Here is a 115343-nt window from a genome sequence, read left to right on the forward strand (position 1 = left end):
GTGATCGGCGCCAACGACGTGGTCAATCCGTCGGCTCGCACCGACAAGTCCAGCCCGATCTTCGGCATGCCGATCCTTAACGCGGATCTCGCCCAGAACGTCATCGTCGTCAAGCGCGGCAAGGGCACCGGTTACTCGGGCATCGAGAACGCGCTGTTCTACAAGGACAACACCCGCCTGCTGTACGGCTCGGCCCAGCAGGCCATCGGTGAGGTCATCCAGCACGTCAAGGCGCTGTCGGTGTAGGCGCCACACCCATAACACAGGAGAGGACAGACAGTGGACGCGAAAACGGAAACGACCGGGCAGCCCGACATCGCCGGCTTTGCCGCCGCCTTCTTGCAGCAGGAAACCGGTGCGGCGGCGGTGGAGGTGCTCGGCTGCAAGCGCCTCGGCGGTGGGGCGATCCAGGAGAACCTGCTGATCGATGTGGCGATCCGCGGCGGCGACTGGGACGGCCAGCACGAACTGGTGCTGCGTACCGACTCCCCATCGGGCCTGGCGGTGAGCCTCGGCCGGGCCGAGGAGTTCGCGGTGCTCAAGGTAGCCTTCGCCGCCGGCGTGACGGTGCCCGAGCCCCTGTGGCTGTACCGGGATAGCGGCGCGCCCGGCGGGCTGGGCAAGGACTTCTACCTGATGCGCAAGGCCGAGGGCTCCGCCGCCGCCCGCCCGCTGGTGCGCGGCGAGCTGTCCGCCGAGGCGCGGGATGCGCTGCTGGCCGAGCTGGGCGCCGAATTGGCACGCCTGCATGCGGTGCGTCCGCCGGTCGCCGGGCTGGATTTCCTGCCGCTGCCGGACGGCGCGCCGGCGCTGTCGCGGGTGAAGGAATACCGGCGCCGCATCGACGCCATCGGCCGGCCTCAGCCGACCCTCGAATGGGCGCTGCGCTGGCTGGAGCTGAATGCCCCGGCGCGCACCGAGGTCACGCTGACCCACGGCGACTTCCGCACCGGCAACTATATGGTCGCCGACGGCCGCCTGTCGGCGGTGCTCGACTGGGAATTCGCCGGCTGGAGCGATCCGCTGGAGGACATCGGCTGGCTGTGCGCGCGCTGCTGGCGCTTCGGTGCGTGGGAGCACGAAGTCGGCGGCATCGGCGGCACTGCCGCGCTGGCCCGCGGCTACGCGGCGGTGGCAGGCCAGCCCTTCGACCTCGAGCTGCTGCCCTACTGGAAGGTGATGGGCACGATGCGCTGGGCGGTGATCGCGCTGATGCAGGCCGAACGCCACCTGTCCGGCGAGCAGCCGTCGCTGGAGCTGGCGCTGACCGGCCGCATGCTGCCGGAGATCGAGCTCGACCTGATCCAGGAAATCCAGACCATTGAAGAGGAGCGTGCCCGCCATGCGTAACCTGCCCGACGCCGCCGACCTGTTGAAGACCGCCCGCGACGGCCTGCTCAATGGCTTGTTGCCCCACCTCCCCAAGGAACACCACTACACCGCGCTGATGGCCGCCAACGCGCTGGCCATCGCGCTGCGCGAGATCCAGTCCGACGCCGGCCATGCGCAGGCTGAAGCCACGCTGCTGCACGAGTTGTATGGCAGCGCTGCTGCCAGCGAAGGCGTCGACGCGTTCGCTACCCGCCTGGCCAGCGACCTGCGCACGGGCCGCTTCGATGCGCGTCTGCCGGAAGTCGGCAGCCTGCTGCTGGCCGAGGTGAGCGCCCGGCTGCGCGTCTCGAATCCCAAATACCTCAAGCAGGCCGGCCTCGCCTGAACCGGAGATACCTCATGAACTTCGACATCCCGGCCGATCTCAAGGCCCTGCAGGACAAGACCCGGCGCTTCATCGCCGAGGAGATCATCCCCTACGAGAAGGACCCCCGCGTCACCGCCCACGGCCCCAGCGAGGACCTGCGCAAGGAACTGGTCGCCAGGGCCCGGGCCGCCGGCCTGCTGACGCCCCATGCGTCCATCGAGCTGGGCGGGCTGGGGCTGGACCACTTCGCCAAGGCCGTCGTCTTCGAGGAGGCCGGCTATTCGACCCTCGGTCCGACCGCGCTGAACATCGCCGCGCCGGACGAGGGCAACATCCACCTGATGGAGGTCGTCGCCACGCCGGCCCAGAAGGACCGCTGGCTGAAGCCCCAGGTGGAAGGGAAGATCCGTTCCTGCTTCTGCATGACCGAACCCGATCCGGGCGCCGGCGCCGATCCGTCGATGCTGCAGACCACCGCGGTGCAGGACGGCGACCACTACGTGATCAACGGCCGCAAGTGGTTCATCACCGGCGCGACCGGCGCCAGCTACGCGATCATCATGGCCAGGATGGAGGACGGCAGCGCGACGATGTTCCTGTCCGACATGAACCGGCCGGGCATCACCGTCGAACGCAGCATGGACGCGCTGGATGCCTGCTTCACCGGCGGCCACGGGGTGGTGTGCTTCGACAACCTGCGCGTGCCGGCCGCCGATGTGCTCGGCGAGATCGGCCAGGGCTTCCGCTACGCCCAGGTGCGCCTGGCGCCGGCGCGCCTGACCCACTGCATGCGCTGGCTCGGCCAGGCCCGCCGCGCCCACGATGTGGCCACCGCCTACGCACGCAAGCGCCAGGCCTTCGGCAAGGCCCTCGGCGAGCACGAGGGCGTCGGCTTCATGCTCGCCGACAACGAGATGGACCTGCACACCGCGCGCCTGGCCATCTGGCACTGCGCGTGGGTGCTCGACCAGGGCGGGAAGGGCAAGAACGAGTCGAGCATGGCCAAGGTGATCTGCTCCGAAGCCGAATGGCGGGTCGTCGACCGCTGCGTGCAGATCCTCGGCGGCCAGGGCGTCACCGCCGAGACCATCGTCGCGCGGATCTGGTCCGACATGCGCGCCTTCCGCATCTACGACGGCCCGTCGGAAGTACACCGCTGGAGCCTGGCGCGGCACATCTTGAAGGCGCCGAAGGCGGCCCGCTAAGCCGCTCTCCCGCGGCCCGGCCGTTGCCGCCCGACGAGCGTGCGCCGGGCCATGCGTGCTTGACCGCCGGCCCGGCGCGCCGCAGCATGGCACGGTTTCCCACCGCCGTCCGTGCCGATGCCGCCCTCCGTCCATCCTGCCGAACCCACCCTCGCCCTGCGTGCCAGCCCGCTGCTGGCGGGCCTGCTGGCCACCCGCCCGGCCTTCCTCGGGGTGACCCTGTTCGCCTGCCTGATCGGGCTGGCGGTGGCCCACGGCAGCGGCGTTACCATCGACAAGCTGAAGGCCGGGTTGACGATCTTCTTCGCCCTCGTCGCGCATGCCGGCATCAACGTCCTCAACGACTACTACGACGCACAGAGCGGTGCCGATGCGGCCAACGAGGAGCGCCTGTTCCCCTTTACCGGTGGCAGCCGCTTCATCCAGAACGGGGTGCTGTCGGAGGCCGAGGCTGGGCGCCTGGGCTTCGGCCTGCTCGCCGCGGTGGTGCCGGCCGGGCTGTGGCTGGCCTGGGCGTCGGCGCCGGGGCTGATCCTGATCGGCCTCGCAGGCCTCTTCCTCGGCTGGGCCTACACCGCGCCGCCGCTGGCGCTGGTATGCCGTGGGCTGGGCGAGCTGGCCGTCGCGGCGGGCTGGCTGATCGTGGTGGTCGGCAGCGACTTCGTGCAGCGCGGCACCTTTTCGCAGTTGCCGGCCATCGCCGGCCTGTCCTACGCGCTGCTGGTGGCGGCGATCCTGTTCATCAACGAATTCCCCGACCGGCGCGGCGACGAGGCGGCCGGCAAGCGCACCCTGGTGGTCCGCCTCGGGCCGCAGGTCGCCAAGTGGGTTTACCTCGGCCTGGTGCTGCTGGCCTACGCCTGGCTGGTGTTGATGGTCGGGCAGAACGTGCTGCCGCAGGGCGCCGCCGCCGCCGCGCTGACGCTGATCTTCTCCTTCCGCGCCGCCCGCTATCTGCTGGCCCATGCCGGCGAGCCGGCCGAGCTGGCGCCAGCCCTCAAGCTGACCATCGTCGCTGCCAACCTGCACGGCCTGGCGCTTGCCGCCACGCTGACCCTCGGGCGCTGGCCGGGAGCCCTGTCATGAGTCTCGAACTGCCCTTCGCCGCCGCGGACATCCACGGCATCATCTTCGACATGGACGGCCTGCTGCTCGACAGCGAGCGCGTGGCCCTCGCCACCGTCGCCGCGGCGGCGGCCGAGCTGGGGCTGGAATGGCGCGCCGAAGTGGGGCTGGCGATGGTCGGCCTCAACGCGCAGGACGGCCCGAAGGTGATCCGTCGCCACCTGGGCGAGGACTACCCGGTGGCCGATCTCTACGACGCCTTCGGGCGCATCTACGAGGCGGCCATCGCCGCCGGCAGGATTCCGCTGAAGGGCGGCGTGGTCGAGCTCTTCGACGTGCTCGACGGCCTGTCCCTTGGCCGCGTGGTGGCCACCTCGACGCGCCGTTCCCGTGCCGAACCCAAGCTGGCGGCGGTGGGCCTGCTGCCGCGGGTGCACGGCATGGTGTGCGGCGACGAGGTGAGCCGCGGCAAGCCGGCGCCGGACATCTTCGTGGCGGCGGCCGCGCGCCTCGGCGTGCCGGTGGCGAACTGCCTGGTGCTGGAGGACTCCAATGCGGGCGTGCGCGGTGCGCTGGCGGCCGGCACGCGGGTGGTGATGGTGCCCGACCTGCTGCAGCCCGCCGACGACGTGCGGGCGGCCGGCGTGCCGGTGGCCGTCAGCCTTCACGACATCGCCGGCTTTCTGGTAGCAAGGAGCGGCTGATGCGTCGATTCCTGTTGGTGGCGGCCTGCCTGCTGGCATCACCGGTCCCGGCGGATGAGGCGGCTTCGGCGGGCTTCTGCCTGTTTCCGCTGCCTTCCGACAGCGGCGTGCAGCGCTGGATCAACCTGGGCATCGTGCAGTATGTGGACGTCCGGCCCGACGAGGTCCGGATCTATTTCGGCGGCGGCAACCTGGGCAGCGGCCACGAGGCGCGCATCCCGGCGAAGGGCCGCGAGGAGGCCGACGCGCTCCTGGCCCGGCTGCGCCGCGCGGCGGCAGCCTGTGCCAAATCCAATCCGGCCAACCCGGCCAATTCAGGAGGAACTCCGTGAAACTCATCGGCATGCTGGATTCACCCTTCGTACGGCGCAGCTTCATCACCGCCCGGATGCTCGGCATCCCCTTCGAGCACCAGTCCCTGTCGGTCTTCCGCAATTTCGACGAATTCCACGCCATCAACCCGCTGGTCAAGGCCCCGACGCTGGTCTTCGACGACGGCGAGGTGATGGTGGACAGCACCCACATCATCGCCTGGCTGGAGCGCATCGCGCCACCCGGCAAGAGCCTGTTCCCGTCCGACGCGGCAGCCCTGCGGCGCTGTCTGCAGCTCACCAGCCTGGGCCTGGCGGCGGCCGAAAAGAGCGTGCAGCGGGTCTATGAGATGCAGGTGCGCCCGAAAGAGTGTCGCGATCCGGACTGGCTGCGCCGCGTCGAGGGGCAGATCCGCGACACCTATGCGGTGCTCGAACGGCACGTCGGCGACGCCGACTGGCTGTGCGGCGCGCGGCCGACCCAGGCCGATATCAGCGTGGCGGTAGCCTGGCGTTTCACGCATTATTCGGCCCCCGGCCTGGTGGCGAGCAGTGACTACCCGGCCCTCGCCGCGCTGGCCGCCAATGCCGAGGCCCTCCCGGCCTTCATGGCGGCCGACTACAGCTAACTTCTTTCCCCGCGAGATTCGATGATCGGACGCATCACCGGCCGCCTGGCCGAAAAGAACCCGCCGCAGATCCTGGTCGACGTGAATGGCGTCGGCTACGAACTGGAAGTGCCGATGAGCACCTTCTACGGCCTGCCTGCCACCGGCCAGAGCGTCAGCCTGTCCACCCACATGGCGGTGCGCGAGGACGGACACTTTCTGTACGGCTTCGCCACCGAGGACGAGCGGGCGGCCTTCCGCCAGTTGCTGAAAGTGGCCGGCATCGGCGCGCGCACCGCGCTGGCGGTGCTGTCCGGCCTGTCGGTAGCCGACCTGGCCCAGGCGGTGGCGCTGCAGGAGAGCGGGCGGCTGGTGAAGATCCCCGGTATCGGCAAGAAGACCGCCGAGCGCCTGCTGCTGGAGCTGCGCGACAAGCTCGCCAAGGCTTTGCCGGCGGTGGCCGGCGGCGTTGCCGCCAGCCTGCCCGGCGACGACCGGGGCGACATCGTCAACGCCCTGCTGGCCCTTGGCTACAACGAGAAGGAAGCTCTCGGCGCGGTCAAGAACCTGCCGGAGGGCATCGGCGTCTCGGACGGTATCCGCCAGGCGCTGAAGGGCTTGTCGAAGGCCTGAAACCCCGGTTGCCCGCGGGACGGCGCCGGCCCGTGCCGGCGGCGGGGCCGTCGCGGTACGGCGGAGGTGGCACTGTCTAAAAGATCAGGGATAATTCCGCTCATTCCATTCGAGAGGCGCCCATGACTCCCAGACGCACTGCCCAGCTGGCCATCACCGCCGTGTTGCTCCTTGGCTGCGCCCTCGTGCTCAGCCCCTTCTTCGCGGCCATCCTGTTCGCCGGCACGGTGTGCGTGACCACCTGGCCGATGTACCAGGCCCTGCACCGGCGCCTCGGCCGCCGCGACGGGCTGGCGGCGCTGACGATGACGTTGTTGCTGACGGCCGTGCTGCTGGTGCCGATGGTCGGCCTGGCCGCCTCGCTGACCGATTCGGCGATCACGCTGGTCGATTACGTGCGTGGCCTTATCGAGCAGTCCGATGGCAAACCGCCCCACTGGCTGCGTGACATCCCGCTGGTCGGCGCCGACATCGACGCCTACGTGCGCAAGCTGGCCCACAGCCAGACCGAGGTGCGCAAGCTGGCGCTGGAGGCCATCGAGCCGGCGCGCAAGTTCGCGCTGGGCCTCGGCGGCGTGGTCGGCCAGGGCTTGCTGCAGATCTCGCTGGTGCTGTTCATCGGCTTCTTCCTGTACCGGGACGGGGCGCGTCTCGAGGCCCAGCTGGAAGTCGGCGCCGCGCGCCTGGGCGGGCCGGTGTGGGGCGACCTGCTGCACCTGGCCGGCAGCACCGTCAAGGCAGTGATGATCGGCATCGTCGGTACCGCCGCGGCCCAGGCCCTAGTGGCGCTGGTGGGCTTCCTGGTGGCCGGCGTGCCGGGGGCGCTGCTGCTCGCCGCCGGGGTGTTCTTCCTGTCGCTGGTGCCGATCGGGCCACCGCTGATCTGGGGTGGCGCCGCCTTCTGGCTGTACCAGCAGGGGGAGAGCGGCTGGGGGATTTTCATGACCTTGTGGGGCTTGCTGGCGATCAGCTCGGTGGACAACTTCCTCAAGCCGATCCTGATCAGCCGCACCTCCAGCCTGCCGATCCTGCTGATCGCCCTCGGTGCCTTTGGCGGCGTGCTGGCCTTCGGCTTCATCGGCATCTTCCTCGGCCCCACCTTCCTGGCCCTTGGCCAGGCCTTGTTCACCAGCTGGACCGTCAGCCGTCCGGCCGAGGCGCCGGCCGATGAACTCGCAGAGGCCCCGGAGGGCCGTTCATGATCCATACCGACGACATCAAGGGCGGCCAGCCCGATCCTTCCGCCCGCCTGATCACCGCCCAGCGCACCGGCAACCAGGAGGAGGTGCTGGAGCGCGCGCTGCGGCCGAAGCGGCTCGACGACTACGTCGGCCAGCAGAAGATCCGCGACCAGCTGGACATCTTCATCGAGGCCGCCAAGCGGCGCGGTGAGGCCCTCGACCATGTGCTGCTGTTCGGCCCGCCGGGGCTCGGCAAGACCACGCTGGCCCACATCGTGGCGGCCGAGATGGGCGTCAACCTGCGCCAGACCTCCGGCCCGGTGCTGGAGCGCGCCGGCGACCTGGCCGCGTTGCTGACCAACCTCGAACCCCACGACGTGCTGTTCATCGACGAGATCCACCGCCTGAGTCCGGTGGTGGAGGAAATCCTCTACCCGGCGCTGGAGGATTTCCAGATCGACATCATGATCGGCGAAGGCCCGGCAGCCCGCTCGGTGAAGCTCGATCTGCCGCCGTTCACGCTGGTCGGCGCGACGACCCGCGCCGGCATGCTGACCAATCCGCTGCGCGACCGCTTCGGCATCGTCGCCCGTCTGGAGTTCTACACGCCGCAGGAGCTGTCCTACATCGTCAGCCGTTCGGCCGGCCTGCTGGACGTGGAGATCGACGACACCGGCGCCTTCGAGATTGCCCGCCGGGCGCGCGGTACGCCGCGCATCGCCAACCGCCTGCTGCGCCGCGTGCGCGACTACGCCGAGGTGCGTGCCGACGGCCGCATCACCGCGGGCGTGGCAGATGCGGCGCTGACCATGCTGGACGTGGACCACCTGGGCCTCGACCTGATGGACCGCAAGCTGCTCGGGGCAATGCTGGAGAAGTTCGGCGGCGGCCCGGTGGGCCTGGACAACCTGGCGGCGGCGATCGGGGAGTCGTCGGACACCATCGAGGACGTGCTTGAGCCCTACCTGATCCAGCAGGGCTACCTGCAGCGTACGCCGCGGGGCCGCATGGCCACCGCGTCGATCTGGCAGCACTTCGGCCTGCTGCCGCCGGGGGCGGCGGGCAGCGGCAGCCTGTGGGAGGGCGGCAGCGCCTAGGCGTCGGAGCTGCTCAGCGCGGTGTGCACCCGCTCGGCGGTGCTCAGGAAATCGTCGAGGTTTTCCTGGTCGAGGGGCTGGATGTACAGCCGGGCGGCCTTGGCGGTGATCGTCAGACCGCCTTTCTGATCGCGTGCGATCCAGCCCTGCTGGATCAGGTTGCTGACCTTGCGGCGGACGGTTTCCCGCGGGATGCCGGTGGACGAGCTGATCGAGAAGGCATTGCAGGGGCGCAGCGGCAGGTGGCGGAAGTCGTCTTCGGCGGTGCTCCTGATGATGGAGGTCAGGGTCTGGTCGTCCAGACCGAGGCCGCCGATGTTGTAGAGGCCGACTTCGCCGAGGACGATCGGCAGCAGCAGATCGCCGTCGAAGGCGGCATACAGGCGCACCAGGTAGCGCAGGTTGTAACGGGACAGGAGGAGGGCGGCGGCGCGTCGGTCGGGGCCTGCCAAGGCCCCGTTATCGCCCGCCATGGAGGGGGCGAGGAAGACCGACTCGCGGGAGCCAGGGGGCAGGGGGGTGTCCATCGGTAGCTCCATCGGAATAATCAATCGGAATTCTGAAACAGAATTTAACCATTCGGTGGCCTGAGCATACACACCTCTTGCCAATCGCATGCCGAAGAACTACCCGTTTTGGGTTTTCCTAGATCTGGCAGGCCAATCCCTTCAGGTATTCGCCTTCCGGAACGGCCAGCCCGATGGGGTGGTCGGGGGCGGCGGACAGGCGGTGCAGGACGCGCGCTTCGACACCGACGTCCGCAGCTGCTCCGGCAACGATTTTCTGGAACAGTTCCAGGCCGATGCCGCCGGAACAGGAATAGGTCATCAGGATGCCGCCCGGGTTGAGCAGACGGAAGCCCAGCAGATTGATGTCCTTGTAAGCGCGGGCGGCCCGCTCGGCGTGGGCGGCGGACGGTGCGAACTTGGGTGGGTCGAGGACGATCAGGTCGAACTTGCGGCCTTCGGCCTTGAAGCCACGCAAAGCCTGGAAGACGTCGTCCTCGCGCCATTCGGCGCGGCTGGCGTCGAGCTGCGGGTTGTGGGCCAGGTTGCGGGCGGCGGTGACCAGCGCCGGGCCCGACGAGTCTATCGAGATCACGCTCTTCGCGCCGCCGGCCAGGGCCTGCAGCGAGAAGCCGCCGGTGTAGCAGAAGCAGTTGAGCACGTCGCGGCCGGCGGACAGCTGGCCGGTAAGCAGGCGGTTTTCGCGTTGGTCCAGGTAGAAGCCGGTCTTGTGGCCGCTGACCACATCCACTTCCATGCGCACGCCGTTCTCGACGATGCTCAGCGTCTCCGGCAATTCGCCGTGGGCCACGCCGGTGACCGGACCGAGGCCTTCCAGCTTGCGCACGTCGGAGTCGGAGCGCTCATAGACGGTGCTGCAGCCGGTGGCCTGGACCAGGCCGGCGACGATCGCATCGCGCCACTTGTCGGCCCCGGCGCTGGTCAGCTGGACCACCACCACTGGACCGAAGCGGTCGGCGATGACGCCCGGCAGTCCGTCCGATTCGCCGTGGATCAGACGCACGCCGTCCTGTCCGGCCAGCCACGGATGGGTGGCCCGCCGCGCCACCGATGCGGCGACGGCACGTTTGATGAAGGCGTGGTCCACCGACTGGTCGCAGTCGAAGGTCCATACCCGCGCGCGGATCTGCGATTCCGGCGACCACGCCGCCCGCGCCAGCGCCCGCCCGTCGGCGTCCTTCACCAGCACCGTGTCTCCCGGCCGCGCCCGTCCCTCCAGCCGGTCCACGGAACCGGCAAAGATCCAGGGGTGACGACGGAGCACGGAACGTTCCTTGCCGGGCTTGAGAATGAGATCGGTCATGACAGTGGCGCTATGAAAATGAGGAGCAACAGAGAGGGACAAACAGAGAAAAAACAGATCAACAACACCCGGCTAGGGGGCAGAAGGCGTAGCGAGCCGCCCGAGGTTGCAGCGAGGCGCACTGCCGTACTCAAGTACGGCGAGCACCGCAGCCGCGAGATCGGGCTGCGTAGTAGCCTTATGCCCCCCTAGCCAAGTTGGCGGATGAGGGCGGCGCTGACCATCTCACCGATGCGGGTGACGTACAGCGTGCCCATCTCAGGATAGAACCGTTCCGGATCTTCGCTGCCCATGGCGAGCATGCCGAAGGTCTGGTCGTCGCGGCGCAGGGGCACCAGGGCCACCGAGCGGATCAGTCGACTCACCGGGCCGAACCAGCTGGTGGCTTCGCGCAGGGCCGGGGTGCCGCAATAAGGCTGCATCAGGTCGCCGCTGAAGAAGCGGACTTCCTCGCCGACCGGCAGGAATTCCGGCCCGCTGCGGGTCAGCACGCTATTCCATACGCGGAAGGCCACGTGGGGTACGGCGAAGTCTTCCTGCAGGTGCAGGTAGATGACCTGGCGGATGGCCTCGAAATCTTCTGCTTCCAGCAGTGAGACGGTCAGGCGATGGACCTTGGCGCTGATGCCGTCGTTCTCCTCGCCGAAGGACAGCAGCTCGGCGAACTTGTCCTCAAGTTGGGCGATGCGGTCGCGCAGCGCGATCAGCTGGCGCTCGGTGAGGGATATCGCGTGGCCCGTGTGCGGGTGGCCCACCGTCAGGTCGGTCAGCAGGGTCGAGTGTTCGTCGAAGAAGTCGGGATGCTCCTGCAGGAACTGGACGACGTCGGAAGGGTTCATGGCATTGAGGCCGGGTGCGGCGCAGGTGAGGGGTCAGGAGAGCGTCAGCTCACCCGAAAAGACGGTGACGGCCGGGCCGGTCATCATGACCGGGGTGCCGACACCGCTCCACGCGATGGTGAGTTCGCCGCCACGGGTTTCGACGGTGACCGGGGACACCACCAGCTCGCGCAGGATGCCCGCCACCACCGCCGCGCAGGCGCCCGTGCCACAGGCCAGGGTTTCGCCCGCGCCGCGCTCGTAGACCCGCAGGCGTACCCGATGTTCATCGACGACCTGCAAGAAGCCCGCATTGACCCGTGCCGGGAAGCGCGGATGGTGTTCGATCAGCGGTCCCTGGACGGCTACCGGGGCCGTGTCCACGTCGGCCACCACTTGCACCGCGTGGGGGTTGCCCATGCTGACGGCGGTGATGGCGATGGCCGTGCCGGCCACGTCGAGGGGCTGCACATGGGCATCGGAGTCGCTGACGAAGGGGACGTCGGCCGGCTTGAGGACCGGCACGCCCATGTCCACGGTGACGTTGCCGTCCGCCTCGAGGCGCGGGGCGATGATGCCTTTCTTGGTTTCGACGCGGATTTCCTTCTTGTCGGTGAGGCCCTGGTCGAAGACGAAACGGGCGAAGCAGCGGGCGCCGTTGCCGCATTGCTCCACCTCGCCGCCGTCGGCGTTGAAAATGCGGTAGCGGAAGTCCACGCCCGGGGTCTGGGCCGGTTCGACGACCAGCAGCTGGTCGCAGCCGACGCCGAAGTGGCGGTCGGCCAGGTGGCGGACCTGCTCCTCGGTGAGCTGGATGTCCTGGCGGACGGCGTCGATCATCACGAAGTCGTTGCCGAGGCCCTGCATTTTGGTAAAGGCGAGTTTCTTGCTCATGGGATAAAATCCAGGTAGTCGCGCCAGATACAGCGGTCCATTACAACGGTGATGCCGGCTGCGCGGGCCCGTTCGGCGGCTTTTTCGTTGATCACGCCGTCTTGCAGCCACAGGCGCTTGATGCCGAGGGCGATGCATTCGTCGACGATCGGATCGATCTGGTCAGCGGCGCGGAACACGTCCACCAGATCGACCGGGTGCGGAATGCCGGACAGGTTCGGGTAGGCCTTTTCGCCAAGAACTTCGGCAACGGCCAGCCGAACCGGTACGATGCGATACCCGAAACCCTGCAGGCCGCGTGCCACCCGATGGCTGGGCCGGTCGGGGCGCGGCGACAGTCCGACCACGGCGACGGTCTTGACCGTCAGCAGCAGGTCGCGGATCTGGTCGGGGGAAGGATTGCTGAACATGGCGGGATTCTACCGGATTGGTGGGTTGCAGAAAGCTTGCGGAGGTCCGCAGGACGACAGGCCGTCAGGCTCATTTTGGAGAGAGTAATGGAGCGCAAAGCACGGCCTGGTGTCGTGAGAAGGGGATTTTCGTCCCTGTGGCGGGCGGTGGATCACCTGCGGCAGGCGAGTCTCAACGTGTTGTTCATCGCCGTGGTGGTGTTTCTGGTCGGCGGCTGGTGGGCGGCCCGGCCGGCGCCCCTGCCTGCCGAGGCGGCGCTGCTGGTGGCTCCGGTCGGCCAGTTGGTGGAGCAGCGTAGCGCGCGCAGTCCGATGAGCGTGCTGCAGGGCGTCGAGGGCATCCACCAGGTGCTGCTGCGCGACGTGGTGGACGGCATCCGTGCCGCCGCGAGGGATTCGCGCATTACGGCGCTGGTCATCGAGACCGATGGCCTGTCGGGCGCGAGCCTGTCCAAGCTGCAGGAGGTCGCCGCAGCGGTGGGTGAGTTCCGCCAGGCCGGCAAGAAGGTCTATGCCTATGGCAAGCACTTCGACCAGGGCCAGTACCATCTGGCGTCCCGTGCCGATGAGGTATACGTGAATCCCGACGGCTATGTGCTGCTGTCCGGCTTCGGGCGTTTTCCGACCTACTTCAAGGGCCTGTTCGACCAGGTCGGCGTGAAGATGCAGGTCTTCCGCGTTGGCACCTACAAGTCCTTCGTCGAGCCCTATACGCGCAGTGACATGTCGCCGGAAGACCGGGAGGCCACCAAGGCCTATCTGGATGCGGCCTGGCAGGCCTATCAGGCGGACGTCGCTGCGGCCCGTCCGAAGGCGGGTGCCAACCTGACGGCTTACGTGGGCGATGCCCCGGCACGACTGGCGGAAGCCGGCGGCGATGCGGCAAAGATGGCGCACAGTGCCGGCTTGGTGGACGGCCTCAAGACCACCGACCAATGGCGCGATTACCTGAAGCAGAAGATCGGCGCGACGGACGACGGCAAGGCCTATCGTCACGTGGATCTGGCTACTTACATCGCCCGCGTCCGCGACGACATGTCCCATCCGGCCGACAAGATCGGTGTGGTGGTGGCCCAGGGGGCCATCGTGGACGGTGAGCAGCCGCCCGGCATGGTCGGCGGCGACACGGTGGCCGGGCTGATCCGCCAGGCTCGCGAGGACAAGGCGGTCAAGGCCGTGGTGTTGCGGGTGGACAGCCCGGGCGGCAGCGCGACGGCGTCGGAGGTGATCCGCCGCGAGCTGGAGCTGACCCGCGAAGCCGGCAAGCCGGTGATCGTCTCGATGGGCTCGGTGGCCGCTTCCGGCGGCTACTGGATCAGCATGGCCGCCGACGAGGTGTGGGCCAGCCCGACCACCATCACCGGCTCGATCGGCATCTTCGCGATGATGCCGGACATCTCCGGCCCGATGGCCAAACTCGGCCTGGCGGTGGATGGCGTCGGTACGACGGCGCTGGCCAGTGGCCTCGACCCGCGCCGGCCTCTCGATCCGCAGGTGGCCAACCTGCTGCAGCAGAACATCGAGTTCGGCTACCGGCGCTTCGTCGAACTGGTCGGCAAGAACCGCAAGATGACGGTAGAGGCGGTGGACCGGGTCGCCCAGGGACGCGTATGGATGGGCAGCCAGGCCCGCGAAAAGGGGCTGGTGGACAAGCTCGGCAACTTCGACGCGGCCGTCAAGGCTGCTGCGGCGCGAGCCGGCCTGAAGGACTACGACGTGAGCTACGTCGAGAAGCCCCTGTCTCCCCGCGACCAGTTGCTGCTGCGCCTGCTCGACAGCGGCGAGGAAGAGACCCGCACGGCCAGGGCGTCGTCGGCGGTGGACCAGGCGCTGGCGAAGATCCGTAGCGAGCTGGCCGGGCTGGCGCTGTGGAACGACCCTGGCCACGTCTATCTGCATTGCCTGTGCGACGCGCCGTAAGGGCGGCAGGAGTCAAATGCGGAACGGGGCAGCCTGCTGGCTGCCCCGTTTTTTCTGGTGCTTTGCTATTTGGGCGCCTTACCAGCGCTTGATCACCCAGTGGGGCACGCGCAGGCCGCTGTCCTGGGCGCTGCGGCGGGTGAAGTCGCCGTTGCCGACGTCGTCGTAGAGGTAGTAGGACGGACCGTTGGGCGGTGTGACCTTGACCATGTAGAGCTGGCCATTGACGCGGTATTCCTCGACAGTGTCCTCGCCCTTCTTGGTGATCGTGACCTGGGGTTCCTGGGCTTGATCGAGTTCCATGCCGGGTGGCGGTGGGGGCGGCTCGGGCAGGGGTTCGAGTTTCGGGGGCTGCTGGGCCCACGCCGAGGCGGTGATGGCGATCAGCAGGGTGGCGAAATGGCTAACGCGGGGCATGAAGGTCTCCTGACTATGCCGGGATTGTAATCTGCGGGGCCGCCGGTCAGAGGTTGAGCATCAGTTCGTGCTCTTCCGGTTGTGGCAGGAAGCCGCGGCTCTGGTAATGGTTGAAGATCGCGTCCACCACCTTTTCGGGTTCGTCGATGACCTGGACCAGGTTGAGGTCGTCCGGATTGATCATGCCTTCCTCGACCAGTCGCTCCTTGAACCAATCGATCAGGCCACGCCAGAAGGGTTCGTGGACCAGGATCACCGGGATCTTGCGGCTCTTGCCGGTCTGGATCAGGGTCATCGCCTCCAGCAACTCGTCCAGCGTGCCGAAGCCGCCGGGCATGACCACGTAAGCGATGGCGAACTTCACGAACATGAACTTGCGCGCGAAGAAGTGCTGGAAGGTCTGGGAGATGTCCTGGTAGGGGTTGGCCTGCTGCTCCATCGGCAGCTGGATGTTCAGCCCGACGCTCGGCGACTTGCCGAAGTAGGCGCCCTTGTTGGCGGCCTCCATGATGCCGGGGCCGCCGCCGGAGATCACCGAGAAGCCGGCGTCCGACAGCAGGCGCGCGATGCGCTCGGTCTTTTCGTAGTACGGATGGTCGGGCTTGGTGCGGGCGCTGCCGAAGATCGATACGGCCGGGCGGATCGGCTTCAGGCGTTCGGTCGCCTCGACGAACTCTGCCATAATTCCGAAAATCCGCCACGACTCCCTGGCCGTGAAGTTCTGCGCCGCCGTGTTCGGCACCATCCGGGGGAGTTTGTCTTTTGCAGTCATTTTTCTTGTAAGGAGTGAGGGGTGAGGGGTGAGGTTTCGCCTGCTCTGCCTCGCGAACCCATGCCGACCCTGTTGCTCGTAGACGGTTCCAGTTACCTGTACCGTGCCTTCCATGCCTTGCCCGACCTGCGCAATTCAGCGGGAGAGCCCACCGGCGCGGTGCGCGGGGTCCTTTCCATGCTACGTCGGCTCGAATCCGACTACAAGGCGGAATACCGCGCCTGCGTATTCGATGCCAAGGGCAAGACCTTCCGCGACGACTGGTTCCCCGACTACAAGGCCCAGCGCCCGCCGATGCCCGACGACCTGCGCGCCCAGATCGAGCCGCTGCACGAGGCCGTCAGGGCCGAAGGCTGGCCGCTGCTGATGGAAGAGGGCGTCGAGGCCGACGATGTGATCGGCACGCTGACCCGCCGCGCCGTCGAGGCCGGCTGGGATGTCGTCATCTCCACCGGCGACAAGGACCTGACCCAGCTCGTCCAGCCCGGCGTGCGCTGGGTGAACACGATGAGCGAGGAAGTCCTCGACGAGGCCGGCGTGACCGCCAAGTTCGGCGTGCCGCCCAATCTGATCGTCGACTACCTGACCCTGATCGGCGACACCGTGGACAACGTGCCCGGCGTCGAGAAGTGCGGCCCCAAGACCGCGGTGAAGTGGCTCACCGAGTACGGCAACCTGGACAATCTGGTCGCCAACGCCGACAAGGTCGGCGGCAAGGTCGGCGAGAACCTGCGCAAGCACCTGGACTTCCTGCCCCTCGGGCGCAGGCTGGTCACCGTCGTCACCGACCTGCCGCTGCCGGTCGGCCCCGCCGACCTGCCGGCGCGGGAGGACGACAAGGAGGCACTGGCGGCGATCTACCGGCGCATGGAATTCAAGGGCTGGCTGAAGGAGCTGGAGCAGGGCGTGCATCGCGCCGCGCCGGCCGCCGCCGAGGCACCCGAGGCTGTCGCGCCGCAGGGCGAGCCGGGCGCCCACCGTAGCGGCTACGAGACGCTGCTCGACTGGGCCGCCTTCGATGCCTGGCTGACCAAGATTTCCGCTGCCGAACTCACCGCCTTCGACACCGAGACCACCGGCCTCGACCCGCTGGTCGCCACGCTGGTCGGCATGTCCTTCGCCACTGTCGAGGGCGAGGCGGCCTACCTGCCGCTGGCCCACACTTATGCCGACGCGCCGGCCCAGCTGCCGCTGGCCGAAGTGCTGGCCAGGCTGAAGCCTTGGCTGGAGTCCGACGCCCACCGCAAGCTCGGCCAGAACCTCAAGTACGACGCCCATATCCTGGCCAACCACGGCATCCAGCTTGCCGGTATCGCGGAGGACACGTTGCTGGAGTCCTACGTGCTGGAGAGCGACAAGTCCCACGATATGGATTCCCTGGCCAGCCGCCATCTGGGCCTCAAGACGCTGACCTACGCCGAAGTGTGCGGCAAGGGCGCCAAGCAGATCGGCTTCGGCGAGGTCGAGTTGGCCCGTGCCACCGAATACGCCGCCGAGGACGCCGACATCACGCTGCGCCTGCATAACGCGCTGGCCGCCAAGCTGGCCGCCGAGCCGGCCCTTGCCGCGCTGTACCGGGACGTGGAGCTGCCCACCGCGCGGGTGCTCTTCGAGATGGAGCGCAACGGTGTGTTGATCGACGATTTCCTGCTCGCCCAGCATTCCGAGGAGCTCGGCCGCCGCTTGCACGAGTTGGAGCTGCAGGCCCATGAGCTGGCCGGCCAGCCCTTCAACCTGGGCTCGCCCAAGCAGCTCGGCGAGATCCTGTTCACCAAGCTGGGCCTGCCGGTGGTCAAGAAGACCGCCACCGGCCAGCCTTCCACCGACGAAGACGTGCTGTCCCAGCTTGCCGACGATTACCCGCTGCCCAAGCTGCTGCTGGAGCACCGCAGCCTGGCCAAGCTGAAGAACACCTACACCGACAAGCTGCCGTTGATGGTCAACCCGAAGACCGGCCGCGTGCACACCAGCTTCAGCCAGGCGGTGGCGGTCACCGGCCGCCTCGCCAGCTCCGAACCCAACCTGCAGAACATCCCGATCCGTACGCCGGAAGGGCGCCGCATCCGCGCTGCCTTCATCGCGCCGGCTGGCCACAGGATCGTGTCGGCCGACTACTCGCAGATCGAGCTGCGCATCATGGCCCACCTGTCCGGCGACAAAGGCCTGCTGGACGCCTTCGCCCACGGCGAGGACGTGCACCGAGCCACCGCCGCCGAGATCTTCGGCGTGACGCCGCTGGAGGTCACCAGCGAGCAGCGTCGCTACGCCAAGGTGATCAACTTCGGCCTGATCTACGGCATGAGCGCCCACGGCCTGGCCAAGAACCTGGGCATCGAGCGGGTTGCCGCGGCCAACTACATCGACCGCTACTTCGCGCGCTACCCCGGCGTTGCCTCCTACATGGAGCGCACCCGCCTGGAGGCCAAGACCAACGGCTACGTCGAGACGGTGTTCGGCCGCCGCCTGCACCTGCCGGACATCCGCGCCCAGCAGGTGGGGCGCCGCCAGGCCGCCGAGCGGGCGGCGATCAACGCGCCGATGCAGGGCACCGCCGCCGACCTGATCAAGAAGGCGATGATCGCAACGTCGGCCTGGCTGAAGGAGGCTGGCGTCAAGTCACGCCTGATCCTGCAGGTGCACGACGAACTGGTGCTCGAAGTGCCGGACGACGAGGTGGAATTGATCCGCGCCCAGCTGCCGAAGCTGATGGCGGGCGTGGCGCAACTTTCGGTGCCGCTGGTGGCCGAAGTGGGTGTCGGCGCCAACTGGGACGAGGCCCATTGAGCGGATCCTCGTCTGTCGTACGTGGCAAGGAAACCCGCCTGTGGCGGAGAGGCCATTCGGAATGAAAGCACGTTCTCCCGTTGGGGCGAATTCATTCGCCCGTCGCGCCCCGGTCCGCATGTTCCGGTACCTGTCCGCGCCCCTGCTGGCGGTTGCCTTGACGGCCTCCGCCCATGCCCAGGCCGCCCCCGACCCGGCTGGCTTCGCCCCCTGCGTGGCCGGCCTGAAAGCCGCCGCGGTGGCCCGCGGCGTGTCGCCGGAAGGCTACGAGCGCCTTACCGCCAGCCTCGCGCCGGACATGAAGGTGCTGGATCTGCTCGACTACCAGCCGGAGTTCCGCACTCCGATCTGGGACTACCTGGCCGGCTTGGTGGACGACGAGCGTGTCGCCGACGGCCAGGCCATGCTGGCCCAGTGGGGCGACACGCTGGTGGCGGTGGCAGCCCGCTTTCACGTGGATCCGGCCACGGTGGTCGCGGTGTGGGGCGTGGAGAGCAACTTCGGGCGCAACTTCGGCTCCCGTCCGCTGCTCACGTCGCTATCCACGTTGTCCTGTTATGGGCGGCGGCAGGCCTATTTCCGTGGCGAGTTCTACGACGCGCTGAAGATCGTCGATAGCGGCGACGTCAGCGTTGATCAGCTCACCGGCTCGTGGGCCGGCGCCTTCGGCCACACCCAGTTCATGCCATCCACCTTCCTGCGCCTGGCCGTCGACTTCGACGGTGATGGCCGCCGCGACCTGGTCGGCAGCATTCCCGACGCGCTGGCGTCCACCGCCAACTTCCTGAAGAAGGCGGGCTGGCGCGAGGATGAGGTGTGGGGCTACGAGGTGCGCCTGCCGGCGGGTTTCGATGCCAATGGCGCCGGGCGGCGCAACAAGCAGCCGCTGGCCGCGTGGAGCGCCCGTGGCCTGACGCGCATCGACGGCACGCCGCTTGACGGCACCGGCAACGCCGGCCTGCTGCTGCCGGCCGGACCGAAGGGGCCGGCCTTCCTGGTGTTCCGCAATTTCGACGCGATCTACGGCTACAACGCCGCCGAGAGCTACGCGCTGGCCATTGCTCACCTGTCCGACCGCCTGCGTGGCGGCGGGTCCTTCATCACCCCGTGGCCGACCGACGACGCCGGCCTGTCCCGCGCCGAGCGGCGCGAGCTGCAGACCCTGCTGGCCGCCCGCGGCCACGCCATCGGTGCCGTGGATGGCATGCTCGGCGATGCCAGTCGGGCGGCGATCCGCAGCGAGCAGCAGCGCCTCGGACAACCGGTAGACGGGCGTGGCGGGCAAAAGCTGCTGTCAGCCCTGCGGCGGGAAGGTGGTGCGGGGCTGCCGCTGCAGCAGGACGGCCTCGATGCGCCGGCGCAGGGCCGCTAGCTGGAAGGGCTTGAGGACGTAGCCCTGGATGTCGAGGGCCAGCATCGCGCCGACCTGGTCGCGGGCCCCTTCGGCTGTGAGGACGATGATGTGGGTCTGTGGATCCTCGGCGCGGATGTGCTTGATCAGCTCGTCGCCGCGCATGCCCGGCATGTTCCAGTCGGTGATGACCAGGTCGGGCTGCTCCTGCCGGCACAGTTCCAGCGCCCGCGCGCCGTTGGGAGCTTCGAGGATCGTGTAGTGCAGCGGGGCGATGGCGGCCCGCACGAAGCCGCGGATCGTCGCGACGTCGTCGACGATGAGGACCTTGTAAGTCATGCTGTGTTGCAGGAAGGCAGAGTCGCAACAATAACGGTGCCGCAGTGCCAGAGCTTGAAAACATTGTGTCCTGCCCGCCCGGCGGGCCCTCGCCGGCGCGAGCCAGTACAATGGGAGGATGTCTATGAAACACCCCGCCCATCCCGACGCGTCGCCCCTCGGCAAGCCGGTGGCTTACGCCGAGCACTACGCGCCGGAGCTGCTGTTCCCCATCGCCCGCCAGGGCAAGCGTGACGAGATCGGCATTGCCGCCGACGCGCTGCCCTTCGTCGGCGAGGACCTGTGGAACGCCTATGAACTGTCCTGGCTCGACCCCCGTGGCAAGCCGGTGGTGGCCCTGGCCAGCTTCCGCGTGCCGGCCGATTCGCCGAACATCGTCGAGTCCAAGTCCTTCAAGCTGTACCTGAACTCCTTCAACCAGACCCGCGTGGGCAGCGTCGCCGACCTCGGCAAGACCCTCGCTCGCGATCTGTCGGACGCGGTCGGTGCGCAGGTGACGGTGCAGATCGAGCCCCTCGGCACCCGTCCGGAACGGACCATCGGTTACCCCGACGGAGTGCTGCTCGACACCCTCGACATCGACATCGACCGCTACACGCCCGATCCGTCCCTGCTGAAGGCCGACCATGGGGCACCGGAGGTCGGCGAGACCCTGTATTCGCATCTGCTCAAGTCCAACTGCCTGGTTACCGGCCAGCCCGACTGGGCGATGGTGGTGGTGCGCTATTACGGCGCGCCGATCGACCGGGAGGCGCTGCTGCGCTACATCGTGTCCTTCCGCCAGCACAACGAGTTCCATGAACAGTGCGTCGAGCGGATCTTCGTGGACATTTTGCGCGAGTGCCGGCCGTCCAAGCTGTCCGTATGGGCGCGCTACACCCGCCGCGGCGGGCTGGACATCAATCCCTACCGCCGCACGCCGGGCCTGCCGGCGCCGGAGCCCGTCGCCGAGGTCCGCCAATGAGCCACGTTGCTAACTCCGTCGACCTGTTGCGCCAGGATGTGGCCCTCGACAACTTGAATACCCTGCGCCTGCCGGCCCGCGCGGCCTGGTTTGCCGCGGTGGACCATGTGGATGCGCTGCGCGCGGTGCTCGACGATCCGCGCATCGCCGGCCTGCCGAAGCTCGTCATCGGCGGTGGCTCCAACCTGGTGTTGACCGGCGATTTTCCTGGCCTGGTGCTGCACGTGGCTTTCCACGGACGCAGCCGCGTGCAGGAAGACGCCGAGGCTTTCTACATCCGTGCCGGCGGTGGTGAGAACTGGCACGACTTCGTGCGGTGGACGCTGGAGATGGGCTGGCCGGGCCTCGAGAACCTGTCGCTGATCCCCGGCACCGTAGGCGCCGCGCCGGTGCAGAACATCGGTGCCTACGGCCTCGAGATGGCCGAGCACTTCTACAGCCTGCGCGCCTACGATCTGGAAACCGGCAAGACGGTGGGCTTCGACAAGCGCGACTGCGCCTTCGGTTACCGGGACAGCTTCTTCAAGCAGGCTGGCAAGGGACGCTACCTGATCGCCGCCGTCACCTTCCGCCTGCCCAAGGCCTGGAAGGCGATTACCGGCTACGCCGACGTGGCCAAGGAACTGGATGCGCAGGGCATCGTGAAGCCGACGCCGCTGCAGGTGTCGGACGCGGTTGTCGCGATCCGCCGCCGCAAGCTGCCCGACCCGGCCGAGATCGGTAACGCCGGCAGCTTCTTCAAGAACCCGGTGGTCGATGCGGAAGCCTACGCACGCCTGGCCGAACAACATCCCGGCCTGCCCCATTACCCGCAGGCCGACGGTCGCGTGAAGCTCGCCGCCGGCTGGCTCATCGAGCAGGCCGGCTGGAAGGGGCGTCGCCTCGGCCCGGTGGGCTGCTACGACAAGCAGGCCCTGGTGTTGGTGAACCACGGTGGAGCCACCGGCGCCGATGTGATCGCCGCCAGCAATGCGGTGCGTGCCGACGTGTCGGCCCGTTTCGGGGTGGAACTGGAACCGGAACCGGTTTTTGCGGGTGTCGAGCCGTAGAATTCGGTGGGAATTCATTCGCCCCCACGGGTTCCTGCCCTAAAGCTTTTCGGCGCCATGCCGAATAATCGCCATCAACCAACCGGTCTCCGGAGAATGTCATGACTGCACCAGAAGAACGCCGCGGCACCAGTGCCCACTCCCCCGACCTGGACTGGAGCCAGGTGAGAGAGACGGTGCTGCTGCTCGAACTGGCCGTCGGGCAGATCGAGGCCGCGATGAAGGAAGGCAACAGCTCGGTGGAAGTGCTGACCGACTCCTTCACGTCGATGGCCGGCTACATGCGCATGATGGGCTCGGCCCTCGAACAGCTGCCCGACACGCCGGCCACCGCCCAGCTGAAGGAATCCCTGATCGGCCATGCCGGCGAAGTCGCCGGCCGGGTCCAGAAATCCATCATGGCCTTCCAGTTCTACGACAAGCTCAGCCAGCGCCTGGCCCACGTGTCTCACAGCCTGGAGGCCCTGTCCAGCCTGGTCGTGGATCAGCGCAAGCTCTACAACCCCTTCGAGTGGGTCGCTCTGCAGGAAAAGATCCGCGCCAAGTATTCCACTCCGGAAGAGCTGGAAATGTTCACCGCCGTGATGCAGGGCGTGCCGGTGAAGGAAGCCCTGAGCCACTACAAGGCCGAGATGAAGGACAAGGGGGACGACGTCGAGCTGTTCTGAACGCTGAACATCCCGTGGGGGCGAATTCATTCGCCCTCGGACTCCTTTTAACCGGCAGCGGGCGAATGAATTCGCCCCCACGTGAGAATTCCCCTGTGTCGTCCGTGATCCATTTTGCCGACCCGGCTCCTGCCGCCGTCGAAGACCGTCCCGCCGTCGGGCGGGCGATTGGCGTGCCACCGCGCCGCCTCACTGCCGAGCGCTACGCCGCCGAAGACGGCGCGCTGTCGATCGGCGACTGGAGCTGCGAGCCGGGTGCCTGGCGGATCGCCTTCCATCCGGGGCGCCACGAGTTCTTCCAGGTGATCAGCGGCCGCCTGCGCATCATCGATACCAAGGGCGTGGCGCGGGAGTTCGGCCCCGGCGATGCCGGCATCATTCCGGCCGGCTTCACGGGCACCTTCGAGGTGCTGGAGCGGGTCAGCAAGCGCTACGTGATGCTCGACCGCGCCTGAGGGCGGGCCGGCGCACGCTAAAATGTGTCGATGACACATGAAGCTGACGATTTGCCCGAGGTGGTCAGGGAAGACCGCCTGTGGTGCGACAACGGATGGACCGCCAAGGTCATCAAAAACGAGGACGACGACGGTTGGGCCGTGGCGATGATCAAGCACGGCGAGGCCGAACCGGCGCTGGTCGGACCGTGGACCATGGGCCGCGACAAGAAGAATCCCAAGCCCCTCGACGCCGCCGCCTTCAACACCCTGGTCAAGACCGCCTCCGAGGTGCTGCGCCGCCACGAGCAGCACCTGCACGCGCTGCTGCACAAGCGCGTGACGGTGAGCACCGACGATGGCCCGGTGGAGGTGACCCTCGATATCGTGCCCGACGACTACGAGCCCTATGCCACGCTGTCCGCCCACGACGCCTTCAGCGAAGTGATCGCGGAAGTGCGGGTCGAGGCGGGTTTCAAGCTCAACCGGGCCAGTGCCGCGGCCTGGGTCGAAGGCGGTTTCCGCCGCCCGTAGCGGCGAACGTCCGAAACCGTGGGGGCGAACTCATTCGCCCCTACAGGATCAGCCCCCGCAGAGGCTGCATCGACGCCAGGTGAACCGCTGTATCCCTGTCGATGTCGGCGGATTCAGGCCGGCACCAGCGGAATCGTGTCCAGCCAGTCGCCGAGTGCCGCGGCGGCTTGCGGCCACTGGGGGTCGAGCATCAGCATGTGACCGGCGCCGTCGATGATCACCTGGCGGGCTTTCCACTGCAGCGCGGTGAAGAACAGCATCGACGCCGGGAACACCACATCCTCCCGCCCACCCATCACCAACGCCGGGATGTCCGGCCGGCGCCCGGCCGGGGTGAATGGCAGGGCGACCATCTCGGCAATCGCCTGTTCCGATTCCGGCTGGATCATCGGCATGTACTGCAGCACGTCCTGGCGCGGCATGTCGGGTGAGAAATACACCTCGGCCATGATGCGCAGGGTGTGTTCCGTCGGCCGTCCGGCCACCACGTTCGGCAGTTCGCGGAAGAAGTCTGGCTGCAGCAAGGCCAGCCGGCCCGCCGAGCCGCCGGTGCCGGTGGGGGGTACCGGTGCCAGCAGTGCCACGCCGGCCGCCGGGCCGCGGGCCAGGTAGCGCTGCACCACCAGGGTTCCCATCGAATGGCCGATCAGCACCGGTGTGGCGGGCAGTGTGTCCACCGCCTGGGCCAGATCGTCGGCGAAGTCGGCCAGGCTGAAGTCGTCCAGCCGCTCGCGTCCTTCGCTGCCGCCGTGGCCGGAGAGGTCCAGCGCGTAGGCGTCGTAACCCCTTTGATTGAAATACGGGATGAAGTTGTGCTCCCAGCACAGGGCGTTGGTGTAGCCGCCGTGTACGAACAGCAGTGGCGGCCGGGAGCTGGCTTGAATTGCGGGATGGTGGTGGATCTTCAGGCGACGTGGAGACATGGGGACGGATCGGTGAAGTGAAGTCGAAAAGCCGGTAGCCGGCGGGTAAATCGTGTGGGCCGTGGATTCCTGCATGGGGGGCGACTGCCCGAATCGGTAAGCTGGCGCGCCGTGACGGATGCCGCAGCTGCACTGCAGCAAGTGCCGTAACGGCAATCAAGTCGCCGACGGTCTTGCCGATAGGCTCTGAAACCTCGCGGTTCGGACGAAGCGGTCGTGTGAACCCCATTGTACGGAGACGGAGTGTGGCGAGATGACAGCGCAATGCGATGGGCCCCGAGTGAGTGTCTGGCGTGTGTGGGTGCTGTTCGTCCTGCTGGTGCTGGCCGGGCCGGCGCTGGCGGCCGAGGCGGCGGCACTGCGCTTTGGAATCCTGCCCTTCAACAGCACCCTGGCCCTCATGAAGACCCACCAGCCCCTGCGTCAGTTCCTGCAGGCGCGCCTCGGGCGGCCGGTGGAGATCTTCACCGCGCCCGACTACCAGAGCTTCCTGCGCGAGCAACTGGACGGCAATTACGACCTGATGATCACCCCGCCGCATTTCGGCCTGATGGCGATCGACAAGGGCTATGTGCCGCTGTACCACTACAAGGCCCGCATGGAGCCGATCATGGTCGTGCGCAAGGACGACGCGGCCGCCGACGCCAAGGGGCTGCGCGGGCGGCGCATCGCGATTGCCAACCGCATCGCCTTCGCTTCCATCGCCGGCCTGAAGTGGCTGGGCGAGAAGGGCATGCGTCCCGAGCGGGACTTCGTGCTGCAGGAGCGTCCGACCCACGGAGCGGCTATTGCCGCGGTGGCGGTCGGCGATGCGGACGGGGCGATCACCACCACCACGCTGCTCGGCCAGGTGCCGGAGGACGTGCGCCAGCGTCTGCGCTACTTCTCGTCGGAGATCCGCCTGCCCCACGTGCTGTTCATGGCCCACAAGCGGCTGGGCACGGCCGAGCTGCAGCGCATCAAGGACGCCTTGCGCGCCTTCGAGAGCGCACCGGAAGGGCAGGCCTTCTTCCGGGAGACCTCCTACCTCGGCTTCGATGAGCTGGATGCCGGGGAGCTGGCAGCCTACAAGCCCTATCTGGCCACCCTGCGGCAACTGCTGGAGCAGAGCCGCCCGCAATGATCCGCGTGCCCTTCTTCCGTTCCCTGCGCAGCAAGCTGCTGCTGGCCAGCCTGCTGATCGAGGCGACCATGCTGGCGCTGCTGGTCGGCAACGGCATGCGCCTGATCGAGACCCAGCTGGAACACCAGCTCGAAGTCCGTATCCAGGCCATCGAACTGGCCTACAAGACGGCGGTCGCCGTGCCGTTGGCGGCGCGGGACTATGCCACGCTGCGGGATATCCTGGACGGTTGGCAGGTCTCTGCCGATGTCAGCTACCTGGCCGTCACCGATCCGCGCGGCCAGGTTCTGGCCGCCTCCGGCTGGGACGGCACCGGTGGTTTGCCTGAGGCCTCGCGCGGCTTCAACGGTGCCGGCGTCTATCACGTGGTATTTGACGTGGCGCTGCAAGGGCAGGTCTATGGCGCGGTCCATTACGGCCTGTCCACGTCGTATATCGAGGCGGCCAAGGCGGCGCTGTTCCGCCAGGGCAGCCTCATCGCGCTGGTCGAGCTGAGCCTGAGCTTGCTGCTGTTGCTCGCCACCGGTTACTGGCTGACGCGCCATCTGGTGACCCTGGCCGAGGCCAGCGCGCGGGTGGCGGACGGAGACTTCAGTGTTCGGCTCGATTACCGCACCCGCGACGAAGTGGGTTTGCTGGCCCACAGCTTCAATGCGATGACCGACGCGGTGCGCCAGCGCATCGCCGAGTTGAGCGACAGCGAGCAACGCTTCCGCGCGATTGCCGACCACACCTATGCATGGGAGAACTGGTTCGGGCCGGACGGCGGCCTGTGCTGGGTGAACCCGGCGGTGGAGCGCCTGACCGGCTACACGCCGCGGGAATGCCTGGCCCTGGAGGATTTTCCGCTGCCGCTGGTGCTGGCGGACGACCGCGAGCTGGTGCACAACCAGCACCAGTGGGCGCTGGCCGGCCACACCGGGCAGGACCTGGAGTTCCGAGTGCAGCGCAAGGACGGCCAGGTGATCTGGGTGGCCATGTCGTGGCAGCCGATCCATGCCGACGAGGGCAGCAGCCTCGGTTACCGCTCCAGCCTGCGCGACATCACGATGCAGCACTTCGTCACCGAGGAGCTGGCCTTCCACGCGTCCCACGATCCGCTGACCGGGCTCTACAACCGGCGCGCCTTCGAGAACCAGCTGACCCGCTCGCTGGATGACGCGGCACGCAGCCGGGAGAAGGTGATCCTGGTGTACATCGATCTGGACCAGTTCAAGGCGGTCAACGACGCCTGCGGCCATTCGGCGGGAGACAGTCTGCTGCAGAACCTCGCCCAGGCGATGCATACCCGCTTCTCCTTCGGCTACCTGGCCCGCCTCGGGGGTGACGAGTTCGGCCTGATCATGCGCGGGGTCAGCCTCGACGAAGCGCTGCGGCGCGCCCAGTTGATCATCGACGACATCCGCGCGATGCCCTTCACGTGGGAAGGCAAGGTCTTCCGCATCGGCGCCAGCATCGGCATCGTCGAATCCTCCGCCAGCCTCGGCACCGTCACCGACTTGCTGATCGCCGCCGATACCGCCTGCTATGCCGCCAAGGAGCGCGGCCGCAACCGGGTGCAGGTTTTCATGCCGACCGACGACTACTTCCGCGCCCGCCAGGCGGAGTTCATGTCCCTGCCGCAGATCTCGGCGGCGCTGGAGCAGGGCCGCTTCGCGCTGTATCACCAGCGTTACCGGTCCCTGCGGTCGGGGCACCGGGATCACCTGGAAATCCTGGTCCGCATGGTCGGCGAAGACGGCAAGATCATCGCGCCGGCTTATTTCATCCCGGCCGCCGAGCGCTACAACCTGATGCCCTTCATCGATCGCTGGGTCATCGAGCACACCTGCCGCGCCATTGCCGGCTGGGTGGCGGCCGGAGCCACTGCCCTGCCGCGGGTGGCCATCAACCTGTCCGGCGCGACGCTGGCCGACGAGGAATTGCCGGGCTTCATCCGCAGCGCCTTTTCCCGCCACGCCATCGACCCCGCCTGCATCAGCTTCGAGATCACCGAAAGCTGTGCCATCGCGCGCATCGAACGGGCCTTCGAGTTCATCGACTTCGCCCGCAGCATTGGCTGCGCGCTGGCCCTCGACGACTTTGGCAGCGGCCTGTCGTCCTTCGGTTACCTCAAGCAGTTCAAGGTCGATTACCTGAAGATCGACGGCATGTTCGTCAAGCACGCCGACAGTGACGCCGCCGACCGGGCGGTGGTCGACTCGATGGTACGGGTCGCCCAGGTACATGGGCTCGCCACCATTGCCGAATTCGTCGGCAGCGAGGCGGTGCTCGGAGTGGTGAAGGAACTGGGCGTGGACTACGCCCAGGGCTTTGCCGTACATGTTCCATCGCCGCTGCCGGAGACGGTGCCGGTCTTCGACGCCGTGGAGAGTCAGGTGGAAGGCGTCTCCGCCTCGGCCGCGTCGGCATAGACCGCCCGTACCTGCGGGGCGGTCAGCAGATAGGCCGTCGCCAGCAGGCTGACGGCCAGTGGCGGCAGCATGCCCAGCACGAAATCCGGCGCCGGAGCGGCCGCCAGGGCGGCCACCTGGCCGGCGATGAACAGATACAGCGCATTCACCAGCGGCCCCGATACCCACAGCGCGATCAACGCGCGCCACACGCTGGAGCGTCGCCGCCCGGTCAGCACACCGACGCCGCCATATACGCTGAGCACCAGTGCCGCAGCAGTCAGGAAGATCGCGAAGGTGTAGTAGAGATCCCAGTAGGGGTCGATCGCGACGGCCGGATGCTGGTTGACCACCAATTGCAGATAGCCCACCCCCGCCATCCGGTACAGGGGATTGACGGCCAGCAGCACCAGCGCAATCAGCGCCAGCCCGCCACGCCGGCCGTAAGCGGCGCCGATCCGGCGATAGGCGAAGAAGGACAGCCCGGCAAGGCCGAGGGCAAGCACGACACTGACGACCGGATTCAAGGCGGCTCCTGGGAAAGAAAATCAGGGAGAGCGGCGTGTATAGCGCACAAAGCTTGCATTCAGGCTCGTTGCCCTGTGTGCCGCCGGTCAGCGACGGCCGACGACGTAGCGGACGCCTTCCGGCCCATAGGTTTCCGCGTGGGCCTGTCCGGCCGCCAGATGGAAGACCTCCCCGGCCCTGAGGTGCCGCTCAGTCCCGTTGTAGCTCAGGCTGATCTCACCGCTCAGAATCAGCGCCCGCGCCTCGAAGGGGTGGGTGTGCACATCGAGATGGCCGTTGGGCGGGCGTTCCACGATGACGATCTCCCCGAACCCGTCGCGCCGCAACGCCGCCTCAAACTCGTTCTGGTCCATGCTGCTCTGCCTCATGTGGATGAAAGCGCAGCGTGCTCGACAGCACTCCGCTCGACAACATCATCTTAGCGTGAGGGGCACGCTGGCTACCGTGCGATGAATATTCGGGCAGGCCCGCTGGTACTGCATCGATCATGGTGGCAGTTTATGTGCGTTATTGCTAACGGACGAATCGATCTTCGGCTTTGGTGTGAAAGGCCAGCATGAGTTTCAATCCACGTCCGTTATTGCTAACGGACGAATCCCTGGTCGGTGCCTCCGCTCATGCAGCGCTGCCGAGATGTTTCAATCCACGTCCGTTATTGCTAACGGACGAATCTTGATAGAGGTGGCGGTGTCGTCCGCGGCACTCAGTTTCAATCCACGTCCGTTATTGCTAACGGACGAATCCTTCTGGCGGGTCTGGAGCTCGCTACCAAGGCTGAAGTTTCAATCCACGTCCGTTATTGCTAACGGACGAATCTATTGATTGGAGGTAGTCCATGCCAAAGTATTAGGTTTCAATCCACGTCCGTTATTGCTAACGGACGAATCACTGTCATTCCCGCTGGCACACTTGCTCAGGACACGTTTCAATCCACGTCCGTTATTGCTAACGGACGAATCCTATGGAGGGGCTGGCAAAGTCCTCCAAAACCGATGTTTCAATCCACGTCCGTTATTGCTAACGGACGAATCCAGTCGCTTCTCGGAACCCACTCTCCCCACTGCTTGTTTCAATCCACGTCCGTTATTGCTAACGGACGAATCTACCGGTCAGGTAACGCATTTCATCGCTCACCTCGTTTCAATCCACGTCCGTTATTGCTAACGGACGAATCGGCTGGGGTGGTGACGGTGATTGGCCTGGCGGAGTTTCAATCCACGTCCGTTATTGCTAACGGACGAATCCCCGTCGCCGGGCGGCAAGGTGCAGGTGGTGCGGGTGTTTCAATCCACGTCCGTTATTGCTAACGGACGAATCCCGACAAGATGAAGTCATCCGGCACAGCCTCATGGTTTCAATCCACGTCCGTTATTGCTAACGGACGAATCTGAAAAATGGGGATTAAACATGGTGATCACTGACGTTTCAATCCACGTCCGTTATTGCTAACGGACGAATCCCTGCTGGCCGAGTTCTGCGGCCTGGGTGAGATGGTTTCAATCCACGTCCGTTATTGCTAACGGACGAATCGTCCGTCCGCAGCCGCTTCCACTGCAACCACTTGTAGTTTCAATCCACGTCCGTTATTGCTAACGGACGAATCTCATCATGGCTTGGGGCTCCATCCGAATGCTTGAGTTTCAATCCACGTCCGTTATTGCTAACGGACGAATCTCCATGACAAACGACACACGGATTTTTTCCGAGGTGTTTCAATCCACGTCCGTTATTGCTAACGGACGAATCCGAGGCCGAGCTCAACGGCCGTTCGCTGAACGCGGTTTCAATCCACGTCCGTTATTGCTAACGGACGAATCTCGCGGGGCTACAAGTGGGCGCGGAAGGGCAGCAAGTTTCAATCCACGTCCGTTATTGCTAACGGACGAATCCTCATCTCGGGATCAGGAGCGGGGGTAAAGATCATGTTTCAATCCACGTCCGTTATTGCTAACGGACGAATCTCCGCGAGGCCGAGATTTTCCTGGATGTCCCACAGTTTCAATCCACGTCCGTTATTGCTAACGGACGAATCGTGTCCACTACAGATGATTCAGTAAACGCGTCATCGTTTCAATCCACGTCCGTTATTGCTAACGGACGAATCTCCTTCATTCGTCAGCTTCGGGCCGCCGCCAACGTGTTTCAATCCACGTCCGTTATTGCTAACGGACGAATCCGTCTCGCGCTGCAGGTCTTTGAGCAATGCCAGCCGTTTCAATCCACGTCCGTTATTGCTAACGGACGAATCCAGAAGGGTATTATTCATTCTCTGCGGATGAACTTGTTTCAATCCACGTCCGTTATTGCTAACGGACGAATCGTGCTCATGTCGCGAGACTCGGCGGCCCCCTATCGCGGTTTCAATCCACGTCCGTTATTGCTAACGGACGAATCGCCTGGCGAATCCGGATACAACCCGCTACTGCCTGTTTCAATCCACGTCCGTTATTGCTAACGGACGAATCGGCCAATACGCAATGTTTCCGCCCCGACAAAGCGGTTTCAATCCACGTCCGTTATTGCTAACGGACGAATCGCAATGCGCGACGCTCTCGATGCGACGATTTCTGTTTCAATCCACGTCCGTTATTGCTAACGGACGAATCAGCCCTGGCTATCCCGCGCTGCTCGGCAGCAGGTTGTTTCAATCCACGTCCGTTATTGCTAACGGACGAATCCGTGTGATCGATATCGCTCACAGCTCCGATCACAGTTTCAATCCACGTCCGTTATTGCTAACGGACGAATCTGATGTGCAGAAGCAGATGTTCGCGCAGCACGCTGCGGGTTTCAATCCACGTCCGTTATTGCTAACGGACGAATCAGAGGGTGGCCGGGAATGCGTAGGCCTGACCGCGGTTTCAATCCACGTCCGTTATTGCTAACGGACGAATCTCACAGACGGACACGCCACCGGGATCACGAACGCAAGGTTTCAATCCACGTCCGTTATTGCTAACGGACGAATCGTCGAGGCCGAGGTGCGCGTGAGTGTGCCACTGACGTTTCAATCCACGTCCGTTATTGCTAACGGACGAATCCCCGCGTAGCGATCGAATATGTGTGGGCTCCAGCTCGTTTCAATCCACGTCCGTTATTGCTAACGGACGAATCAAACGCGGCACCCACACGACCCTTATTCCAGTCGTCGTTTCAATCCACGTCCGTTATTGCTAACGGACGAATCCGCCATGAAGAAAGCAGTGCCCATGCCCATCGACGGTTTCAATCCACGTCCGTTATTGCTAACGGACGAATCACGCGGTAGGCGACGATGTCGGTGCCGCGCTGTTTGTGTTTCAATCCACGTCCGTTATTGCTAACGGACGAATCGTTGTCGGCTCCAGTACGCCCGGGTTTTCAAAGCGGTTTCAATCCACGTCCGTTATTGCTAACGGACGAATCTCGTTCCCTCGGTGTAATAAAATCAAATTCTATGGTTTCAATCCACGTCCGTTATTGCTAACGGACGAATCGCTTCGGATGGTTTCCTGAGCAGCAAGGAATGTGATGTTTCAATCCACGTCCGTTATTGCTAACGGACGAATCCCCGACAGCCCGCACGCTGGGTGCGCCGAGATCGGTTTCAATCCACGTCCGTTATTGCTAACGGACGAATCGCGAAGAGGCTGCGCGGCAGTTCGAGTTTCAGGAGTTTCAATCCACGTCCGTTATTGCTAACGGACGAATCGTAATCAGGCCATTGATCGAGGTCCGAACCTCTTGTTTCAATCCACGTCCGTTATTGCTAACGGACGAATCTGCTGAGGCTTCCTGCGCCGTTGATCCGCTGAGCCGTTTCAATCCACGTCCGTTATTGCTAACGGACGAATCGCATGGCGACTACCGGCAATTCAACCGGAGTGTCCGTTTCAATCCACGTCCGTTATTGCTAACGGACGAATCCAGGGACTGTTTGCAACGTTCCGCCTATTTGCGCAGTTTCAATCCACGTCCGTTATTGCTAACGGACGAATCCCGGCAAGGCCATGAAACAACTGGTCGTCGATGTGTTTCAATCCACGTCCGTTATTGCTAACGGACGAATCCCAGCCGGCCGCGCCCAGCGCAATTGATGCAAAAAGTTTCAATCCACGTCCGTTATTGCTAACGGACGAATCTTGCAGACCTGGCGGACCCCGATGAGCTGTGGCAGGTTTCAATCCACGTCCGTTATTGCTAACGGACGAATCATCGGTGAGTTGGGTAACATCGATGTCTCCGGCCTGGTTTCAATCCACGTCCGTTATTGCTAACGGACGAATCTCTTCGATCTCGTTGTCTGGATGCGGGGTCCTAGTTTCAATCCACGTCCGTTATTGCTAACGGACGAATCATCAGCACGCTCTTCTTCTCATCGAGAGCCCGCTGTTTCAATCCACGTCCGTTATTGCTAACGGACGAATCGCAATGGCCGTGCACCAGCTCCAGCGTATTGCCGGGTTTCAATCCACGTCCGTTATTGCTAACGGACGAATCCACGGCACGCCCGTCGTCCAGATGGCATTGGCAACGTTTCAATCCACGTCCGTTATTGCTAACGGACGAATCGACTGCGTGATGGCTCTTTGCGACGCCTCCATCGGTTTCAATCCACGTCCGTTATTGCTAACGGACGAATCCTGGCCACCACGACATGCTGGAGCTCGAAAGCCTGGTTTCAATCCACGTCCGTTATTGCTAACGGACGAATCGCCGATGATGGTGATGCTTCAGCAAGGGGGGCAGCTGTTTCAATCCACGTCCGTTATTGCTAACGGACGAATCTTGAGCCGGGGGCGGATGAGACGCGGCAATACCAGTTTCAATCCACGTCCGTTATTGCTAACGGACGAATCACACCGCACTCGGATCAGCTGACGGCCCTGGTGCTGTTTCAATCCACGTCCGTTATTGCTAACGGACGAATCTTCGAGAGGTCAAGCATGACGGGCGAGGCAATCATGTTTCAATCCACGTCCGTTATTGCTAACGGACGAATCAGCCGACGATGTGGATCTTCTCGACGCTGTGCAGGTTTCAATCCACGTCCGTTATTGCTAACGGACGAATCCTGCTTCTTGCGAGGCGGAGAACGGAGAAAATGATGTTTCAATCCACGTCCGTTATTGCTAACGGACGAATCGCTGGTTGACGCGGCTGTGCGTGCCACCGACGAAGAGTTTCAATCCACGTCCGTTATTGCTAACGGACGAATCATCCGGGCCTGCTGCGGGACCATCCTCCTTTGTAGTTTCAATCCACGTCCGTTATTGCTAACGGACGAATCTTGCCGCTGCAGGGTTTTCTGCTCCCCGTTACAAGTTTCAATCCACGTCCGTTATTGCTAACGGACGAATCGTGGAGCTGGTCGAGCAGGTCGTTGTGCTTGGGCACGTTTCAATCCACGTCCGTTATTGCTAACGGACGAATCGCAAGTTATTCGCGGGGTGTGGGCGCAGGCATTTGCTGTTTCAATCCACGTCCGTTATTGCTAACGGACGAATCGACAAGTCGGCCCCGATCCAGCATGAAATGACCGTGTTTCAATCCACGTCCGTTATTGCTAACGGACGAATCTGAGCAGGCTGGAGACAAGCGCCTGCCCCGTCAGGTTTCAATCCACGTCCGTTATTGCTAACGGACGAATCGCCTAGCGATTTGCGCATGCGCGGGGCGGATTGCAGTTTCAATCCACGTCCGTTATTGCTAACGGACGAATCGAGGGCTAGGCATTAAAATTTACAGCTTACATGGTTTCAATCCACGTCCGTTATTGCTAACGGACGAATCGCACAAATTCCTGCCGTTTCTGTTGTAGGCGATTTTGTTTCAATCCACGTCCGTTATTGCTAACGGACGAATCACTATCGGAGTTCGCGTATTTGAAAATAACACCATGTTTCAATCCACGTCCGTTATTGCTAACGGACGAATCTATGCAATCATGCCTATTCCTCTCGCAGCTTATCAGTTTCAATCCACGTCCGTTATTGCTAACGGACGAATCAACCGGGGGACGAGGAAAGCTATTGCGCATTTTTGTTTCAATCCACGTCCGTTATTGCTAACGGACGAATCTTGTAAAAATCAGGGTTAAAGATGAGGGATTTGGAGTTTCAATCCACGTCCGTTATTGCTAACGGACGAATCTCAGTTTCTTATTTCATGTGACGAACCGAAAAGGGTTTCAATCCACGTCCGTTATTGCTAACGGACGAATCCAAAAGGGGCCAAGCTGGAATTGGATGATATAAAGTTTCAATCCACGTCCGTTATTGCTAACGGACGAATCGCAATACTGCGCAGGCCATTGCTGGCATTAACTCGTTTCAATCCACGTCCGTTATTGCTAACGGACGAATCGTTTTCTTGAATGACAAAAATGTCGTTTTTCAAAAGTTTCAATCCACGTCCGTTATTGCTAACGGACGAATCTGTCGATAAAATTTTCGATCAGCGGCGCTATCTGTTTGTTTCAATCCACGTCCGTTATTGCTAACGGACGAATCTCGTCGCCAAAGCCGAAGAAACCGGCTCTCTTGTAGTTTCAATCCACGTCCGTTATTGCTAACGGACGAATCTAAGGGCGAAAAGTTTTCTGCGATGATTAAAAATGTTTCAATCCACGTCCGTTATTGCTAACGGACGAATCGCCCGGCCACCAGCGAGATGCGGGTGATGTCCGAGGTGTTTCAATCCACGTCCGTTATTGCTAACGGACGAATCCTTCCGCCGCTCTATTGGCCATGGCCTAGACCGTCGTGGTTTCAATCCACGTCCGTTATTGCTAACGGACGAATCCCGCGAGGATCTGGCCAAGCTGCTGAGCGAGCTGGAAGTTTCAATCCACGTCCGTTATTGCTAACGGACGAATCTAAAGAAACTATGCCGTGGCGAAAGTGTATTATGGTTTCAATCCACGTCCGTTATTGCTAACGGACGAATCCGTGCATAAGCTTCGCCCTAGACGCCGAAGTGATGTTTCAATCCACGTCCGTTATTGCTAACGGACGAATCATCCTGTCGGAGATGGATATATTGAGCTAGTTGGCGTTTCAATCCACGTCCGTTATTGCTAACGGACGAATCCGGCCGCTCCTGCACGTTCTGGATCCGCCAGCAATGTTTCAATCCACGTCCGTTATTGCTAACGGACGAATCCAACGGTCAGCAAACCCGATGTCGTGTCAATTGTCGGTTTCAATCCACGTCCGTTATTGCTAACGGACGAATCGGTGTCAAGGAGCGTGACCGGCAGCATCTGAACCTGTTTCAATCCACGTCCGTTATTGCTAACGGACGAATCTTACTTACCTCGCTGCTCAACAAAAAACTGGAGAGTTTCAATCCACGTCCGTTATTGCTAACGGACGAATCCCTCGCCATCGACGAGCGGCGCCACGTCCTGTGCAATGTTTCAATCCACGTCCGTTATTGCTAACGGACGAATCATGTTCGGGAGCGCGTAGACAACGGCATTGCGGGAGTTTCAATCCACGTCCGTTATTGCTAACGGACGAATCGTAGAAGTCGTACCCCAGCGGCGCAGTCCCAGTAGGTTTCAATCCACGTCCGTTATTGCTAACGGACGAATCATCCGGGATTTCCATCGACAGCCAGGTCTTAACGTAGTTTCAATCCACGTCCGTTATTGCTAACGGACGAATCGCTGTCGCCCATGCTCATCGGGCCACACATCACTGTTTCAATCCACGTCCGTTATTGCTAACGGACGAATCATCAGCTGCGGGTCGGCAGCAGGATCACTTCGACGTTTCAATCCACGTCCGTTATTGCTAACGGACGAATCCCGAGGCCGCGTGATGATCGTCGATGAGCCGATCCCGTTTCAATCCACGTCCGTTATTGCTAACGGACGAATCATTTACATTGCTCTGCACTAGCACTAAGAATATTTGTAGTTTCAATCCACGTCCGTTATTGCTAACGGACGAATCTATGCTAAGAGATACAGTGTAGTAACAGAGTACAGTTTCAATCCACGTCCGTTATTGCTAACGGACGAATCTCGCGCATGCCCGGGGCTGGGGCGACATCAAGGTGTTTCAATCCACGTCCGTTATTGCTAACGGACGAATCGCCAGACCGAAGCCAAGGCAACCGCGCAGCACGAGTTTCAATCCACGTCCGTTATTGCTAACGGACGAATCGTAGTCCAAGTGCTGTTTCAGGTGCTTCTTGTCACGTTTCAATCCACGTCCGTTATTGCTAACGGACGAATCTCTCGAGCTCCTCGGTGGCCAGCAACCGCAACCTGTTTCAATCCACGTCCGTTATTGCTAACGGACGAATCGTCGCGCACGCGATTCTTCTTCGCTTTGACGGGCGTTTCAATCCACGTCCGTTATTGCTAACGGACGAATCGCGACTTCGTTGCCGACATGCCTCGCCAGTTGCAGGACGTTTCAATCCACGTCCGTTATTGCTAACGGACGAATCGTGTTTCTTGACAGCGTCTTCCGCTTTTAGCGTGCGGTTTCAATCCACGTCCGTTATTGCTAACGGACGAATCCCTCAACGGACTGCCGAGTTTTCGTAAGCCCTACGGCGTTTCAATCCACGTCCGTTATTGCTAACGGACGAATCTTGCAATGCCTCCAATGTTCTATTGATCCAGCCGAGCAGGTTTCAATCCACGTCCGTTATTGCTAACGGACGAATCTCCAGCTCGTGGCCGCGCTTCATGGCCCAGGTCTCGTTTCAATCCACGTCCGTTATTGCTAACGGACGAATCGCCACGATCTGGTTGCCCTGCACATCGGACACCGAGTTTCAATCCACGTCCGTTATTGCTAACGGACGAATCCCGCGCTTCGCAGCAGGCTTCGAGCTGGCTGTTGATGGTTTCAATCCACGTCCGTTATTGCTAACGGACGAATCAGTCGGCCCGTAGCGGGTCGGAGATATCGATGGTGTTTCAATCCACGTCCGTTATTGCTAACGGACGAATCCTGCCTGCGCCGCGTATCCAGCGATATGGCGGACGTTTCAATCCACGTCCGTTATTGCTAACGGACGAATCTTCCGACATTTGGCAAAATTTTGGAGCAAATTAAATGTTTCAATCCACGTCCGTTATTGCTAACGGACGAATCTGGACACGGGCGCTGATCCTTCCGCCGCCCTTCTTGTTTCAATCCACGTCCGTTATTGCTAACGGACGAATCACTGGAAAATTTGAGCCTCAAGTTCAAATTGTGCGGTTTCAATCCACGTCCGTTATTGCTAACGGACGAATCTCGCCGCCTCGGGAGTGTCGATTAATATTCAAGTTATGTTTCAATCCACGTCCGTTATTGCTAACGGACGAATCCAATATTGACCCATGCTTCACCGACAGCAGTTTGCGTTTCAATCCACGTCCGTTATTGCTAACGGACGAATCTTGGACGGCGGGTTTTTCTATGGAGCACAGAATTGTTTCAATCCACGTCCGTTATTGCTAACGGACGAATCAATGTGCGCCAGGACAAGATCAGCGCCGATATCCGGTTTCAATCCACGTCCGTTATTGCTAACGGACGAATCGCGCTGGGATCGACAAGGCTATCGCCTCCCTCACGTTTCAATCCACGTCCGTTATTGCTAACGGACGAATCGCTGGACACAATTTTCACGGACGGGGTTGGGATGGTTTCAATCCACGTCCGTTATTGCTAACGGACGAATCAGACCATCGAAACCGTCATTCATAACCACACGTATGTTTCAATCCACGTCCGTTATTGCTAACGGACGAATCGCCAGACGTGGGCACGCCTCGTCCAGGCAGAGGTGGTTTCAATCCACGTCCGTTATTGCTAACGGACGAATCCCGAGACGGCCACGAGATAGGGATCACCTCCTTTCCAGTTTCAATCCACGTCCGTTATTGCTAACGGACGAATCGTCAGACCCGCCGCCGCCACCTTGCGGCAGCACCACGTTTCAATCCACGTCCGTTATTGCTAACGGACGAATCCGCTGCGTCGCTCGGGTTGGCCGCATCACAAACAAGTTTCAATCCACGTCCGTTATTGCTAACGGACGAATCGACGGCGACCGGGCTTTGACACCCGTGCCAGCTGCAGTTTCAATCCACGTCCGTTATTGCTAACGGACGAATCGGCGTCACCCCCAACGCCTCAAACCTGGCGGTGGTATCGTTTCAATCCACGTCCGTTATTGCTAACGGACGAATCCCCACAGCAGGTTCGCTACCTAAGCGACCCAATGTTTCAATCCACGTCCGTTATTGCTAACGGACGAATCATGGGTGCGGCGTCGAGCACGGCATCGGCGATGCGTTTCAATCCACGTCCGTTATTGCTAACGGACGAATCGATTCTCCTTCCCTCCTATATACAGCGATCTACAAGTTTCAATCCACGTCCGTTATTGCTAACGGACGAATCCGAAGGCACTCCTGGCACAGACCGTTGTCGCGGGTGTTTCAATCCACGTCCGTTATTGCTAACGGACGAATCCTCACAAGCGCCTTTGCAATGTGGCATCTCGTCGAGTTTCAATCCACGTCCGTTATTGCTAACGGACGAATCATGTCCTTCGCGTAGTAATTGCCCTCGGTGGACACCTGTTTCAATCCACGTCCGTTATTGCTAACGGACGAATCAGCTGCAGCTGCTGGAACCGTTGCCCGGCCTGGTTGTTTCAATCCACGTCCGTTATTGCTAACGGACGAATCCTTTGACGGGCGAATCCAAGGCAATACCGACCAGCGGTTTCAATCCACGTCCGTTATTGCTAACGGACGAATCGTGCGCAGGCCTGTCGCCAAGTACGATACGAGAGGGTTTCAATCCACGTCCGTTATTGCTAACGGACGAATCCGGTGACGTAGACATCGGGTTCGTTGACCCAGCGGGTTTCAATCCACGTCCGTTATTGCTAACGGACGAATCGCAGCCTCTCTTGCAAGCTGCAGTTGCTGCCACTTGTTTCAATCCACGTCCGTTATTGCTAACGGACGAATCGCGATGGCGAACCGGGAGTTGGGCGAGCAGGTTGCGTTTCAATCCACGTCCGTTATTGCTAACGGACGAATCCGGAGTCGGCCACGGGGCAGCCCCTGCTACTCGGTTGTTTCAATCCACGTCCGTTATTGCTAACGGACGAATCAATGTACCCGCTGTGGCAGCAGGCCCAGCAGGCGTCCGTTTCAATCCACGTCCGTTATTGCTAACGGACGAATCTCCTTGTACTCGGCCATCTTGTCGGCCACAGCTTTGTTTCAATCCACGTCCGTTATTGCTAACGGACGAATCGCTGCGTGTGCAGCGCATCGGTGCTACTGTACTCGAGTTTCAATCCACGTCCGTTATTGCTAACGGACGAATCCCGGCGCCCAGCTCGATCACCATCGTCTGCGTGGTGTTGTTTCAATCCACGTCCGTTATTGCTAACGGACGAATCGCTTGGGCGCGTTGGGGTCGGCGTTGGCTTCGGTGAGTTTCAATCCACGTCCGTTATTGCTAACGGACGAATCCACGCGCTCAATCGAATACTGGCCGCCATTGATGCGGTTTCAATCCACGTCCGTTATTGCTAACGGACGAATCCAATCAGTCTTTCGCGAGCCAGTCGCGAACAAGCTGTTTCAATCCACGTCCGTTATTGCTAACGGACGAATCTCTGGTTGTGGCGCTTGTTGCCCTTATTACGGTCCTGTTTCAATCCACGTCCGTTATTGCTAACGGACGAATCAACGCTCCGACCACCGACTGCTCGGCCTCCACCGAGTTTCAATCCACGTCCGTTATTGCTAACGGACGAATCACCGCAGCGCTGTAGTCGTCGCTGGCGTCAGGCGGTTTCAATCCACGTCCGTTATTGCTAACGGACGAATCGGACTGGCGAAGTGCCTCGTTTTCCAGCTCGGGCGGTTTCAATCCACGTCCGTTATTGCTAACGGACGAATCGCCATGACCGTCAACGCCAGCATGGCTACCACCTGTTTCAATCCACGTCCGTTATTGCTAACGGACGAATCTGACCAGCTTCCCGGATTCGGCCAGATCCTTCATGTTTCAATCCACGTCCGTTATTGCTAACGGACGAATCCATCAGGGCCGTCCGGCGGCGCCTGGGAGTCCACAGTTTCAATCCACGTCCGTTATTGCTAACGGACGAATCTCATCGGTGCTGCGGTGACATTGTGGACTAGCGAAAGTTTCAATCCACGTCCGTTATTGCTAACGGACGAATCTTCCCGACTGTTTGATCGGCCGCGCAGGCATAGCGGTTTCAATCCACGTCCGTTATTGCTAACGGACGAATCCCTCCCCGAAGCCTGCCTAACCGTCATGTCGCAGGTTGTTTCAATCCACGTCCGTTATTGCTAACGGACGAATCTCGAGGACATCGAGCTGTTGGACACGGCGTGGCAGGTTTCAATCCACGTCCGTTATTGCTAACGGACGAATCCTGTGCTGGGGCTGGACTGCCATGCAGGCCGCGAGGTTTCAATCCACGTCCGTTATTGCTAACGGACGAATCCGAAGAGCGCGAGCGCAATCGCCGGATGGCTGAGGTTTCAATCCACGTCCGTTATTGCTAACGGACGAATCCCTGGGCCGGGTCGAACCCGTTACAGAGCTCGGTCTTGTTTCAATCCACGTCCGTTATTGCTAACGGACGAATCCTCATGCACTTCTTCGGATCACGGCCTGAGAACACGTTTCAATCCACGTCCGTTATTGCTAACGGACGAATCCAGCCGGATAAGGGCAATTCGCGACAGCTCGGAAAGTTTCAATCCACGTCCGTTATTGCTAACGGACGAATCCATGGGCACCACGCCGGAGAGGGCCGCCACGATGACGTTTCAATCCACGTCCGTTATTGCTAACGGACGAATCAGCGACCACACCGGGAGCTCCTGCCCCTTTTAATTGTTTCAATCCACGTCCGTTATTGCTAACGGACGAATCCGGCTTCGAGGCGGCGCAAGGCAGCAGCACGGTCGTTTCAATCCACGTCCGTTATTGCTAACGGACGAATCCTGGATATCCGCTACTACATCCGAATAGTCGAACGTTTCAATCCACGTCCGTTATTGCTAACGGACGAATCGTGGACGCGCCAAGGCGCTGCACGCGGGACCAAGGGTTTCAATCCACGTCCGTTATTGCTAACGGACGAATCCCTTCGCGCGCAAAAGTCTGATCCGTCACGGGAAAAAGTCCGCTTTGCGCGAACCTGCGCGTGAAGTGTGGTGACGGATGTTCCATGGAAAGGTTCTGTTTTGTCTTACTGCTTTGAATCAACAACTTGGTGTTCGCGCGAACCTGCCGGGAAAATCCTGGGCACTAGGGGGTCGCGCCAGAGATGTTACAGCACCAGCGGCCCGTTGAAGTCGGTGGCGCGGAAGGTACCGTGTTCGCGTACTTCAGAGCCGCGGCTTTCGGGGAGGCGGTAGAGGCGGAGATTATCTTCGGACAACTCGATTTCGGCGAGGAGTTCCCGTTCGAGGGTTTCGAACTGCATCAAGTTGACCTGGCATTCGAAGACGGATTTCTGGACGCGCTGGCCGATGCCTTCGCAGACCTTGGCGACGCGGCGCAGGCGTCGGCGGCCGGCTTTGGTTTCGGTATTCACGTCGTAGCAGACGATGACGAGCATGGCGGTGCTTTCAGCGGATGACGAACGGTAGGTATTCGGGCATTTCGCCGCGCAGGCTGCGTGCCAGCAGGCGGGCCTGGACCAATGGGACGACGCCGAGTGGGATGGCTTGTTCGAGGAGCGGGTGGGTCAGTTCTTCCTGTTTGCGCTCCTGCCAGGCTACCACCACGGCTTTGCGGGCCTCGCCTTCGAGTAGAACCGCGCCGCCTTCCCGTTCGGTGAAGTCGTCGGCGCCGATCTGGCCACGGTTGATGAGGGTCAGCGCGACGCGGTCGGCGATGGCGCGGAATTCTTCCATCAGGTCGAGGGCCAGGGCGGCGCGCCCGGGGCGCAAGGCATGCAGGAAGCCCACCTGCGGGTCGAGACCGGCGGCCTCGACGGCCGAGCGGCAGTCGTTCATCAGCATGGAATACAGGAAGGACAGCAGCGCATTCATGCGGTCACGGGGTGGGCGCCGGCTGCGGCCATCCATCTGGAAGGCGGTGCGGGCCTCGGGGCGGACCACCAGGTTGAGCCCCGCAAAATACTGGCGGGCCGCTTCGCCCTCGATGCCGCGCAGGGTGTCCAGGTCGGTGGCATTGGGGAGGGCGCGCAGGGCGGCGGCGAGATCGTCGGCTGCCCGGGTCAGGCTGGCGGCATCGCCTGGCTCTTTGGCTTCCCGGGCGCCGCGCTGCAGCACCTGGCGGGCATTCTTGATCTTGCCGGCCACGCAGCAGCGGGCGATGGCGAGCGAGAAGCCCGCATCGCGGCAGCGTTCGTGCTGGGCCTGGCGCAGCAGCACGTTGCCGGAGACGGGGCCTTCCAGGCGTGCCTTGAAACGGCCGTTGCCGTCGAGCAGCACCAGCCCGATGCCGCTGTCGGCCAGCCGGTGCATCAAGGGTGTGGACAGTTTCACGTTGCCAAAGCACACCACGCTGCCCACGTGGTGCAGCGGCACGCGCAGGCGGGTGTCATGTTCCACCTCGATGCGCAGGGTGTCGTTCTCCAGATGCAGATAACTCTCTGGCAGGGTCACGTAGAGGGTGTTGAGCAGTTGCATGGGTCAGGCATCCGGGTCGAAGAGGGCTTGGTGGAGCCGGTCCAGGTCGGCGCCATGGGACAGCGCCGCCGGTTGGCACAGGTCGCGCAGGGAGCAGGCGTGACAGCGTTCGTCGTTGACGGGTGGCGGGGTTTGCCTGCTGGCCAGCATGGCGCGGATTTCTGCGGCAGCGGTCTCGACGGCGGTGCGTAGCGCCGGCGTGATCGGCACCACCCGGCGGCGCTTGGAGGTGGCGTAGAACAGCGCGCCTTCGGGCACCGCCCGGCCACTCATCTCCTCCAGACACAGGGCCTGGCCGGCCAGTTGCAGGTCGTCGCAGGCGGCGATGGCCGCCTTCTTGTTGCGCGAGCCGTGCTTGTATTCCACCGGGTAAGGCGTGCCGTCCGCCTGAAACTCCACCACGTCGGCCTTGCCGATCAGGCCGAGGCGGTCGCTGAACACCGGTAGCGCCCGCTCGGCCCGCAAGCCAGCGCGAACCTCCACGCCGGGCTGGTCGGCACGGGCATGGACGGCCTGCCCGCGCAGCGTGAACACGTTGTCCTCGAAGGCTTGCTCCAGGTGGATGAGCGCGCATTGGCGCGGGCAATAGGCCCAGTGCTGGAGGGCCGAAAGTGGAATCGGGTCGAGTGGTTCTGGCATGAGGTGGCTGCTAAGATTCAAGTCGTTATCGATGTCTAGGCGTCATCATCAGCATGCCTTTGCAGGCCCTGGTTGCCGAAGCCCTGCAACTCCCGCCGGACGATCTGGATGCGCTTATCGTCAGCCTGCTTGCCCATCGTGATGCAGACCTCGGTGATACGCCTGAACAGTATTGAGCTGATCCGCGCACATCCTGGTATTGGTACTCCGTTCGTTCGGCAGTCCCGGCGACTTCCCCTCGAAACCTTTCCCGATTGGGTGGTGTATTGCGTCGAAGGAGACATCCTGCGAGTCCTAGCGATTGCCCATCAGCGCCGCCGCCCGGGGTATTGGGGGAGGCGGCGTTGAGGACTTGCCTTACCCGACCCGACGAATCAGCGTGACGCCAGTCGGCAGGTCGGTGTCGTTCACCGTGACCTTGTAGTTTTCGAAGTCGCGCGGAATTTCCGTTGTCGGCTTGGCTGAAACGCGCTTGAACAACTCATGGGCGGGGGCGTTGCCGAGTTCCGAGTCGTGCTTGAAAACGTACAGCCCGCGTGTCGCCATTTCTCCGCGGGCGGCGGAGCGGTCGTGCTCGAACATGTTCTCAAGCGCCTGCCACAGCAATTCCAGGTCTTCCTCGCCGAAGCCGGTCTGCTTGGCCAGGAAGGAGGATACGAAGCCATGGGCCATATAAACGCCGTAGGGCACGGTGTGCTTGCGGCCCATGGTGCGGTTGTCGCCTTGCTGCTTCTCCGCCTCGGCTTCGGTTGCTACGGCCATGCGGGTGATGGAGTGCTCCAGGGCCACGATGGGTTCTACCGAGCGGGCGAAGGTGAGCTGGACCGGGCCGCGGACCTGGCCGCAGTTGATGCCCGTAGACATCACCGCCCCGAAAGTACGTACGTCGAAGAAGTTCTGGCACATCCATTTGCGGGCCTGATCAACGTCGTCGGCGCTGCCCTTGCGCTTTTCCTTGGCGGGTTTTTTCTTCTTGCCAGCTGGTTCGTCGGCTTCCAGCGTGAATTCCTCGTTCGCTTCCTCCGGTGCATCGAGTTTGAGCGCCGAGTACGCACGCTGGTGCTGGTTGTTGAGGATGGCTTTTTCACGGACGTAGATTTCGAAGCGTTTTTCGCCTGGCTGCGGATCGCGGCTGTCTTGCTCCTTCACGAGCCCTACGAAGTTGCGGACCTTGCGCTTGAGGGACACGTCGGTGACCAGTCCGTGGCCGGATTCGGCGTCGAGGCGCGGCAGGTTGCCGGCGTCTGGATCACCATTGGGGTTGCCGTCCTTCACATCGAAGAGCAGCACGAAGTCGTAGCGGTTGGCGAGAGTCATTGTTGTTTCTCCTCGGTGGATTCGGTCTTGTCGGATTTGGTGAAGAAGGCTTGGCGCTGGTGGTAGTAGCCGAGGGCGAAGCGGCCCTGGTCGGTGAGCGTCAGGTGGGCAGGAAAATCGGTGACCGCGGACAACACCTCGCCGAGCAGCTTTTCAAACGACACCGAACGGCCCTGGGAAAGCTTTTTGAGGTGGGCGTTTTTGAGGCGCAGCAGCGTGGTGAAGACGGCGACGGGCGTAGACGATGCGGCGCCGTAGTAGCGGTCGCGGATCGTCGCGTTGAGGCCCGGCGAGGCTTCTTCCTGGATCTTCTCCAGTACGGCGAACAGCCGGCCCAGGCGATAGGCCGCGCTGGTGTTGTCGAGGTCGAGCATGGGTTGGAACTCCTTTTCCTGCGGATTGCGGCGGATGGATCGGTTCAGGCAGGCCTTGATGGCAGCAGCGCGGTGGTAGTTCACCTCCCGCTCCGCACGACAGCGATTGACGGCGGCGTTGAGCCACAGGCTGGGGTAGGGGGTGTTGGGATCTGCAAGGATGGCGTCGACGATGGCTCCGCCCAGGTTGGGTGGAATGTTGTCGGCTTTACCCTGGGCCGCGCAGGCTGTGAGCAGGCGGAACAGGGACGGGTAGTCCGAGTCGTTCGGGCCGTGTGTGAGTTGCAGATCCTTGAAGTGTTGCAGAATGCGTGGCGCCAATTCGGCCAGTGTCATCGTGTGGAAGAAGCGCACGCTGATGCGCGCCGCGTTGGGGGCGAGGCCCAGCACGAAGTAGCGGGCAGCGCCTTCGGCACCGTCGAAACGTCCGCTCTGCACCGAATCGAAAAGTGTCGTCACCGCTTTCACCCCGGCATCCGGGTTGTCGTGCTGGCCGAAGATGTCGGCGAACAAGGTGTCGTACTCGGAGACGGCTTCGCCTTGTTGCTCGACCCAGCAGACAGTGGAAGCATCGCCAACCTGGAAGCGGTTGCGCGAGCCTTTGCCGAGCAGGTGGTTCAGCGCGGTGGTGTAAGCGAAGGCGGCCGGTTTGCCGACGGGGGCGTTTTCGCCCTGGAGTTTTCGCTTGCCGTAGGACTCGAAGGCATCCAGGTTGAAGGACACGATGTTGGCGCCGGCTGTCTGCGCCCCCCACACTCCCTTGATCGCCGCGTGCAGGCGTTCGGTTTCGGCGGGGTGACCTGTGACGAGGCATAGGGCTCTGGGTGTGTCGTCCGCCGGATCGCCGGCAGCCATCGCGGCGCTGGCCACGGCCGGGCGCTGGCAGACGAGTTGCGGCTCGCCGTGGAGCTGGAAGCTCATCAGGGCGTTGTTTTCCTTCGCGTCGGCAAAGCTTGGTTCCTGCGCCAGACGCTCCGGGTCGATCTTGTTGAGATAGGCCTGCACGGCCCGCAGTCCTGCATCGGCCTGGGCCGATTCCGGGAGTGCATTGATACGGGCACAAAAAGCCGCATGCTGTTCGACGACCCGTTCCGGTTTGCCGCGGGTGTCAATGCCTGTGACGTACTCGACGTTGTCCCACAGCAGGTTGGCTGCAATGCCGCTTGCCCGTTTGATGCCCTGCGGAACGAGGTAGCGCCGGCCGACTCTCTTCTTGCCGTCCTGGCTGCGGGTGTCGCGCAGTTGCACCAGTTCGCCGTCGGCAGTGATTTCGAGAATGAAGGGGATCTCCTTCTCTTCCAGCCCATAAGCCGGCAGCCGTTCGGCTGGGTCGGCGGAGGCGCATTTGCGCTGGTAGTAGTCGTACAGGGCCTGAAGGATCATGACTTCACCTCTCCGGTTTCGAAGTCCGGCACGAGGATCACGCCGTTCTTCATCTCCGCACGGAAGAAGCGTGGCTGGGGGGCACACGGGTAGGTGAAGTCCAGGTCGTGGAGCATCCAGCCGAGATCCCGGGTCTCGTCGATGGCTGGGCGCTCGGCGGCTGAGGCGGCGACTAACCGGAAATCGGCGGCGAACTCGCGACAGCCGAGGTAAGGCTGATTCACGCACTGGCCCTTGGTGGCACGGCGGGAGAACATCTCGGCGTATTTGACGAGTGGATCGTTGGCCTTGGGCGAAAGGGCTAGCTCTGCGTGCAGGCGGTAGGCCGCGTCACGCAGGAAGAGGCCGGCGCGCTGCTGGCGTTCGTCTTCGATGTCGAGCCCGAGATAGCCGCTGCCGGCATTCATGGCCTGCTGCACGTTGCGGGTCGAGACGACGGCCCCGACCTCGTTGCGCCGCAGGTTGATCCAGCGGATCGGGTTCAACACTTCAATACGCGTGATCCGCCAGCGGATCTGCGGCTTCCACAGGATGGCTTCGAACACCGAACGCGCGGCCGATGGGGTGATGACGTCGTAGGAGACGCGCTCGACCTTCATTTCCGGTCGTGTGAAGCAGGCGAATGGACCACTGACTTCGAGACAGAATGTGTTCATCGTTGGCTCGCTTTTGGGCTCCAGGTGAAATGTCGGGTGGGCAGCGGTTCAGCAGACGAGTCCGCTGGCGGAGAGGGGCTGGTCGTCGGCGCGTAGGCCGAGCTGGGGGTCGTAGAGCAGATCGTTTGCCTGTACGTACAGTCCCGGCATGACGAGGCTCAGGTCGCCCTGGGCCAGCAGGCTTTCGGCCTGCTGTTGCGGCAGGCTGACGGTGTAGCGTTGAAGGGCACGCATCAGCCAGCGTTCGGGACCGTCCTTTTTGAGGGCGCCGAGGAGTATGTCCACCTTTTCGTCCTTGCCGTCCGGGCCACGGTAGAGGACGACGACCGGTGCCTGGTTGTCGGGGATCAGCTCGAACTTGTCGGCGGCGCTGCGGAAGGCGACGGCGAGTGGGTCTTCGCGGGTCGGGGCGAGTTTGAGCAGGTCGACGATGCCGTGCTGGTCGAGATTGACCGTGGCGTAGAACTGGCGGAAGTAGGCTTCGAACAGTTTGCGGTCGAGGGGGTTTTCGACCTTTCCGTGGAGTACGCCGCGGCAGGCTTGAGCGCCTTGACTGAGCGAGCCTGCGGGTATTTTTCCGGGTGGCACGAAGACAAAAACTTTGCCCTGCTCGGGCAGGGCACCTTCCCGGTTGCAGCGCCCGGCGGCCTGGGCGATGGAGTCGAGCCCGGCCAGGGCGCGATATACCACCGGGAAGTCGAGATCGACGCCAGCTTCGACGAGCTGGGTGCTGACGACCCGCAGCGGTGCCGTGTCGTCGCCCTGCCGGCGGGCGCTGAGGCGGGCCTTGATGTGGTCGATGACGTCCTTGCGGTGGGCGCCGCACATCAGCGCCGAGAGATGCAGCGTGCCCTTGGGCATGCGTCGGTGGAGTTCGCGGGCGCCGCCGCGGGTGTTGACGATGGCGAGCACGCTGTCGTGGTCGGTGAGTTCGTCGGCCAGGGCCGGCCATTCGGTGGGGGCGTTGAAGTCGGTCGGCAGGCGAACGTCGACGCGCTTGAGGGCTGCGTAGAGGGCGTCGGGGTCGTCCATCAGTTCGGTGGCATCGTCGAGGCCGCGCAGGTTCATCGATGGGTCGAAGTAGTCGGTGGTGCTCAGGGCGGGCTGGGTGGCGGTGCATAGCACTACGGTGACGCCGTAGTGGCGGATCAGCAGGCGTAGCACGTCGAGGATGGGTTGCAGGAATTCGGGTGGCAGTTGCTGGGCTTCGTCGAGAATCAGCACGCTGCCGACGAGCCGGTGCAGCTTGCGGCAGCGGGACGTGCGGGCGGCGAAGAGAGATTCGAAGAGCTGGACGTTGGTGGTGACGACGAGCGGCGCATCCCAGTTTTCGCAGGCAAGGCGCGAGGCGCCGGTTTCGTCGGCGGGGTCGCTTTCGGCCTGGCTGTGATGTTCGACGACGCATTCGCGGCCCAAGGGGGCGAAGACGTCGCGGAAGACGTCGGCGGTTTGCTCGATGATGCTGGTGTAGGGAATGGCGTAGATGATGCGCCGCTTGTCATGGACGAGCGCGTGATCCAGCGCAAAGCCCAGGCTGGCGAGGGTTTTGCCGCCGCCGGTGGGTACGGTGAGGGTGTACAGGCCCGGTGCGGTCTTGGCCTTGCTGCGACACTGGCGCAGGATGTCGGCGCGAATCCGGCGTACCGGCGTGTCGGCGGCGAAGCTGGCCATGTGGGTGTTGTAGGCGTTGTGCATCTCGGCGAGAGGCGGGAAGTCGCCGCGGGCATCGGCCTTGCCGGTATCCATGAAAGATTCTGTGTCGAGGAAGTCGGCATCGACGAGGGTCGAGAACAGCATGCGCAGCCATAGGGCGAAGGCGCCGGGTGTCAGGAGGCCGCCAGGTACAGCGTCTTTCAGCTCGAGGGCGGTGGTGTTTTCGAGAATGGCTGTCGGGGCGGCTGCGAGGGCGTCGGCGTATTCGCGGCGGGCATCGTCGGATGCGAGACGTCCTTTCAGTCCTCCGTGCCAGTCGGCCAGCCCGGCATGGTGGCCGGCGATCAGGTACGCCAGCACGGTGGCAGCCATTTCGCCACGGGGGCCGAGGCGGGATTTGAGGTGTTCAATGGCATGCAGGGCGCCGGCGGCCGAGTGGGTCTTGTCCTTCGACGGAACGCGGCCTTCGATGTGGGCATCGGCGCAGTCGCGGATATAGCGCTGAAAGCCGGGGCGATATTTGCCGAGGTCGTGCCACAGGCCGGCGAGGCTGGCCCAGTCGGCGGCGCCGAAGGGCATGGCGCTGGCCGCAGCCTTTTCGCTGACGCACCGCATGTGTTCCGCAAGCGCATGCGCTCGGGGGCTGCCGTCGCTGCTTTCCGCTGTGTGGGCGAGGAAAATGTCGTCCGGGAATTTCATGTGTCTTGGCTCCTGCGGTTCATGCCGGCCATTCTCTTATTCCCCATGCTCAAAACCTGATCATCACGAATTGTTCCTCCCCGCTATTTCATGCTCCCGTCGGACGGCCTCGCGCAAAGCCGCAGGTTCGAGCACTTCCACGTGGCGGCCGTGGCGCAGGATGTCCATCAGCAGTTCAGGTTCCTGGCTGTAAGGGACGCGCAGTTCGTAGCCGTCGTCGTCGAGGAGGCGCCCTTGCTGGTCGGGGTGCCATTTCTCGGTGGCGACCCAGCGGCTGCGTTCGGCGCTGAAGCGCAGCACCGCCCATTCCACGTCGGCGCCGGCGAAGATGCCGTAGCCGCTGCCGAGTACCCGGTCGAGGGTGGCGTCGTCGATGTCGCGCGCCGGCTGGTCGAGAATTTCAGCCCGCTGGATGGCGTCCACCGCGAAGCTGCGCAGTTCGCCGCGGAGGTGGCACCAGGCATCCAGGTACCAGTTGTCCCGGTAGTGGATGAGGCGCTGGGGCGAGGTTTCCCGGCGGGTGAGCTGGTCTGTGCCACGGGCGTGGTATTCGATGACCAGGCGCCGGCGGCGCAGGGTGGCGGAGGCCACGGCCTGGAAGTGTTCGAGGCGGAAGCTGCGGGCGCCGACGGTCTGGATGCGGATGCGCCGGGTCACTTCGGCGGCGGAATCGTCGGCGCTGCCGAGGATGTGGCCGAGGCGGGTTTGCAACGGGCGGATATGCGGGCCGAGCAGGCCGCCGGTGTCCAGGTTGGCCAGCAGGTATTGCATGGTGAGGAGGGCGTGGATTTCCTCGGCGGTGAACCACAGGCCGGGGAGTTCGAACTGGGGGCCGAGCTGGTGGCGGTCGTGGGTCAGGCGGTAACCGCCTTGTTCGCGGTCGAATTCGACCGGTGCGCCGAGCACGTCGCGCAGGTCTCGTATGTAGCGGGTCAGCGTGGCGCGGGATATGCCCAGCTCGTATTGCAGGTCATTGGCCGGGATGGCCCGACGATGGCTGAGCAGACGTAGCAGTTGGTGTAGCCGGTCGGTTGGAATCACTTGAGTGCTCGCATTGGGCATATGTTGAACGCCTGTTCGATCATAGCCATGCACATGCTGGCGGCGTGTGATGCGGGACGCTCGGTTGCAGTGCAGTGGTTGGCAAACCGGGCGGTGGCGTGCTTCTTGATTCCGCATCCCCGCACCGCTGCGCTAGCATCCTTGCTTGACGGGGGGATTCACCCCGCATGCGACCCACAACACAAAAGAGGAGAGCGGTAATGCTTGCAGGCAAGACGGCGTTGGTGACGGGTTCTACTTCGGGTATCGGGCTGGCGGTGGCACGGGCGCTGGCGAAGGCCGGGGCGAAGGTGATGCTCAATGGTTCGCGGCCGGCGGCCGATGCGGAGGCGCTGCGTGCCGAGCTGGCGGCCGAGGCGGGGGGCGAGGTGGGCTACACGGCGGCTAACCTGGCCGATCCGGCGTCGGCGCGGGGGCTGGTCGAGGCCACCATCGCGGCCTTCGGCAGTGTGGACATCCTGATCAACAACGCCGGCATCCAGCACGTAGCGGCGGTGGATGCCTTCCCGGACGAGACCTGGGACCAGTTGCTGGCGATCAATGTGTCGGCGGTGTTTCACACCACCAAGGCGGCGCTGCCATCGATGAAGGAGCGGGGCTGGGGGCGCATCGTCAATATCGCTTCCGCCCACGGCATCGTTGCGTCGCCGTTCAAGGCGCCCTACACGGCCAGCAAGCATGCGGTGGTCGGCTTCTCGAAGGCGGTGGCGCTGGAAGTCGCGGAGCAGGGCATCACCTGCAACGCGCTGTGCCCGGGCTACGTGCGCACACCGCTGATCGAGAAGCAGGTGGTGGACCAGGCGGTCGTGCACAACCTGCCGGAAGAGCGGGTGATCCGCGAGGTGATCCTCGCCGCCCAGCCGACCAAGCAGTTCGTCGAGGCGGACGAGGTGGCGGCCTTCGCGGTGTTCCTGTGCTCGGACGCGGCCAGGTCGATCACCGGTTCGGTGCAGTTGATCGACGGCGGGTGGACGGCGCGGTAAGCCGGAAATTGAGCCAGGACAGGGACGCGTCGCCGGGATGCCCCGTACAGTCGGGGCGGTGCCGGTCTTTCGTGATCATGCGGAGGCCGGCGGCAGTCTTGGCGGAGGGCGGACATGGAAGAGTTTATCGGTGGCTTGTGGCACCGTTTCATCACGCGGGCGGCGACGCGCACATACCCGCAGGCGGCGGTGCGGCTGGCGGACATCGAGCGCAGCGCCGGCATCCTGTTCCGCGCCTTGGGCGGCGACCCGGGCCTGCGCGTGGCGCCGGCCGCCGAGACCGAGCACGGCGCGCGGCGCGGCTGGCTGGCGCGCATCGCCCACACCGGCGAGAAGATCGCCCACGCGGCGCGGGACGCCGAGACCCTGCGCCTGCCGGCGGAGATCGCGCTATTTCCTGAACGGGGGCTCAACCGCGACCTCTACCTGTGGCTGATCGCCCAGGGGGCGGCGCTGGATGAGGCGGATCTATCCGCGGACAACTGGATCGTCGCCAACCAGCAGACCAGCGCGGCCACGTTGGCGGCATTTCCGGGTTTTGGCTCGCGCTACCGGCGGCTGGTGGCGGCGATCACGGCGGAGCGGCCCGAGCCGCGCAAGCTGCCGGCCGACGAGGCGGCGGTGGAAACGGCGATCCGGCGTGCGCTGGCCGAACCGGGTAGCGTCGCCGCGCTGCCGTCCGCACGCCGTCCGCCGGTGCCGGTGGCCCTGTGGCTGTACCCGGCGCCGGTGGCCATCGACCGCCGCCAGGCTGCGGCCAATCCGACACCGGCCGAACAGCGGGAAGGCGGCAAGACGGAGGATGCCACCGAGAGACGCCGGCAGGCCCAGCGCGAGGACATGCCGGACGGCCGCAACGGCCTGATCCTGCCTTTCCGCGCCGAGAGCCTGCTGTCCTTCGCCGAATACGTGAAGGTCAATCGCGGCCACGAGGAAGGCGACGGCGAGGACGCGCCCCGCGCCGCCAGCGAGATGGACAAGATCGCGGTGGCCCAGGACGGCCACGACACCGCCTCCAAGGTGCGCTTCGACCTGGACCTGCCGTCCGCGGCGGCCGACGACGTGCCGCTGCAGACCGGCATCCTGCTGCCCGAATGGGACTGGAAGAAGCAGCTGCTGAAGCGCGACATGTGCAGCGTGACGGTGCTCGACCCCCGCGATGCGACGCCCGGCCCCCTGCCGGCGCATCTGGTGCGCCCGGCGCGGCGCCTGCGCCGCCAGCTGGAGGCGCTGACCCCGGCCAAGCGCTGGCTGAAGAACCAGCCCGACGGCCCCGAGCTGGACATCGACGCCTGCGTGCGGGCCTTTGCCGACCGGCGCACCGGCCACGTGGCGGCCAGCGGCGGCGGTTATTTGTCCTGCGAGCGCCGCGAGCGCGACCTGTGCTGCCTGGTGCTGGCCGACCTGTCCCTGTCCACCGACACCTGGGTCAGCGACGAGCAGCGCGTCATCGACGTGATCCGCGACAGCCTGTGGCTGTTCTCCGAGGCCCTCGGCGCCACCGGCGATCCCTTCGGCCTGTACGGTTTCTCGTCGCGGCGGCGCGACCACATCCGCTTCCACCGCATCAAGGATTTCGGCGAGAAGGTGGACGACCGCATCCGCGGCCGCATCGGCGCCCTCAAGCCGGGCTTCTACACCCGCATGGGCGCCGCCATCCGCTACGCCACGCAGATTCTCGCCAAGCGGCCGGAGGCGCTGCGCCTGCTGCTGATCCTGTCCGACGGCAAGCCCAACGACGTGGATCACTACGAGGGCCGCTACGGCATCGAGGACACCCGCATGAGCCTCAATGCCGCCCGTCAAGACGGCGTGCGGCCGTTCTGCGTGACCATCGACAAGGAAGGCCAGGGCTACCTGCCACACCTCTTCGGCCCGGCCGGTTACACCATCCTGCGCAATCCGGCCGAACTTCCGGCGCGTCTCCCCAAGCTATATGCCCAGCTGACGGCCGTTTGAGAGGATCCAGAGGCATTCCGGCGCCTGGTCGGGGCAAGGGGGCCTTGAACTGGAAGCGGTGTGGCAGGAGTCTTTGGCGGCCAGCAATCAGTAGGGGCGAATTCATTCGCCCCTACTGTGTTATCCCCCAGCCTCAGTGCAGGGGAGGGAGCGGTGGCCGGGGTGTTGCCGGCAACACGCGCGTGCCGCGCTGGGCGTCGAGGATGCCGCTGACGCCGCGGGACAGCTGCCGGAAGGGCTCGGTGGACGGGCGGCCGAGCAGGAAGCCCTGCGCGAATGCGCAGCCCAGCGCGTTGAGGGCCGCCAGTTCGCGGGCGTCCTCGACACCTTCGGCCACCAGCTGTATGCCGAGCGTTTCCGCCCGTTCGAGGCAGGCTGCCACTTCCTGCTGGCGCGGCAGATTGGCGTGGATCTGACGCACCTGCAGCGGGCTGAGCTTGATGAAATCGGGCTGCGGTGCGCTGCTGTCGGCGTCCGGAGCAAGGTGATCGAAGGCCATGCCGATCCCTTGCGCCGCGAGGGCATGCAGGGCGCCGGTGAGCGTCGTGCTGTCGTCGTCGTTGGCCTGCCGGCGGAGTTCGATGACCAGCCGCTCTGGCGCCAGCCCGGCACCGGCGAGCAGTTCGGGCAGGTCGCCGGCAGTTGCATGGTCGGCGATCATCGCTGTGCTCAGATTGATGAACAGGCGGCCGGGCAACTCTGCTGCCACGAAGGCGGCCACCGCCAGACGGGTGGCCAGGCGTTCCAGTTCGAGGCCCAGTTCCGCCTCGCGGGCGACGCGCAGCAACTGTTCGGGGGTATGCAGCGGGGAGCCCTCCGGGCCGCGCATCAGGGTCTCATAGCCCAGCACGCTTCGCCGACGGAGGTCGAAGATCGGCTGAAAGACGAAGCTGAGGGCTTCGCTGGCGAGCAATTCGCGGAGGTGGACGATCAGACCGCTGAGGTACATGGTGGTGGGACAGGCATGGCAAAACGTAATACCGTTATTGTGGTCAGCGATTCACGCCATTTGAATGAAGCTTTTGTGACGCTTCGTGATGTGTGCCGGAGCCGCCTGACAGCGCTTGATGCCGGGCTGCAGAATAGGCTAGGGTCATGTCTTTGTATTCCATGGGAATGATTGACATGGCTGTGTATGGATTTTCGCTGGCGCGGGCCGGCATCCTGGCGGCGGCACTGTTGCTGGCCGGCTGCGCCGCGGCGCCGTCGCGTCCGCTGGAGCTGGTGCGCAACGACGACGCGCGGGTGCAGGACTACGCGACCCGCCTCATCGAACATGAGATGCGCAAGCAGTCCATCGTCGGCCTGAGCGTGGCCGTGGTAGACGACCAGAAGCTGCTGTGGGCGCGGGGCTTCGGCTTCGCCGACCGGGAAAAGGGCGTTCCGGCGACGCCGGCCACCCTCTACCGGGTCGGCTCCATCTCCAAGCTGTTCACCGACAGCGCGGCCATGCAACTGGCGGAGCAGGGCCGCCTCGACATCGACGCGCCGCTGAACCGCGTGCTGCCGGGTTTTTCGATCCGCAGCCGCTTTGCCGATGCGCCGCCGATCACCCTGCGTGGCCTGATGACTCACCATGCCGGCCTGCCGCGGGATTACCTGAAGGATTTCTTCACCGAGACGCCGCCGCCTTTTACCAGCGTGATTCCGCTGCTGGCCGATACCGACACGGCCTATGCGCCGGGTACCGTGCTGTCCTATTCCAACCTCGGCATCACGCTGGTCGGGGCGGCGGTGGAGCGGGCCGCTGGCCAGCCGTTCGCCGAGCATCTGCGTACGTCGCTGCTGGCGCCGCTGGGCATGGCGGAGGCCTCCTTCAGCGCCGGGCCGTCGGCGTCGCCGCTGATGGCCCGCGGCTACGACAAGGGCCAGCTGCGCGACGAGCCGGCGCTGCGCGATGTGCCGGCGGGTGGCCTGAATGCCAGCGTGACGGATCTGGCCCGCTTTGCGTCGATGGTGTTCGCCGACGGCCAGGCCCAAGGAGGCCAAGTGCTCAAGGCGGCAACGGTGGCGGAGATGCTGCGTCCGCAGAACGCCGACGTGCCGCTGGACCTGGACGGCCGCATCGGCATCGGCTGGTTCATCGGCAAGCCGCTGCTCAGGCACGGTGGCAAGGTCGTGCACCACGGCGGCGCGACCTACAATTTCCATTCGACGCTGGTGGCCCTGCCGGAGCACAAGCTGGCGGTGGTGGTGCTCAGCAACAGTGCCGGTTCGGCGGCGGCAGTGGACCGGATCGCCACTGAAGTGCTGTCGGTCGTGCTCGAAGCCCGCAGCGGCTTGCGGCCGCCACCCGTTGCCGTGCCGGCCGCGGCGGGGCCCTTGCCGGAAGCCGAGGCGACCCGCTGGGAAGGGGACTACGCCACGCTGTTCGGCTATGTACGCGTGGAACGGCGCGGCAACGCGTTGAGCGCCGAGGTGCTGGGAACCCGCCTCGATCTGGCGCCGCGGGCCGATGGGCGCCTGGGGCTGGGCTATCGTCTGCTGGGCCTGTTCCCGGTGGGCCTCGGCGAGATCGGCCAGAGCGGCCTCAGCCGGCGTACCGTCGCCGGGCGTGAAGTGCTGGTGGCCGAGCGCCAGGGCCTCGAAGCCCTGGTCGGCGAGAAGCTGCCGCCGCCGGCGCAGCCCGGCTGGGTCCGGCCCTATCTCGGGCGCTACGCGATCAGCAACCTGGGGAAGGACGTTCCGTTGTTCAAGGAGATCCGCGTCCGCGAGAGCGCGGGTTATCCGCTGCTGGAAGTGCAGGTGCAGAACGGGCCGCCGGTGCGCCAGGTCCTGCTGCCCCAGGGAGAGGACCGGGCCCTCATCCTTGGCAGCCTGGCGGACAGCGGCGAGACGGTGCACTGCCGGAAGGCCAATGACACGGTGGAGTGCCGGTTCGCCGGTTATGTGCTGACGCGCGTCGGCGACTGAAGTTCGCCGCGGAAGGTCGCCCCGTCGGCGGCGAAGCATTCGGCCAGCCAGTCGGCGGTGGCGGCGACGCGGGCTTGCTGGCGGGCGTCGGGATGGATCAGCAGCCAGATCTCCCGGCTCAGCACCGGCTGGGGGCCGGACAGGCGGCGCAGGCCCGGCTCGGCGTCGGCCAGGAAGCACGGCAGGATGCCGCAGCCGATGCCGTCGGCAACGGCCCGCATCAGCCCCCGCAGGCTGTCCGAGCGCAGGCGGATCCGACCGTCACCGCGCAGGCTTTCCAGCACCTGCATTTCCGGCGTATGGGCGAGGTCGTCCAGGTAGGCGACCCAGTCGCTGGCCGCGCCCCGGCCTTGGCGGCTGGCGCCGTAGACCGCGAAGCCGCTGTCGGCCAGCTTGCGGATCAGGATGTCGCCGCGCGTCGGGCGGGCCAGGCGGATCGCGATGTCGGCCTCGCGGCGGGCCACGTTGAGGTTGTCGTTGCTGGCGATCAGCTCGATGCTCAGATCCGGATGGCGGGCGTACAGGCCGGCCAGCCGCGGCGCCAGGTAGTCGCCGATGAGGGTGCCGACCGCGGTGACGCGCACCAGGCCGCTCACGGCGCCGGCACCGGCCTCCGCTACGCGCAGCAGGGCGGTCACGTCCTCCTCGATGCGGCCGGCACGCTGCAGCACGTCGGTGCCGATGGCGGTCGGCTGCCAGCGTCCGTCGCCGCGCTCGAAGAGGGCCGCGCCCAGTTCGTCTTCCAGCGCGCGCAGGCGGCGGGCGACGGTGGTCTGGTCCACCCTGAGGTGGCGGGCGGCCGCGGCGAGGGTGCCGGCCCGCCCGATCTCGACGACGAAGCGCAGATCGTCCCAGTTCATGACGGATTTCCAATTGATGCAGATGCCTGCATTTTTGCAGGAATGGACTGCGGTGGTGTCGATTTACGCAGGTCTGCGGCCGGCCTAAGCTGGCCGCACCTTCAATCGTTCTGGAGAAAGTCCATGTCCGCACCCTTCCTGCTCCGCCAACTCGCCGGCAAGCCGATGACCCCGCCGTCCCTCGCCGAATCCGCGCTGATCCTCATCGATGCGCAGAACACCTATCGCAGCGGCACGATGGCGCTGACCGGCATCGAGCCGGCCCTCGACGCCTGCGCGCGCCTGCTGGCCCGTGCCCGCCGGCTCGGCGTGCCGGTGATCCACGTGCAGCACGATTCAGGCCCCGGCAGCCTGTTCGACATCCGCGCCGGCATCGGCGCCATCGCCGACACGGTGGCGCCGGTGGACGGCGAGCCGCTGGTCGTGAAGCGCTTGCCGAATGCCTTCGTCGGCACCGAACTGGAGGCCGTGCTGAAGGAGAAGGGCGTGAAGAACCTGGTGATCGCCGGCTTCATGACCCACAACTGCGTCAACTCCACTGCCCGCGGCGCCTACAGCCTGGGTTACGGGGTGACGGTGCCGGCCGACTGCACCGCCACCCGCAGTCTGCCGGCGCTGGGCGGCGGCGTGGTGAGCGCGGAAGCGCTGCAGACGTCGGTGCTGGCGACGCTGGCCGACGTTTTCGCGATCGTCGTGGCGACGGAGGAGGCGATTCCCGACTGACGGTGGAGGTTGGGGGCGCCAGCGCTCCACCGCAAGGCCGGGCCCGTTGGGCGCTCAAGGCGGGATCGTCAGGTCCAAGGGATACCCTGTCAGGACCGTTGGGGCGAATGAATTCGCCCCAACGGGAGCCATCCTGGACCCTGCCGGCCAATCGATAGTGCGTTGGCTTCCCGCTCAGACGCCCCAGGTCACCGGCACCTTGTCCTTCAGCGAGCGTTCCAGCAATTCGAGCAGCGGTACGGCGCGCTGGAAGAAGCTCACCCCGCCGCCGCCGGGCTTCACGTCCTGCTCGTCTTCATCTTCGGGTTGCTCGGTCTGGCGGGCCTTGTCGGCGTCGATGGCGGCCTTGAGGGTGTCGATGGCGGCGGGCAGCTGCTCGACGGTGAAGATGCCCTTGGCGTCGTCCTTGTCCTTGCCGAGTACTTCAAGCATTTCCTTGCCGTTCTTCTCGAACATGATCACGTCGCCGCTGGCGGCAGATTTGAAGATGATCAACATGGTGTGGCGCATCCTTCTGGTTGGAATGCGACCATTGTAGGCGTGCCGACGCGTAGCGGCGGAAAACCCCAAGGGTGGGGTGCAGCAGGCAGTGCTACCGTGCGGGTTTTACCAGTGCTCGACTTCTTCCGTGGATAAAGGCAAGACCCTCGCCGGCATCGGCTTCGGCCTCGGTGCCTACGGCATCTGGGGTTTCTTCCCCCTGTTCTTCCGCCAGCTCGGCCATGTGGCGCCCCTTGACCTGCTGTGCAACCGGGCGGTGTGGGGTTGCGTGTTCGTCAGTTTGGTTCTTACCGCCCGTCGCCATTGGGCCAGCACCCTGGCGGCGGCGCGGCGGCCCGGCACGTTGTTGCGCCTGACGCTGGCCGCGCTGCTGGTCGGCGCCAACTGGCTGGCCTTCCTGTGGGCGGTGGACCAGCACCAGGTGGTGGCCTCCAGCCTGGGCTACTTCCTGACGCCGCTGGTCAATGTGCTGCTCGGCATGCTGGTGCTGAAGGAGCGCCTCAATGCCAAGGAATGGGCCTCGGTGGGCCTGGCGGTGGCGGCGGTCGGCAACGAGTTCTTCGCCCTCGGCAGCCTGCCGTGGATCTCCCTGTTCCTCGGCGCCAGCTTCGGCCTGTACGGGCTGGTGCGCAAGCAGGTGGCGGTGGATGCGATCTCCGGGCTGTGGCTGGAGACGCTGTCCCTGATGCCGCTGCTCGGCGCCTACACCCTGTGGCAGGCGGCCCACGGCCATGGCGTGCTGACCGGCTTCGACGGGCTTACCCAGGTGCTGCTGGTGGCGGCCGGCGGGCTGACTGCGCTGCCGCTGATGCTGTTCGCCGCGGCCACCCAGCGCCTCAACCTGGCCACCGTGGGCATGCTGATGTACATCAACCCGACGCTGCAGTTCCTTACCGCGGTGCTGATCTTCGATGAGCCGCTGCAGCCGGCCCGCCTCGGCACCTTCGGGCTGATCTGGGCCGGGCTGCTGCTGTACAGCTGGAGTGGGTGGACCAAATACCGCCAGGCCCGGCCGGCCTGAGGGCGCGCCGCGGGCTATCATTCGCCCCATCGTTTGTCATCTTCCGGCGGAGTTCCCCTTTGCGCATCGGCATCGACCTCGGCGGCACCAAGATCGAAATCATCGCCCTCGACGACGCGGGGCACACGCTGGCCCGGCGCCGCGTGGCCACGCCGCAGGGCGACTACCCCGCCACGCTGCAGGCGGTGGCCGGGCTGGTCGAGGCGGTCGAGACTGAACTCGGGCGGCGCGGCACCGTCGGCGTCGGCACGCCCGGCGCGGTGTCGAAGGCCAGCGGGCTGATGAAGAACGCCAATTCCACCTGCCTGAACGGCCGTCCGCTGCCGGACGATCTGCGCCAGTTGCTTGGCCGCGAGGTGCGCACCGCCAACGATGCCAACTGCCTGGCCCTGTCCGAAGCGGTGGACGGCGCCGCGGCGGGGGCCGAGGTGGTCTTCGCGGTGATCCTCGGTACCGGCGTCGGTGGCGGCATCGTGGTGCGTGGGCAGTTGCTGTCGGGCATCAATTCGATTGCCGGCGAATGGGGGCACAATCCACTGCCCCTGCCGGCCGGCGCCGATCTGCCGCTGCCGGCCTGTTATTGCGGGCGGGCCGGCTGCATCGAAACCTATCTGTCCGGGCCGGGGCTGGCGGCCGATCACCTGCGCAGCAGTGGCGTGGCGCTGGCGCCGGAAGCCATCGTCGCTGCCGCGCTGGCCGGCGACGCCGCAGGAGAGGCCAGCCTGCAGCGCTACGAGGCGCGCCTGGCGCGGGCCCTGGCCGGGGTCATCAACATCCTCGATCCGGATGTGATCGTGCTTGGCGGGGGCCTGTCGAATCTGGCGCGGTTGTACGAACGGGTGCCGGCGCGGTGGGGGGCGCAGGTGTTCTCCGACACGGTGGCGACCCGCCTGCTAGCGGCCGCCCACGGGGATTCGTCGGGCGTGCGCGGGGCCGCCTGGCTGTGGCCGGTTGCCGGACGGAGCCGGGAGGGATAGTTTGCGTGACAGCCGCAGCCGTCCCGTTGGAGGGGCGGGCTTGCTTCTGCTGTCTGCTCGGCTAAAACGATAGACAGGTCGGCGATGACGCCAGCCCCAACAGAGAGCATAAGAGAGCGACAACAAAATGGAATTCCTACCGCCGGCGCTGAACTGCGTCACCCTCTGCCAGGGAGCCTTGCTGGGGCGCCTGTGGCTTGCCCACGCCGACGTGGTGCAGCGCATGCACTTCCTGGGGAGTCGTCTCGCGGTGGGAACCGCGGAAAACCGCCTGCGCGTTCATGCCTTGAACACGGATGACGTGCTCGACGAGCGCGACAGGGTCAGCCATCAGGCCCGTCTCGACCTGCTGCTGGAGGCCGGTGCGGAAGGCTGGGCGACCATCTACCGGAGCTATCTGGATGAAATGACGGCCGCCTACCTGTGTTGCCTGCAGGGCTATACGGCGCCCCGGATCGAGTCCTGATGCGTGTCAGCGCAGCGGGAAGACCAGCGGCGGGACGCTGACCACCACTGACGGCCGGCTGGGGTAGGCATATACCGGCTGCGGCGCGTAGATGATCGGGCGTTCATACACGACCGGCGGCGGTGCGACATAAACCGGCTGGGGGGCGTAATAAACCGGGCCGTAGCCGCGGCCACCGTGATGGTGGTGGTGTTTGTGGTGCCCTTCTCCGCGGCCACCCCAACCGTGACCTTCGCCGCGGTCGGCACTGGCGGTGGCGGACAGGCCCAGGCCGGCAATGCCGATCAGGCCGGCGGCGATCCATTGGCGGGTATTCAGCATGGTGTTCTCCTTGGCGCGCCCGCGGGAGCGCGGTACGTCTCAAGGATAGCCGCTGGCCTTGCGCCGCCCTTGCATGGTTTTGTAAGAAAGTTTATGCGAATGGCCGGGGTTTTGCGCAGGAAAACCCCGGTTTGGCGGGGCTCTTCCGGGGGGGTGGCCGGTGCCGCATGGATGCCTGCTTACATTTCGTCCGGCGGTTTGATGGCCAGGCCGGCCCGGTAGGCGGCGATCAGGGTCTGTCGCCAGCGTTCGATGGCTGCCGACAGCGCGTCGCGGGCGACCGGTTTGATCACGTAGTCGTCCATGCCTGCGGCCAGTGCGTCGCGGCGCTCTTCCGGCATCGCATCGGCGCTGACGCCGATGATGTAGGCCTTGTAGCCCTGCTCGCGTAGCTGGCGCGTGGCGGCCAGGCCGTCCAGGCGCGGCATGCGGGCGTCCATGAAGATCAGTTCGTAGTTGGCTTCGGCACAGCGCTGCAGCGCATCTGCGCCGTCTTCGGCAAAGGCCACGTCCTGGGCGCCGAAGCGTTCGAGCATGCGGGTCAGTACGGTCCGGTTGATCGGGTTGTCCTCCACCACCAGGATGCGTGTGCTCTGGCGCAGGATCGGGCGGGGGGCCTCGGGCGCATGGCTTTCCTCGCCGATGCCGGTTTCCAGTTCGGCGGTGAACCAGAAGCGCGAGCCCACGCCTTCCTCGCTGTCCACGCCGATCTGGCCGCCCATCAGCTCGCACAGCATGCGGCAGATCGCCAGGCCGAGGCCGGTGCCGCCGTAGCGGCGGGTGGTGGACATGTCGGCCTGCTCGAAGGGGGTGAAGATGTGCGCGCACTTATCGGTGGCGATGCCGATGCCGGTGTCGCTGACCGTGACCCGCAGGCTGATCCGGCCGGGGCCGGTCGGCGTCGAGGTGACATGCACGCCGATCTGGCCGCGGGCGGTGAACTTGAAGGCGTTGCCGACCAGGTTCATCAGGATCTGGCGCAGACGGGTCGGGTCGCCGACGACCACCCGCGGTACGCTGTCGGCCACCATCGCGGTGAACACGATGGATTTTTCCACGGCCCGGGCGCGGAACAGTTTTTCCACGTCGGCGACCAGCGGACGCAGGTCGAAGCCGATTCTCTCGAGGCTCAGCTTGCGGGCTTCGATCTTCGAGTAGTCGAGGATGTCGTTGATGATGCCCAGCAGTGCGTCGCCGCTGCTCTGGATGGTGGCGATGTATTCCTGTTGTTCCGGCGTGTGCGGCGACATTTCCAGCAACTGCGCCATGCCGATGATGCCGTTCATCGGCGTGCGGATCTCGTGGGACATCATCGCCAGGAAGTCGCTCTTGGCCCGGTTGGCGGCATTGGCCGCGTCGCGGGCGGCGATCAGGGCCTGCTCGGCCTTGTGGCGCTCGGTGACGTCGGTGATGCAGAACACCCGGCCGATGACTTCTTCGTCGTGGCGCGCCGGCCGCGAGCTGGCCTCGAAAATGCGCCCATCCCGCAGCGGCAGGATGTCGAAGGTCTCCTTCACGTCCTGGCTGTGGCGGGTCAGCAGGGTGTTCAGGTCGGTGCCGTCGTCCACCGCGTCGGCCATGTACTGGAGGATCGCGCCGTCGTCGTGGCGGGCCAGGAGCTCCTCGGGCAGCTTCCACAGGCGTGCCAGGCGGCGGTTCATGTTGGTGATGCTGCCGTGGCGGTCGAGAACCAGGATGCCGTCGGCGGTGGCTTCGAGGGTGGCGCGCAAGCGCGAGGCCATCAGCGCCAGCTCGTCCTCGGCGCGTTTCTGCGCGCCGATGTCGGTGGCCCGCACCAGGATGCCTTCGGGAATCCGCCGTACCGTCTTGCGGGCCGACAGCAGGCTGTCGTCGGCACGCCGGTAGAGCCCCTCCATGACCTGTTCCTCGGTACTGCCGCCGGCCCGCACTTCTTCCCAGAAGAACAGGTCGGTGAGCGCGCATTCGATTTCGGTGACCGACTGGCCGGGCAGGCTGCCGGCCGGGTAGCCGAGCAGGCGCGAGGCGGCCGGGTTGGCGGCGAGGATGACCAGGGACTCGGGATCGACGAGGAGCAGGATCTCCTCGGCCGCGGCGAACAGCAGGTCCTGGTAGTGTTCGCTCATTGCCGGGGCCCCTTGCGTGAGTCGGAGTCGAAGTAGTAGGTCACGCGTTTGCGCGGGCTGAGGTATTCATACACCTCGGGCGGCAGCTGGATCGGGCGCAGGGCCTTGGCGATGTTGATGTCCGGTTCTTCCTCCAGGTCGAGCAGGATCGCCTCGTCCTTCGGAACGCCGGGATCGTAGACGGTGACCCACGGCCGCAGCGGCTTGGCCGGATTGACCGAGGACACCAGGGCCAGCGCATCGTTGGAGAGCTTGACGACCGTGCCCGGCGGATAAACGCCCAGGCAGCGGATCATCACCTGCAGCACCTTGCCGTCGAACTTGGCGCGGCGCTGGGCGAACATCAGCGACAGCGTCTCGTGGGGCGTCATCGCCTTGGCCAGGTCGGGCGGGTTGCACAGGTTGTCGTAGTAATTGACCAGCGACACGATGCGCGCCAGCGGATCGATCTGGTCGCCCTTGAGCTTGTTGGGGTAGCCGCTGCCATCGGACAGTTCGTGGTGCTGGGCGATGATGCGCAGCACCGGCTCGGGCAGGCCGAGCTGCTTGCCCATGCGCACGCCGTACTCGCAGTGCAGCTGGCGCAGGTTGCGTTCCGGCGTGGTGAGCTCCTGGCGGGGCCGCGCGATGCGGTCGGGCACGTCGCTGAGGCCGATGTCATGGAGCAGTGCGCCGACCCCCAGCAGCTGGCAGGTGGGCCGGTTGAAGCCCAGGTCCTTGGCCAGCATCATCGACAGGATGGAGGTGTTGAGGCCGTGGAAGTAGGTTTCCTCGCCACCGGCGTGTTCGCCGATCACGTGCAGCGCCACGTCGGGCTGATCGAGGAAGGCGCTGACCATCTGATTGACCAGTTCGTCCACTTCCTCCAGGCATTCCTTGGGGCGTGCGAACAGGTTCTTGTTGATGTTGCGCATCACGCCGGCGGCCTTGACCAGTGCCTTTTCCACCTCGATCACCTGGCGCTTGCGCTGGGCCAGGCGGGCGATGCGCTCGTGCTTGCTGGCCAGGGCGGCGTTGGTGGCTTCGTCCTCGACCGCTGGCGCGGGGGGCGGAATCTCCACCGGCAGCGTCGTCACCATGCCCCGCGGCAGCACGTCGGAGCGGTCCGGGTCGTAGCGGAAGTGCTTCAGGCCCAGGCTGCGCAGGATCTGCAGCTGCTCGGCGGTGCGGATCTTGAAGCTGTTGAAGCTGAACGGGTGGCTGAACCAGGGCAGGTCGATATGAATGAACAGCCCTATGCAGAGCTGGTCAGGGGTCACGACGAAATCCTGGGACGGAGTGTCTGGCATCGGTGGGCAAGCGGCGGACGATTCCTGCTATTTCGGCCGGCAAAAGCCGAAGTTTAACCGCCCAGGGTATGGCTGGTGATGGCTGCGGGCGTCTTGGCCCGCTTTTCGAGCCAGTGCAGCAGGGTGCGGAACAGCAGATCCGGGTCGGCGGGCTTGGGGATGAAGTCGTCCATGCCGGCAGCGCGGCAGGCCAGCCGGTCTTCCTCGAAGGCGTTGGCGGTCATCGCCAGGATCGGTGTGCGACCGTGGGCGGGCAGGGCGCGGATGGCGCGGGTGGCGGCGAGGCCGTCCATCACCGGCATCTGGATGTCCATCAGGATCAGGTCATAGGGCGTCTGCTCGGCCAGGCGCAGTGCTTCCGCGCCGTTCTCGGCAAGGTCGGTGGGCAGGCCGAGGATCTCGCGCAGCAGCTCCAGGCTCACTTCCTGGTTCACCCAGTCGTCCTCGGCCAGCAGGATGCGTCGGTGGCGGTGCTCGGCGCGCAGTTTCTGCTCGGCGTCGGTGCTGCTCGGCAGTGGGTGCTCCGGGTTGGGCAGGGGGCGGGCGCTGCGGGCCACCCGGCACGTGAACCAGAAGACGCTGCCTTCGCCAGGGATGCTGTCCACACCGATCTCACCGCCCATCAGGCGCACCAGGCGCTGGCAGATCGTCAATCCCAGGCCGGTGCCGCCGAAGCGGCGGGTGGTGGAGCTGTCGGCCTGCTCGAAGGGCTGGAAGATCCGGTGCAGTGCGTCGGCAGGAATGCCGATGCCGGTGTCGCGGACTTCAAAGCGCAGCAGCAGGCCGTCGCTACCCTCGCTGGCGCCGCTGACGGCCAGCGTGACGCTGCCCTGGTGGGTGAACTTGATGGCGTTGCCGATGATGTTGAGCAGTACCTGCTGCAGGCGCAGGGGGTCGCCGAGCAGCGGCAGGTCGGCCAGTTCGGGCGCCAGTTCCAGGCGCAACTGCAGGCCGCGGGCGGCCACATCGGTACCGACAAGACTGTCCACGTTGGCGATCACTGCCTTGAGCTGGAAAGGCACTTCTTCGATCGGCAGGCGTTCGGCGTCGATGCGCGACAGCTCCAGCACGTCGTTGAGCAGTTGCAGCAGGTGGCCGGCGGCGCGGGAGATGCGGCCGAGGCGCTCGCGCTGATCGGGGTCGGCATTCTTGCGGCTGAGGATGTGGGTGAGGCCGATGATGGCATTCATGGGGGGGCGCAGCTCGTGGCTCATGTTGGCCAGGAAGCTGCTTTTCGCTCGGTTGGCGGCCTCGGCGGCTTCCTTGGCGATGGACAGGTCGGCGGTGCGGGCGGCGACCAGTTCCTCCAGGTGATCCCGATGGCTTGCCAGTTCCCGGTTGGCCGCCGCGATGTCGTGGGTCTGGCGCTCGACGCGGCGCTCGATGATGGCGGTGCGGCCGGTCATGCCGAGCATCAGGGTCTGCAGGAGGGTGGCGAAGAGCAGGCCGACGACGCCGACGCCCCAGGCGATCCACGGCCGGTTGAGGGCCAGGTAGCGGTCGTCGGCAAACACCTGCAGGGTCCATGTCCGGTCGCCGGCGCGGATCTGGCCGGACCACATGGCACGGGTGGTACGTGCGTCCATCGGCTCCGTGGCACGGTCGAGGCGCTGCGGTCCCGGGCCGGCGGCCGGGTCGGTCAGTTCCAGGTGCAGCCCCGGCGGCAGTCCGTCACCGGTGGCCACCGCCACCAGCTGGTCCATGTTGATGATGGCGATGGCAAAGCCCCGCAGCGGGTCGCTCCTGACCGGCCTTTCCCCATGCCAATGCACCGGCGCGAGGGCCAGCACCGTCACCTTGCCGGTTTGCTCCTGGACCAGCCGCAGCGGCGCGCTGACGGCGATGCCCGAATACGCCCTCTGGCCGCGGTCCAGCGCCTCGCGGCGCACCTTCTCGGAGGCAAGATCGAAGCCCAGGGCGAGCCGGTTCGGGAGCGCCGGGGAGATATAGGTCACCGGCACGTAGGCATCCCGCGCGGCCGCCGGCACGAGGCTGCCGTCCTCGCTGCGTTCCTTGATGGCGAACTGGCGCTCGTTCAGGCGCCGGCTCATGTCGCGCTCGAAGGTGGCCCGCTCGGCGACTGGCACATAGGCGTTGAAGCTGAAGGCGGCCAGGTCCGGGTTGTCCTGCAGCGTGGACAGTGTGAAGGCCTCGAACTGGGCTGGGCCGATGTCAGGCGTCACCTCGAGCAGGCGGCGCAGGGACAGCAGGGCCTCCCGATGGATCTGCAGGCGATCCTCGATGCGTTTCTGCACCCGCTCGGCGTCGGCCTCAAGGCGATGTTGCTGGCCGTTCTGCTCCCAGCGGGCAGTGGCGTAGATGGCGATGCCGACGAACAGCAGGGTCAGCAGCATCGGCGCGGTGATCTGGCGCCGGCGGGCCTGCCACAGGTGGTTGGAGCGGATCAGGAAGCACAGGCACAGGGGCGCGAAGGTCAGAACGCCGAGGGTGTCGCCGACGAACCAGTTCCACCACGCAAAGGCCAGCTGCGGCGTGGCCATGACCTGCAGCAGCGCCAGGCTGCCGACGCCGACCGAAGCCGAGACCAGGCAGGCCAGTGGGCCGCCGATCAGCAGGAAGTGCAGCACTGTCCGCTCGTGTTCCAGCGCATGCCAGCCGTTGCCGCCCCAGCGGCGCACCAGGGCCTGGCCGAGCCAGGCCTGGGCGGTCGCGCCGCTGGCGATCAGGCTCGCCGCCACGGCAGTCCGCGGATCGAGCGTGTGGCTGAGGAAGGCCAGGCCCAGGTTGAGGCTGGCCGAGCCGAGCCAGATGCCCGGCAGCGCGCTGCGGCCGAAGCACAGGGCGGCCGCCAGGGCCAGGCCGGAGGCTGGGAAGATCGGGCTGGCGTAACCCGGAGCGATCGCGAACAGCAAGCCGAGCCCGCCGAGGGCCAGGTAGCCGGCGGCAACGAGCAGGAGTCGGCTGGGCGTGGCGTTCAACATCTTCAGACGGGGGCCACGACGGAGGCGGCGGATCAGTTGGCCGGGACAGACCGGCCGGAAGTGGAAAATGTACTACTTAAGGCATAGGCATGGGTACGCGCGGTGCCGCCCTGCAACATGGATTCACATTGCCTGTTATGCTGCGCCGCTTCCTTCCCGGACCCTGTTGGCACCTGTACCGATGGAAATGAACACTGCCGGCTGGATCGTCACCGCGATCGCCGTCCTGCTCACCGGTATCTCCAAGTCCGGCCTCGGCGGCGCCCTCGGCGGGCTGGCCGTGCCCTTCATGTCCATGTGGCTGTCGCCGCGCGATGCGGTGGCGGTGATGCTGCCGATCCTGATCTGCATGGACATGGTCGGCATCCGCGCCTGGCGCGGCCAGGCCGACTGGGCCGACCTGCGCCTGTTGATCCCGGCTGCGGTGCTCGGCATTGCCGCCGGCACGCTGGCCTTCGGGGTGATGTCGGAAACGATGGTGAAAGGCGCGCTGGGCCTGATCTCGGTGGCTTTCGCGGCGGATCGCCTGCTGCGCCGCAGCCGCCCGGCTGCCGGGGCGGACGGCCAGCCGCCACGCCGCGGCTTCGCCTGGCTGTGCGGCGCCGGGGCCGGCTTCACCAGCACCCTGGCCCACGCCGGCGGGCCGCCGGTGATGGTCTACCTGCTCAGCCGCGGCCAGCCGCGCCAAGTCTTCGTGGCGACTTCGGTGTTCTTCTTCGCCTTCATCAACCTGGCCAAGCTGCCCTTCTACCTGGGTCTCGGCCTGTTCAACCGCGATACCCTGCTGATGTCGGCGATGCTGCTGCCGCTGGTGCCGATCGGCGTGTGGACCGGCATGCGCGTGCTGGCCAGGCTGCCGGAGCGCGGCTTCTACCTGTTCGCCACGGCGGCGCTGGGCCTGTCGGGCGTGAAGCTGCTGTGGGACGCCGTCGCCGGCTGAGCGCTACTTGCCGAGATCGAAGACCTCCGCGTCCGGCCGCGCGCCCTGGCGCGATGCGATGGTGCTGGTGAAGGCCTCCTGCTGCTCGCCGTCCTCGTTCTTGCGGATCGCGTAGCAGTTGAAGTCGGCGTTCACGAAGTTGCGCGGGCTCTTCTTGCCGGGCACCGGGAAACTGGAGGCGACGATGCCCACCTTCACCTCGTACCACACCCAGCTGTTCTTCTTTTTCAGCCAGCCGAGCACCGTCGATTCGGTGGAATAGCGGTGGCGGCTGTTGGCGATGGCGGTGATCGGGAACAGGTTCTTGTCGTCGCCCTCGCCGCCCAGCTTGTCGTTGAGCAGGTGGCCCTTGATGTACTTGCGTTCGGCGCTCTCGCCCGGATCGGTGACCAGCTGGTTCATCACCGCTGACAGCGCCGACGAGGATGGCCCGCTGCCGTGGGCACCGGCATATTTGGCGTCGAGCCAGTCGATGCTCATGTGCACCGCCACCTGGCTGCCGCCGAGGCCGGTCTGAACCTGGCTCAGGAAGCGGGTTTTCTTCGGCGCGCCGGTTTCCTCGAAGGCCTCGAAGAGGGTTTTCATGTCGGCCACCACCGTCGGTGCCTCGGGCGTCGTGGCGAGGGTCTGGCGCACTCGCCCGATCACCGCCACGGCGTTCTTGCGGGCCTTGCTGGCGTCCGCCTCCCTGGCCATCGCGGCGTACTGGTCGAGCTTGGTGAGGATGGGCTTGGGATCCTTGCTGGCCACCATCGGTACCGGCTTCTTCTCGTCGCCGGTGAAATACACCTCGTGGGATTCGCCGCCAGCGGTGCGGAAGGGCTTCTTCTCCTTCCACCATTCGACGACCTTGCCGACGGCCGCCTTGGCCTTGCCATACAGCGCCTTGCCGATCTTGACGATCCAGCCGACCAGCCAGTCGAGGGCCTTGTCGATCGGCGCGCGGATCTTCTGGATCACCGCCATCACCTTGTCGGCCACCTTGCCGAGGCCGATGAAGCCGGCCAGGAAGCTGATCGCCAGGGACAGCAGGTTGGCCAGCGTGCTCTCCACGCGCTTGGCCGCCGCGTCTATGGCGCCGCCGGCAATCGCCACGATGGAATCCACGAAGGCCTTCACGGTCTGGGCGATCTGCGCCAGCTTGCTGACGAAGACCATCACCGTGTCGTAGATCGACAGGATCGCCGAGATGAAGCCGGCACCGGGGATGAACATCGCCACCAGTTTGGGCACCGCCTTCTTCACCACCATGTCGATGACGAAGTCGCTGATGCCGCCGATCACCATGTCCTTCAGGTTGCCGAGCATCTCCTTGATCTTGTCCCACGCCGCCGCCGGCCCGCCGGTGACCAGCGCGACGACCACGTCGAAGCCGGTCTCCATGGCCTTCACCACCGGCTCGCCGACCGCGGTGACGAGCTTCTGGCGGATGTTCTGCCAGGTCAGGCCGAGCACCGACAGCACGAACTTGAGGATTTCCTGCAGCTCCAGCTTCTGCGGGATGTAGATGCCCGGCAGCGCGCCGGTGAGCCATTCGATGAGGCCGGTCTTGAGGTGCGTGCCGATGCGGTCCACGAAGCCCTCGAAGCCGGCCTTGGCGGCCCGCACCAGGTTGCGCACGAAGCCGATCGGATTGCGGAAGATGCTCTGCAGCGCACCGGCGGTGCGGCGCAGGTAGGGCATCACGCTGGGGGCGACCACCTCGAAAATGATTTCCAGCAGGCTGATCACCTGTTGGCCGGCCCAGCTGAAGAAGCGCCCGGCGAAATCGCCGAAGACCCGCGCGATGCGCACGAAGGTCTGCGGCAGGGTCAGCAGGTCGGATACGCCGAGGCTGCGCAGGGTATCCATGAACATCCCCGGCAGCGCCGTGACGAAGCCCATCAGCCCGGCCAGTGCGCCCTGGAACCAGGCCCAGGCGCGGGCGATGGCGTTGCCCTTCTGGATGTTTTCCCACACCTCGTCCTGGCCGATCAGCTTCATGAAGCCGCCGATCAGGTTTTCGGCGCTGCGTGGCACCGGGTCGCCGGTGATCGGATTGCGGCCGAGCACCGCGCACAGCAGGTCCCAGCCGCGGGTGCCGGCGGCCAGCCCGGCCAGCGGGCGCAGGATCGCGTCGCGGATGAACTGCAGCACGCCGGACACCAGGTTGCCGACGAAGCTCGTGATGCGCGAGATGGGATCGGTGACGATGCGCTTGGCCCGCTCCCACACCCCGCCCAGGTCGAAGATGTCGCGCCAGCCCAGGCTGTCGAGGAAGCGGTCCACCGCCTGGCGGATGCTGCTGCCGATCAGCCCGAGGGTGGCGATCTGCTGCTGTACCCACACGGCCACCCGGTCGATGATGCCGTGGTTGTCGAGGGCCTGGGTGATCAGCGCGCCGCCGGGCATCAGCTCGACCACCGCCCGCAGCAGGTTGGCCGGGCTGCGCTCGACGGCCCGCATGTTGATCGGGTTCACCCCCAGCACCAGCGTGAACATGCGGAAGCCGGGCAGGTTGTTGGCGTGGTCGGCGAAGTAGTCCAGCGCGTCGCCGATGCCGAGGCGCTGCACCGCCGGGGCGCTGTGCTCGACGACGCCGGGCAGCAGGCTGCGCCGGACCTGGGCGGGCGCCTGCGCGGCGGCGCCCTGCTGGATGGTGTGGGTCAGCTCGTGGGCGATCAGCTCGCGGCCGGCGCTGTTGTCGGGCTGGTAGGCGTCGCGCCCGAAGAAGATCTCGCGGCCGACCGTGAAGGCGGCGGCGTTGAGGCGGCGGCTGGCCTGGGCCGCCTGCGGTCCGGTGTGAATGCGCACTGCCGAGAAGTCGGCACCGAAGCGGGGCTCCATGAAGTCCCGCAGGCTGCGCGGCAGCGGCTGGCCGCCAGTGGGCAGCGCGGCCGCCGCGGCGGGGGCCGGCCGTGGCGCAGCGGCTGCCGCTGTCGCTGTCGCCGGTGCGCGCTGGGCCGCCGCCGGCACGAGGCCGGTAAAACGGGTGGTGCTGGCCGACACCGGCGCCGCCGGCAGGCTGACGACCCGGCGGGCGACCTGCACCGCCTCCCGCTCGGCCGCGTCGTGGGGGCTGGACACCGTCAGCCCGCCGGCCGAGGCGCGCTGCGGCATGACCGGCGCCGGCGTCCGGACTGGCGCCGCCACGGCCCGGTGCTCGGGTGGGCGCAGGATGTGGCGGGACAGCGGCGCGTTCATGGCCGGGCTCCACCGACGCCAGCGGGGGCGGATTCACTTGCCCTCGGTACCTTCGCCCCCCGTGGCCGCTGAACCCGCAGAGGGCGAATGAATTCGCCCCCACAGGAGGGGACCGCGGTCCGTGCCGGAGCCGGCATTTCACCCCGTTGGGGCGAATTCATTCGCCCGCGGACAGCGGCGTCCCCACGAGCGCGAGCCCGGTCCGGTGTCCATCCCTGTAGGGGCGAATTCATTCGCCCACTGTGCGTTGATCGACCTCCGCGGGCGAATGAACTCGCCCCCACAAGGGAGGAGGCCAGGGCTGGGGCGGCTGCTCGGCTGGGCATCGGGCGCCGGCCTAGCTGGCCCGGCCCTCCTTCAGCAGTTCGCGGCGCAGGCCTTCGTCCACCGCCGCTGCGCTTACCGAGCCGTCGCCGCGCCCCAAGGCCTGCAGGCAGGCGTAGCGCACCACGTTCATGATGGTGCCGCCGGAGATCTCGTGCTGGCGGGCCAGTTGGGCGAGGTCGAGGGCCGGGTCGAGGTGCACCGGGGCCGGGAAGGCCTCGCGCCACAGGCGCAGGCGCTCGGCCGGGCGCGGCAGCGGAAAGGCCACTACCGACTGGAAGCGGCGCAGGAAGGCGTCGTCGATGTTGTGGCGCAGGTTGGAGGCGAGGATCACCACGCCGCTGAAGGCCTCGATGCGCTGCAGCAGGTAGCTCACCTCCTGGTTGGCGTAGCGGTCGTGGGCGTCGGAGACGCTGCTACGCTTGCCGAACAGGGCGTCGGCTTCATCGAAGAAGAGGATCCAGCCGGCCTGCTCGGCGGCCTCGAAGAGGCGGGCGAGGTTCTTCTCGGTCTCGCCGATGTACTTGGAGCTGACCTGGGACAGGTCCACCCGATACACCTCGCGCCCGCAGCGCTGGCCGAGCAGGCAGGCGGACAGGGTCTTGCCGGTGCCGGACGGGCCGTGGAAGAGGCTCACATAGCCCGGCGCGATGCGCCGCCCGAGGCCCCAGTCGTCCATCAGCGTGCGGCCGTGGACCAGCCACAGGCCGATGTCCTCGAGTTGGGCAAGGGTTTGGGCGGGCAGTACCAGGTCGCTCCAGTCCAGCCCGGTGAACACCCGCCGCGCCGGGATGCCGGCTTCGCCGCCGCCGGGTAGCGGCAGGCCGGGCAGGGCTTCGGCGAGGAAGCGCGGCGACAGCTGCAGCGGGCCGCCGAAGGGGCTGGCCGGCCCGTCGCCGGGTGTTGCCGGGCCCACGCGCAGCACGTCCTCCCGCGCCAGCCGGCCTTCCGGGGCGAGGCGGCGGATGGCGGCCAGGCGCAAGTCGAGGGCGTCGCCGGCCAGCAGGAAGCAGGCCGTCTCGCCGCTGGGCTGGAAGCAGGCGCCGTCGCTGCGGCCACCGAACTCGGTGAACGGGCGCTGGGTCGTTTCGTTGCGCGACCACAGCACGTCGAGCAGTTGCGGGCGTAGCAGCGGCGCGAGGGCCAGCGCGACGAGTAGCCGGTCGGCCGGGTCGAGGCCGCGGCGATGCACGGCGGCGGCGTAGGGGCAGTCTGCGCGGGCCAGGGGCGGGGCGTCGGCGGGCAGCGGCGGCGAGGCGGGCGGCTGGCCGAAGTAGCGCTGCAGGCGGATGCGCAGGCTGTCGGCCAGCCATTCCAGCTCGGCCTCCAGCGTGGCGGCGGCGGCCTGCAGCAGGCTGTCCGCCGGCTCTCCGCCATCGGCGGGGCGCCAGGGCAGGTCGTGGCTGTTCATCGCCCGTCCCTCATGGCGTGCCCCATTCGGTCAGCAGCGGCCATGGCATCCACGGCAGGCGGACCAGGCCGATGCTCCACGGTAGCAGGCCCAGCAGCATGTCGAAGGATTCCGGCTCGACGCGTAGCTGCCAGGCTTCGTCCTCGTGGCGCAGGTGGCCGCGGCGGCGCAGGAAGGCGGTGCGCAGGCCGTCGGTGGTGGTGCCGCGCAGGGCTTGCCAGTGGGCCAGCACGGCGGCCAGCAGGGCCTCGGCCTCGGCGTGATCGGCGTCGTCCAGGTCGGGTAGCGCGTGGGTGAGCGGTGAGTCCGGGGCGCGGCCGAGCAGCAGCTTGACGAAGGGCAGCTCGAGTTCGAGCCCGCTGCTGCCGGTGGCCAGCCAGTGCAGCAGCGCCGCGGCACGCGGCAGCGCGGCGTCGGGCAGCGGTCCGCGGTGTCCGGCGGCGATCAATCCGACCGCCTCGAACAGGCGCGGCAGGTAGGGGTGCAGCAGCACCAGTCCGGCCTCGGGTACGAGCAGGCCGGCGGCGGCGCGCGCGGCCGGGCGCTGGTCGAAATTGAGGGGCGTGTCGGTCGGCGCTGTCAGAGCGGGAGGCGCGAATGCCTCGCGTGATGCGGCTGGCTCTCGCAAGGTGGGGCCTGGCGATCCGCCGCCGGACTGCGCCGGCTGCGCTGCCGCTGCGACCGGCGGGGGCGTGTCGGCCAGCAGGTCGAGCACGGCCTGCCAGTGGGGTTCGGGCGGGCGCGTCGCGAACAGGGCGGCGAGCCATGCACGGGCGACGGCTTGCCAGGGGTGGCGGCCATTGGCGGCAGGGCTGTCGCTTTCCAGCGTCCATGCCAGCCACAGGGCCTGGGCATGCAGGCTGTCGCCGTCGTCCAGGTGGGCGGTGGCGGCGAGCAGGGCCAGCAGCGCGCGGCTCAGGGGATGTTCCGGCGCTGCCGGTGCGTGGATGCCCACCACGTGCCGGCGCCACGCCGCCGGTAGCAGGGTCAGCCAGCGGCTCAGGCCGCCGAGCCGTGCGGCGCGGGCTTGGGCATGGATGTCCGGCGGCACGCAGCCGAGGCTGGCCCAGGCCAGTGCCGCCTCGCCCAGCAATGCGCGCAGGCTGTCGTCCGCCAGCCCGGCGAGGGTCCAGTCGGCGCAGCCGTCGCGCAGGTAGGCGGCCAGGCCGGCCTGGGCCTGGATCGCGGCGGTGCCCGGCTGGGCCGGCGGCGGGATCGGCGCATCGGCCGCCGGGGAAGCCGGGGGGCTGCCGGTGGTGGTGGCGTCGAGACGGCGGGCCAGTTCGCGCAGGGTCGGGATCGGCAGGGGCAGGGGTTCGCCGCCGAGGTTCAGGGTCGCGCCGGGCAACTGTTGGCCGTGGCGGTGTGCCTCGTCGGCTCCTTCCAGGGCGCTGCGGACGGCGTCGTGAAGGTCGGCCGGCGCGTTGTGCAGCCAGGTCAGCAGCAGTGGCGCGGTGTCGGCGGGGCAGGATTCGGCGACGCCGGGCCCACTGGCGGCCCGGGGCGCGCTGGCCAGGCTGTTCGCTGCGGGCGCGGGCGCGGGCGCGGGCGTCCGTTCGGGCGGGATGGTGGCCTGGAGCACCGTCAGTCCGGCCAGGGCTTCGTCGGCGGCGGCGGCGACCTGGGCCGGCAGTTCGTCGGCACACAGCGCCGGGCTCAGCCGCAAGCTCAGTTCCAGGCGCGGCAGATGCACCACCCGATCGTCGGGGGCGTGGGCCGACAGGCTGTTGGCGAGGGCCGCCAGCACCGGCTCGGCGGCGTCCCGCAGCACGCCGCGCAGCGCGAAGGCCGCTGCCGGCGTGGGAGCCCGCGCCTGCCACTGCAGGCGGCGGATGCGGTGCGGGAAGGGTGTGCTCATGGCGGCTCCCGGGCATCAGCGCTTCAGGCGGTTGAGGTTCTGCAGGTTGCTGATCAGCACTGCCTGGGCCGGCACCGCGGTGCTGCCCTTGAGGGCTTCCAGCTTGTTGCCCAGATTGGCGGCGACGGCCGCGTCGGTGACGTACACCGTGCTGTTGGCCAGTACCGAGGCCACGCCGGCGGCGGCTCCGCTGGAGGTGTCCACCTTCTGGGTGACGACCCGGGTGGTGGTGTCGGCGACCGCTTCGCCCAGTTCCGTCTGGGCCTTGGTCAGCATGGCCTGGGCCTGCGCGCGGCTGTCTTCCGGCAGGTTGCCCTGGCTGACCAGGTCCACCAGGCTCTGCACCTGCTGGCGCTTGTTCTCCACGTCCTTGACCATCTGGTCGAGCACCACGTCGCCGGTGGCGACGCCCTTCAGGCCGATGGTGCCGGCGGCGGTGGCGTCCTTGGTGCTGAAGGCGCCCTTGACGAGGCCTTCCACGTTGGCGGTCTGGGTTTCGAGCTTTGCCCGAATGTCGGTTTGCACGGCCTTCAGGTCGGCGGCGAGGGCTTCCCGGGCGGCGTCGAACTTGCTGCCGACGACGCTGCCAACCAGCGTGCTGACGACCAGGTCCACCGGCCGGACGACCTTGATCGGGATGACGTCGATGGGTGGCCGGCGCAGCGGCGGGCGCGGCAGCGGCGGCTCGACGGGTTCGGTCTCGTCCACCTCGGCGCAGGGATAGGCCAGGGTGAAGTCGGCGACGACCTTGCCGCTGTCGTCGTAGGCCAGTACGAAGCAGCCGCCGCGCCACACGCCGCCCAGGTGGTCGAGGCCCGGGTTGTCGGTGGCGAAGCGGGCCAGCAGCAGCTTGTCGTCGGCCTTGTCGTCCTTGGCCTTGATGAGGTTGTCGAGCCAGTCCAGCCAGATCGGGTGGGTGGTCTGGATCAGGGCGTCCACCGGCGATACAAAATCGCTGCGCGACAGCTTGCCCAGGTTGACGCGCGCGGTGCCGACGGTGCGCAGGGTCTCGGCGATGCCGTTGTTCCAGCGGCTGCTTTCGGTCGTGGTCAGGTAGGCGCTGTAGGTGGGCTGGTCGAGGGCCGGCTTGGCGCTGCCAGCCAGGCTGCTGACGGCGCTGCGGGCCTGGGTCGCGGCGGCGATCACCGATACGCCGGTGTCGGTCTGGTCCGGGATGTCTTTGCTGTCGATGGCGGCTTTTAGGTTGTCCAGGTACTGGCCGGAGAAGGTGTCGCTCTCGTCGAGGCGCAGGGACACGTCCTGGCGCAGCAGATAGTGGATGCGGTGCAGGTCGGTGTAGCGGATGCCGGGGCGGATCTTGATCAGCTCCTTGCGGTTATGCACCAGCACCGCGTGGACCTCGAAGGGCAGGTTGCGGTCGGCGATGAGCTTCTTCAACTCGCTGCGCACGGTGTCCACCGGCCGGCCGAGGTGGCCTTCGACGCGGAAGAAGTCGTGGGCGGCGATGCTGCCGGCCAGCGGGTCGAGGGCGCGCGGGCTGCCCTGATACTCGGCGGCTCGGTAGCCCAGGTTGTGATTGCCGAGGCGGCGGGCGGCGAGGCGCGGGTTCCACGCGGCGTTCATCGCGGCGGTGTAATACCAGGGGATCGCCCGTTCGCCGAGGGGCCGGTCCTCGCCGTGGCTGGGGGTTACGCGCAGCACGGTGTCGGCGGGTGGTGCGTAGTTGGCGATCAGCTGGTCGAAGCGGGTCAGCAGCAGGCCGAGTTCGGAGGCGGTGGCGCGGCTATGGCCATCGGCGGCGGCCGGGTAGAAGGCGGTGCGTGCGTCGTCCGGGGCATCCAGCGCGCCGGCCGCCAGGTGCTTGGGAAAGGCCAGCGGCAGCGGGCCGGCGGGCAGCGCGTCGGCGTCCAGCAGCGCGTCGCGGATGGCGTTCCAGGCTTCGCAGAGATCCTTCAGAAAATCGTGGAAGGGCAGCACCGCGCCGGCCGTCGCGTCCTGCAGGCGTTGCAGTGTGGCGATCCAGTCGGCGACGGGGTTGCGCCAGAAGGCCGCGGCGAGCACACCGGGGAAGCCTTCGGCAAAATTCTTCAGGGTGTCCACCAGGCCGGCTAGGGTCTTGCCGGCGGCGTCCCGGTAGCGGGCGATCAGTACTTCGGCGGTGGCCAGGTCGCTGCCCAGCTGCGGCCGCCAGGCGATCAGCTCGGGCAGTTCGCGGGCCTGCTCGGCCAGCGTCAGCGGGCCGGCGGCCAGGTTGGCGGCGGTGCTGCGGCTGGTCAGCAGCACGCGCAGGCGCTGCTGGCGCTCGCGGCCGAGGTTGTCGCAGTCGGCGCCGGTGCACAGGTCGGGGTCGCTGACGGTGGTCTCCGCCAGCAGGATCACCGCCTGCCCTTCCAGTGCACCGGCCGTGAGCGGCACGCCGAGGGGATCGTCGCCGGAGGTCAGCTCGCCGCTGATCAGCAGCACGCCGCTGGCGGTATCGAAGAAAGGTTCGTAGCGCGGCGCGGTGGCGTCGTAAGGGCGCAGGCGCGGATAGGTGGTGGCGGCGTCGATGCGCACCAGGTCACCGTCGCAGGTGAGGCCGAGGCCGGCGCCGACGGTCACGCTGGCGCCGTCGCTGCCCACCGCGAAGCCGGCGACGATGCCAGCGCCGACCAGCGTGACGCGGGATAGGCGGTCCTGCTGGTCGAGCCAGCTGGTGACTTCGTTGAGCTGGGTGTGGGTGAGGACCTGGTCGCGCTCGAAGACCGCGTACTGGCTGGCGAGGGGCGCGGTGAGACTTTGCAGGACCTTGATCGGATCAGCCATGGTCCGTCTCCTGGTTGATGACGTGGTCGGGGGCGCTGCCGAGGGCCGTGCTGCCGAGGACGAAGGGCGGCTTGGGCGATTCGGCGAAGCAGTCGAACAGGGTGCGCTGCGGGTAGATGTTCTTCATCGTCGTGAGGGCGTCGATCAGCGCCAGCAGCTTGGCTTGCCGGTCGGCACTGGTGACGCCGGCGTGCAGCGACAGCCAGTCCCGGTAGGCGAGCTCGAAGCGGGCCATGTCGTCGGCGTTCACCCAGCAGATCTTGGGTAGCAGGTGGGCCGGCACCTCGCTGCGGATCACGTGCTCGGCGAAGTTGCGGAAATCCATCTGCTGGAAGCGCCCGGCGTAGGCCGGCAGCACGATCTGCAGGCGCCAGGAATAAGGATCGGCATCGGCGCAGTCGCTGCAATCGCTGTCCACGCAGATCGGCAGCAGCGGGTCGTCGTCCTGGCCGGGGCGCAGCAGCAGGTTCTCGATGACGTACAAGCCTTCGCCGCTGTAGTGGTCGCGCAGGTAGTCGGCCAGGTCGGCGATCACGTTGCGCGCCGCCGCTTCGCTGGGGAAGCCCTCGACACGCCGCGCCAGCCGCTGGCCGTCGGCATCGACGACGCTGAAGTAGAAGCGCTGGTCGTTGCCCTGGACGATGCGGTAGTGCTGGTCGTCGGCCTGCTGGCCGCGGGTGATCGCGGCGATCATGCGGGCGCGGGCGTCCTCGCGGCTGGCGAAGTTGGCGGTGGACGACAGCAGGATCTTGTTGTCGCTGGCGCGGTAGATGCGGAAGCGGAATTCGTCGCCGGGGGTGGTGTCGATCTCGGCGTAGGTCTCGTAGGACACCGCGCCGAGGTTGCGGCGGCTGAAGTCGGCGATACCGAGCAGGCGCGCCAGGCGCTTTTCTAGGCCGCTGACGTTGGGGCTGTTCCACAGGTTGGTGGGGCTGTCGAGGCTCTGGTCGTAGGCGCCGGCGCGGTTGGCGGACAGTTCGGCGGCGTCGGCCAGGAAGGCGCACTTGTCGGCGATCACGTCATCTTCGGTGTGGGCGAAGGCGGAGGCCATCGCCGCAGCGTACTCGGAGAAGTCCTCGCCGAGGCGGGCCAGCAGGTGGTCGAGCAGGCGGTGCTGGCGGGTCGCCGCTTCGGCCGGCGTCTCCTGCAGGTTGGCGAGCAGGGTCGGGGTGACGTCGGCGGCATACACCCGGTCGTGGCCGACGATGCTGTCCACGGTCTGTGCGGCCAGCACGTGGGCGTCGTCGGGCAGGCCATCGAAGCGGTCGGCTGCGGCGGTGAGCTCGGCCGGCGCCACCGACAGCAGGCTGGCGGCTTGGGCGAGCTGGGCCAGGTCGTTGGCGATCTGCTGGTCGAAGAAGGTGAGGTAGGCCTTCAGCTGCAACACCTGGGCCTGGCGCTGCGCGTCCGGGTTGCCGGCCAGGCCGGCCGGGCCGAGGCCGTAGAGGGGCGGGAAGTCGAGCTGCACCGAGCGGTAGGCGGCGAGGTCGCGCCAGCGCCCGTCGGGCACCGGCAGGTCTTCGGCGCGGGGCGTTTCGACAGCTTGGCGGGCGGCTTCGAGCAGCGCATCAAGGCGGCTGCGCACGGCGGTGGGCATCTGCGCGAGGTTCCAGCCGGCCACCGGCAGGCCGCGCTTGCGGAACACCAGCCGGCCGGCCGGCGTCTCGCCGTCGGTATCGATGGCCAGGCGCGGCAGGTGGCCGGCGCTGACCGGCACCCGCCAGCGGTTGGGCACCGGCTGCGGGTTGCCGCTGCCGTCGAGGGGATTGAGGACGATGTCGGTGATTGCATGGACGCCGGGCACATCCATCAGCACGCCGATCAGGTCGGACAGGCGCAGCTCGGCGGGCAGTTCGGAGGCCGCCAGGTCGGCTTCGTCGATGAAGCCGTCCTGCAGTGCCGGGCCGTCGAAGATGTCGTCCACGCCGCGCCGGCGGCCGTCGGCCAGCGGGCGGGCACGCATCTGGGCCAGGCTGTAGCTGGGCACTGGCGGGGCGATGGCCTGGGCGGCGGCGAACAGCAGGCGGGCGGCGACCTCGGTGACGTCGGCGGTGGCCTCCAGATCCAGTTCGGCGCACAGGGCGAATCTCTCCGTCGGCACCGGCTCGATGGCGACGAAGTCCTCGCACAGGTTGCGCTGGGCCTCCAGCGTGGCGCGCACCGTGCGCAGCACCGGCTCGCGCTCGGCCTGGGTGTTCACCGCGTCCATGAAGTCGATGGCGACCCGGTACAGGCCGCGGATGCGCACTTCCCGGTAGTGGCTGTGGGCCGGTGGGGTGCGGGCGAGCTGGCGCTGCAGCAGGTCGGCGTACAGGGGCGGCGCGTCGGCGGGCATGATCCAGGCGTTCTTCACGCCGGGCAGGTCGATCAGCTGCTTGCGCCAGTCGAGGACGGTCAGCGGGCGCGTCGGCAACACCCGCCGGGCCCGGTGGAAGCGGTCGGCGAGGGCCAGGGATGCGCCGGGCGGTGGGGTCAGCAGGTCTTCCAGCGGCAGCTCGGCCCGGTAGCCCAGCTCGGACTGGGCCCAGGTGACCAGTTCGAGGATCGTGATGCCCGGGTCGTGCAGGTTGTGGTCGGTCCAGGTGGCGCCGGCGAGGCGGCGCAGCAGGGCCAGCCCCTCGTCGTAGAGGGCCTGGGCGTCGCGGCCAGCGGGCTCGGGGGCGCGTGGCAGCGTGGGCGGTATGGACAGAGGGGTGGCCATCAGCTCACCTCGGCGATCAGGTGGTCGGGCGCGGAGACGAGGATCACGTCCGGCGCGTCGGGGGCCAGCTCGGGCCGGTCTTCGGCCGGGCGGTCGGCGAAGCACAGGCGGAAGTCGGTGACGTAATCCACCCACGGCAGGCCTTCGACGAAATCCACCAGTGCCGAGCGCAGCACGCGGCCGCCGAATTCGAGGGCGCCGCCGGCGTCGAAGGCCCACGGCGACAGGGCACGCAGCAGGGCCTGGTTGATCTGCGCGCGGTAGTAGCTGAAGGCGTAGCCGGGCCGCATGGCGACCTTGAAATCCACCTGCACGGCCCGGTAGGCCGGGTTGCGCACGGCCAGTGTGGTAGCGTCCAGCCCCATCGGTGCGCGGGCCAGCAGGAAGGCCTTGATCCGCTCCAGGGTGTCCAGGTCCACCCGCGGCTGCAGCGGGTCCACCGCGTTGCGGTTGCGCAGGTCCGGCACCACCACCACGCGCACGTGGCCGGGGGCCAGCCACGACGTGTCGCTGGCGTGGGGGATGCACTTGATGCGGTCCACCGCCGGGAAGGCCTGCAGCACCAGGCGCTCGTAGTCCCAGCGGGCGATGGCCCGGTTGCGGTGGCGCAGGCGTTCGGCGGCGCGGCGGGCCAGTGCGGCGGCGTCTTCCTGCAGCGCGCCGCCGAAGGACGCGTAAGGCTGGCTGACCGTCTTCAAGGTTGGTGCCGGTGCCACGAAGCGCGCGATGCTGCCAGCCGGCAGCGCGCTGGCCAGGTGACCGGCAGCGTTGGCGTGGTCCTCGAAGACCGCCTCGAAGGCGTTGGCATGCACGCCGACCAGGCGGCAGGCGGCTTCCGGTTGCGTCGCGATGGCGGCCCGCAGCCAGATCAGGCCGGCCGGCAGGCGGGTGTTGTCGGTGGTGGCGTCGGTGGGCAGCACCACGCTGACGAGGCCGCTGGCGCGCAGCTCGCGGCTGCTGTCGAGGGTCAGCTCGGCGCCGCTGGCGAGGGGCCGCCAGGCGTTGTCGGCGAGCACTGCCCAGCTCAGGCGCTGGGCATTGGCGAGGGGATCGGCGCTGCCCTCGGCGACCTGGAACAGCAGGCTCAGCGGGTCGCCCGGGGCGAGGCCGGACAGGCCGATGAGCAGCTCGCCGGCGTCCCGGTGCGGCGGCAGCAGCGGGATGGGGCCGGCCTGCAGCCATGGGTGGCGGCCGCTGAGCCAGGCGTGCTCCCGCGACACGCCGAAGGCGTCCACGTGGAAGAACTCCACTTCGGCGTTGGCGAAGCTGGCGTCGCTGTCGTCGTCCACCCGGCTCGGCCCGGCGTCGGCCTGGTAGGACAGGCTGATCTCCTGGGCCTTCGGCGTCCATGGTTCGCCGAGGATCACCTTCGGCGTGGCGAGCAGGCCGGCGACGGCCTCGCTGCGCCAGGCGGCGTGGAGTAGATCGGTGTTCAGCGCCAGGGTGATGAAGCCGGCCCGCGGGGTGCTGGCGATCGGTGTGTCGGAGGCCACGCCGCGGCGCAGGCGCAGGAAGCCGGCCTCCCGGCGGGCATAGGCGCTGCCGGCGCGGGCGAAGGCTTCGTAGACCGTGGTCCAGCGGTAGGGGCGACGCTGGCCGGCGCGGCTGGCGGCGCTCAGGTCGAGAAGGCTGCGGCCGCCGGCGGCCGGTGCCAGGCAGACCGGCCCGGCCGGATGGGCGCCGCCGGCATCGGCCCATTCCGCCTGGGCCCACACGCCGCTGGAGAGGCTGCCCTGGCCGGAGTAGTGGGCATACAGCGCGCTGAGGGCCTCCTGGGTGGTCGGCGCGCCCTGCCAGCCGACTTGCAGGCTGAGGGCCGACAGGCGCTTGCCGAGGGCTTCCGGGCAGCCCACGTAGAAGCGCGTGCCGATGCCGGGCTGCGGGCCGAAGGGGAGGAAGGCCTTCTTCGGATCGAGCTGGCCGAAATCGCTTTCGAGGGCCAGCGTGCGCAGGCCGTCCGCCTTCACGCCGATGCGCGCCCGGCGCAGCTTGAGGCCGGCGAGGCGGCCGAAGGCGGAGGAGCCTTCCTTGAGCATCAGCTGGAGTACCGGCAGCCCGGCCGGGAAGGCCTGCTGATGGAGCGCCGGGCTGGCGTCGACGATGGCCGGTTGTGTCGTGTCGATGCGCAGGCTGAAGGCCCAGCTGCCAGCGGCCAGCGTGGAGTCGGCGCGGGCGATGGGGAAGGGGCCGAGCCAGCCCTTGGGGCCGGACAGGCGCGCCTCGAAGGCGTCGGCGAGCTGCTCGCCGCTATGTGTTGCCGGGTCGATGCCGTCCAGCTCCAGGCCGACGTCGATCTGGCGGCTGCCTTCGGCGAGGCGCAGCACCGCCGACGCGAGGGCGAAGCCGACCGGCGCGTCGGGCAGCGCGACTTCATCGCTCCGGCGCACGCCGAAGGGGTGCCAGCTGGGTGGATCGGTGGCCAGCTTCGCGCCGAGGCCGTTGGCGGAATCGGCCACCGGCGCGAAGCGCAGCCGGCCGTCGCTGCCGAGGGCGATGCTGCGCAGGCTGGCGATGCGCGCCTGGGTGGCGACCATCGGGCGGACCGGCCGGTAGAACAGCGGCTGCTGGCGGGCGTCCTTGCCGGCGGCCAGCAGCGCGTCGGTGCCGATCTCCAGCGGCGTGGCGCCTTTCTTCAGCTCGACCAGCACATGTACGTGGTCGGCGACCGGTGGGCGCGGCGCGAAACCGAGCACCGTCTGCATCTGGAAATCCAGGTGCTTGCGGGTGAAGTCGTTGAGCAGCGCGCGCGGGCGGGCGGCGACTTGGAAGGCGGCGACCAGCAGGGCCAGGTGTGGCGGCAGCGCGCCGCTGTCGTCATCGGCCAGCGCGGCGAGGCGGGCCTGGTAGTCTGCATCGCTTTCGCCGCTGGCCTGTTGCGGCAGGAAGTCGCGCCAGTCGTCGGACGGCAGGCGCGGGTCGGCGCCGTAGTAGTTGAGATGGCCGGCCAGCGCGGCGGCGGCGCGCAGCAGGCCGCCCACCTTGCGGTCGTCCAGCGGCGCCGAGGCCGGATCGAGATGCGGGTCTAGGCGGTCCGCCTGGCGGGTGCCGGCGGCGGCGATGAGGGCGGCGAGGATCTCGTGCCGGGCCATGGTCGCCTATCCCCGGCGGGCGGCGCGGGCCGCTTCGCTGCCTTCGCCCTGGTAGAACGGGAAGACCAGGTTGAAGCGCGAGTTGGTGCTGCGCACCAGGTAGTCGAGGCGGATCGTCAGGACCCCCTCCATCAGCCGGCTGTCGTCGATGTCCAGCGCCTCGACGCGGATGCGCGGCTCATAGACCAGCACGGTGGTGAGGATGCGGTCCTTGAGGACGCTGGTGAGGGTGGTGCTGACGGGCTCGAACATCAGCTCGTGCATGTCCAGCCCGTACTTGGGCTGCAGGAAGCGCTCGCCCGGTGCGGTGCCGAACAGGATGTGCAGGCTGGCCTGGATGTCGGCTTCGTCCTCGGTCATGCGCACGCTGCCGTTGGCGAAGCTCGGCGGGAAGGACCAGCCGCGGCCGAGGAAGGAGGGCGTGTCGCTCATCGCGGGCTCCTCAGCCGATCTGCACCGTGGGTTCGCCGATCGCCGGGCTGGCGCCGCAGCCGCAGCTGTCGCCGACCCGCAGGGCCGGCTTGCCGCCGATCAGCACGGTGGCGCTGCCGGCCACGAAGGGGGTCACCGGCGGGTGCGGCGGCGGGATCACGCAGCTGTGCAGGTCGCCGAGCACGGCGGCGGGTATGCCGCCGATCAGCACGGTGGGTACGCCGGGGCCGGTGACGGTGCCGCCATGGACGCTCAGATCGGTGACGCGGGCTGCATTGGGCATGGTGTCCTCGGGCGTGCGTTCAGTTGATCTGCACCAGCGAACCCTTGAGCTTGGCGATGGCCGGCGTGGTGGCTTCCAGCCCGCCGCTGCCTTCCAGCTTGAGGGCGGCGCCGGCCTTGATGTCGAGGGCTGCGGCGGTCTTGATCTCGCCGGCCGCGCCGACGTCGAGCTTGGTGTCGGTGCCGGTCTTGATGCTGAGGGCTTTGGCGCTCTCGACGGTGATGCCGTCGCTGTCGAGCTTGATGCTGTTGCCGTTCTTGTCCTTCAGCAGCACCGAGCCCTGGTCGTCGTCGAAAATGAGCTGCTGCTCGGCCGGGGTGGTGATGGTCAGCACCACCTTGTCGTCGTTGATGTGCAGCTTGATGCCGCTGCGGCTGACGAAGACTTTCTCGTGGTTGTCGTTGCTCGGGGTGAGCGGCGCGGCCTTGGCGCTGCTGTGGAGCATGCCGAGGATCACCGCGGCGCGTGGGTCGTCGTCGAGGAAGCCGACCACCACCTCGTCGCCGATCTCCGGGCGGATCATCACGCCGCGCTGGTCGCCGGCGTCGCCGGCAGCGACCCGCGCCCACACGCCGTCGCTGGCCGGATCGACGAGGGGCAGGCGCACGCGCACGCGGAACTCGTTTTCCGGGTCTTCGTTGTCGGTGACCACACCGATCTGCAGGCCGTGGGTCGGCGCCAGCAGGCTGGTGCTGCGGCGGGCTTCGAGGCGTTCCCGGCGGGCCGGGTCTTCCGGTACGCCGCCGAACTGCAGGTGGGTGCGCCAGCCCTGCACGGTGTCCATCTCGTGGCGTACGCCGGTGACCAGCACCTTGCCGCTGAAATGCTGGCCGACGCCGGCCAGCTCGACCACGTCGCCGGGCTGGACCTGGCCGAGGCCGATGCACATCGCGCGGCCACTCACCTGGTCGAGGCGGGCGTGGGCAAAGCGGGCGTCGGCAGCGGCGGTGGCCTCGGCGTCGGGCAGCATCGCGTGGCGCAGTTCGAGGGCGTCCACGCCCATCGCGGCGGCGAGGTCGTCGGGCTTCAGGTCGCCGGGGCCGCTGAAGGACGGCGGGCTGGCGTCGAGGGTGTGGACGGCCTGGTCGGCGGCGCTCCAGGTCAGTGTCTTGACGGCCTGGGTCTGCTGGCGGGCGTCCACCTCGGCGTCGAATTCGAGCAGCGTGGCGCCGTAGTTGAGGCTCGCCACGGCGGCGGCGCTGGCGTCCGGCGCGCGGGTTTCCAGGTCGGCGCCGCGGGTCAGCACCAGCTGGCCGTTGGCCTGGGCGCGGGTGACGAGAAAGTCCCAGTCGGTGCAGTCGTACTGGACCAGGTGCTTGTGGCTCACCGTGGTGCTGGCAGCCGTCATGTTGATGCCGGCGTCGGAGCACAGCTGGCTAATCACGTCGCCGTCGGTCATGTCCAGGTAGGTGGCGCCGTGGCGCTTGAGGCTCATCTTGGTGGCAGCGTGGCGGCATTCGACGAGCAGCTGCGGCGGCGAACCTTCGCGCACCTTGAGGCGCTGGCGCACCACCAGGCCCTTGAACAGCAGGTCGGGCTGATTGCCGGCGCCGGCCAGCACCTCGACCTCGGCGCCGGGGGCGAACAGCGCGTCGTTGCTGAGCGGGAAGTCGCCGCCGGAGGCGCTGCCGTCCTGGTAGGCGAGGCGTGCGAAGGCGATGTGGTTGGCGGTGTTCACCACGCTCACCGACAGCAGCTGGTGGCTGCGGGGCACGGGGTTGCCGCCCACCTTGATGGTGAACTCCCGGTGTTCCGCGGCGATGGGGAGGGTGCGGGCGGGGGAAATTTCACTTCTCCAGGGGCGGGAAGACCACGCGCGTGCCCGCCGGCAGCTGGCGGAAACCGTCCAGGCCGTTGGCCCGTGCCACGCCGGGGGCGTAGCGCGGATCGCCGTAGATCGCGGTGCACAGCGCGGCGAGGGTTTCGCCGGCGTGCACGATGCGCACGTGGGTCAGGTCGGGGGACGCGTCCTGGGCCAGCGCGACGCGGGTCTGGTCGTCCGAGTTGTCGGTGAAGACGGCGGTGATCACCGCCCGCAGCGGCACGCCGCTGGGCTTGAAGAGCTTGTAGACGATGGACGCGCTCTTGAGGACGCAGCGCTTCACCTGGATGCGGCCCCACATCACCTTGAGGTAGTTGGGGCGGTGAATGTCGCCGTTGTAGCCGGTGACGGTCTGGAAGGATTCGACCTTCTGCTGTACGTCGAGGGGCCGCCCGTTGGCGCCGGTGCCGTCGAGGAAGAACACCAGGTTGAGGTCGCCCGGTTTGACCTTCTTGAAGTCCATGCGGCTGCCGGTGGTGCCGCTGCCCTGGCCGCTGTCGTACTCCATCTCGTAGGCGAGGGTGATCTCGGCCGGGTTCACATAGGCCTCGAAGCTGCCGATGGCGGCGCCGCTGTAGTCGGCTTTGGAGTAGGCCTCGATGCGCAGGTGCTCGAGCTGTCCGCGTTCCGGCATGGCTCAGGGCTCCTGTTGCTGGCGCAGGATCTCCAGCACCTGGGCGACGCATTCGGCGATCAGGGCCTGCTTGTCGAGCTGCGCCGGCGGCGGGCTGGCCGCACCGCCGGATTCGGCGTTGCCGACTTCCACCGAGATCACCACTTCATCGACGATGATGGGCATGACGGACTCCGTTTCAGGACTTGTCCACGGTGAAGTACTGGTAGGCCAGCTGCAGGCTCTCGACGACGATGGCGTTGGCGCTGGCGGACAGGTCGCTGACCGACCACTTCACCGGCCACGCGCCGACCAGGTGCCAGGTGACGAGCGGCTCGTGCCTGTCGTTGAGCAGCTTGACGTCCACGTTCTTGGGCTTGATGTCGAGGTTCTCGATGCCGTCGCGGATCCACTCCCAGATCGCCGAGTCCTTCAGCAGGCCGCGCTTGAGGACCAGGTCGGGGTACTTGCTGCGCACCGGGTAGCGCTGGATGTAGCGGTTCTCGCCGCCTTCCGGCACCTCCTCGGTGGCGACCTCGAGCGACAGGCCGCCCACGTCGGTGAAGCGCACGTCGTCATCGACGGCGCGGGCAAGGCCGAGGACTTCCACCTTGAAATGGAATCCGACGGGGGGCGTGTACATGGCGGGGCCTCAGCGGCGTGGTCCGGTCGCGCTCACTCGTTCTGCAGTTCGAGGCCTTCGTGGGCCAGCTCGATGGACTCGATGGCCACCTCGTTGGCGCTGGCCTTGAGCTGCGGCCCCTCGACCTTGACCGGGAAGGCGTTGTGCACCTTCCACACCATCACCGGCTCGTGGCTTTCGTTGAGCAGGCTGACGGTGAGGTCGCGGCGCTCGACGGTGTTGAGCTTGATCGTCGACAGCCACTTGAAGAAGTCGTTGTCCGACTTGACGATGCCGCGCTTGAGGGTGACGTTGCTGAACTTGCGCAGCCCCGGCATCTTGATCGACGAGTACTCGGGGAAGGAGCCGTCGCGGTACTCGATGGCCTGGTTTTCCTGGGTCAGGCCGGTGACCTCGGAGAAGCCGATACGGGTGCCGCCCCACTGGACGGTGAAGTGGAAGACGGGCAGGGGATACTGGGCAGGCATGTCGGTTCCTTTCGCATTCGGTGGCGGGATGCGGGCGGGCCAGGGCGTGCTTCAGGCGGGCAGAGCCCCGGCGGTGCCGATCAGGACGTTTGGAGCTTGTGGTAGAACTTGAGGATGATGAATTCGGCCGGACGGACCACCGCCATGCCGATTTCCACGTACATGCGGCCCTCCAGGATGTCCTGGCTGCTCATCGTGGTGCCGAGCCCGCAGCGCACGAAGAAGGCGTCCTTGGTGGTCGAGCCGGCCAGCGCGCCTTCGCGCCACTTTTGTGTGAGGTAGCTCTCGATCATGCCGCGCACCTTGACCCAGGTGTTGGCGTCGTTGGGCTCGAAGACCGCCCAGTAGGTGGATTTTTTGACCGACTCCTCGACCATGTTGAAGAAGCGCCGCACCGACACGTAGCGCCATTCGTTGTCGTTGCCAGCGAGCGTGCGGGCGCCCCATACCAGCGTGCCCTTGCCGACGAAGCTGCGGATTGCGTTGACCGACTTGCCGGCGGTGGCGTCCACGTTGAGGTTGTCGGTGTCGTCGCTGTCCAGCGCGTAGCTGGGGGCGATGACGCCGGTCAGGCTGACGTTGGCCGGGGCTTTCCAGACCCCGCGCTGGCCGTCCACCAGCGCGTAGATGCCGGCGATGGCGCCGGACGGCGGGCAGAAGGTGAGGGTGTTGTTCACGCCGCGCACGATGTCCCGGTAGGTGGCGAAGCTGTCGAGCAGGTTGGCCTCGGTGTTGGCGGCGTAGGCGCCCGCCGCGTCGTCGAGGTTGGCCAGTGCCGACGACAGGGTGCCGAAGATGCGCTGGATTGCCGCCTGCGCGCCGGCCTGGCGGGCCGCGTCGTTGGCGCCGCTGATCGCGGTGGTGGAGGCGGGCGGTGCGTCGGCGGCAAACAGGGTTGCCCAGCCGGCGGTGGTGAGGGCGCCAATGGCGGTGTACTGGGCCACATAGGCGGCGTCGAGCTTGCCGTCGAGTTCCCGTTCGAGGGCGATCAGTTCGGTCATCGCCGGGATGAAGCTGTGGGTGATGGCCCGCCCGGCGTCACCTTTCAGGCCCGCATGGGTGAAGGCGCCGGCACCGGCCGCCATGCCGTCCACCAGCGGGGCAATCTTGTAGACGAAGGCGAACAGGTCCTGCATGTGGCCGGCGTCCGGGGTGGCCAGGTAGGCCAGCAGGGTGGTGCCGAAGGTGTCCGAGATGGCCTTGTCGGCGCCGCCGCTGACGGTGGCATGGCGGGCCGGTAGGCCGGCTAGGTCGGCCAATGCCTGGTCGAGGCCCTGTAGCAGCGCGACGATGCCCGCGTCGCCGGTGAGGGCGTTCAGCGTGACCGCCACGCCGCCTTTTTTCAATTTGCTCTTGATGTCGGCGTAGCCGACGTTCTTCGGGTAGTTGAGCTTCAGCCACGGCGCGTAGGCGGCGCCGTACTTGAGGCTGTTGATGCCGATGCGGTTGCGCAGCTCTTCCACCACGGCGGTGTGGCCGGTCTTGTCGGTGGCGAGGCGGGTGTCGAGCACGGCGACCCGGTCGCCGAGCTTGCCGCACTGGTTGAGGGCCGCCATCTGCACGGCGGCCAGGTCGTCGGCGGGCAGGCCGGCGGCGTCGGGGAAGAGCAGGATGGTCGGTTCGTCCACGGTCGCGATGCGCGCCAGGCCGGCGATCAGCTGGGTCTTGTCCACCGCGTCGGTGTGCTTGCCGACCGAGCAGATCCAGGCCTTGCCGCCGCCGTTGTCGAAGAACAGGCGCAGGCTGTCGTAGAGGTACTTGGTGTTGGTGGCGGCCAGCGTGGCGCTGACGAAGCGGTTGCCGGCGTCCAGGTCCACATGGTCGAGGTCGAGCTCGGGCGCGCCGCCGAACAGGGTCTCGAATTCGAGCAGTGAGGTGATGCGCGTCGGCACGTTCTTCAGGTCGCCGGCGGTGAGGCGGGTGGCCAGGGCGGTGTAGCCGACGAAGGCGGGCACCGCGGTTTCCACCTCGGCGACCGAGGGGGGAAACACCGAAATCTCTTCGACGTACACATCGGGCGTGCGGTAGGTGGGCATGGCGGCTTCGCTCCTCTCCTAGGTTTCTTATCTCAGGTGGACGACGAACTGGGCGTCACTGCGTTCGGCGCCGGGTTGCGGCAGGTTGCCGATGAGCACCTCGCCGTTGCGGTGCAGCTCGAATCCGTGCGGTCCCGCGGCGCGCCGGGCGACCGGGGTCTGGGCTTCGAAGAGCACGATCCTGCGGGTTCCGCCCGGGTCGAGCAGGGCCGGGGCGAGCCGGTCGCCGCCGAAGGGCGGCAGCAGGCGGTTGAAGGCGATGGGCGGGCGGCCGTCGCCGGTGGCGCCGTGGTCTTCCACCAGGATGCTGGCAAAGTCCGCGTCGCTGGCTGGTTTGACCACCACGTAGTAGCGCAGCAGCGCGCTGCCGGCGCTGAAGGCCAGCGTGAAGGCCTGGCCGTTGGCGACGTGGGCGGCGCTGGCGGTGAGGCTCAACACGCCCCACGGCGGATCGGCGGCGAGGCCGGGCTCGATGAGCAGGCGGCGGCTGGCGGAGAGTCCGCCGGCGGCGCTCTCGCTGACGACGAACTCGCCCGCGTCGGCACCGCGGAAAACCCAGCTGGCGTCCGCCGGGCCGAGGCGGGCGCCGGCCAGCGGCGTGCCGTCCGGGCGGGTGATGGTCAGATCCAGCGGGCGGGCGGCCAGGCGCGGCACGATGGCCGGCGCGGGGCCGGCCAGTTCGACGCCGCGGGGCGCCGTGTCGAGGGCATTGGCGGCGGCTTCGTTGGCGAACAGCGGCGTCTCGTCGGGCGGCAGGGCCGGCAGCTGGGTGTACTGCGTGAAGCTCGGGTTGCGTGGCGCGAGGCCGAACAACAGGCGGCGCCCGACGCAGTCGCCGAGCGGGTTGCCGTCCTCGTCCACGGCGATCAGCACATGCAGCACACCGTCGCGCTCGCGTACCAGCGCGTGCATGCCGGCCAGCGCGTCGCGGGTGGCCGGCGGCACCACGAAGGCCAGGTCGTCGCAGGGGCCGCCGCGGAAATCATGGCTGACGGCCACCGTCCATAGACGGCGGAAGGCGCTGTTCATCGCAGGCCTGCGTGGGTGTGGATATCGAGGATCGGCGTGCCGGTGGCGCCGGGCTCCTGGTCCTGCAGGACCAGCATGCGGATGCGATAGACCACCGACGGCAGGTGCTTGGCGCCGAGGCAGGTCCACATCTGGTTGGCTTGCTCGGGGCTGTAATTGACCAGCTCCACGGCCAAGCGGTCGACGCCTGGCGGTAGCGCCGGATAGTCGGCGGGCGTGAACAGCGGGTGGGCCTGGAAGAAGGTCAGCAGCAGGGACAGCTGGCGCAGGCCTTCGCTGTAGGTGGTGAAATTGGCGGCGAAGAGGACGACCAGATTGATCGCCAGCGGCGGCGGCAGGCTTACGCTGCGGCCGTCCACGATGACCTGCTGCGGAACCTGGGCGCGGGCGTGGCGCTCCTCCTCAATCTGGAACAGGGTCAGGCGGACGCTGTCCTTGGTTGCCTGCCAGTTGCCCTTGTCATCGACCAGGGCGCCGAGTTCGACCTTGCCGAAATCCGAATTGAGCCGTCGTTGCAGGTAGGCATTGGCCTCGTCGACCAGGAACTTGAGCGAAACATCGATCATCGTCGCATCCCCCCTCCCTTTCCGGCGGGGCGATCTATGCCGTCCCTATGCCAAGAGCGAAGCCCTCTTACGCCTTCACTATGGCATCTGTGATAAAAATCACAATGTCTTTATGCGGATTCCAAGCGATTTTCTGCCATGTGGGGTGTGGGGCGCCGTGTCGGCGGTGAGGTGCGCCAGATGGTCAGTCTGTCAGGCGGCTGCCGCGTTTGCGCGTACCGATGCCGGCCATCGCCGCCAGTCCGCGGCTGCCGTGGGCGTGACAGATTGCACAGGCGAGGGCGTCGGCGGCGTCCGACGAGGGAGCGCCTTCGAGGGCGAGCAGGCGCTGGACCATGTGGCTGACCTGCTCCTTGGCTGCCTTGCCGTGGCCGACGACGGCCTGTTTGACCTGCAGCGCGGTGTATTCGGCCACAGGCAGGTCGCACGACACCGCGCCGCAGATCGCCGCGCCGCGGGCCTGGCCGAGGAGCAGGGTGGACTGGGGATTGACGTTGACGAAGATGATTTCCACCGCGGCCTGGTCCGGCTTGTAGGTGGCGATCACCTCGCGGATGCCGTCGAGGATGATCTTCAGGCGTTCCGGCAGGCTGCCTTCGCCGGTCTTGATGCAGCCGCTGGCTACGTAGCTCAGCTGATTGCCAAGGGTGTCGATGAGACCGAAGCCGGTGCTGCGCAGGCCCGGATCGATGCCGAGGATGCGTGTCGCGACGTTGGCCGAGGCGGACGGTCCGTTGATCCTCACCGGCCCCTCACTTGCGGGCCAGCCACACGCCGAAGACGGTCAGGCCCATGCCGGCCAGGGCCAGGCCGGTGAGGGTCTCGCCGAAGGCGGCCCAGGCGATCAGCGCAGTGGTCGGCGGCGTCAGGTAGAACAGGCTGGCCACGTTCACTGCGCTGCCGCTCCTGATCAGCAGGTTGAGCAGGCTGATTGCGCCGACCGACAACACGAGTACCAGCCACAGCAGCGCGAAGACAAATTGGGCGCTCCAGTCGATGTGCATCGTCTCGGTTTGGCTGGCGACCAGCAGCGACAGGGCGAGGGTGGGCAGGAACTGGATCACCGAACCCGTGCGCAGGTCGAAGGCCGGGCAGAAGCGCTTCTGGTAGAGGGTACCGGCGGTGATGCCGAGGAGGGCGACGATGGCTGGCAGCAGCATGGCGGCCAGCTCGGGCGTGCCGGCCGCAGCGGCCACCTTGTGGGCGACCACCAGCCCGACGCCGCCGAAGCCGAGGGCCAGGCCGGCCCACTGGCGCGGCAAGACCTTTTCGCCGAGCAGCGCGCCGGCGCCGAGGGCGGTGAGCAGCGGCTGCAGACCGACCACCAGCGCGGTGATGCCGGCCGGCAGGCCGTGGCGGATGGCGGTGAACACGCCGCCCAGATAGATCGCATGGACCAGCACCCCGCTGACGCCGATGTGCAGCCACTGGCGCGGTTCCCGCGGCCACGGCGCGCGGGTGGCGACGGCGAACAGGCCCATCAGCAGGATCACCAGTCCGTAGCGGGCGCACAGGAAGCTGAGGGGTTCGGCGTAGGGCAGGCCGTACTTGGCACCGATGAAGCCGGTGCTCCACAGCACGACGAACAGCAGCGGGTACAGACGCGTCATTGTGGCCCGTGCTTGCTGCGGTAGATGCGGGTGGCGACGGAGACGATGATCTGCACGTCCTGGGGCGGGATGGCGGGCAGCTGTTCGCGCACCACGCGGTAGGCCAGGTGTTCGAGGGTCTGGCCGTTCCAGGCGTTGGCCGGATCGAAGAAGGGTTCGATGAGGACGTAGGCCTTGTCGACGAGCTCGCGCAGGCTGAGGTTCTTGCGGCGTTCGACAGGGGTGTTCATGACGGGCTCCAGGGGGTATCGGCGGGGGAAAAGCAGGCAGGCCCCGATGATACCCCAGGCGCTTTAGGGGCCGGACCCGGCTGCGGGCGGCGGTGCCCAGCGGGTTTTGGGTACCAGCTTGGCGCTGGCCGGATCGTCGATGTAGTGGGGCGACATGATCTGTACGCCGTATTCGTTGAAGACGTCCTGGATGTGGGCGTGCAGGCGGCTGAGCACTTCGGCGCGGGGGCTGGGGCCGGCGGGACTGGCTTGCACGACCAAGCAGTATTCGGGATAGAAGTCCGACAGGGCGGTCTGGAAGACCCGCGGGGCGGGCTGTTGCAGAACGCCCGGGGTGCGCAGGGCGGCTTCGATCAGCAGGGCTTCCACCTGGCGCCATGGGGTGTCGTAGCCGATGCTGACCGTCGTGTCGAGTGCGAAGCTGGCGCCGCCGGCGGTACGGGAGTAGTTGTGGGTCGCGCTGCCGACGATCAGCGAATTGGGGAGCGTGATCTCGGCGCCACGGCCGGTGCGCAGGCGGGTGGTGAACAGGTTGAGGGCCACGATGGTGCCCTCGTGTTCGCCGATGCGCACGTATTCGCCACTGCGCAGGGTGCGTGAATACATCAGGATGAGACCGCTGGCGCCCTGGCCGACGATGCTGGAGGCACCCAGCGAGACCATCAGGCCGATCAGCACCGACATGCCTTTGAAGGCCTCGGTCTGGGCGCCGGGCAGGTAGGGGTAAGCCATCACCAGCGCGAAGACCCAGATCAGGAGGTTGGCGATCTTGCGGGTCGGTTCGACGGTGTCCCGGTCGAGCCAGCCGATGCGGTTGCCGCTGCTGCTGACGTGGTCGAACAGGGGCCGGAGCAGGCCGACCACGCCGCGGGCGAGCAGGAACATCAGCGCGGCGACCAATAGATTGGGCAGCGTGGAGAGGATGCCGTCGGCAAAGCCGGCGGCGATGCCCAGGAAGTAGCCGTTGAGCTGTTCGCCCCAGGCACGGGTATAGGGGAAGCGGGCCAGTACCTGGCCCAGCCAGGCATAGACGAGCACCGTGAGCAGGAACCCGTAGAGGGCGTTCACCAGTCTCCGTACGATGGCCAGGATGCGGTCGCCGCGGATCAGCTCGGTGCCGGCCAGGGTCAGGCGCTCGGCCTGGCGTGACACCGCGGCGAGGAGGCGTGCGCCGACCCAGCGGTGCAGGCGGGTGAGGCCGGCCAGCAGGGCCAGCGCGACCCCACTTTCCAGCACGGCGAGGCTCAGCCCCTTGAGCAGAGCTTCGCTGTCGCGGCTTTCGCGCGATTCGGCGATGACCTGGCGCAGTCGGGCCACGGTGGCGTCGGTGAGGGTGGCGAGGGTCTGGCCGGCCAGCCGGTCGGCATCGCCCTCGGTGAGCACGAAGGCCATCTGGCCGCCGACCAGCACGATGTTGCCCAGTTCGGTGGGGCGGGTGCTCACCGTGTCGTCGCCGCCGCGCTGCAGCAGTTCGGCGAGGTTGTTCTCGCCGCGCCTGGCGCGCTGCTGGGGCGTGGCGCCCAGCAGGCTGCCGCGGAAGCGCACCACCGGCCGGTTGAGAAGGACCAGGTCGGCGCCCTCGTCCTCCGCGGGCGTTGCGGTGATCGTCCGGCCCGAGGGCGCTGCTGCACCGGCCGGCGCCACGGTGACGGAGAGGGCCATGACGAAGCTGAACAGCATGAGCAGCGGAATGACGGCGAACAGTCGGAGGCGCCCCATGTTTGGTCTCCCGTGGGCCTGGTGGGTCGTGATGTCCGCTACTCTGGCCCGGAGGGGCGTGTCTGGCAAGCTACGCCATGACTTATGGGTGCGTCGTCGCCAGCGGGGTGGGCGCCGTCCGTCTGGCGGCTCTAAGATTGGGGTTTTCAGCGCCGTTCGTGGGAGGAAGTCCAATGCGTTACTGGCTGATGAAGTCCGAACCGGACGATGTGTCCATCGACGATCTGCAGAAACGGCCGGAGCAGACCGTGCCGTGGTATGGGGTGCGCAACTACCAGGCGCGCAATTTCATGCGTGACGGCATGCAGATCGGCGATGGCGTGCTGTTCTACCATTCCGGCTGCGCCGAGCCGGGGATCGCCGGCATCGCGCGGGTGGCCAGCACGGCCTATCCGGACGCCACCCAGTTCGACCCGACCAGCCGCTATTACGACCCCAAGGCCACGCCGGAGCAGCCGCGCTGGCTGCATGTGGACGTGCAGTTCGTGCGCAAGACGCGGCTTGTGGGTTTGCCCGAGTTGCGCCGCCAGCCGGAACTGGAGAACATGCGCGTCCTCGCCCGCGGCAACCGGCTGTCGATCACGCCGGTGGAGCCGGCCGAGTGGCGTTTCATCGTCGGGCAACTGCTCGGCGCGACGGATCTGACGGACTGAATCGAACAATGGGAATCGAATGGCTGGCGGCCTACCTGGCCCTGGGGGCCGGTGTCGGCTTTTTTGCGGGACTGCTCGGCGTGGGCGGCGGCGGCATCATGGTGCCGATGCTGACGACCTTGTTCGCGGCCCAGGGCTTTCCGCGCGAGCATCTGGTGCATGTGGCCCTCGGTACGTCGATGGCGGCCATTGTGATCACCTCCATCTCCAGCCTGCGCGCCCACCACGCCCACGGTGCGGTGCGCTGGGACATCGTGAAGGGCATCACCCCGGGCGTGCTGGCCGGCACCTTCGGCGGTACCTTCATCGCGTCGCGGGTGGCGACGGCACCGCTGGCGATTTTCTTCGGCTGTTTCATGGCCTATGTGTCGGTGCAAATGATCCTCAACGTCAAGCCGAAGCCGTCCCGCGAGCTGCCGGGACCGGCCGGGCTGGCCGGGGTCGGCGGGGTGATCGGCGGGATCTCGGCGCTGGTGGCGATCGGCGGTGGCTCGCTGTCGGTGCCTTTCATGACCTGGTGCAACGTGAAAATGCAGAACGCCATCGGCACCTCGGCGGCGATCGGCCTGCCGATCGCGCTGGCCGGCGCGCTGGGCTATCTGATCAATGGCTGGGGGGCACCGGGCCTGCCCGAATGGACGGTGGGCTTCGTGAACCTGCCGGCGCTGGTGCTGGTGAGTCTGGTGTCCACCTTCACCGCGCCGGTCGGCGCCGGCCTGGCCCACCGCCTGCCCGTAGCAACGCTGAAGAAGATCTTCGCCGGCTTGCTGGTGCTGCTGTCGTTGAAGATGCTGCACACGGTGCTGGGGTAAGGGTGGGCGGCTGCCGATCCGCGTGGGCGCGAGGCGCCGCGGGATGCCGTTTTTCCGTTGGGGCGAATTCATTCGCCCGGGTATCCGGATCAGCCGAAGAAGCGCTTCAATGAGCGGCTGAACCAGCCTTCCGGGGACCTTTCCTCGGCCAGGGCCTTCATCTGCGGGCGGACCGCGGCGACATAGGCGTGGTCGTCATGGCGGATGTGGCTGAACAGCCAGCGGTGCAGCAGGCTGTGCAGCTCGTGGGAAATGTCCTCTCCCTTCTTCAGGCGCTCGTGGAAGCCGCTGACCCGCCGCACGAAGAGTTCGTGCACCTTCTTGTGGCCGCGCACGAACTCGTAGCCGGCATCCTCGATCAGGCATTCCTCGAAGGCGAAGTGGGACAGGGTGTATTCCACCAGGTCGTCCACTACTGCGATGACGCCGAGGCGATCGGCATGCTGCCGTGCGTCGTGCAGGCGGTTGATGAAGTCCATGATCTGCTTGTGCTGGTTGTCGATCTCCAGGATGCCGGTGTCCAGGTCGGGGGACCACGAGAGATATGCCATTGTTTTTCCTTGTGCTGGCGCACGCCGCCAATGACGACATGCCGTCCGGAGGGCTGGGACGGCTTTGTGGGGCGCGGGGCGGTCGTGCGGGGGGTGTCTGCTGGGGAGTGCCGGGCGGTATGTTAATCGCCTATGCCCCAAGCGTGACAGACAATGTGCAAGGAAAGTTTCCCGACCAGGGTACTTGGTCGCAGCGAAACGGGGTGTTCGCCACGACCGGGATGGGGCTCAGCGCCCTTTGAAGACGGGCGCGCGTTTGGCGAGGAAGGCAGCGAGGCCTTCCTGGTAGTCCTCGGTGGCGAGAAAGTCGAAGGCGGCGCGTTTTTCTGCGTCGCCGAGGGACTGGCCCTGCATCAGGCGATGCACCCACTGCTTGTGCCAGCGTGCCACCAGCGGCGCGCCCTTGAGGATGCGCCCGGCGGTGGCGAGGGCTTCCGCCTCCACTTCCTCATCGTCCACCACACGGGTCAGCAGGCCTTTGGCAAGGGCCTCGCGGGCGCCCAGGATGCGGCCTTCGAGCAGGATCTCGAGCAGCACCGCCGGGCCGACGAGTTCCAGCAGGCCGGCCATTTCGCCGGGATACATCGAGAAACCCAGCTTGTTGATCGGCGCGCCGAAGCGGCTCGACTCGCCGGCAATGCGGATGTCGCAGCAGCCGGCGATCTCGAGACCGCCGCCGACGCAGGCGCCGCGGATCATCGCCACGGTCGGCACCGGGCAGGCGCGCACGGCGTCGAGGGCGGCGGCGACGAGTTCCTCGTGATAGTGCAGGGCGTCGTCGACGGTGGCCCGTACGGTGAGGAATTCTTCTATGTCGCCGCCGGCCGCGAAGGCCTTGTCGCCGGCGCCGCGCAGCACCACGCAGCGTACGTCCGGGTCGGCGTTTACGCTCGTCATGCGGGCGTGCAGGCCGCGCCACATGCCGGCATCGACGGCATTGAGCTTGTCGGGGTTGGAGAGGGTCAGGGTGGCGACGCCGCCATCCTGGCTGAAGAGGATTTCGCCTGGCATTGGGGTTTCCATAGTGGAGCGGGATGTTTGTGTTGCAGTGCGCAAGAAACCCGCCGTACGTTGTGGTATGGAGTCATATATATGTTATATCATCGCATCGGGCGAAGTAATGGCGCGGCTTCGTCCACCGAGGCGCCACACTAAAATAGCCATACCGATCACTGCATTACAACACCAACAGGCAGATCGCGCCGCATCCACTGACGTTCTCTAGGGAGGGAATTCATGTCGAGCACTTCATCTCAACGTGCGGTCTACGCACGCATCCGGAGCAACCCGCGCTTCGCCGAGCTGGTCTCGAAGCGCCAGGGTTTTGCCACATTGCTGTCGGTGGTCGTCCTGACGATCTTCTACGGCTTCTTCATGGTCGTGGCCTTCACGCCTAACGTGATCGGCCAGCGCCTGTCCGAAGGCTCCTACGTGACGGTCGGCATTGCCGCCGAACTGTTCATGTTCATTTTTTTCTGGGTGTTGACTGCCGTTTACGTAAAGCGCGCGAACGGTGAGTTTGACGACATCACCACCGAAATCGTCCGCGATGCCGCCAAGGAGGTGAAGTGATGCTGGCCCGTCTGAATGTTCTGCTGCTGGGCCTGCTGGCGCCGGCCCTGTCCTTTGCGGGCGACGCGATTTCCGCCACCGAGAAGCAGCCCCTCAACCTGCACGCCATCGGGATGTTCGTGCTGTTCGTGTCGATGACCCTCGGGATCACCTACTGGGCGGCTGGGCGCACCAAGTCGGCGGCCGACTTCTACACCGCCGGCGGCGGCATCACGGGTTTCCAGAACGGCCTGGCGATCGCCGGTGATTACATGTCGGCGGCAACCCTGCTGGGCCTCACCGCGATGGTGTATTCCAAGGGCGTCGATGGCTACATCTACATGATCGCCTTCTTCGCCGGCTGGCCCATCATCCTGTTCCTGATGGCCGAGCGCCTGCGCAACCTGGGCAAGTTCACCTTTGCCGACATCACGTCCTACCGCCTCAACCAGAACAAGGTGCGGACGATGGCGGCGGTGTCCTCGCTGACCGTGGTCTGTTTCTACCTGGTGGCCCAGATGGTCGGTGCCGGCCAGTTGATCAAGCTGCTGTTCGGTCTGGATTACACCATCGCGCTGTTCGTCGTCGGCGCGCTGATGATGGTTTACGTGACCTTCGGCGGCATGGTCGCCACCACCTGGGTGCAGATCATCAAGGCCTGCATGCTGCTGGCCGGCGGGACGCTGGTGATGATCCTCGCCATGTCCCAGTTCGGCTTCAGCTTCGAGAACCTGATGACCAAGGCCATCTCGGTGCATAGCCTGGGCGAGAAGATCCTGTTCCCCGGCTCCCTGTTGCCGGATCCGGTCACCGCGCTGTCCCTGGGTCTCGGCCTGATGTTCGGCACCGCCGGTCTGCCGCACATCCTGATGCGCTTCTTCACCGTGACCAACGCCAAGGAAGCCCGCAAGTCGGTGCTCTACGCATCCGGTTTCGTGGCTTACTTCTTCAACGTGATCCTGCTGATGGGCTTCGCGGCGATCATCATCGTCGGCCAGAATCCCGAGTTCTTCGAAGGCGGCAACATCGCCGGCAAGATCATCGGCGGCGGCAACATGGTGGCGATGCACCTGGCCAAGGCGGTGGGCGGCAACCTGCTGCTGGGTTTCCTGTCGGCGGTGGCCTTCGCCACCATCCTGGCGGTGGTGTCTGGTCTGGCGCTGGCCGGCGCGGCAGCGATCTCCCATGACATCTACGCCCGCGTGATCCGCCAGGGCAAGGCCACGGAGACCGAGGAACTGCGTGTTTCCAAGCTGTCCTCGGTCGGCCTCGGCATCGTGGCCATCGTGCTCGGCATCGCCTTCGAGAAGATGAACGTGGCCTTCATGGTCGCGCTGGCCTTCGGTATTGCCGCCTCCGCCAACTTCCCGGTGCTGATCCTCTCCATGTACTGGAAGGGTCTGACCACCCGCGGTGCGGTGATCGGCGGCTACGTCGGCCTCGTTGCCGCGGTGCTGTTCGTGCTGCTGTCCAAGTCCGTGTGGGTCACCGTGCTGGGTAATGCCCAGGCGCTGTTCCCGTACGATCAGCCGGCCCTGTTCTCCATGCCGTTGGCTTTCCTGGTGACGATCATCATCTCCAAGCTCGACAACAGCGCCGAGGCCCAGGCCGAACGCGCCCAGTTCGACGACCAGTACGTGCGTGCCCAGACCGGTTTCGGTGCCGCTGAAGCCAGCGCCCACTAATGCTGTGGCGCCCTGCGGGGCGCCGGGTTGAAACGACAAACCCCCGTCCGGGCTCGCCCGGTCGGGGGTTTGTCCGTTATGGGATGCATTGCGGAGAGGGGCGCGGGAGCTGCGGGAGTTGCGCGGGGGCAATGTGGGGGCGCAGGGGGAGATTGTGTGTGGGGGGCGGTGGGGGCGAATTCATTCGCCCTGAGGAGCGCATCGATGCACAGCGGTCGATCAGCGTCCGCGGGCGAATGAATTTGCTCCCACAGGGTAGGTCAGGTCACAGGACGTAGGTCAGGTTGCGGGGTGGGGCAGCTCTTGGCTGGCTCCCGGTCTGGACCTGCTCAGGCGGGTTTGTCCCGGTGGGCGAGCTTGGCAAGGGCTGCGCGGCCGCTGAAGATGTGTTCGCGCATGGCCAGTTCGGTGGCGGCGGCGTCGCGCCGGCCAAGCGCGTCGAGGATCGTGCGGTGTTCGGCGAGGGACTGTTCCAGCCGGCCTTCGATGAACAGCGAGTGGTGGCGTGACAGCTTGATGACCTTGCGCAGATCGGTGATGGCCTGGGTCAGCCAACGGTTGTCGGCGATCAGCTGGACTTCCTGGTGGAAGGCCTGGTTGGCCTCGAAGAAACCGTCGATGTCGTTGGCCGTCGCCGCGCGTTCGAGATCCTGGTGGATGGCGGCCAGCCGTTTCAGGTCGGCGTCGCTGGCCTTGTGTACGGTGTTGACGGCGCACTGGCCCTCAAGCAAGGACAGGACGGTAAAGATCTCGTCCAGATCGCGTTCGGAGATCTCTGTCACGTAGCAGCCGCGGCGCGGCTTGAGCGTCACCAGACCTTCGGAGGCCAGCACCTTCAAAGCTTCACGAAGCGGTGTGCGCGAGATGCCATACTGGCTCGCCAGAGCCTGCTCATCCACCCATGTGCCGGGCGGCAGTTCGTGGGAGAAGATGCGCTGGCGCAGGCGTTCCGCGACTTCCTGGTAAAGGGCGAGGGGGGCGATCCGGCCGGCGTTCATGGGTTCGGTCGAAAGTTTCGTCAGCGTGTTGTCGGCAGTTGTTGCATCCATAATTATGGATAAAGTATTATCTACAAGACAGCAAGTCAAGTTCCTGCGCAGGATGAAACCCTTGTGCGGATCCGTCGCCGAAAGGCCGGCGGGCCACAAAAACAGAGGGAGGGAGAAAACTTCCCTGCGTGGGACACGGCAGCCGGCCGTGACCAGGGGTCACGGCCGGTACTGGCGTCACTAATTACCAAGGGCTGCACCAAGCAGCTCAGCTACGTGAGGGTAGAAAAGCCATGGCGAACAACACCGAACCGACCTTCCCGCAACCTGATCTGGCCGCCTGGAACAAGGCTGCCGCCAAGTCGGCCCCCGAAGGCGATGTCGCCAAGCTGAACTGGGTGACGCCGGAAGGCATCACGGTCAAGCCGCTGTACACGGCTGCCGATCTGGAAGGCCTTAAGTACACCAACACGCTGCCGGGCTTCGAGCCCTTCCTGCGCGGCCCCCAGGCCACCATGTACGCGGCCCGTCCGTGGACCATCCGCCAGTACGCCGGCTTCTCCACCGCCGAGGCCTCCAACGCCTTCTACCGCAAGGCGCTGGCCGCCGGCGGTCAGGGCGTGTCCGTGGCCTTCGATCTGGCCACCCACCGCGGCTACGACTCCGACAATCCCCGCGTAGTGGGTGACGTCGGCAAGGCCGGCGTGGCCATCGATTCTGTGGAGGACATGAAGATCCTCTTCAACGAGATCCCGCTCGACAAGATCTCCGTCTCCATGACCATGAACGGCGCCGTGCTGCCGATCCTGGCCGGCTACATCGTCGCCGCCGAAGAGCAGGGCGTCTCTCAGGACAAGCTGTCCGGGACCATCCAGAACGACATCCTCAAGGAGTTCATGGTCCGTAACACCTATATCTACCCGCCGACGCCGTCGATGAAGATCATCGCCGACATCTTCCAGTACACGTCGGCCAACATGCCCAAGTTCAACAGCATCTCGATCTCGGGCTACCACATCCAGGAAGCGGGCGCGAACCAGGCCATCGAGTTGGCCTTCACGCTGGCCGACGGCGTCGAGTACGTGCGCACCGGCATCAAGTCGGGCATGGACGTGGACACCTTCGCCGGCCGCCTGTCCTTCTTCTGGGCGGTGGGCATGAACTTCTACCTCGAGATCGCCAAGATGCGCGCCGCGCGCATGCTGTGGTGGCGTCTCATGAAGCAGTTTGAGCCGAAGAGCCAGAAGTCCATGATGCTGCGGACTCACAGCCAGACGTCCGGCTGGTCGCTGACCGAGCAGGATCCGTACAACAACGTCGTGCGCACCACCATCGAGGCGATGGCGGCGGTGTTCGGCGGCACCCAGTCCCTGCACACCAACGCGCTGGATGAAGCCATCGCGCTGCCGACCGAGTTCTCGGCGCGTATCGCCCGTAATACGCAGATCATCATCCAGGAAGAAACCCACATCACCAGCGTGGTGGACCCGTGGGCCGGCTCCTACATGATGGAAAAGCTGACCCAGGACATGGCCGACAAAGCCTGGGCCCTGATCGAGGAGATCGAGGCGATGGGCGGCATGACCAAGGCGGTCGAATCCGGCTGGGCCAAGATGAAGGTCGAAGAGTGTGCCGCCGAGAAGCAGGCCCGCATCGACTCCGGCAAGGACGTCATCGTCGGCGTCAACAAGTACAAGCTGGCCAAGGAAGACCCGATCGACATTCTCGACATCGACAACCACGTCGTGCGTGAAGCCCAGATCGAGCGCCTGGCGCGCATCCGAGCCACCCGCGATCAGGCCGCCGTCGATGCCGCGCTGGCCGCCCTGACCGAAGCCGCCAAGAGCGGCAACGGCAATCTGCTCGACCTGACCGTCAAGGCCGTGCGCCTGCGCGCCACCGTGGGCGAGATCTCCGATGCGCTGGAAGTGGTCTTCGGCCGCTATCGCGCCAACCCGCAGGCCGTCACCGGCATCTACAACTCGGTGGTGGAAGGCAACGAAGACTGGCAGGCCCTGAAGGCCGACATCGACGCCTTCGTCACCGAGGAAGGCCGCCGCCCGCGCATCATGATCGCCAAGCTCGGCCAGGACGGCCACGACCGCGGCGCCAAGGTGGTGGCTTCCGCCTTCGCCGACCTGGGCTTCGACATCGACATCGGCCCGCTCTTCCAGACCCCGGAAGAAGCTGCCCGTCACGCCGTCGAGAACGACGTGCATGCGGTGGGCTGTTCCAGTCTCGCCGCCGGCCACAAGACTCTCGTGCCGGCCGTCATCAAGGCCCTCAAGGATCAGGGCGCCGATGACATCATCACCTTCGTCGGCGGCGTGATTCCGGCCCAGGACTACGACGCGCTGTACCAGGCCGGTGCGGCCGGCATCTTCGGACCGGGCACCCCGATTCCGGCGGCCGCCCGTGAAGTGCTGAAGCAGATCCGCGCCGCCCGCAAGGCCTGATCCGCGACCGAAGTCCGCAAGTGCGCCGGCCTTGGCCGGCGCACAGGTCATTATCGAGCCCATGAACATGCCCGCCGATCTTCCGCAACGGGATGCTGCCGACCAGGCCCTGGTCGATGGCGTCCTCAAGCACCAGCTGCGCCCGCTGGCCAAGACGATCACGCTGATCGAGTCCCAGCGCACGGACCACAAGCAGCATGCCCGCAGCGTGCTGGAAGGCCTGCTGCCGCACACCGGCAAGTCGATGCGCGTCGGCATCTCTGGCGTGCCCGGGGTCGGCAAGTCCACCTTCATCGAAGCCTTGGGCCTGTATCTCATCGAGCAGGGCCACAAGGTGGCGGTGCTGGCGGTGGACCCGTCGTCCAGCGTCACCGGCGGTTCCATCCTCGGCGACAAGACCCGCATGGAGCTGCTGTCCCAGCGCACCGAGGCCTTCATCCGCCCGAGTCCGTCGGCGGGCAGCCTCGGCGGCGTCGCCGAGAAGACCCGCGAGGCGATGCTGGTCTGCGAGGCCGCCGGCTTCGACGTGATCATCATCGAAACGGTCGGCGTCGGCCAGTCCGAGACGGCAGTGGCCGGCATGACCGACATCTTCTGTCTGCTGCAGCTGCCCAATGCCGGCGACGACCTGCAGGCGATCAAGAAGGGGATCATGGAGATTGCCGACCTGATCGTCATCAACAAGGCTGACATCAATCCGCAGGCCGCCAACGTGGCGCGTTCGCAGATCAAGACCGCGCTGGGCATGCTGCGCCATGCCTCGCCCAACTGGACGCCGCCGGTGTTGATGCTGTCGGCGTTGCAGAAGCAGGGTATCGCCGAATTCTGGAATACCATCAACGATTACCGCTCTGCCATGAAACGGAGCGGGGAGTTCGAGGCCCGCCGGCGCCAACAGGCCCGTGCGTGGATGTGGGAACTCATCGACCAGGGCCTGCGGGCCCGGTTCGCAAGTCACGCCCGGGTGCAACAGGACCTGCCCGGTTTGCAAGCGGCCGTCGAGGCCGGCCAGACGACGCCCTCCGCGGCCGCGCTGCGGCTGCTGGGCTATCTGGGCTGAAAGAAATACATCCCGATTATTGACTGGAGGCTGTAAATGCACGACATCATCCACCAGCTGGAAAAGAAGCGCGAAGCGGCCCGCCTGGGTGGCGGCCAGAAGCGTATCGACAGCCAGCACAAGAAGGGCAAGCTGACGGCCCGTGAACGTATCGAGTTGCTGCTCGACCCGGATTCCTTCGAGGAATGGGACATGTTCAAGGAGCACCGTTGCGTCGACTTCGGCATGAACGAAGCCGAAAAGACCCCGGGTGACGGTGTGGTCGTCGGCTATGGCACCATCAACGGTCGCCTGGTCTTCGTGTTCTCCCAGGATTTCACCGTGTTCGGCGGTTCCCTGTCCGAAACCCATGCCGAGAAGATCTGCAAGGTGATGGATCAGGCCATGAAGGTCGGTGCCCCGGTGATCGGCCTCAACGACTCGGGCGGCGCCCGTATCCAGGAAGGCGTGGCCTCCCTCGGCGGCTATGCCGACGTGTTCCAGCGCAACGTGATGGCCTCCGGCGTCGTGCCGCAGATCTCCATGATCATGGGCCCCTGTGCCGGTGGCGCGGTGTATTCCCCGTCGATGACCGACTTCATCTTCATGGTGAAGGACTCGTCCTACATGTTCGTGACCGGTCCGGAAGTCGTGAAGACCGTGACCCACGAAGACGTCACCGCCGAGGAACTGGGCGGCGCGGTCACCCACACCAGCAAGTCCGGCGTGGCCGACCTGGCCTTCGAGAACGATGTCGAGGCGCTGTCCATGCTGCGCCGCTTCATGAACTTCCTGCCGGCCAACAACCGGGAGCTGCCCCCCGTCACGCCGACCAACGATCCGGTCGCCCGTTACGACTACTCCCTCGACACCCTGGTGCCGGACAACGCCAACAAGCCGTATGACATGAAGGAGCTGATCGTCAAGGTTGTTGACGACAGCGACTTCTTCGAGCTGCAGCCCGACTACGCCAAGAACATCATCATCGGTTTCGGTCGCATCGACGGCAGCCCGGTGGGCATCGTCGCCAACCAGCCGCTGGTGCTGGCCGGCTGCCTGGACATCAAGAGCGCCATCAAGGCCGCCCGTTTTGTCCGCTTCTGCGATGCCTTCAACATTCCGGTGGTCACCTTCGTGGACGTTCCGGGCTTCATGCCGGGTACCGCCCAGGAATACGGCGGCATCATCAAGCACGGCGCCAAGCTGCTCTACGCCTACGCCGAGTGCACCGTGCCGAAGGTTACCGTGATCACCCGCAAGGCCTACGGCGGCGCGTATGACGTGATGTCCTCCAAGCACCTGCGTGGCGACGTGAACCTCGCCTGGCCGTCGGCCGAAATCGCGGTGATGGGCCCGAAGGGCGCCGTGGAGATCATCTTCCGCGAAGAGAAGAACGATCCCGCCAAGCTCGCCGAGCGTGAAGCCGAGTACAAGGAAAAGTTTGCCAACCCGTTCGTGGCCAGTGCCCGCGGCTTCATCGACGACGTCATCATGCCGCACGCCACCCGCAAGCGGATCGCCCGCTCGCTGGCGATGCTGAAGGACAAGCAGCTCGATAACCCGTGGCGCAAGCACGGCAACATTCCGCTGTGATCGCCGAGGACGCCCAAGACATGTTTACCAAGATCCTGATTGCAAACCGCGGCGAAATCGCCTGCCGCGTCATCAAGACTGCCCGCAAGATGGGCATCAAGACCGTCGCCGTCTATTCCGAGGCCGACAAGGACGCCCTGTTCGTGGACCTGGCCGACGAGGCCGTGTGCATCGGACCGGCGGCATCCAAGGAATCCTACCTGGTCGCCGACAAGATCATCGCCGCCTGCAAGCAGACCGGCGCCGAGGCGGTGCACCCGGGCTACGGCTTCCTGTCCGAGAACGCCGAGTTCTCGCGCCGCCTGGAAGAAGAAGGCATCAAGTTCATCGGTCCGAAGCACTACTCCATCGCCAAGATGGGTGACAAGATCGAGTCCAAGAAGCTCGCCATCGAAGCCAAGGTCAACACTATCCCCGGCCACAACGATGCCATCGACGGCCCCGATGCCGCCGTGGAAATCGCCAGGAAGATCGGCTACCCGGTGATGATCAAGGCCTCCGCCGGCGGCGGTGGCAAGGGCCTGCGGGTGGCGTACAACGACGCCGAAGCCCATGAAGGCTTCTCGTCCTGCGTCAACGAAGCACGCAACTCCTTCGGCGACGACCGCGTCTTCATCGAGAAGTACGTGCTCGAGCCGCGCCACATCGAAATCCAGGTGCTCGGCGACAGCCACGGCAACTACGTGTATCTGAACGAGCGCGATTGCTCGATCCAGCGCCGCCACCAGAAGGTCATCGAAGAGGCACCGAGCCCCTTCGTCGACCCCGAGATGCGCAAGGCGATGGGCGAACAGGCCGTGGCGCTGGCCCGCGCGGTGAACTACGAATCCGCGGGTACCGTCGAATTCGTCGTGTCCGGCGCGACCAAGGAGTTCTACTTCCTCGAGATGAACACCCGTCTCCAGGTGGAACACCCGGTCACCGAGCTGATCACCGGCCTCGACCTGGTCGAGCAGATGATCCGCGTCGCTTACGGCGAGAAGCTGCCGCTGACCCAGGCCGACGTGCAGATCAATGGCTGGGCGATGGAATGCCGTATCAACGCCGAAGATCCGTTCCGCGGCTTCCTGCCGTCCACCGGCCGTCTGGTCAAGTTCCAGCCGCCGAAGGAAGTGCCGGGCCAGGTGCGCGTCGATACCGGTGTGTACGATGGCGGCGAGATCTCGATGTACTACGACTCGATGATCGCCAAGCTGATCGTGCACGGCGCCACCCGCGAGCAGGCGATTGCCCGCATGCGCGATGCGCTGAACGGTTTCGTGATCCGCGGCATCTCCTCGAACATTCCGTTCCAGGCCGCGCTGATGCAGCATCCGGTTTTCCATTCCGGCATCTTCGACACCGGCTTCATCCCCAAGCACTACCCGACGGGCTTCGATGCCTCGATGGTGCCGCACGACGATCCGGCCCTGCTGGTCTCGGTCGCCGCTTACGTCTACCGTGCCTTCACCGACCGTTCCGCGTCGATTACCGGCCAGCTGCAGGGCCACGAGCGCATCGTCGACGACCACTGGATGGTCATCCGCCTGAACAAGGAAGGCAACGAGCACCACCCGGTGATCGCCCGTCCGATCGACGGCGGCTACCACGTGGAATACAAGGGTGAGAGCTACGAGATCAAGTCCGACTGGAAGCTCGGCGAGTCCCTGTTCAACGGCACCTGCAACGGCGAAGAGTTCACCCTTCAGGTCGAACGCCACAAGATCAAGTACAGCCTGTTCCACTGGGGCACCCGCGCCGACTTCATGGTCATGAGCGCCCGTGCCGCCGAACTGCTGGCGCTGATGCCCGAGAAGCTGCCGCCCGACCTGTCCAAGTACCTGCTGTCCCCGATGCCGGGCCTGCTGCGCGAAATCTCTGTGCAGGTCGGCCAGGAAGTGAAGGCCGGCGAGAAGCTGGCAGTCATCGAAGCGATGAAGATGGAGAACATCCTGAAGGCCGAGCAGGACTGCAAGGTCAAGAAGATCTCCGCCTCGGCAGGTGCAAGCCTGTCGGTGGACGAAGTCATCATCGAGTTCGAGTAATCAATAACCGGCGCCATCCGGCTTTCCCGGCTGGATGGCGCGACAGTCGGTTTTCGTTCGATGGGGAGGGAGATCCGCCGAAAAGCGGGTTCCTGTCGAGGGAGCGGGGTCGTCTCAGGACGGCCCCTTTTTTTGTCTGTCGACCTGGCGCCGAGCACCACCTGTGGGGGCGAATGAACTCGCCCCCACAGGTGCTTTTCCAACACGATCCCTCCTGCAGGAGGGGGCAGGCTGTCAGCCGTAGCGGCGCGCCGCTTCCACCGCCAGGCCGGCGCCGATGCTGCCGAACAGGTCGCCTTCGACGCTACGGGCCTGGGGCAGCTCGGCGGCGATGCGTTCGCGCAGTTGCGGCACGCCGCTGGCGCCACCGGTGAAATACAGCGTATCGACCTGGTCGCGGGCCACGCCGGCTTCATCGAGCAACTTGCCGACCGTCGCGGCAACCCGCTCGACCAGGCTGCGGGTGGCCAGCGTGAAGGCCTCGCGGGTGATCTCGTGGGCCAGCCCTGGCTCCAGGCGGTCCAGCTGCATATGGGTGGTGGTCGCGGTGGACAGGTCGATCTTGGCCTGCTCGACCTGCAGGGCCAGCCAGTGTCCTTCCCGCTGGCCGATCAGGCGGGCAAGGCGGTCCAGCTCCTGGCGGGCCGCCGCATCCCGGTAAATGGCCTGGAAGTCGGCAAAGGCCTGGCGGGTGTAGGCGAAGTTGATGGTGTGCCAGGTCGCCAGCTGGAAGAACAGGGCCGACGGCACTTCGGCTCCGCTCTTCATCTGGCCCTTGTAGCCGAGCAGCGGCATCACGCATTCCAGGCTCAGCGCCCGGTCGAAGTCGGTGCCGCCCACGTGCAGGCCGGCGTTGCCGAGCAGGTCTTCGCGGCGGTCCAGGTGCTTGGCCCGTTCAGGCGACAGGCGTACCAGCGAGAAGTCGGCGGTGCCGCCGCCGATGTCGGCGATCAGCACCAGTTCCTCGCGGTCGAGGCCGGCTTCGTAGTGCAGTGCCGCGCCGATCGGCTCGAACTGGAAACTCACGTCCTTGAAGCCCACCTGGCGGGCGATCGCCTCGAGGGTGTCCTGGGCGCGCTGGTCTGCGACGGTATTGTCGTCCACGAAATACACCGGGCGGCCGAACACCGCCTGCTCGAAGCTGCGCCCGGCCTCGGCCTCGGCGCGGGCCTTCAGTTCGCCGATGAAGCTCGCCAGCAGATCGCGGAAGCGCAGTGCGCGGCCGCCGACCTCGGTACTGCCGTCCATCAGGTTGCTGCCCAACAGGCTCTTGATGGCCCGCATCAGGCGGCCTTCGTAGCCCTCCAGGTATTCCGCCAGCGCATCCCGCCCGTAATGGGTGGTCTCCTCGTCCGCATTGAAGAAGACCGCGGACGGCAGCGTTGCCTTGCCGTCCTCGAGGGGCAGAAGCGTCGGCAGGCCGGGACGCAGCCAGCCGACGGTGGAATTGGACGTGCCGAAGTCGATGCCGCAGGCGCGGGCGGGGTTGAGGCTCATGGTGATGCGGGGAAAGGCAAGGGCGCGAATCCTACGCCCGTTGGCGGGCAGGGTGAAGACGGCGATGGCAGTCCGCCATGGCTGCCGCGGCGTGGCGGCAGCCAATTCCTGTCGAGGTGGCGGTATTTCCCGTCGGTCGGGCTCATTCCTTTTTCAACAGCGAGCCCAGCCCTGCAAACGGTGAATGGGTGGCGGCCTTGCCGGGCTGCTTGGCGGCCACGTTGCCCTGGGTGGCTTCGAGTTGGCGCTGGTGTTCGTTGTCGTGGCAGTACACGCACAGCAGTTCCCAGTTGCTGCCGTCGGGTGGGTTGTTGTCGTGGTTGTGGTCGCGGTGATGCACCGTCAGTTCGCGCAGGTTGGTGACGGTGAATTCGCGGGCGCAGCGGCCACAGACCCACGGGTAGATCTTCAGGGCCTTTTCGCGGTAGCCCTCGGCGCGCTTGTCGGCGGCACGGCGGGCTTCGAGGACCAGACGGTCGAGTTTTTCGCTCATCGCTTGTTTCCGGGGAGACGTTGTTCGAGGTCGGCCAGCGCATCTTCGATGACGCTTGCTGCCCAGTCCAGTTCGGCTTCGGTCACGACCAGCGGCGGGGCGAAGCGCAGCACCGAGTCGTGGGTGTCCTTGGTCATCAGGCCGCGGGCCAGCAGCCATTCGGCGGCGGTGCGGGCGTTGACGCGGCGGGTGTCCAGTTCCATGCCGATCAACAGGCCGCGGCCGCGTACCTCGCGGATCAGCGGGTTGCGGATGGCCTGCAGGCGGGCCATGAAGGCGCTGCCGAGGCGGTCGGAGCGCTCGACCAGTTTCTCCTCGGCCAGCAGGGCCAGGGCTTCGGCCGCGACGGCCGCGCCGAGCGGGTTGCCGCCGAAGGTGGAGCCATGGTCGCCGGGGTGGAATACCTGCATCACCGTCTCGTCGGCGAGGAAGGCCGAGACCGGCAGCAGGCCGCCGCCGAGGGCCTTGCCGAGGATCACGCCGTCAGGGCGCACGCCGTCGTGCTGGCAGGCCAGCAGGCGGCCGGTGCGGCCGAGGCCGGTCTGCACCTCGTCGGCGATCAGCAGTACGTTGTTGGCGCGGCAGATCTCGGCGCAGCGGACCAGCCAGCCGGTTGGCGGTACATGGATGCCGCCTTCGCCCTGGATCGGCTCGAACAGGAAGGCTGCGGTGTGTGGTGTGATCGCTGCGGCGAGGGCCTCGGCATCGCCGAAGGGAATGCTGTGAAAGCCTGGCGAGAAGGGGCCGAAGCCGTCCCGGTACTGGGCCTCCGAGGAGAAGCCGATGATGGTCGTCGAGCGGCCGTGGAAGTTGTCGTCGCAGACGATGATCTCGGCCTGCCCCTCGGGTACCCCCTTGATCTTGTGGGCCCATTTGCGGGCTGCCTTGAGGGCGGTTTCGACGGCCTCCAGGCCGGTGTTCACCGGCAGTGCCTGATCGTAGCCGAGCAGCGCCGACAGGCGCTCCAGCATCAGAGGAAGACGGTCGTTGGCGTAGGCACGGGAGGTCAGCGCCAGGCGGCGGGCCTGTTCGGTGAGCACCTTGACCAGGCGCGGGTGGCTGTGGCCGAAGCTGACCGCCGAGTAGGCGCTCATCATGTCCAGGTAGCGCCGGCCTTCCACGTCCCACAGCCACACCCCTTCGCCGCGGGTGAACACCACCGGCAGCGGCGCGTAGTTGTGGGCGCCGAAGGTGTGCTCGCGGGCCAGCAGGTTGGTGGTGGTCGGGCCGAGGGCCGCAGCGGCGAAGTCCAGCACCCAGCGCGCGCCGCTGCCGTCCCGGTCCCGTTCGGGCACGTATTCGACGATTTCCAGCGCGACGAGGTCGGCGCAACTGCGCAGGCCGTGCAGGCAGTCGGCGAGCTCCTGCGGGTCGAGGCCGTCCGGCTCCAGGCAGGTGGTGGCCGGCAGCAGCGCGCAATCCACGGAGTCCAGGTCTACCGACACGCCGAAGCCGGTGGTGCCCTCGCGGGCGATGCTCATGGCTTCGCACAGTACGGCCGGCAGGCCGCGGCGCTTGACCTCGGGCATGAAGAAGATGCGCACGCCGAGGCGCTTGAGCAGGGCCAGCTCCTCGGGCTCCCAGGAGCGCGCACCGACGATGGCCACATGGGCCGGGTCGAGGTGGGGGCCGGGCACGCCGGTCAGGCCCGCATCGCCGACGCCGAGCAGCGCCGCCAGCGGCATGCCGTGGATGTTGCCACTGTGGGTGGTTTGCGGTGTGTGGGCGTCCAGGTGGGCATCGATCCAGATCAGGCCCAGCTTGCCGCGTCCCTCCAGCGCCCGCGCTGCGCCGCGCCAGGTGCCGGCGCCGATCGCGTGGTCGCCGCCCAGCACCAGCGGTACCGCGCCGTCGGCGCACAGGGCGGCGACTTCATCGGCCAGGTCGTGGAGCAGGGCGCTGACGTTGCCCAGCCGCTCCGGCAGGGAGGCGCGGGGTGGCTTGGGGGCGCTGGGCTCGTGCAGGGATTGCCACTGGGCAGCAATGCCGCGACTGCGCAGCTGGGCGTCGAGGCCGAAGTCCTTGAGGGTCCGCGGACCGGCGGCGGGGCCAAAGATCGGCGCACCGAAGCAGGATCCGACACCGACGATGCGGACCGGGCGGGAGGGCGCGAGCAGGGCGGGCATGGTCTTCCTCCGAAGGCGGTTGGGCCGAGATGGCCGTCATGCCTGTTTGAGCGGGCCGCGGTGGCTTCGTTCAAGGCCGGGCGTGCGGCTTACCACGGGTTCAGTGCCGCGGGCACGGCGTCCTGGCCTCAGTGCAGCAGATGCCAGGCTTCGGTGGTGGCCAGTGCGGCCAGCAGCACGGTGCAGCCGATCAGCCAGTAACGGGTGCGGCGGCTTTCGGTGACCAGGCGGGCGAGTTCGGCGCGGTGGTCTTCCGCCACCGGTTGGGCGGCCAGCGCCTGGTGCACCAGGCGGGGCAGCTGCGGCAGCGTGGCGGCCCACGACGGGGCCTCGTCCTTGACGTGGCGCAGCAGCGCGCGCCAGCCGATCTGGTCGTTCATCCAGCGTTCGAGGAAGGGCTTGGCGGTCTTCCACAGATCGAGGTCCGGGTCGAGCTGGCGGCCGAGGCCTTCGACGTTGAGCAGGGTCTTCTGCAGCAGCACGAGCTGGGGCTGGACTTCCATCTCGAAGCGGCGGGCGGTCTGGAACAGGCGCAGCAGCGTCTTGCCGAAGGAGATGTCCTTCAGCGGACGGTCGAAGATCGGTTCGCAGACCGCGCGGATCGCCCCTTCGAACTCGTCCACGCGGGTATGCGACGGCACCCAGCCGGCCTCGATGTGGGCCAGCGCGACGCGCCGGTAGTCGCGCTGGAAGAAGGCCAGGAAATTGGTGGCCAGGTACTTCTTGTCGGAGTCGTTGAGGGTGCCGATGATGCCGAAGTCCAGCGCGATGTAGCGTCCGCGGGCCGGGCCGTCGGTGGCCACGAAGATGTTGCCGGGGTGCATGTCGGCATGGAAGAAGCCGTCGCGGAACACCTGCGTGAAGAAGATCTCGACGCCGGCGCGGGACAGGTGCTTGAGGTCGATGCCGTTCTGCTTGAGGGCCTCGAGCTGGGAGATCGGAATGCCCTTCATGCGCTCCATCACCATCACGTTGGTGGAGCAGAAGTCCCAATGCACTTCGGGGACCACGAGCAGCTCTGAATCCTTGAAGTTGCGCCGCAGCTGGGAGCAGTTGGCGGCCTCGCGCATCAGGTCGAGCTCGTCGCGCAGGTACTTGGAGAATTCGGCGACCACTTCCCGTGGCTTCAGGCGGCGGCCTTCCGGCCATACCTTTTCGAGCACCGTGGCGGCTGCGTCGAGCAGGGCCAGGTCGTGGGCGATCACCGGGGCGATGCCAGGGCGCAGGATCTTGACCGCCACTTCGGTGCCGTCGGGCAGCTCGGCGAAATGCACCTGGGCGATGGAGGCCGAGGCCACCGGCTCCCGCTCGAAGCGGGCGAAAACCTCGTCGGCCGGCTTGCCGTAGGCTGCGTGCAGCTGGGCCAGTGCTTCTGCGGAGGAGAAGGGCGGTACCCGGTCCTGCAGGCGGGCCAGCTCTTCGGCGATGGCGGGGGGCAGCAGGTCGCGACGGGTGGACAGCATCTGGCCGAACTTGACGAAGATCGGACCGAGGGATTCGAGGGCCTGGCGCAGCCGCGCGCCGGCCGGTTCGTTGAAGCTCCGGCGGAAGCGGGTGAGCTTGGCCAGCCAGGCCAGGCGGCCGGTCGGCTCGTTGGAGAGGACCATCTGATCGAGCCCGTATTTCAGGCTCACGGAGACGATCTTGACGAGTCGGAAGAGACGCACGGCGGCTGTGGAAAAGGAAAACGCGGATTGTGCCCGGAAAGACCGAGCGACGAAAGCCGGCTTGGCCGGTCGTCAGCGTCGCTTGGCGGGGCGTGGCGGTGTTTTCGGTGAAGGGGCCGGTGCGGCCGTGTTCTGCACCGGTGCCGGTGCAATGCGGCCCGGCTGCACCTGTTCCAGCAGCCAGCGGGTGGCAACGTGGATCTCCCGCTTCAGGGCCTCGTCTTCGGCCGGCATGCCGAAGCTCAGGCTGGCCATGCCGGTGTCGTCGATGGCAAAGGCCGGCAGCCGCCATTCCCGCTCGACGACGAACAGATGGTCGCCGTCGC

92 protein-coding genes and 1 CRISPR repeat array (1 of these 93 running past the window's edge) are annotated in these 115343 nt (G+C 66.2%); of the genes, 38 read left to right on the forward strand and 54 right to left on the reverse strand.

The window, feature by feature from the left end; all coding sequences use genetic code 11:
* The 11 genes from B4920_RS13640 to ruvB form a co-directional block, all read left to right on the forward strand.
* Nucleotides 1-246 (forward strand): NAD(P)(+) transhydrogenase (Re/Si-specific) subunit beta (locus B4920_RS13640; protein WP_139379511.1); only part of this gene is annotated, 246 nt, incomplete at its 5' end.
* Nucleotides 247-279: 33 nt separating this feature from the next.
* Nucleotides 280-1350 (forward strand): phosphotransferase family protein, encoded by a 1071-nt coding sequence (locus B4920_RS13645; protein WP_254050936.1) that lies wholly within the window; start codon nt 280-282, stop codon nt 1348-1350.
* Nucleotides 1343-1717, forward strand: a complete 375-nt coding sequence (locus B4920_RS13650; protein ID WP_079435254.1) for a DUF6285 domain-containing protein — start codon at nt 1343-1345, stop codon at nt 1715-1717. Before B4920_RS13645 ends, B4920_RS13650 begins: the two co-directional genes overlap by 8 nt.
* Before the next feature lie 14 nt (nt 1718-1731).
* A complete protein-coding gene (locus B4920_RS13655; protein ID WP_079435255.1) occupies nt 1732-2904 on the forward strand; it encodes an acyl-CoA dehydrogenase family protein in 1173 nt (390 codons plus the stop codon).
* 117 nt (nt 2905-3021) lie between these two features.
* The gene (locus B4920_RS13660; protein ID WP_079435256.1) at nt 3022-3990 is read left to right on the forward strand and encodes a prenyltransferase; all 969 of its coding nucleotides are present in this window, start codon (nt 3022-3024) and stop codon (nt 3988-3990) included.
* Nucleotides 3987-4673 carry an HAD family phosphatase gene (locus B4920_RS13665; protein WP_079435257.1) on the forward strand — a complete coding sequence of 229 codons (687 nt, stop codon included), beginning with the start codon at nt 3987-3989 and terminating at the stop codon, nt 4671-4673. The genes B4920_RS13660 and B4920_RS13665 overlap by 4 nt, the downstream gene beginning before the upstream one ends.
* On the forward strand, nt 4673-5005 hold the full coding sequence (locus tag B4920_RS13670) for a hypothetical protein (RefSeq protein ID WP_079435258.1): 333 nt from the start codon (nt 4673-4675) through the stop codon (nt 5003-5005). The genes B4920_RS13665 and B4920_RS13670 overlap by 1 nt, the downstream gene beginning before the upstream one ends.
* On the forward strand, nt 5002-5613 hold the full coding sequence (locus tag B4920_RS13675) for a glutathione S-transferase family protein (protein ID WP_079435259.1): 612 nt from the start codon (nt 5002-5004) through the stop codon (nt 5611-5613). The genes B4920_RS13670 and B4920_RS13675 overlap by 4 nt, the downstream gene beginning before the upstream one ends.
* 21 nt (nt 5614-5634) lie before the next feature.
* Complete coding sequence (ruvA, locus tag B4920_RS13680; RefSeq protein ID WP_079435260.1) at nt 5635-6225, forward strand: Holliday junction branch migration protein RuvA; 591 nt, start codon at nt 5635-5637, stop codon at nt 6223-6225.
* A 122-nt stretch (nt 6226-6347) separates the two neighbouring features.
* The gene (locus B4920_RS13685) at nt 6348-7427 is read left to right on the forward strand and encodes an AI-2E family transporter (protein ID WP_079435261.1); all 1080 of its coding nucleotides are present in this window, start codon (nt 6348-6350) and stop codon (nt 7425-7427) included.
* The gene (gene ruvB, locus B4920_RS13690; RefSeq protein WP_079435262.1) at nt 7424-8503 is read left to right on the forward strand and encodes a Holliday junction branch migration DNA helicase RuvB; all 1080 of its coding nucleotides are present in this window, start codon (nt 7424-7426) and stop codon (nt 8501-8503) included. The genes B4920_RS13685 and ruvB overlap by 4 nt, the downstream gene beginning before the upstream one ends.
* Here ruvB and B4920_RS13695 read toward each other — a convergent pair.
* From B4920_RS13695 to B4920_RS13715, 5 genes are all read right to left on the reverse strand, one after another.
* On the reverse strand, nt 8500-9030 hold the full coding sequence (locus B4920_RS13695) for a hypothetical protein (RefSeq protein ID WP_079435263.1): 531 nt from the start codon (nt 9028-9030) through the stop codon (nt 8500-8502). The genes ruvB and B4920_RS13695 overlap by 4 nt on opposite strands.
* A 118-nt stretch (nt 9031-9148) precedes the next feature.
* Complete coding sequence (locus B4920_RS13700) at nt 9149-10333, reverse strand: class I SAM-dependent rRNA methyltransferase (RefSeq protein ID WP_079435264.1); 1185 nt, start codon at nt 10331-10333, stop codon at nt 9149-9151.
* A 188-nt stretch (nt 10334-10521) separates the two neighbouring features.
* Nucleotides 10522-11172 carry a DUF484 family protein gene (locus B4920_RS13705; RefSeq protein WP_079435265.1) on the reverse strand — a complete coding sequence of 217 codons (651 nt, stop codon included), beginning with the start codon at nt 11170-11172 and terminating at the stop codon, nt 10522-10524.
* Between the two features lie 33 nt (nt 11173-11205).
* Nucleotides 11206-12045, reverse strand: coding sequence for a diaminopimelate epimerase (gene dapF, locus B4920_RS13710; RefSeq protein WP_079435266.1), 840 nt, complete (start codon nt 12043-12045; stop codon nt 11206-11208).
* A complete protein-coding gene (locus B4920_RS13715; protein WP_079435267.1) occupies nt 12042-12455 on the reverse strand; it encodes a CoA-binding protein in 414 nt (137 codons plus the stop codon). Before B4920_RS13715 ends, dapF begins: the two co-directional genes overlap by 4 nt.
* An 87-nt stretch (nt 12456-12542) precedes the next feature.
* Here B4920_RS13715 and sppA point away from each other — a divergent pair, with 87 nt between their 5' ends.
* Nucleotides 12543-14375, forward strand: coding sequence for a signal peptide peptidase SppA (sppA, locus tag B4920_RS13720; RefSeq protein WP_079435268.1), 1833 nt, complete (start codon nt 12543-12545; stop codon nt 14373-14375).
* Nucleotides 14376-14453: 78 nt separating this feature from the next.
* Here the strand turns inward: sppA and B4920_RS13725 are convergent, their stop codons facing one another.
* A complete protein-coding gene (locus B4920_RS13725) occupies nt 14454-14792 on the reverse strand; it encodes a DUF2782 domain-containing protein (RefSeq protein ID WP_079435269.1) in 339 nt (112 codons plus the stop codon).
* A gap of 46 nt (nt 14793-14838) precedes the next feature.
* Entirely contained in the window at nt 14839-15564 is a 726-nt protein-coding gene (locus B4920_RS13730) for a TIGR00730 family Rossman fold protein (RefSeq protein ID WP_079435270.1), read from the reverse strand.
* Nucleotides 15565-15624: 60 nt separating this feature from the next.
* On the opposite strand from B4920_RS13730, the gene polA reads away from it, so the two are divergent.
* Together polA and B4920_RS13740 are read left to right on the forward strand one after the other, a co-directional pair.
* Nucleotides 15625-18348, forward strand: a complete 2724-nt coding sequence (gene polA, locus B4920_RS13735; protein WP_079435271.1) for a DNA polymerase I — start codon at nt 15625-15627, stop codon at nt 18346-18348.
* Between the two features lie 61 nt (nt 18349-18409).
* Nucleotides 18410-19720, forward strand: a complete 1311-nt coding sequence (locus tag B4920_RS13740) for a lytic murein transglycosylase (RefSeq protein WP_254050937.1) — start codon at nt 18410-18412, stop codon at nt 19718-19720.
* On the opposite strand, the gene B4920_RS13745 is transcribed toward B4920_RS13740, so the two are convergent.
* A complete protein-coding gene (locus B4920_RS13745) occupies nt 19643-20038 on the reverse strand; it encodes a response regulator (RefSeq protein ID WP_079435273.1) in 396 nt (131 codons plus the stop codon). The two genes, B4920_RS13740 and B4920_RS13745, sit on opposite strands and share 78 nt — an antisense overlap.
* Nucleotides 20039-20162: 124 nt before the next feature.
* Here B4920_RS13745 and queF point away from each other — a divergent pair, with 124 nt between their 5' ends.
* The 5 genes from queF to B4920_RS13770 all read left to right on the forward strand — a co-directional run bounded on the left by queF (nt 20163) and on the right by B4920_RS13770 (nt 23687).
* Nucleotides 20163-21002, forward strand: a complete 840-nt coding sequence (gene queF, locus B4920_RS13750; protein WP_254050938.1) for an NADPH-dependent 7-cyano-7-deazaguanine reductase QueF — start codon at nt 20163-20165, stop codon at nt 21000-21002.
* The gene (gene murB, locus B4920_RS13755) at nt 20999-22051 is read left to right on the forward strand and encodes a UDP-N-acetylmuramate dehydrogenase (protein ID WP_088179463.1); all 1053 of its coding nucleotides are present in this window, start codon (nt 20999-21001) and stop codon (nt 22049-22051) included. The genes queF and murB overlap by 4 nt, the downstream gene beginning before the upstream one ends.
* A gap of 101 nt (nt 22052-22152) precedes the next feature.
* Complete coding sequence (locus B4920_RS13760; RefSeq protein WP_079435275.1) at nt 22153-22719, forward strand: hypothetical protein; 567 nt, start codon at nt 22153-22155, stop codon at nt 22717-22719.
* A 65-nt stretch (nt 22720-22784) separates the two neighbouring features.
* The gene (locus B4920_RS13765; RefSeq protein ID WP_079435276.1) at nt 22785-23174 is read left to right on the forward strand and encodes a cupin domain-containing protein; all 390 of its coding nucleotides are present in this window, start codon (nt 22785-22787) and stop codon (nt 23172-23174) included.
* 30 nt (nt 23175-23204) lie between these two features.
* Nucleotides 23205-23687 carry a hypothetical protein gene (locus B4920_RS13770; protein WP_079435277.1) on the forward strand — a complete coding sequence of 161 codons (483 nt, stop codon included), beginning with the start codon at nt 23205-23207 and terminating at the stop codon, nt 23685-23687.
* A gap of 113 nt (nt 23688-23800) precedes the next feature.
* Here B4920_RS13770 and B4920_RS13775 read toward each other — a convergent pair whose 3' ends face one another.
* Nucleotides 23801-24610: an alpha/beta hydrolase gene (locus B4920_RS13775; protein WP_079435278.1), complete on the reverse strand. Its 810-nt coding sequence runs from the start codon at nt 24608-24610 to the stop codon at nt 23801-23803.
* A 280-nt stretch (nt 24611-24890) separates the two neighbouring features.
* Here B4920_RS13775 and B4920_RS13780 point away from each other — a divergent pair, with 280 nt between their 5' ends.
* Nucleotides 24891-25733 carry a PhnD/SsuA/transferrin family substrate-binding protein gene (locus tag B4920_RS13780; protein WP_161493304.1) on the forward strand — a complete coding sequence of 281 codons (843 nt, stop codon included), beginning with the start codon at nt 24891-24893 and terminating at the stop codon, nt 25731-25733.
* Entirely contained in the window at nt 25730-28147 is a 2418-nt protein-coding gene (locus B4920_RS13785) for an EAL domain-containing protein (protein ID WP_079435280.1), read from the forward strand. The genes B4920_RS13780 and B4920_RS13785 overlap by 4 nt, the downstream gene beginning before the upstream one ends.
* Here the strand turns inward: B4920_RS13785 and B4920_RS13790 are convergent.
* The 5 genes from B4920_RS13790 to cas4 form a co-directional block, all read right to left on the reverse strand.
* The gene (locus B4920_RS13790) at nt 28108-28653 is read right to left on the reverse strand and encodes a hypothetical protein (RefSeq protein ID WP_079435281.1); all 546 of its coding nucleotides are present in this window, start codon (nt 28651-28653) and stop codon (nt 28108-28110) included. The genes B4920_RS13785 and B4920_RS13790 overlap by 40 nt on opposite strands.
* An 87-nt stretch (nt 28654-28740) precedes the next feature.
* On the reverse strand, nt 28741-29007 hold the full coding sequence (locus B4920_RS13795) for a cupin domain-containing protein (RefSeq protein WP_079435282.1): 267 nt from the start codon (nt 29005-29007) through the stop codon (nt 28741-28743).
* A gap of 137 nt (nt 29008-29144) precedes the next feature.
* Nucleotides 29145-41800: direct repeats of the CRISPR family, unit length 37 nt; unit sequence GTTTCAATCCACGTCCGTTATTGCTAACGGACGAATC.
* 186 nt (nt 41801-41986) lie between these two features.
* On the reverse strand, nt 41987-42277 hold the full coding sequence (cas2, locus tag B4920_RS13800; protein ID WP_079435283.1) for a CRISPR-associated endonuclease Cas2: 291 nt from the start codon (nt 42275-42277) through the stop codon (nt 41987-41989).
* A 10-nt stretch (nt 42278-42287) separates the two neighbouring features.
* Nucleotides 42288-43316, reverse strand: a complete 1029-nt coding sequence (cas1c, locus tag B4920_RS13805; RefSeq protein WP_079435284.1) for a type I-C CRISPR-associated endonuclease Cas1c — start codon at nt 43314-43316, stop codon at nt 42288-42290.
* A gap of 3 nt (nt 43317-43319) precedes the next feature.
* Nucleotides 43320-43955: a CRISPR-associated protein Cas4 gene (gene cas4, locus B4920_RS13810; protein ID WP_079435285.1), complete on the reverse strand. Its 636-nt coding sequence runs from the start codon at nt 43953-43955 to the stop codon at nt 43320-43322.
* A 53-nt stretch (nt 43956-44008) separates the two neighbouring features.
* Between cas4 and B4920_RS30755 the strand changes: the two genes are divergently transcribed.
* The gene (locus B4920_RS30755; protein ID WP_256376087.1) at nt 44009-44131 is read left to right on the forward strand and encodes a hypothetical protein; all 123 of its coding nucleotides are present in this window, start codon (nt 44009-44011) and stop codon (nt 44129-44131) included.
* Between the two features lie 181 nt (nt 44132-44312).
* Here B4920_RS30755 and cas7c read toward each other — a convergent pair whose 3' ends face one another.
* From cas7c to B4920_RS13835, 5 genes are all read right to left on the reverse strand, one after another.
* Nucleotides 44313-45272, reverse strand: coding sequence for a type I-C CRISPR-associated protein Cas7/Csd2 (gene cas7c / locus B4920_RS13815; protein WP_079435286.1), 960 nt, complete (start codon nt 45270-45272; stop codon nt 44313-44315).
* Nucleotides 45269-47029, reverse strand: coding sequence for a type I-C CRISPR-associated protein Cas8c/Csd1 (gene cas8c, locus B4920_RS13820; protein WP_079435287.1), 1761 nt, complete (start codon nt 47027-47029; stop codon nt 45269-45271). The genes cas7c and cas8c overlap by 4 nt, the downstream gene beginning before the upstream one ends.
* Nucleotides 47026-47685: a type I-C CRISPR-associated protein Cas5c gene (gene cas5c / locus B4920_RS13825; protein WP_079435288.1), complete on the reverse strand. Its 660-nt coding sequence runs from the start codon at nt 47683-47685 to the stop codon at nt 47026-47028. Before cas5c ends, cas8c begins: the two co-directional genes overlap by 4 nt.
* A 48-nt stretch (nt 47686-47733) precedes the next feature.
* A complete protein-coding gene (locus B4920_RS13830; RefSeq protein ID WP_079435289.1) occupies nt 47734-50037 on the reverse strand; it encodes a CRISPR-associated endonuclease Cas3'' in 2304 nt (767 codons plus the stop codon).
* A gap of 63 nt (nt 50038-50100) precedes the next feature.
* The gene (locus B4920_RS13835; RefSeq protein ID WP_088179469.1) at nt 50101-51078 is read right to left on the reverse strand and encodes a YafY family protein; all 978 of its coding nucleotides are present in this window, start codon (nt 51076-51078) and stop codon (nt 50101-50103) included.
* Nucleotides 51079-51299: 221 nt separating this feature from the next.
* Between B4920_RS13835 and B4920_RS13840 the strand changes: the two genes are divergently transcribed.
* Entirely contained in the window at nt 51300-52082 is a 783-nt protein-coding gene (locus tag B4920_RS13840; RefSeq protein WP_079435291.1) for a 3-hydroxybutyrate dehydrogenase, read from the forward strand.
* Between the two features lie 114 nt (nt 52083-52196).
* Nucleotides 52197-54041 carry a nitric oxide reductase activation protein NorD gene (locus B4920_RS13845; protein ID WP_079435292.1) on the forward strand — a complete coding sequence of 615 codons (1845 nt, stop codon included), beginning with the start codon at nt 52197-52199 and terminating at the stop codon, nt 54039-54041.
* Between the two features lie 133 nt (nt 54042-54174).
* On the opposite strand, the gene B4920_RS13850 is transcribed toward B4920_RS13845, so the two are convergent.
* The gene (locus B4920_RS13850; protein ID WP_079435293.1) at nt 54175-54990 is read right to left on the reverse strand and encodes an EAL domain-containing protein; all 816 of its coding nucleotides are present in this window, start codon (nt 54988-54990) and stop codon (nt 54175-54177) included.
* A 176-nt stretch (nt 54991-55166) separates the two neighbouring features.
* Here B4920_RS13850 and B4920_RS13855 point away from each other — a divergent pair, with 176 nt between their 5' ends.
* A complete protein-coding gene (locus B4920_RS13855; RefSeq protein WP_161493305.1) occupies nt 55167-56954 on the forward strand; it encodes a serine hydrolase in 1788 nt (595 codons plus the stop codon).
* Here B4920_RS13855 and B4920_RS13860 read toward each other — a convergent pair.
* Nucleotides 56927-57814 carry a LysR family transcriptional regulator gene (locus tag B4920_RS13860; protein WP_079435295.1) on the reverse strand — a complete coding sequence of 296 codons (888 nt, stop codon included), beginning with the start codon at nt 57812-57814 and terminating at the stop codon, nt 56927-56929. The two genes, B4920_RS13855 and B4920_RS13860, sit on opposite strands and share 28 nt — an antisense overlap.
* A 123-nt stretch (nt 57815-57937) precedes the next feature.
* On the opposite strand from B4920_RS13860, the gene B4920_RS13865 reads away from it, so the two are divergent.
* The gene (locus B4920_RS13865; protein ID WP_079435296.1) at nt 57938-58537 is read left to right on the forward strand and encodes a cysteine hydrolase family protein; all 600 of its coding nucleotides are present in this window, start codon (nt 57938-57940) and stop codon (nt 58535-58537) included.
* A gap of 174 nt (nt 58538-58711) precedes the next feature.
* On the opposite strand, the gene B4920_RS13870 is transcribed toward B4920_RS13865, so the two are convergent.
* Nucleotides 58712-59035, reverse strand: a complete 324-nt coding sequence (locus B4920_RS13870) for a DUF1840 domain-containing protein (protein ID WP_079435297.1) — start codon at nt 59033-59035, stop codon at nt 58712-58714.
* 130 nt (nt 59036-59165) lie between these two features.
* On the opposite strand from B4920_RS13870, the gene rarD reads away from it, so the two are divergent.
* The 3 genes from rarD to B4920_RS13885 all read left to right on the forward strand — a co-directional run bounded on the left by rarD (nt 59166) and on the right by B4920_RS13885 (nt 61502).
* Complete coding sequence (gene rarD, locus B4920_RS13875; protein WP_079435298.1) at nt 59166-60059, forward strand: EamA family transporter RarD; 894 nt, start codon at nt 59166-59168, stop codon at nt 60057-60059.
* Between the two features lie 59 nt (nt 60060-60118).
* Complete coding sequence (locus tag B4920_RS13880) at nt 60119-61036, forward strand: ROK family protein (RefSeq protein ID WP_079435299.1); 918 nt, start codon at nt 60119-60121, stop codon at nt 61034-61036.
* 127 nt (nt 61037-61163) lie between these two features.
* The gene (locus B4920_RS13885) at nt 61164-61502 is read left to right on the forward strand and encodes a hypothetical protein (protein WP_079435300.1); all 339 of its coding nucleotides are present in this window, start codon (nt 61164-61166) and stop codon (nt 61500-61502) included.
* A 6-nt stretch (nt 61503-61508) separates the two neighbouring features.
* Here B4920_RS13885 and B4920_RS13890 read toward each other — a convergent pair whose 3' ends face one another.
* The 4 genes from B4920_RS13890 to B4920_RS13905 all read right to left on the reverse strand — a co-directional run bounded on the left by B4920_RS13890 (nt 61509) and on the right by B4920_RS13905 (nt 68159).
* Nucleotides 61509-61823 (reverse strand): hypothetical protein, encoded by a 315-nt coding sequence (locus B4920_RS13890; protein WP_079435301.1) that lies wholly within the window; start codon nt 61821-61823, stop codon nt 61509-61511.
* Nucleotides 61824-62002: 179 nt separating this feature from the next.
* A complete protein-coding gene (locus B4920_RS13895; protein WP_079435302.1) occupies nt 62003-63928 on the reverse strand; it encodes a PAS domain-containing hybrid sensor histidine kinase/response regulator in 1926 nt (641 codons plus the stop codon).
* Nucleotides 63925-65187 (reverse strand): HD-GYP domain-containing protein, encoded by a 1263-nt coding sequence (locus B4920_RS13900; RefSeq protein ID WP_254050939.1) that lies wholly within the window; start codon nt 65185-65187, stop codon nt 63925-63927. Before B4920_RS13900 ends, B4920_RS13895 begins: the two co-directional genes overlap by 4 nt.
* A gap of 83 nt (nt 65188-65270) precedes the next feature.
* Complete coding sequence (locus tag B4920_RS13905) at nt 65271-68159, reverse strand: CHASE domain-containing protein (RefSeq protein WP_079435304.1); 2889 nt, start codon at nt 68157-68159, stop codon at nt 65271-65273.
* Between the two features lie 181 nt (nt 68160-68340).
* On the opposite strand from B4920_RS13905, the gene B4920_RS13910 reads away from it, so the two are divergent.
* Nucleotides 68341-69099 carry a sulfite exporter TauE/SafE family protein gene (locus B4920_RS13910; protein WP_079435305.1) on the forward strand — a complete coding sequence of 253 codons (759 nt, stop codon included), beginning with the start codon at nt 68341-68343 and terminating at the stop codon, nt 69097-69099.
* 3 nt (nt 69100-69102) lie between these two features.
* Here the strand turns inward: B4920_RS13910 and B4920_RS13915 are convergent, their stop codons facing one another.
* The 20 genes from B4920_RS13915 to B4920_RS14005 form a co-directional block, all read right to left on the reverse strand.
* Nucleotides 69103-72282, reverse strand: coding sequence for a DUF4157 domain-containing protein (locus tag B4920_RS13915; protein ID WP_079435306.1), 3180 nt, complete (start codon nt 72280-72282; stop codon nt 69103-69105).
* Nucleotides 72283-72619: 337 nt separating this feature from the next.
* Nucleotides 72620-74017, reverse strand: a complete 1398-nt coding sequence (locus tag B4920_RS13920; protein WP_079435307.1) for an ATP-binding protein — start codon at nt 74015-74017, stop codon at nt 72620-72622.
* 10 nt (nt 74018-74027) lie between these two features.
* Nucleotides 74028-75875, reverse strand: a complete 1848-nt coding sequence (locus B4920_RS13925) for a contractile injection system tape measure protein (protein WP_079435308.1) — start codon at nt 75873-75875, stop codon at nt 74028-74030.
* Nucleotides 75876-75890: 15 nt separating this feature from the next.
* Nucleotides 75891-78641, reverse strand: a complete 2751-nt coding sequence (locus B4920_RS13930) for a hypothetical protein (RefSeq protein ID WP_079435309.1) — start codon at nt 78639-78641, stop codon at nt 75891-75893.
* Nucleotides 78634-81342, reverse strand: a complete 2709-nt coding sequence (locus B4920_RS13935; protein WP_079435310.1) for a hypothetical protein — start codon at nt 81340-81342, stop codon at nt 78634-78636. Before B4920_RS13935 ends, B4920_RS13930 begins: the two co-directional genes overlap by 8 nt.
* Entirely contained in the window at nt 81342-84431 is a 3090-nt protein-coding gene (locus tag B4920_RS13940) for a baseplate J/gp47 family protein (RefSeq protein WP_079435311.1), read from the reverse strand. The genes B4920_RS13935 and B4920_RS13940 overlap by 1 nt, the downstream gene beginning before the upstream one ends.
* 6 nt (nt 84432-84437) lie before the next feature.
* Nucleotides 84438-84863: a GPW/gp25 family protein gene (locus B4920_RS13945; RefSeq protein ID WP_079435312.1), complete on the reverse strand. Its 426-nt coding sequence runs from the start codon at nt 84861-84863 to the stop codon at nt 84438-84440.
* Nucleotides 84864-84873: 10 nt separating this feature from the next.
* Nucleotides 84874-85146: a PAAR domain-containing protein gene (locus B4920_RS13950; RefSeq protein WP_079435313.1), complete on the reverse strand. Its 273-nt coding sequence runs from the start codon at nt 85144-85146 to the stop codon at nt 84874-84876.
* Nucleotides 85147-85165: 19 nt separating this feature from the next.
* Entirely contained in the window at nt 85166-86860 is a 1695-nt protein-coding gene (gene vgrG, locus B4920_RS13955; RefSeq protein WP_079435377.1) for a type VI secretion system tip protein VgrG, read from the reverse strand.
* A 73-nt stretch (nt 86861-86933) separates the two neighbouring features.
* On the reverse strand, nt 86934-87602 hold the full coding sequence (locus B4920_RS13960) for a hypothetical protein (protein WP_079435314.1): 669 nt from the start codon (nt 87600-87602) through the stop codon (nt 86934-86936).
* A 3-nt stretch (nt 87603-87605) separates the two neighbouring features.
* Nucleotides 87606-87767, reverse strand: coding sequence for a DUF5908 family protein (locus B4920_RS29750; protein ID WP_173862666.1), 162 nt, complete (start codon nt 87765-87767; stop codon nt 87606-87608).
* 13 nt (nt 87768-87780) lie between these two features.
* Nucleotides 87781-88224: a phage tail protein gene (locus B4920_RS13965; RefSeq protein WP_079435315.1), complete on the reverse strand. Its 444-nt coding sequence runs from the start codon at nt 88222-88224 to the stop codon at nt 87781-87783.
* A gap of 32 nt (nt 88225-88256) precedes the next feature.
* A complete protein-coding gene (locus B4920_RS13970) occupies nt 88257-88691 on the reverse strand; it encodes a phage tail protein (protein WP_079435316.1) in 435 nt (144 codons plus the stop codon).
* A gap of 80 nt (nt 88692-88771) precedes the next feature.
* Complete coding sequence (locus B4920_RS30760) at nt 88772-90727, reverse strand: phage tail sheath C-terminal domain-containing protein (protein ID WP_079435317.1); 1956 nt, start codon at nt 90725-90727, stop codon at nt 88772-88774.
* A 27-nt stretch (nt 90728-90754) separates the two neighbouring features.
* Complete coding sequence (locus B4920_RS13980; RefSeq protein WP_079435318.1) at nt 90755-91756, reverse strand: hypothetical protein; 1002 nt, start codon at nt 91754-91756, stop codon at nt 90755-90757.
* On the reverse strand, nt 91753-92322 hold the full coding sequence (locus B4920_RS13985) for a DUF4255 domain-containing protein (protein ID WP_079435319.1): 570 nt from the start codon (nt 92320-92322) through the stop codon (nt 91753-91755). Before B4920_RS13985 ends, B4920_RS13980 begins: the two co-directional genes overlap by 4 nt.
* A gap of 184 nt (nt 92323-92506) precedes the next feature.
* Complete coding sequence (gene ruvC, locus B4920_RS13990; protein ID WP_079435378.1) at nt 92507-93061, reverse strand: crossover junction endodeoxyribonuclease RuvC; 555 nt, start codon at nt 93059-93061, stop codon at nt 92507-92509.
* A gap of 13 nt (nt 93062-93074) precedes the next feature.
* Entirely contained in the window at nt 93075-93932 is an 858-nt protein-coding gene (locus B4920_RS13995) for a DMT family transporter (protein ID WP_079435320.1), read from the reverse strand.
* Entirely contained in the window at nt 93929-94162 is a 234-nt protein-coding gene (locus B4920_RS14000; RefSeq protein ID WP_079435321.1) for a hypothetical protein, read from the reverse strand. The genes B4920_RS13995 and B4920_RS14000 overlap by 4 nt, the downstream gene beginning before the upstream one ends.
* A 63-nt stretch (nt 94163-94225) precedes the next feature.
* The gene (locus B4920_RS14005) at nt 94226-95881 is read right to left on the reverse strand and encodes a mechanosensitive ion channel family protein (RefSeq protein ID WP_088179465.1); all 1656 of its coding nucleotides are present in this window, start codon (nt 95879-95881) and stop codon (nt 94226-94228) included.
* Between the two features lie 173 nt (nt 95882-96054).
* On the opposite strand from B4920_RS14005, the gene B4920_RS14010 reads away from it, so the two are divergent.
* Nucleotides 96055-96534 (forward strand): EVE domain-containing protein, encoded by a 480-nt coding sequence (locus tag B4920_RS14010; protein WP_079435322.1) that lies wholly within the window; start codon nt 96055-96057, stop codon nt 96532-96534.
* 8 nt (nt 96535-96542) lie between these two features.
* The gene (locus B4920_RS14015) at nt 96543-97346 is read left to right on the forward strand and encodes a sulfite exporter TauE/SafE family protein (protein WP_079435323.1); all 804 of its coding nucleotides are present in this window, start codon (nt 96543-96545) and stop codon (nt 97344-97346) included.
* Between the two features lie 89 nt (nt 97347-97435).
* Here B4920_RS14015 and B4920_RS14020 read toward each other — a convergent pair whose 3' ends face one another.
* Nucleotides 97436-97897, reverse strand: coding sequence for a bacteriohemerythrin (locus B4920_RS14020; RefSeq protein ID WP_079435324.1), 462 nt, complete (start codon nt 97895-97897; stop codon nt 97436-97438).
* Between the two features lie 228 nt (nt 97898-98125).
* On the reverse strand, nt 98126-98908 hold the full coding sequence (locus tag B4920_RS14025) for an enoyl-CoA hydratase/isomerase family protein (RefSeq protein ID WP_079435325.1): 783 nt from the start codon (nt 98906-98908) through the stop codon (nt 98126-98128).
* 225 nt (nt 98909-99133) lie between these two features.
* On the opposite strand from B4920_RS14025, the gene B4920_RS14030 reads away from it, so the two are divergent.
* Both B4920_RS14030 and B4920_RS14035 read left to right on the forward strand, forming a co-directional pair.
* Nucleotides 99134-99469 carry a DUF485 domain-containing protein gene (locus B4920_RS14030; RefSeq protein WP_079435326.1) on the forward strand — a complete coding sequence of 112 codons (336 nt, stop codon included), beginning with the start codon at nt 99134-99136 and terminating at the stop codon, nt 99467-99469.
* Nucleotides 99469-101133: a cation acetate symporter gene (locus tag B4920_RS14035; protein WP_079435327.1), complete on the forward strand. Its 1665-nt coding sequence runs from the start codon at nt 99469-99471 to the stop codon at nt 101131-101133. The genes B4920_RS14030 and B4920_RS14035 overlap by 1 nt, the downstream gene beginning before the upstream one ends.
* Before the next feature lie 329 nt (nt 101134-101462).
* Here the strand turns inward: B4920_RS14035 and B4920_RS14040 are convergent, their stop codons facing one another.
* A complete protein-coding gene (locus B4920_RS14040) occupies nt 101463-102131 on the reverse strand; it encodes a GntR family transcriptional regulator (RefSeq protein ID WP_079435328.1) in 669 nt (222 codons plus the stop codon).
* Nucleotides 102132-102415: 284 nt separating this feature from the next.
* On the opposite strand from B4920_RS14040, the gene scpA reads away from it, so the two are divergent.
* From scpA to accC, 4 genes are all read left to right on the forward strand, one after another.
* Nucleotides 102416-104578, forward strand: coding sequence for a methylmalonyl-CoA mutase (scpA, locus tag B4920_RS14045; protein ID WP_079435329.1), 2163 nt, complete (start codon nt 102416-102418; stop codon nt 104576-104578).
* Between the two features lie 67 nt (nt 104579-104645).
* Nucleotides 104646-105638: a methylmalonyl Co-A mutase-associated GTPase MeaB gene (meaB, locus tag B4920_RS14050; RefSeq protein WP_079435380.1), complete on the forward strand. Its 993-nt coding sequence runs from the start codon at nt 104646-104648 to the stop codon at nt 105636-105638.
* Between the two features lie 36 nt (nt 105639-105674).
* Nucleotides 105675-107210 (forward strand): acyl-CoA carboxylase subunit beta, encoded by a 1536-nt coding sequence (locus B4920_RS14055; protein WP_079435330.1) that lies wholly within the window; start codon nt 105675-105677, stop codon nt 107208-107210.
* A 20-nt stretch (nt 107211-107230) separates the two neighbouring features.
* A complete protein-coding gene (gene accC / locus B4920_RS14060) occupies nt 107231-109234 on the forward strand; it encodes an acetyl-CoA carboxylase biotin carboxylase subunit (RefSeq protein ID WP_079435381.1) in 2004 nt (667 codons plus the stop codon).
* 234 nt (nt 109235-109468) lie between these two features.
* Here accC and B4920_RS14065 read toward each other — a convergent pair whose 3' ends face one another.
* The 5 genes from B4920_RS14065 to B4920_RS14085 all read right to left on the reverse strand — a co-directional run.
* On the reverse strand, nt 109469-110731 hold the full coding sequence (locus B4920_RS14065) for an Hsp70 family protein (protein ID WP_079435331.1): 1263 nt from the start codon (nt 110729-110731) through the stop codon (nt 109469-109471).
* A 142-nt stretch (nt 110732-110873) separates the two neighbouring features.
* Nucleotides 110874-111224: a YajD family HNH nuclease gene (locus tag B4920_RS14070; protein ID WP_079435332.1), complete on the reverse strand. Its 351-nt coding sequence runs from the start codon at nt 111222-111224 to the stop codon at nt 110874-110876.
* On the reverse strand, nt 111221-113350 hold the full coding sequence (gene rocD, locus B4920_RS30845) for an ornithine--oxo-acid transaminase (protein WP_079435333.1): 2130 nt from the start codon (nt 113348-113350) through the stop codon (nt 111221-111223). The genes B4920_RS14070 and rocD overlap by 4 nt, the downstream gene beginning before the upstream one ends.
* A 128-nt stretch (nt 113351-113478) precedes the next feature.
* Nucleotides 113479-115017, reverse strand: coding sequence for a ubiquinone biosynthesis regulatory protein kinase UbiB (ubiB, locus tag B4920_RS14080; RefSeq protein WP_079435334.1), 1539 nt, complete (start codon nt 115015-115017; stop codon nt 113479-113481).
* 72 nt (nt 115018-115089) lie between these two features.
* Nucleotides 115090-115343, reverse strand: partial view of a hypothetical protein gene (locus B4920_RS14085; RefSeq protein WP_079435335.1) — the 3' end only. It continues 412 nt past the right edge of the window; the window shows 254 of its 666 coding nt (coding positions 413-666); its start codon lies beyond the right edge, outside the window — the gene reads right to left on this strand; it ends in the stop codon at nt 115090-115092.

Origin of the sequence: Zoogloea sp. LCSB751 (assembly GCF_002028455.1) — a bacterium.
Taxonomy (GTDB): Bacteria; Pseudomonadota; Gammaproteobacteria; order Burkholderiales; family Rhodocyclaceae; genus Zoogloea.

What these genes read in the sequence shown, in the direction of transcription:
- B4920_RS13655 (WP_079435255.1), top strand. Translation starts at nt 1,732, where the DNA reads ATGAACTTCGACATCCCGGCCGATCTCAAGGCCCTGCAGGACAAGACC.
- B4920_RS13950 (WP_079435313.1), bottom strand. Translation starts at nt 85,146, where the DNA reads ATGCCCAATGCAGCCCGCGTCACCGATCTGAGCGTCCATGGCGGCACC.
- B4920_RS13935 (WP_079435310.1), bottom strand. Translation starts at nt 81,342, where the DNA reads ATGGCCACCCCTCTGTCCATACCGCCCACGCTGCCACGCGCCCCCGAG.
- B4920_RS13770 (WP_079435277.1), top strand. Translation starts at nt 23,205, where the DNA reads ATGACACATGAAGCTGACGATTTGCCCGAGGTGGTCAGGGAAGACCGC.
- B4920_RS14015 (WP_079435323.1), top strand. Translation starts at nt 96,543, where the DNA reads ATGGGAATCGAATGGCTGGCGGCCTACCTGGCCCTGGGGGCCGGTGTC.
- B4920_RS13765 (WP_079435276.1), top strand. Translation starts at nt 22,785, where the DNA reads ATGAATTCGCCCCCACGTGAGAATTCCCCTGTGTCGTCCGTGATCCAT.
- B4920_RS13695 (WP_079435263.1), bottom strand. Translation starts at nt 9,030, where the DNA reads ATGGACACCCCCCTGCCCCCTGGCTCCCGCGAGTCGGTCTTCCTCGCC.
- B4920_RS13870 (WP_079435297.1), bottom strand. Translation starts at nt 59,035, where the DNA reads ATGTTGATCATCTTCAAATCTGCCGCCAGCGGCGACGTGATCATGTTC.
- B4920_RS30755 (WP_256376087.1), top strand. Translation starts at nt 44,009, where the DNA reads ATGCCTTTGCAGGCCCTGGTTGCCGAAGCCCTGCAACTCCCGCCGGAC.
- B4920_RS13745 (WP_079435273.1), bottom strand. Translation starts at nt 20,038, where the DNA reads ATGACTTACAAGGTCCTCATCGTCGACGACGTCGCGACGATCCGCGGC.
- B4920_RS13940 (WP_079435311.1), bottom strand. Translation starts at nt 84,431, where the DNA reads ATGGCCCGGCACGAGATCCTCGCCGCCCTCATCGCCGCCGCCGGCACC.
- B4920_RS13715 (WP_079435267.1), bottom strand. Translation starts at nt 12,455, where the DNA reads ATGTTCAGCAATCCTTCCCCCGACCAGATCCGCGACCTGCTGCTGACG.
- B4920_RS13670 (WP_079435258.1), top strand. Translation starts at nt 4,673, where the DNA reads ATGCGTCGATTCCTGTTGGTGGCGGCCTGCCTGCTGGCATCACCGGTC.
- B4920_RS13905 (WP_079435304.1), bottom strand. Translation starts at nt 68,159, where the DNA reads ATGTTGAACGCCACGCCCAGCCGACTCCTGCTCGTTGCCGCCGGCTAC.
- B4920_RS13840 (WP_079435291.1), top strand. Translation starts at nt 51,300, where the DNA reads ATGCTTGCAGGCAAGACGGCGTTGGTGACGGGTTCTACTTCGGGTATC.
- cas5c (WP_079435288.1), bottom strand. Translation starts at nt 47,685, where the DNA reads ATGAACACATTCTGTCTCGAAGTCAGTGGTCCATTCGCCTGCTTCACA.
- B4920_RS14000 (WP_079435321.1), bottom strand. Translation starts at nt 94,162, where the DNA reads ATGAACACCCCTGTCGAACGCCGCAAGAACCTCAGCCTGCGCGAGCTC.
- B4920_RS14010 (WP_079435322.1), top strand. Translation starts at nt 96,055, where the DNA reads ATGCGTTACTGGCTGATGAAGTCCGAACCGGACGATGTGTCCATCGAC.
- B4920_RS13860 (WP_079435295.1), bottom strand. Translation starts at nt 57,814, where the DNA reads ATGAACTGGGACGATCTGCGCTTCGTCGTCGAGATCGGGCGGGCCGGC.
- B4920_RS13915 (WP_079435306.1), bottom strand. Translation starts at nt 72,282, where the DNA reads ATGAACGCGCCGCTGTCCCGCCACATCCTGCGCCCACCCGAGCACCGG.
- cas2 (WP_079435283.1), bottom strand. Translation starts at nt 42,277, where the DNA reads ATGCTCGTCATCGTCTGCTACGACGTGAATACCGAAACCAAAGCCGGC.
- B4920_RS13650 (WP_079435254.1), top strand. Translation starts at nt 1,343, where the DNA reads ATGCGTAACCTGCCCGACGCCGCCGACCTGTTGAAGACCGCCCGCGAC.
- B4920_RS14055 (WP_079435330.1), top strand. Translation starts at nt 105,675, where the DNA reads ATGCACGACATCATCCACCAGCTGGAAAAGAAGCGCGAAGCGGCCCGC.
- B4920_RS13775 (WP_079435278.1), bottom strand. Translation starts at nt 24,610, where the DNA reads ATGTCTCCACGTCGCCTGAAGATCCACCACCATCCCGCAATTCAAGCC.
- scpA (WP_079435329.1), top strand. Translation starts at nt 102,416, where the DNA reads ATGGCGAACAACACCGAACCGACCTTCCCGCAACCTGATCTGGCCGCC.
- cas1c (WP_079435284.1), bottom strand. Translation starts at nt 43,316, where the DNA reads ATGCAACTGCTCAACACCCTCTACGTGACCCTGCCAGAGAGTTATCTG.
- B4920_RS13925 (WP_079435308.1), bottom strand. Translation starts at nt 75,875, where the DNA reads ATGAGCACACCCTTCCCGCACCGCATCCGCCGCCTGCAGTGGCAGGCG.
- polA (WP_079435271.1), top strand. Translation starts at nt 15,625, where the DNA reads ATGCCGACCCTGTTGCTCGTAGACGGTTCCAGTTACCTGTACCGTGCC.
- cas4 (WP_079435285.1), bottom strand. Translation starts at nt 43,955, where the DNA reads ATGCCAGAACCACTCGACCCGATTCCACTTTCGGCCCTCCAGCACTGG.
- ruvA (WP_079435260.1), top strand. Translation starts at nt 5,635, where the DNA reads ATGATCGGACGCATCACCGGCCGCCTGGCCGAAAAGAACCCGCCGCAG.
- B4920_RS13985 (WP_079435319.1), bottom strand. Translation starts at nt 92,322, where the DNA reads ATGATCGATGTTTCGCTCAAGTTCCTGGTCGACGAGGCCAATGCCTAC.
- B4920_RS13855 (WP_161493305.1), top strand. Translation starts at nt 55,167, where the DNA reads ATGGCTGTGTATGGATTTTCGCTGGCGCGGGCCGGCATCCTGGCGGCG.
- B4920_RS14020 (WP_079435324.1), bottom strand. Translation starts at nt 97,897, where the DNA reads ATGGCATATCTCTCGTGGTCCCCCGACCTGGACACCGGCATCCTGGAG.
- B4920_RS13740 (WP_254050937.1), top strand. Translation starts at nt 18,410, where the DNA reads ATGAAAGCACGTTCTCCCGTTGGGGCGAATTCATTCGCCCGTCGCGCC.
- B4920_RS13895 (WP_079435302.1), bottom strand. Translation starts at nt 63,928, where the DNA reads ATGAGCGAACACTACCAGGACCTGCTGTTCGCCGCGGCCGAGGAGATC.
- B4920_RS30760 (WP_079435317.1), bottom strand. Translation starts at nt 90,727, where the DNA reads ATGCCCACCTACCGCACGCCCGATGTGTACGTCGAAGAGATTTCGGTG.
- B4920_RS13910 (WP_079435305.1), top strand. Translation starts at nt 68,341, where the DNA reads ATGGAAATGAACACTGCCGGCTGGATCGTCACCGCGATCGCCGTCCTG.
- B4920_RS13930 (WP_079435309.1), bottom strand. Translation starts at nt 78,641, where the DNA reads ATGGCTGATCCGATCAAGGTCCTGCAAAGTCTCACCGCGCCCCTCGCC.
- B4920_RS13890 (WP_079435301.1), bottom strand. Translation starts at nt 61,823, where the DNA reads ATGCTGAATACCCGCCAATGGATCGCCGCCGGCCTGATCGGCATTGCC.
- B4920_RS13685 (WP_079435261.1), top strand. Translation starts at nt 6,348, where the DNA reads ATGACTCCCAGACGCACTGCCCAGCTGGCCATCACCGCCGTGTTGCTC.
- B4920_RS13920 (WP_079435307.1), bottom strand. Translation starts at nt 74,017, where the DNA reads ATGAACAGCCACGACCTGCCCTGGCGCCCCGCCGATGGCGGAGAGCCG.
- murB (WP_088179463.1), top strand. Translation starts at nt 20,999, where the DNA reads ATGAGCCACGTTGCTAACTCCGTCGACCTGTTGCGCCAGGATGTGGCC.
- queF (WP_254050938.1), top strand. Translation starts at nt 20,163, where the DNA reads ATGAAACACCCCGCCCATCCCGACGCGTCGCCCCTCGGCAAGCCGGTG.
- B4920_RS14070 (WP_079435332.1), bottom strand. Translation starts at nt 111,224, where the DNA reads ATGAGCGAAAAACTCGACCGTCTGGTCCTCGAAGCCCGCCGTGCCGCC.
- B4920_RS13960 (WP_079435314.1), bottom strand. Translation starts at nt 87,602, where the DNA reads ATGCCGGAACGCGGACAGCTCGAGCACCTGCGCATCGAGGCCTACTCC.
- B4920_RS13865 (WP_079435296.1), top strand. Translation starts at nt 57,938, where the DNA reads ATGTCCGCACCCTTCCTGCTCCGCCAACTCGCCGGCAAGCCGATGACC.
- B4920_RS14065 (WP_079435331.1), bottom strand. Translation starts at nt 110,731, where the DNA reads ATGAGCCTCAACCCCGCCCGCGCCTGCGGCATCGACTTCGGCACGTCC.
- B4920_RS14040 (WP_079435328.1), bottom strand. Translation starts at nt 102,131, where the DNA reads ATGAACGCCGGCCGGATCGCCCCCCTCGCCCTTTACCAGGAAGTCGCG.
- B4920_RS29750 (WP_173862666.1), bottom strand. Translation starts at nt 87,767, where the DNA reads ATGCCCATCATCGTCGATGAAGTGGTGATCTCGGTGGAAGTCGGCAAC.
- B4920_RS14005 (WP_088179465.1), bottom strand. Translation starts at nt 95,881, where the DNA reads ATGGGGCGCCTCCGACTGTTCGCCGTCATTCCGCTGCTCATGCTGTTC.
- rocD (WP_079435333.1), bottom strand. Translation starts at nt 113,350, where the DNA reads ATGCCCGCCCTGCTCGCGCCCTCCCGCCCGGTCCGCATCGTCGGTGTC.
- B4920_RS13665 (WP_079435257.1), top strand. Translation starts at nt 3,987, where the DNA reads ATGAGTCTCGAACTGCCCTTCGCCGCCGCGGACATCCACGGCATCATC.
- B4920_RS13885 (WP_079435300.1), top strand. Translation starts at nt 61,164, where the DNA reads ATGGAATTCCTACCGCCGGCGCTGAACTGCGTCACCCTCTGCCAGGGA.
- B4920_RS13845 (WP_079435292.1), top strand. Translation starts at nt 52,197, where the DNA reads ATGGAAGAGTTTATCGGTGGCTTGTGGCACCGTTTCATCACGCGGGCG.
- B4920_RS13830 (WP_079435289.1), bottom strand. Translation starts at nt 50,037, where the DNA reads ATGAAATTCCCGGACGACATTTTCCTCGCCCACACAGCGGAAAGCAGC.
- B4920_RS14035 (WP_079435327.1), top strand. Translation starts at nt 99,469, where the DNA reads ATGCTGGCCCGTCTGAATGTTCTGCTGCTGGGCCTGCTGGCGCCGGCC.
- B4920_RS13795 (WP_079435282.1), bottom strand. Translation starts at nt 29,007, where the DNA reads ATGGACCAGAACGAGTTTGAGGCGGCGTTGCGGCGCGACGGGTTCGGG.
- sppA (WP_079435268.1), top strand. Translation starts at nt 12,543, where the DNA reads ATGGAGCGCAAAGCACGGCCTGGTGTCGTGAGAAGGGGATTTTCGTCC.
- B4920_RS13760 (WP_079435275.1), top strand. Translation starts at nt 22,153, where the DNA reads ATGACTGCACCAGAAGAACGCCGCGGCACCAGTGCCCACTCCCCCGAC.
- B4920_RS13785 (WP_079435280.1), top strand. Translation starts at nt 25,730, where the DNA reads ATGATCCGCGTGCCCTTCTTCCGTTCCCTGCGCAGCAAGCTGCTGCTG.
- B4920_RS13700 (WP_079435264.1), bottom strand. Translation starts at nt 10,333, where the DNA reads ATGACCGATCTCATTCTCAAGCCCGGCAAGGAACGTTCCGTGCTCCGT.
- B4920_RS13965 (WP_079435315.1), bottom strand. Translation starts at nt 88,224, where the DNA reads ATGTACACGCCCCCCGTCGGATTCCATTTCAAGGTGGAAGTCCTCGGC.
- B4920_RS13660 (WP_079435256.1), top strand. Translation starts at nt 3,022, where the DNA reads ATGCCGCCCTCCGTCCATCCTGCCGAACCCACCCTCGCCCTGCGTGCC.
- B4920_RS13995 (WP_079435320.1), bottom strand. Translation starts at nt 93,932, where the DNA reads ATGACGCGTCTGTACCCGCTGCTGTTCGTCGTGCTGTGGAGCACCGGC.
- B4920_RS13945 (WP_079435312.1), bottom strand. Translation starts at nt 84,863, where the DNA reads ATGAGCGACACGCCCTCCTTCCTCGGCCGCGGCTGGTCCTTCCCGCCG.
- B4920_RS14030 (WP_079435326.1), top strand. Translation starts at nt 99,134, where the DNA reads ATGTCGAGCACTTCATCTCAACGTGCGGTCTACGCACGCATCCGGAGC.
- B4920_RS13850 (WP_079435293.1), bottom strand. Translation starts at nt 54,990, where the DNA reads ATGTACCTCAGCGGTCTGATCGTCCACCTCCGCGAATTGCTCGCCAGC.
- cas7c (WP_079435286.1), bottom strand. Translation starts at nt 45,272, where the DNA reads ATGACTCTCGCCAACCGCTACGACTTCGTGCTGCTCTTCGATGTGAAG.
- B4920_RS13705 (WP_079435265.1), bottom strand. Translation starts at nt 11,172, where the DNA reads ATGAACCCTTCCGACGTCGTCCAGTTCCTGCAGGAGCATCCCGACTTC.
- accC (WP_079435381.1), top strand. Translation starts at nt 107,231, where the DNA reads ATGTTTACCAAGATCCTGATTGCAAACCGCGGCGAAATCGCCTGCCGC.
- B4920_RS14025 (WP_079435325.1), bottom strand. Translation starts at nt 98,908, where the DNA reads ATGCCAGGCGAAATCCTCTTCAGCCAGGATGGCGGCGTCGCCACCCTG.
- dapF (WP_079435266.1), bottom strand. Translation starts at nt 12,045, where the DNA reads ATGAGCAAGAAACTCGCCTTTACCAAAATGCAGGGCCTCGGCAACGAC.
- meaB (WP_079435380.1), top strand. Translation starts at nt 104,646, where the DNA reads ATGCCCGCCGATCTTCCGCAACGGGATGCTGCCGACCAGGCCCTGGTC.
- cas8c (WP_079435287.1), bottom strand. Translation starts at nt 47,029, where the DNA reads ATGATCCTTCAGGCCCTGTACGACTACTACCAGCGCAAATGCGCCTCC.
- B4920_RS13970 (WP_079435316.1), bottom strand. Translation starts at nt 88,691, where the DNA reads ATGCCTGCCCAGTATCCCCTGCCCGTCTTCCACTTCACCGTCCAGTGG.
- B4920_RS13725 (WP_079435269.1), bottom strand. Translation starts at nt 14,792, where the DNA reads ATGCCCCGCGTTAGCCATTTCGCCACCCTGCTGATCGCCATCACCGCC.
- B4920_RS13980 (WP_079435318.1), bottom strand. Translation starts at nt 91,756, where the DNA reads ATGAACAGCGCCTTCCGCCGTCTATGGACGGTGGCCGTCAGCCATGAT.
- B4920_RS13730 (WP_079435270.1), bottom strand. Translation starts at nt 15,564, where the DNA reads ATGACTGCAAAAGACAAACTCCCCCGGATGGTGCCGAACACGGCGGCG.
- ruvB (WP_079435262.1), top strand. Translation starts at nt 7,424, where the DNA reads ATGATCCATACCGACGACATCAAGGGCGGCCAGCCCGATCCTTCCGCC.